Here is a 111,823-nt window from a genome sequence, read left to right as displayed (position 1 = left end):
GATCTATGCGGCGATGGCCGAGATCGCGCCGGCCCGCACCACCGCGGAATGGGAGGAATTGCTGCTGCGCCTCGACGTGCCGCACACGGCGTTTGCCAAGATCAGCGAGATCGGCGAGCAGGAACACCTCAAAGCCGTCGGACTGTTCGCCGCGATCGATCACCCCAGCGAAGGCAAGCTCCGCCAGGCCCGCCCGGCGACGCGCTTCTCCGAAGCACCGCCCAACCTGCACCGCCCATCTCCGCACCTCGGCGAACATTCCCGCGAGGTGCTGCTGGAGGCCGGCTACCACGCCGACGAGATCGACGCGCTGGTCCAGGCGAAGGCGGTGGGCGAGAGGTGAGGCGCGCAGCTCAGGGGGTAGACGCGCAGCCGACTGACTGCCAACACTTTTCAACTTCGCGGTGGTCTACCTTGGCAAAGGGCCTACCATCCTCTGGAACCGCACAAGTGGGCCGGGTGTCGAAAGGCGGACCACTGGCGCGCTTCAGGATACGTAGCCCGCCGTCACACTCAATTCGGTTCGCTCGACCGTTGACTGCGCCACGGCTCCCGTTTGAATTTGAGTTGGTCACCACAAAGGCGATCCCTGAGTAACCCGTCAGCCGCCTTCCAAAGGGGCTCCAGGCCATTCCAGGAGAGCCTCGGCGAGTGCGCTCCTGACCGTGAGCGTGGCCAGTCTTAGTTTCTTTGCCGCAGACGCTTCGCTGCGATTGCAGTTTAACCGCACGGACGGCGTTCAAGGTGAGCTTGCATGGTTCCCTTGCCGCTTGGATGTTTCTGAGAACTCTAGGCAGCTTCGCGTAGTAGCTCGTCTGACTCTGCTTCAAAGATCCAATTGTCGTTGTAATGGACCGGTTCAGACGAAATTCCAAACTTCGCCGCGATCGCGTCCCTCAACGCAACCAATCTCGACGGACACCTCGAACTAAGTTCGTGGTACACTGCCTTTGCATGATCTATGCTCCCGGCGCCGGCAAGCGCGTGCAATCGAAGCACGTTTGAGATGCCGCCGCCTGTCGTTTCTAGAATTTTGAAGGCCTTCTCAAACTCGCCTTTTCGCATTTGAGCGATGCTGAGTGCGCGTGCAAAATAGCGGCGTTCCCTGATGAAGGTGGATTGGTTAGAGCCATGCTCCAAATGCTTGATCGCCTGGTCGTAAAAACCTTTGCGAAGCAGAATCATCCCCCGAATGTGCCAAGCTATCCAATCGTCCCGAGTGGCGGGTAATCCTACCGGCAAGAGGGCATCTGCAGCCGCGTAGTCGCCCAGAGCGGCTAAGATTGCTGCTTTGCCGTTTCGCGCTGATCGATAATTCGGCGAAATTTTGATTATTTGATTATAGGCATCGATCGCGTCTTCATCCATCTTTAGTCGCTTGAGCAAATCAGCCCGTCCCACTTTCGCAATTAGATCGTAAGGAAATTTTCGAACGTTCGCCTCATATAAAGCTAGCGAAACTGCAAGTTCATCGTTCACCTTCCGAATATTTGCGCGCCCATTCGCAATCCTCGACTCATTGGGAAAGAGTTCAGCAGCCTCTTCATAAGCCGCAACCGCTTCGCTTAATCGCCGCATATCTCTAAGAACTTCAGCGAAACCACTGAAAGCCACAGAGATAGTGGGGTTGCTGGCTTTCACTTGCGCGTAAACTTGGAGAGCCCCAAGGTAATCACCGCTGGCTCTCAAAATATCTGCTTTCAGACAACGCGATACGGGGTCGGTTGGAAAAAGTTCTATGCTTTGATCTGCAAAATCGATGGCTTCATCAAGACGACCCGTCTCCTTAAGAACAGTCGTCTTACCATTGCGTGCATAGAGGTTGTCTTCGCATCGGGGGTCGCCGTAAGCCTCTAGCGCATCTTTGGAGCGCCCAAGATCAAAAAGAACTGCAGCGCGGCCACAGAGAAGAGGAACATGGTTCGGGTATTCCTGGATTGCGGCGTCATACTCTGCCAATGCGTCCTCGAATTTCCACATTTCCCGAAGTGTTTCTGCGCTCCCAAACCATGCGAAATAATTACGTTCAGAGTTCCGGTAGGTGTCTCGAACAGCTCGAAATGCACTCAGCGCTTCATCCAGCCGTCCTTGGTAGCGTAAAATTCGCGCTCGAGCCGTTGCGGCGAACTCGGCATCACCCTTTGCTTCGCATAGATCAATCTCAACTATCGCTTCATCTATTCTGGAAAATTCTAGAAGGGCATCTGCTGCTTGACCGTGAGCCCAAGGGTCGTCTGGGTAGACGTCCGTTGCACGAAGAGCCCACTCAAGCTGAACAGAGTTGAGGCCGAAATATTTCGCTTCTTGGGCTAGCTTGCACAAGGACTTGGCGGCATAGGCGTGATTCCCTTGCTTCAGTTGTGAGCTGACAAGTTCGTCCGCATATCTGCGAGCCAATCGGACGCTCCCAAGACGGAGCTTTTCAATAATGGCGTTCTGTTGTTGGAGGACATTGCTGAAGGACTGGAATGGACTAAGCTGGTTCCTTGCGGCCGGTTCGTGCCGTGTTTTAGCGTCTTCGTCGTTATCTTTGATTAAATGTAGTTTGACGCTCTCTAGCTTGAAATCATGAGTCCATTTTGACACCACTGAGCGTGCGTTCGGGAGGGAAGCTAAAATCCTATAACATTCGAGTATTGCGACGTTATGGTTAGTGCCAGTCAAGTCAGTTGAAGATAGGATGCGAAACGCCCCTCGCAGAATCGCTTGCTCTTCAAAGATGTCTTTTTCGATTTTATCGAATAGCGATGCATCGAGAGCATCCCAAGCCTCACGCCGCTCCCTAATGGCGGCTTGTTGAGTCAGCGCATCCCGAAGCATTTTCGCTGTGAGGGGCCAACTTGGGCAGCTAAGAATGTGTTCTAGCTCAACATCTGCTGGAAAGGGCCGTGAGTAGAGTTGGTTCTCTATGAACTGAACGACTTGATCATTCGTAATGAGCTCTTCTAAGCAATCCAGGGCGTCGCGCTGTAGGTCCTCGGCTTCTTCCGGGTCGATTGCGATCAATGTCAAGCGTAGTGCGCGATCTTTGCGCCAGGACAGCTCGAATTGTCTTTGTGCTTCTGCTTCGGTCACGCCTCGAAGAAAGACAGCGTCATTGGATCCGCGGTAGAGATAGCACAGACCTTCGCGTGCTATGGTGAATTCATCAATGTTTGATCTGTGTACTCGAACCTCCGCGCCTTCCAGAAAAGCGAGGGTAGCGGATTGTCCGGAGTAGATCGCGTCCATTAGACTTCCTCCACGATTGCGCCGATCTTCTGGAGTGTTGCGACAACGCTTCGCCAGATGATTAGATCGCGAGGATCTTTCGGTCGCGGCCCAACTACCCTCTCTATGGAGGTTCGGTGAATCGGCCCGAACGTATGGCATTCGATGAAATCTGCATTGGCGCGCGACGTTCCCTGATTGAGCAAGATTGAAGCATATTCGTTGTTCTCCGTGGAGGCAGCTATCTTGCCCGATAACTTCGCGATGGCGAGGTCTTGGCGCGCATCCCAGGTAGCGCGGAATCCTTTCGGCGGAGACTTGCCCGCCGCAACGCGGTGCCTTTCGCAGAAGATGAAAGGGTTCTCTTCAAACACAGATGTTCTCAGTGCGATGTGCTTCTCCCGCAAGACCACTGAGTATTCACCCCACCAAAGAACACCGAAACCATCTAGAGAAAGGGCGGTGTAGTTTATCTTTCCAAAATAAACGGGATTGATTGTACTTTCCGCTGCCTCGCGCCCCTTATCCCATTCGTTCTCTTCGGGGATGCGGGCGCCGGAACGAACTTGGCTATGATAGCTGATGTAAAGCACATTGTCGCTCTTCACGAATGCTTCTAAATCACCAAGTGGGCGAGCTAGGACAGCGTTGGAGGAGGATACGGCCGTGCCGAAAGCCTGCAATGCAGCTGTGCTTCCCCTTGCGGTTGCGGCAATTTGGGCGTTTCGTACACGCTGAGCTAGCGCAGATCGCTCTTTGTCGTCGGCTGCCGCACGGACGTTCGGAAAGCCAACGTCTGCGTTGCAAACATGGCATCGTTCGGCAAAGGTGCGTACTTCACAGCCGCAGTTGTTACAGAGCATGCAGCGCTGCCTTCCCGTTCCGGCCAATATTTGCCGCATCTAGGTTGCATGGCGAACTTTGCACCACCGGTGTTGCTTTGTCTTTGATCTTTTCTGGTCAGGCCAGGCAGGCTTCACCTATCCCGGGTGGGGGGCTGTGGCGGGGACCGATTGATCGCCATCTTTGGCTGCGAGGCGTCACCCAAAGCATCATGCAGAATAAGCAATAATTGCACTCTCCAGGCCATGGCGGCCGGTTTATGTGCTTCAGCGTGCCTATTTGGATTGCGATATGAGGTCATTATTGCACCGATTGACGGTGCTGAGCCACCCTGCAGGGGAGCTTGGTATTAGTCTGACGACGTTGTGCCGTGCGTTCGACTTCGGCCGCCGGCGCGCACCGGCCGCGTCGAACTCGGGTCCGGCGGCTGGAAGCCGCGCCCGCGCCGTCGCGAGCCGTCCGTCGGCAGTCGCGCTGCGGGGCGGGGTATCTTTACGCGTGGGAGGGGCGCCATTTTGTCGTCCGCGATATCGGCCGGGTACTGGCTGTCGCAGCCGAGACACGTGTCAGCATCTACGCCGTGCTGCCTGCTTTTGTGCGACCGATTGTCTCGATTTCGGAGGTGTCGAAGAGGGCAATATCATCTGTCTCGGCCAGATGTCGTTCATGTCGCCAACTGCATGTGTTGATCCGGCGCCGGATATGGCCTCCACTGAGCGCTTTGACGCTGGTGGATCGAATTCCTGCATCACTCCCTTCACGCGGCCCCTTAGGACTGGCGGACGTGGCAATGCTGTAGCCTGCCGTCCAGGCAAGTGGAATTGGAAAGGTCCAGCGCAGAAAACGTATATAAACCACGGCAAGCAAAGTTAGCGGTGGACGCCCATCTGGTCGCCCCCGTGGACCACGTTCGTGGAGCATCCCGTCGCATAGGTCAGATAGGGCTTGAAAAGGCTATTCGGAACTGGCTGGGGAACCTGGATTCGAACCAAGACAAACAGAGTCAGAGTCTGTTGTGCTACCATTACACCATTCCCCACCGAGAATGCGCTGACGGATCAGGCATTTAGGAGTGATGCACGGGGCTCACTCGACACGGTGCCGGGCGCGGCGGGAGTGGCTCGCGACGCGCCTCGGGTGTGCGGGTCTTCTAGCTGCGTCGGCTCCGCCCTGCAAGAGGGTTGCTTGCGACAGATGGGAGATTGGAGTGGAGACTGAGGTAGCCGACAGGGCGGGGCGGTGAGCACGCGCTCGCTGCGGTTGAAACGACGTATATCCTGCCTATGATATACATTCTTGCCGGGGCATGGAGGGTGCGATGCTGGTTTCGAAATGGGGCAACAGTCTCGCGGTCAGGCTGCCCAAGGCGTTGGTCGACAAGCTCGATCTGAAAGAGGGCGACGAGTTGAACGTCGTCGACATCGTCGAACGAACGCTGGTGGTGGAGAAGGAAGACCGGCGCAGGGCGGCGGTGGAGCGCCTTTCCAAGCTGCGATGGACCCTTCCTGCTGACTACAAGTTCGATCGCGACGAGGCGAACGAGCGGTATCGCGACGAGGCGAATGATCAGTGAAGGCGTTCTTCGACACGAACATTCTCGTCTACACCACGACCTCGGACCCGCGTCAGCAAACGGCCGCTGCTTGCCTGAGCAGCGGTGGAGTTGCCAGCGTTCAGGTGCTCAACGAATTCGTCCACGTAGCGCGCCGAAAGCTGCGGCACGACTGGCCGCAGATCGAAGTCGCGCTCGAGCAGTTTCACGCCGCGCTCGATGACGTACTTCCGATCACTCTAACCACGCATGCCGCAGCCGTTGTCCTTGCACGCGGTCACCGGGTGTCGTTCTACGACGCGCTGATCGTCGCGGCCGCTCAGGAGGCCGGGTGTGATGTGCTTTACAGCGAAGACCTGCAGCACGGCCGCACCTTCGGCGCGCTGCGCGTCGAGAATCCGTTTCTGGAAGGCTCGCAATGAAGCCGCTGGAGCGAGGATAGCCTCGCTCACCTGTGCCAGCTTCACTCCGCCGCGCGTTGGACGCGGTCGTCTTCGTCCTCGTCGACCGGGATGTGGGTGCGGCCCCAGTTGGTGAGGGCGTTGGAGAGGCGGTCGAGATAGAGGTACACCACCGGGGTGGTGAACAGCGTCAGCGCCTGGCTGACCAGCAGGCCGCCGACCATCGCGTAGCCGAGCGGCTGGCGGATTTCCGAGCCGGTACCGGTGCCGAGCATCAGCGGCACGCCGCCGAGCATCGCCGCCATCGTGGTCATCATGATCGGGCGAAAGCGCAGCAGCGCGGCCTTGCGGATCGCCTGCTCGGGATCGAGATGCTCGTCGCGCTCGGCCGTGATGGCGAAGTCGACCATCATGATGCCGTTCTTCTTCACGATGCCGATCAACAGGATGATGCCGATCAGCGCGATCAGGCTGAAGTCGAAACCGAACAGCATCAGCATCGCCAGCGCGCCGACGCCGGCGGAGGGCAGGGTCGACAGAATCGTCAGCGGGTGGATGTAGCTCTCGTACAGGATGCCGAGGATCAGATAGACCACCACCAGCGCCGCGACGATCAACAGCGGCACGGTCGATAGCGACTGCTGGAACGCCTGCGCGGTGCCCTGGAAGCTGCCGCTCAGCGTCGGCGGCGTGCCCATCTCGGCCATTGCGGCCTGCACCGCTTCGGTGGCCTGACCGAGCGCGACGCCCTGCGCCAGGTTAAAGCTGATCGTGGTGGCTGGGAACTGGCCCTGGTGGCTGATCGACAGCGGCCGCACCGGCACCGTGGTCCACTTCGCGAACGCCGACAGCGGCACCTGATCGCCGGTGGTCGGCGACTTGACGTAGATCTGGTTCAGCGTGTCGAGCCGGCCCTGCAGCTCCGGCAGCACCTCCAGGATGATCCGGTAGGTGTTCACCTGGGTGAAGTACTGCGTCACCTGGCGCTGGCCGAACGCGTCGTACAGCGTGTCGTCGATCAGTTGCGGCTTGATGCCGAACCGCGAGGCGGTGTCGCGGTCGATCGTCAGCGTCAGCGTCGTGCCTTCGGTCTGCTGGTCGGTGGCGACGTCGCGCAGTTGCGGCAGCGACTGCATCTTCGCCAGCACCTTCGGCGCCCACTCGTTGAGCTCGGTGAGGTTGGCGTCCTGCAGGGTGTATTCGAACTGGGTGCGGGTCGGCCGGCCGCCGAGCCGGACGTCCTGCGCCGCCTGCATAAACAGCCGTGCGCCTTCGACCTTCTCCAGCTTCGGCCGCAGCCGCGCGATGATCTCCTGGGCGCTGGCCGAGCGCTCGTCCCGCGGCTTCAGCGTGATGAACATCCGCCCGGTGTTGAGCGCGGTGCCGCTGCCGCCGATGAACATCGCGACGCTGTCGACGTCGGGATCGGCCATCACGATTTCGCCGAGCTGTTCCTGGCGCTGCTTCATCCCGGTGAACGAGATGTCCTGCGCGGCCTCGGACGCCGCGGTGATCATGCCGACGTCCTGCTGCGGGAAGAAGCCCTTCGGGATCGCAACGAACAGGTACACCGACAGTCCCACCGTCGCGAAGAACACCATCAGCGTGGTGAAGCGCCAGCGCAGCACCAGATCTAGGCCGCGCTCATAGGCGCGCAGCATCGCCTCGAACGCGCCTTCGATCCATTGATAGATCCGGCCGTGGCGCACTTCGGTGGCCGGCCGCATGAAGCGCGACGCCATCATTGGCGTCAGCGTCAGCGACACCAGCATCGACACCGCGATGGTCATCGCCAGCGTCACGGCGAATTCGCGGAACAGCCGGCCGATGATGCCGCCCATGAACAATAGCGGGATCAGCACCGCGACCAGCGAGATCGAGATCGACACGATGGTGAAGCCGATTTCGCGCGCGCCCTTCAGCGCCGCGGTGAACGGCTTCTCGCCTTCTTCGATATGGCGGGCGATGTTCTCCAGCATCACGATGGCGTCGTCGACCACGAAGCCGACCGAGATTGTCAGCGCCATCAGCGACAGGTTGTCGAGCGTGTAGCCGGCCGCCCACATCAGCGCGCAGGCGCCGAGCAGCGCCAGTGGCACCGTGACGCTGGGAATGATGGTGGCCCAGAAGCTGCGCAGGAACAGGAAGATCACCATCACCACCAGCGCGATGGTCAGCAGCAGGGTGAACTGCACGTCCTCGACCGCGGCGCGGATGGTGGTGGTGCGGTCGCTGATCACCTCGACTTTGATGGCCGGCGGAATGCCGGCGACCAACCGCGGCAGCTCCGCCTTGATGTGATCGACGGTATCGATGACGTTGGCGCCGGGCTGCTTGAACACCACCAGGAATACGCCGCGCTTGCCGTTGGCCCAGGCCGCGGTCTTGGCGTCCTCCGGCCCGGTCACCGCGTGGCCGACGTCGCGAATCCGCAGCGGGCCGCCGTTGCGATAGGCGAGGATGACGTCGTTCCAGTCCTTGGACTCGGTGAGCTGGTCGTTGGCGTAGATGGTGTAGCTGCGGTTCGGCGCGTCGAGCGTGCCCTTCGGGCTGTCGACGGTGGTGATCGCGATCTGGGCGCGCACGTCCTCGAGCGACAGGCCCTTGGTCATCAGCTTGGCCGGATCGACCTGGATCCGGATCGCCGGCTTCTGCTGGCCGCCGATGAACACCTGGGCGACGCCGGTGATCTGGCTGATCTGCTGGGCGATCTTGGCGTCGGCGTTGTCGCTGACGGTGGTGAGCGGCAGGGTATCAGAAGTTGCCGACAGGATCAGGATCGGCGCGTCGGCCGGGTTGACCTTGCGGTAGGTCGGCGGGTTGGGCAGGTTCTTCGGCAGTTGGCCGCCGGCGGCGTTGATCGCGGCCTGGACGTCGTTGGCGGCGGCGTCGATGTTGCGGTTGAGGTCGAACTGGATGGTGACCGCGGTCGAGCCCAGCGAGCTCGTCGAGGTCATCTGCGACACGCCGGGGATCTGCGCGAGCTGGCGCTCCAGCGGCGTCGCCACCGACGAGGCCATGGTTTCCGGGCTGGCGCCGGGCAGGCTGGCGGAAATCTGGATGGTGGGGAAGTCGACCTGCGGCAGCGGCGCCACCGGCAGCGCAGGATAGGCGATCAGGCCGAGGAACAGGATCCCCGCCATCAATAGCGAGGTCGCGATCGGGTAGCGGATGAACGGCGCCGAGATGCTCCGGTCCATGGCTATTTCCCGGCCGGCTTGGGCTGCACCGGCGCCGCCGGTTCGTTGTCGGCGACCTTGAACGCCAGCGGCGTGCCCGGCTTGACCTTGTACTGGCCGCCGACCACCACCCGGTCGCCGGGCTCGAGACCGCGCTCGATCACGGTGTTCTGGTCGTTGGCGGGGCCGACCACCAGCTTGCGCAGCTCGGCCTTGTTGTCGGCGTCGACCGCGTAGGCATACAGCCCGTCGGTGCCGTGCTGGACCGCATCGTTCGGAACCACCACGACGTCCTTCAAGGTCTTCACCAGCAGCCGGGTCTGCACCGACAGGCCGGGCCACAGCGCGTGGTTCTTGTTGGCGAACACCGCCTTGAGCCGCACCGTGCCGCTGTTGCTGTCGACCTGGTTGTTGACCACCGCGAGCGTGCCGTCCTCTGCGAACGTGGTCTTGGCGTCGGTGGAGAGCGCGATCACCTGGAGCGGGCGTGCGGCGAGGGCGCGGTTGATGTCGAACACGCGCTCTTCCGGCGCGGTGAAGATCACCGCGATCGGCTCGATCTGCGCGATGGTGACGATGCCGGTCTGGCTCGAGGCGTTGACGATATTGCCTTTGTCGACCTGGCGCAGGCCGGTGACGCCGGAAATCGGCGCCTTGATGGTCGCGTAATCGAGCTGGGTCTGGGCGTTGGCGATCGCGGCCTCGTCGGCCTCGATCTGCGCGGTGAGCTGCTGGACGTTGGAGCGCTGGGTGTCGGTCTGCTGCTTGGTGGCAAACTCGCCGAGCCGCACCGAGCGGCTGAGGTCGAGCTTGGCGTTGGCGAGATTGGCCTCGTCCTGCGCCTTCTTGGCCTTGGCCTGGTCCAGCGTGGCCTGGAACGGCCGCGGGTCGATCTGCGCCAGCAGGTCGCCGGCCTGGACGATCTGGCCCTCGGTGAAGGCGATGTTGTCGAGTTGCCCGTCGACCCGGCTGCGGACCAGGACGGTATTGAAGCCCTGCACGGTGCCGAGCCCGCTCAGATACACCGGAAAGTCGGCCTTCTGCGCGGTCGCCACCGTCACGGGAACCGCTGCGGTGCGGCCGGCGCCGGCCTTTGGCGTGGAGGTACCCGATTGTGCCTGCGGGTTGCCGCCCGGCGCCGCGGAGCGGCCGCTCTGGACGTGTTGCCAGCCCCAATAAGAACCGCCCGCTGCAAGCAGCAGGCACACGACAACGAAGGCCCTGCGATAGGCGCCGGGTTTGTTCATGCCCGATCCGATGTTCGGCCGGCGGTGACGGCTTCTGGCGACCGGTTCAGCCCGCACGGCGGTGATTGCCTGGATTGAGGGGTAACTATAGCGGCAATTGCCGCCAGCACATCACAAACCGCATGACATTGCTAAACTTTCATGGAGCGGCAGGGTTCATCAAGCGGGCGCGGAAGTGGGTTGCGGCAGCGCCATCGATCGCTCGCCGGTCGTGGTGACGGGCAGGGCATGAGCTCCAGTTAAGAACTCTTCCAATTGTCAGTTGCGTGCAGCTCGGCCATACCACGGCGCTCGATGCGGCAGGGGGAATGTGCTGCCGCGCGACCGGAGTACAGAATGGAAGAGCTCAACGGCCGGATGATCGCCTGCCAGATCCTGATCACCGGGCTGATTGCGCGCGTCGCCAATGAGCAGCGCGACCCGCTGCAATTCCTCAGCGAGTTTCGCGACGAGATCCGCGCGGTGGTCCGCGGCATCCGCATCGACGGGATGGTGGATACCGAGCGGGTGCGACTCACGGCGCAGCAGACAGTCGACGAGATGTTCTCGTTGATGAAGCCGCCGAGCCCCGCGGAGTAAGTCAGCCCTCAGGTCTGTATGCGCCTCTCTGCGCGTCCGCACGCGCAGCGTGATGTCCACAGCGCTGTTCCCTTGCATCGGGATCTGCTCATGAAGTGAGCAACAATCGATCACTTCGAGGTGCTGAAGTACCGAGATGTGTCGCGTTTCCGGATGTTTACGGAGGCTGTTTCTTAGAATGATTTTGATCTTGAACTATTCCATCTTGTCGATCGTGACGCTTCGTTGACCCTCGATACCCCGCTCGATACCACCTTTGTTGCACTTGATTGGCGGCAGCACATCTGGGGGCGTGGGATGAACGGGGCAAAGGCACCGAGGTCGTTGCGAGCGGAAGCAGCGCTTCGGACGGTCAGCGAATTCGACGGCCATCATGGCCGCAAGGTGTCGGCGGTGGCCGGCATGATCGCGGTGGCGTCGATCGGCGGCGCCGAAGCGCAGCAGTCGAGTCTTCCGGCAGTGACCGTCGATGCCCCGGTGGCACGGCCGAAACCGGCTGCGGCGCGCGCAACGCCCGATCAGGTACGTGCCCGCACCGCGCTGCGCCGGGCGGCGCGCCGCACGCAGCCGACCCAGGTGCAGCCGGTACCGTTTCCCAATGCCGGCACGCTGTCGGCGGATCGCAACCCCTATGCGGATGCGGCCGCGCCCTACAAGGTCGACCGGCTGTCCGGCACCAAGTTCACCGAGCCGGTGCTCAACACCCCCCGCACCGTGACGGTGCTGACCAAGGAACTGCTCGAAGACAAGAACGCGACCTCGCTGCGCGAAGTGGCGCGTTCCACCGCCGGCGTCACGCTCGGCACCGGGGAGGGCGGCAACGCGTTCGGTGACCGCTTCTTCATCCGCGGCTTCGATGCCCGCAACGACGTGTTCATCGACGGTATCCGCGATCCGGCGATCTCGATCCGCGAGAATTTCTTCACCGAGCAGGTCGAGATCCTGCGTGGCCCGGCCTCGACCATGGCGGGCCGCGGCACCGCGGGTGGTGCCATCAACATCGTCACCAAGCAGGCGACCACCGAAGGCAATTTCACCAAGGCCGAAACCACGTTCGGCTCCGACGCCACCAAGCGCGTCACGGTGGACGTCAACCAGGTGCTGAGCCCGACATTGGCGGTTCGTGTCGACGGTCTGTACCAGGATGCCAAGGTTGCCGGTCGCAACTACGTCACCGACGACCGCTGGGGCACGCTGGCCGCGGTGAAGTGGACGCCGACCGACGCCATCAAGGTCACCGCCAACTACGTCCACACCGATCTCGACGGCCTGCCGGATTTCGGCGTGCCGTACAACACCGCGCTGCGCCGGCCGTCGACCGACGTCAACGTGCCGCGCGAAACCTATTACGGCTTCGTCAATCGCGACTTCCAGAAGGCCAAGCAGGATTTCGGCACGGTCACCGGCGAGTTCGCGATCACGCCGGACCTGACCCTGACCAACCGCTCGCGCGCCGCGCATTCGGTGCTCGACTATATCGGCACGCTGCCCAGCAATCCGACCGCCACCACGGTCTCGCTGGCGTCGCAGAGCCGCTATCAGACCACCGACGTGCTCGCCAATCAGACCGACCTGACCTACAAGTTCGACGTCGGCGGGGTGAAGCACACTATGGTCGGCGGTGCCGAAATCTCGCGTGAAAGCGTGATGCGCGACACTTACGCGGGCCTCACCTCGGAGCTCGCCGGCTTCCAGAGCGGCGGCCGCATCACCGTGCCGCTGCTGGCGCCGCCGAACCTGTTCGAGTTCGCCACCCAGCCGCAGCGCGCCTACAACCCGACCTTCATCAACGTCGATACCAAGTCGGCCTATGTGATCGAGACCGCCAACTGGAACGACGTCGTCATCCTCAACGGCGGCCTGCGCTACGACGATTACAACATCACCGGACACACCGCGGCGACCTCCACCGCGGTGCAGTCGGGAATGTGGAACTACAATCTCGGTGCGGTGGTGAAGCCGCTGCCTTACGCCAGCCTGTACGCGGCCTACGCGACATCGACCAACCCGGTCGGTGCCGAACTCGACGCCTCGGGCACCGCTTACGGCGGCCTCGTCGTCAACAACGCCACCTTCCAGGCGCTGCCGCCAGAAATGAACAAGGCGGCGGAAGTCGGCACCAAATGGGAGCTGTTCGATCGCCGGCTGCTATTGACCGCGTCGCTGTTCGAAACCCAGAAGTCGAACGCCCGCGAAACCGTCGGCAACAACATCCTGTCGACCGGCGTCTATCGGGTCCGCGGTATCGACCTCGAAGCCTCCGGCAAGATCACCGACCGCTGGAGCGTGTTCGGCGGCCTGGTGCTGATGGAAACCAAGGTGCTGCAGTCGATCGATCCGAATTCGGTCGGCGCGCAGCTCGCCAACATCGCGCACCAGTCGTTCAACCTGCTCACCAAGTACAAGTTCGACGACCATTGGGAAGTCGGCGGGCAGGCGGTGTACGCCTCCAAGATCTACGGCGGCACCTTTGCGGCGATCAACGGCAACGTGCTGCCCGAGCACTGGCGGTTCGACAGTTTTGTCGAATTCAAAGTCGACAAACACATGACCGCCAAGTTGTCGGTCAACAACATCTTCAACACCACCTATTACGACGCGTTCTATCGTTCGAACTCGCCGTTCGTATTCATCGCGCCGGGTCGTTCGGTCTGGCTGACGCTACGCGGCGCGCTGTAAGCGCGTCGCGAGACTGGAGCGGCCATGCTGGTCTGTATTCCCGAGGTTCTGCCGAAGTCCGAGGTCGCGGAATTCCGCCGCCTGATGGACGCCGCGGAGTGGGAGGACGGCCGCTCCACCGCCGGCGCGCAGTCGGCGATGGTCAAGCGCAATGAGCAATTGCCGCCGGACAGCGATCTGGCGCGTGCGCTCGGGCGCAGGATCGTATCGGCGCTGACTGCGAATCCGAAATTCGTAGCGGCCGCGGTGCCGCTGCAGATCTTCCCGCCGCTGTTCAATCGCTACGCGGCGTCGGGCGGCCACCATTTCGGCATCCATGTCGACAATGCGGTGCGCGGTGATCATCTTACCGGTCTGCGCATTCGCACCGATCTGTCGGTCACGTTGTTCTTGGCCGAACCGGACGAGTACGACGGCGGCGAACTCGTGATCGAAGACACTTACGGCTCGCACGAGGTCAAATTGGCCGCGGGCGATGCCGTGCTGTACCCGTCCACCAGCCTGCACATGGTGACTCCGGTCACGCGCGGCGCACGGGTGGCGTCTTTTTTCTGGCTGCAGAGCATGATACGTGATGCGCAGGCGCGCAGCATGATCTACGATCTCGACAACGCCATTCAGGCCCTGGTCGAGCGGCTGGGACGCGATGACCCTGAAACGGTCAAATTGACCGGTATTTATCACAACCTCATCCGCTACTGGGCCGAAGTATGAACAAGTTGAGCTTCCGATCGATCGGCGTTGCCCTGATCGCACTGTCCCTGTCCGCGCCGCTCGCGCCGTCCGTCGCACAACAGCCGGCGCCGCCTCCCGCCGCCACCGCACCGTCGCAACCCGCGGCTCCCGCGCCGGCCGCCACCGCTCCCGCGCCGGCCGCATCGCAGGCGCTGCCGGAGGCAGGGCATCAGCCCGGTAGCGTCACGCCCGGCCTGTCCGAGCTGTCGCCGTGGACGATGTTCCTCAACGCCGACATCATCGTCAAAATAGTCATGATCGGTCTGGCGATCTCCTCGGTGATCACCTGGACGATCTTCATCGCCAAGAAGGTCGAGCTCGGCCGCGCCCGTTTCCGGCTGCGCCGCTCGCTGAAGCAGATCGGTGAATCGCGCTCGCTGGCCGAGGCGCAAATGGCGCTCGGTGACAAGCACAGCGTGCTATCGATGTTGCTCGCCGCCGCCCTGCGCGAGGCGAAGCTGTCGGCCGGTCTGTCGAGCGATGAAGGCATCAAGGAGCGCGCGGCGTCGTCGTTCAGCGAGTATGTGCGCGCCGAAGGCCGTCACATGCGCCGCGGCATGGGCTTCCTCGCCACCATCGGCGCCACTGCACCGTTCATCGGCCTGTTCGGCACGGTGTGGGGCATCATGAACAGCTTCATCGGCATTTCGAAGTCGCAGACCACCAACCTTGCGGTGGTCGCACCCGGTATCGCCGAAGCGCTGCTCGCCACTGCGATCGGCCTCGTCGCCGCAATCCCGGCGGTGATCATCTACAATCACTTCTCGCGCGAGATCAAAGTCTACCTCGAACTGGTCGCCCGCGCGTCCGGCGCCGCCGGCCGTCTGCTGTCGCGCGATCTCGATCGCAGCCACGGCAGCGCGCATCGCGCCCGCGCGGCGGAGTGAGCGATGGCTGTCTCGCTCGGCAATTCCGACGATCTCGACGACGATTTCGACGAGACCCACGAGATCAACGTCACGCCGTTCATCGACGTGATGCTGGTGCTGCTGATTATCTTCATGGTGGCGGCGCCGCTGTCGACGGTGGACCTTCCGGTCAGCCTGCCGACCTCGAGCGCCACGCCGCAGAAACGGCCGGACAAGCCGACCTATGTCAGCATCAAGTCCGACCTGGCGGTGGCGATCGGCGAGAACCAGGTCAAGCGTGTCGACTTGGTGAAGACGCTCGACACCATGCCGGACATGACCAAGGAACGCTTCATCTTCCTGCGCGCCGACCGCGCGGTGCCGTATGGCGAGCTGATGGACGTGCTGGAGATGCTGCGGGCCGGCGGCTACGCCAAGATCAAGCTGGTGGCGCTGGAAGCGGTGCCCGGCGCCAAGCCGGACGGCAATTAGCCGTCTCGCGCGAGGGGACGAGGCAAAGCCTTTGCAGGCTTCGCCGGCCGGGTGGCTCGGGTCCGCTCGCAAACACAGTTGCACTTTGTTAGAAACGCAATCGCATGACCGACCCTGACCTCAACCGCAATGGCACCTACCGGCTCTGGCTGATGGCCGCCGTCGGCGCCGTGGCGTTGCACGTCGGCGGCGCCGCGCTGGCGCTGGTCAGCATGCCGGAAGATGCCGACGACGACGCGCTCGGCGCGCCGGCGATCGAGGTCGGCGTCGAGATGATGTCGCCGAAGATCGAGGCCTCCGATCTGCCGCCGGGCCCGGACACCGAGGCGTCGATGGCGTCGCCGGCGCTCAACGAGCAGAAGGCCGAGGTCAAGGACTCCGACCTGCCGAAGGACACGCCGCAGGAGACCGAGGAGCCGGACCGCGTCGTCACCACCGAGACGCCGAAGAAGGTCGACGAGGAGCAGAAGGAAAAGGCGCAGCAACAGCAGCAGGCCTCGACCGAGTCGGTCGCCGCTGAAGCGACCGCGATGCCGAGCAACGAGTCCGCCAAGGAAGGTCCGCGCTCGGTCGCGCCCGCACAGGGCGTCGGCAAGGCCGCCGCCCGCATCCGCGCCACCTGGCAGAAGGAGCTGGTAGCGTATCTCGACAAGCACAAGCGCTACCCGAAGGAGGCCGCGCAAAAGAACGTGCGGATCGTCGTCGGCTTCGAACTCGACCGCGTCGGTCACGTGCTGTCGATGCGGATCGTCGAAGGCTCCGGCGACGCCGCGTTCGATCAGGCCGCGCTCGACATGATCAAGCGCTCCGACCCCGTCCCCGCACCCCCGCCGCTGGTCGCCGACGAGGGCCTGACCTTCAGCCTGCCGGTGATCTTCCGGACCAAGGGGAAGGGTTAAGGGAGGCTGCCGGCTTGCTGAGCCCTGTCTGCCTCCGCGGCAGCTTGTCAGCGTGACGCTTCGAGCCTGTTGTCTCTTCCACATCATCCCTGCGCCGTCATTCCGGGGCGCGAGCGAAAGCTCGCGAACCCGGCGACTGTCTCATGTGTCAAGGGTCTTACCTTGATATGGCGTGTCGGCTTTGACGAGTGCGTTGGCTGTGACGAGCAGTTTTCGGGCGATTGCGATGAGCGCGACCTTTCCGGGTTTTCCTTGCAGGCGAAGGGCGTTGTAGTCGTCGCGGAGCTTGGGGTGGTGGCGGGCGGCGACCAGGGCGGCCATGTAGAGGGCGGCGCGAACGCAAGGACGTCCGCCGGCGATGGCGGCGCGAGGCGGCGCTGCGCCGGATTGGCTGACGTGGGGCGCGAGCCCTGCGAGGCTGGCGATGGCCTTGCGATCGCGCTGGCCGAGTTCGGGTAGGTCGGTGATGAGGAGCGTAGCCACCCGTTCGCCGATGCCGGGGATCGATTTGAGGATGTGAAGGACGCGGCGGAGTTCGGCGTCGTCGCCGATGCGCCTGGCGAGTTCGGCCTCGATGGCTTGGCACTGCGCCGACAACGCGGCGATCGCGGCCCGATGACTATCGAGCAGGAGCGTGCCGCGGACCTGCTTCATCCGGGTCTTCTCCATCGCGATCATCTCGGTGAGCTGGCGGCGTCGGAGCGACAACGCCTTCAGCTCGAGTTGGGTGTCGGTCGGCAGGGGCAGGGGGCGCAGGGTCTCGGGCATAGTGAGAGCGAAGCGCGCAATCAGTCGCGCGTCCAGCCTGTCGGTCTTGGCGCGACCGCCTTCGGCCTCGCGGAACGCCTTGATCCGGCGCGGATTGACGATGCCGACTTCGAAGCCGGCGACCGAAAGCGCTTTGACCAGCGGTTCGGCATAGGGACCGATCGCCTCCAGAACCACCCGCCTGACGCCGGAGCGTTCGAGGCGGGCGATGATCTCGGCGATGCCATCGGCCAGATTAGGCATCCGGAAGGTCTGGCCCGACGGAGCCAGCGCGACATCGAGGAAACGTTGGCCGGCATCGACGCCGGCCGCAACCGCAAGCGGCACTGCAATCGTCATGGGCATCGGTCCTGTATGCGGGCGATCACCGCAACGGCAATGCCCGTGCGACTGTTCGATCAAGCAACACCGACAGAGGCGCCCGCACCGGGTTACGGCGAGATGATCGGCCGGGAATCTACCGAGCGGCCTCCGTCGTGCTGACTATGCACCAGCACCTCGCAGATACAGGAATCTGCTGTGGGCAATGACCAACGACCGTCATCGCCCGCGCAGGCGGGCGAACCCGTATTGCAGAGCTCTCGTGGTTATCCTCGACGCCCTGGGATACTGGATCCCCGCCTGCGCGGGGATGACATCGGGAGACTCGTTCGGGCACGAAGCAAGGCGTTCTCGCGCCGTCGCCCGTGGAGCTGCCCGTAACGACGAACACCACTGACAGAAGCCGTCATCGCCCGCGCAGGCGGGCGAACCAGTATTGCAGAGCCTTCGTGGTTATCATCGACGCCCTGGGATACTGGATCCCCGCCTGCGCGGGGATGACATGGGGAGATTCCTGCACGCACAAAGCAAGGCTCTCTCGCGGCATGCAGAACATCTCGGGATTCCGGGTTCGCGCTGCGCGCGCCCCGGAATGACGTTGTGGGGTAAGTGCGTAGTTTAATACGTCGCGCGTCCGCCGGAGATGTCGAACACCGCGCCGGTCGAGAACGCGCAGTCTTCCGACGCCAGCCATGCCACCAGGGCGGCGACTTCTTCCACCAACACGAAGCGGCCCTTCGGGATCTTCGACAGCATGAAGTCGATATGCTGCTGCGTCATCTGGTCGAAGATCGCGGTGCGCGCCGCGGCCGGCGTCACCGCGTTGACCGAGATGTCGTAGGCCGCCAGCTCCTTGCCGAGCGATTTGGTCAGCGCGATCACGCCGGCCTTCGAGGCCGAGTAGTGCGCGGCGTTCGGGTTGCCTTCCTTGCCGGCGATCGAGGCGATGTTGACGATGCGGCCGTATTTGTGCGCGATCATCGACGGCACCACCGACTTGCAGCACAGGAACGGGCCGTCGAGGTTCAGCTTCAACACCCGCCGCCACTCGGTGTAGTCGGTCTCCCACACCGTCTTGTTGACGCCGGCGATCCCGGCATTGTTGACCAGGATGTCGATCTTGCCGAACGCCTGCAGCGTTGCGTCACGTGCGCGGTCGACCGCAGCCGGATCGGTGACATCGACCTCGACGGCGATCGTCGCGTCGTCGCCGATCTCCTTGGCGGTCCGCTCGGCCAGCGCGAGGTCATGGTCCCACAGCGCCACCTTGGCACCTGACGCAACGAACCGCTCCGCGATCGCCCGCCCAATCCCCTGCGCCCCGCCGGTGACCACGGCGCAGCGATGGTTGAGGTCGATGGTGTTCATGGCTGCTCCCCCCGTTATGAGCTGTTGCGGTATCGCCGCGCCGGAAGCGCGCTCCCTCGCCCCGCTGTTGCGGGGAGAGGGCTGGGGTGAGGGGCCTTTGCGGTCCTGCGCAGGCGGCGATCGCTGCGATGCAGTGCCTTGCCCCTCACCCGGCGCTACGCGCCGACCTCTCCCCGCTCTTGCGGGGAGAGGTTAGTTACAACGTCCAGCCGCCGTCGATGATGTGGGCGACGCCGGTGGTGAAAGCGCTTTCGTCGGAGGCGAGGTACACCGCCAGTGCGGCGATTTCCTCGGCGTTGCCGAGACGGCCCATCGGTTGGCGCGACACGAACATCTCGCGGCCCTGCGGCCCGAGCGCGGCGGCGCGGCCGAGCATCGACGGCGTTTCGATCGTCCCTGGGCAGATCGCGTTGCAGCGGATACCGCGGGTGATGAAATCGACCGCGACCGCGCGGGTCAGTGCCGCCACCGCGGCTTTCGTTGCGCCATAGACGTAGCGGTTCGGCGCCGCTTTGAACACGCCGGCGGCCGACGAGATGTTGACGATCGAGCCGCGTCCCGCTTCCAGCATCGCGGGGAGAAACGCGCGGATAGTGCGGTGCATCGACTTGACGTTGAGGTCGAACGAGAAGTCCCAATCCGTATCCGAACAGTCGAGCACCGTGCCGTGATGCACGAAGCCGGCGGCGTTGAGCAGGATGTCGATGGTGCCGGCCTCTCGGGCGATCGCTTCGACTGCCGCGGTGTCGCGGACATCGAGCTTCGCGGTCCGCGCAATGCCGTGCTCGGTGAGCGGCGCCAGCCCGGCGTCATCGATATCGGTCGCGAACACCTCGGCGCCCTCGCGCGCAAACGCAATCGCCGATGCCCGCCCAATCCCCGCCGCCGCGGCGGTGACGAACGCGCGCTTGCCTTTCAGGCGGTCGGTCATGCTGTTTCCTCCCGACGACGTCATGGCCGGGCTTGACCCGGCCATCCATCGTTCTTCGTGTGATGATGGATGCGCGGGTCGAGCCCGCGCATGATGATCGTAATGGGGCACGTGCCGTGCCCCAGCCGCCCCATCAATGATTATGCCGCGCCACGCCGACGGCGCCGGCGATGTTCTGGTAGCGGGTGGCGAACTCCATGCAGGCGCCGGTGGCGTGCTGGCCGACCGTCGAGCGATACAGCTCCTGCCATGGCGTCTGGTGTTTCGGATAGGCGAAGCCGCCATGCTCGGCGAGATCGGCGCGGCGCTGCTTGAGCTCCTCGTCCGAGATCAGGATGTCGGCGCTGCCCTTGTTGAGGTCGATGCGGACGCGGTCTCCGGTCTTCAGCAGCGCCAGCCCGCCATTGGCGGCGGCTTCCGGCGTGGCGTTGAGGATCGACGGTGAGCCCGAGGTGCCGGACTGACGGCCGTCGCCGATGCACGGCAGCGAATGGATGCCGCGTTTGATCAGCGCCGCCGGGGGCTGCATGTTGACCACTTCGGCGCCGCCCGGATAGCCGATCGGCCCGGTGCCGCGCACGAACAGGATGCAATGCTCGTCGATATCGAGCGCGGGATCGTCGATGCGGTGGTGATAATCCTCCGGTCCTTCGAACACGATGGCGCGGCCCTCGAACGCGTTCGGGTCCTTCGGGTTGGACAGATAGCGCTCGCGGAATTCGAGGCTGATCACGCTGGTCTTCATGATCGCGGAATCGAACAGATTGCCGCGCAGCACCAGGAAGCCGGCGTCATGCACCAGCGGCGTGTCGTAGCGATGGATCACGTCGCCATCCGGGGCGGGCGCGCCGGCGCAGTTCTCGCCCATGGTCTTGCCGTTCACCGTCAGCGCGTCCTGGTGGATCTTGCCGTGGCGCATTAATTCGCCGACCACCGTCGGCACGCCGCCGGCGCGGTGATACTCCTCGCCGAGGTAGAGACCGGCGGGCTGCAGATTGACCAGCAGCGGAATGGCGTGGCCGACGCTCTGCCAGTCGTCGATCGACAGCTCGACGCCGACATGGCGGGCGAGCGCATTGAGATGGATCGGCGCGTTGGTCGAGCCGCCGATCGCCGAATTGACCACGATGGCGTTCTCGAACGCCTTGCGTGTCAGGATATCGGACGGCTTCAGATCCTCCCACACCATTTCGACCGCGCGCACGCCGGTTTCGTAGGCGATCTGGCCGCGCTCGCGATACGGCGCCGGGATCGCGGCGCAGCCGGGCAGCGACATGCCGAGCGCCTCGGCCAGCGAGTTCATCGTCGAGGCGGTGCCCATGGTGTTGCAGTGCCCAACCGACGGCGCCGACGAGGCCACGATCTCCATGAACTGTTCGTAGTCGATCTCGCCGGCGGCGAGCCGCTCGCGCGACTTCCACACCACCGTGCCGGAGCCGGTGCGCTCGCCATTGTGCCAGCCATTGAGCATCGGGCCGCCCGACAGCACGATCGCCGGGATGTTGACGGTCGCGGCCGCCATCAGGCAGGCCGGCGTAGTTTTGTCGCAGCCGGTGGTCAGCACCACGCCGTCGAGCGGGTAGCCGAACAGCACTTCGACCAGGCCCAGATACGCGAGATTGCGATCGAGTGCCGCGGTCGGGCGCTTGCCGGTTTCCTGGATCGGATGCACCGGAAACTCCATGGCGATGCCGCCGGCCGCCCGGATGCCTTCGCGAACGCGCTGCGCCAGATCGAGGTGATGCCGGTTGCACGGCGACAGGTCGTTGCCGGTCTGGGCGATGCCGATGATCGGCTTGCCGGACTGCAGTTCCGCGCGGGTCAGTCCGTAGTTCAAATAGCGCTCGAGATAGAGCGCGGTCATTCCCGGATTATGCGGATCGTTGAACCATTCGCTGGACCGGAGTTTACGCCGGGGGCTGCCGGCATCGTGCTTCGTCATCGTATCTCCCGCACCGCACACATCCTTGAAGCGGATGTTTTGAGCGCCTTTGCTGAGCATGGAACGGCGCGCATGCTGGCATGTCGCACCGCGCTACGCAATCGGCGTAGTGTGATCACGCCGGACTAATTTGGAAGCGCGACAGCGGCGAAATATTCTGCTAAGAGTTGCGTCAACATAAGTCTCACGCTGGCGGCAATGACCGCAACAAATGGCGGGACATCGGGAGGTGCTGGATGGCGTCGGTGCAGATTCACGACGTGCGTAAGTCTTTCGGCGGCTTCGAAGTATTGCACGGCGTGACTGTTCCCATCGAAGATGGTGAGTTCGTCGTTCTGGTCGGCCCGTCCGGCTGCGGCAAATCCACTTTGCTGCGGATGCTCGCAGGGCTGGAAAAAATCACCGCAGGAACGATCTCGATCGGCGAGCGCGTCGTCAACGACGTGCAGCCGAAGGAGCGGGACATCGCCATGGTGTTCCAGAACTACGCGCTGTACCCGCACATGACGGTGGCCCAGAACATGGGCTTCTCCCTGAAGCTGCGCGGCGCCGATCAGAAGACCATCGACAGTAAAGTGCGGCGCGCTGCCGACATCCTCGATCTCGGCAAATTGCTCGACCGCTATCCGCGCCAGCTCTCCGGCGGCCAGCGCCAGCGCGTCGCGATGGGCCGTGCGATCGTGCGCGATCCGCAGGTGTTCCTGTTCGACGAGCCGCTGTCGAACCTCGACGCCAAGCTGCGGGTGGCGATGCGCACCGAGATCAAGGAACTGCATCAGCGGCTGAAGACCACCACGGTTTACGTCACCCACGACCAGATCGAGGCGATGACGATGGCCGACAAGATCGTGGTGATGCAGGACGGCGTGGTCGAGCAGATCGGCGCGCCGCTGGATCTGTACGACCGGCCTGACAACAAATTCGTCGCCGGCTTCATCGGCTCGCCGGCGATGAACTTCCTCGACGGCACGCTGAAGGTGAACGGCGGCCAGCCTTACGTCGAGACCGCCAACGGCGCCAAGCTGCCGGTGATGGCGGCGCCGGCGAACGGCAACGGCCGCACTGTCTCTTACGGCATTCGGCCTGAACATCTCGACTTCGCCGACAGCGGCATTGCGGCCGAGGTCGCGGTGGTCGAGCCGACCGGCTCCGAAACCCAGATCGTGGCGCGTGTCGGCGATCAGGAAGTGATCGCGGTGTTCCGCGAACGGCATCCGGTCGCGCCCGGCGATCTGATCCATCTGCAGCCGCGCGCCGACGTCGCGCATCTGTTCGACAAGGAGAGCGGCCGGCGGATCTAGAGCGCGACAGACAAATACAAGAATTGGTCGATCAACGAACCAATGCACAAAGCGGAACATAGGGAGTGAACGACAGATGACGGACTTTACCCTCGATCGCCGCACGTTGTTGAAGGGTGGCGCGATCACGTTGGCCACGGCAGCGACGATGTCCGCCGACCAGTTGCTCGGCTACGCCAAGGCCTGGGCGCAGGCCTCGCCGTGGAAGCCGGAGCCCGGTGCCAAGATCAATCTGCTGCGCTGGAAGCGGTTCGTCGAAGCCGAAGACGTCGCCTTCATGAAGATCGTCGACGCGTTCCAGAAGGCCAACAACGTCACCATCAACGTCTCCAACGAGTCCTATGACGACATCCAGCCCAAGGCGTCGGTCGCCGCCAACACCGGGCAGGGGCTCGACATGGTGTGGGGCCTGTACTCGCTGCCGTTCCTGTTCCCGAACAAGTGCACCGACGTGTCGGACGTCGCCGATTATCTCGCCAAGAAGTGCGGCGGCTGGAGCGACTCCGGCAAGGCCTACGGCATGTACAACGGCAAGTGGATCGGCATCCCGGTGGCGGCGACCGGCGGCCTCGTCAACTACCGGATCAGCGCGGCCGAGAAGGCCGGCCACAAGGAGTTTCCGAAGGACCTCGCCGGCTTCTCTGATCTGGTGAAGGGCCTCAACAAGAACGGTACGCCGGCCGGCATGGCGCTCGGCCACGCGTCGGGCGATGCCAATGGCTGGCTGCACTGGGCGCTGTGGGCGCACGGCGGCGCGCTGATCGACAAGGACAGCAAGGTCGTCGTCAATTCACCAGAGACCGCCAAGGCGCTCGAATACGTCAAGGGGCTGTACGACAACTTCATCCCCGGCACCGCGTCGTGGAACGATGCCTCCAACAACAAGGCGTTCCTGGCCGGGCAGCTTTATCTCACCACCAACGGCATCTCGATCTACGTCACGGCGAAGAAAGACAACAAGGAGATGGCGGAGGATATCAACCACGCGCATCTGCCCGCCGGCCTCAACGGCAAGACCCGCGAGCTGCACCTTGGCTTCCCGATCCTGATCTACAACTTCACCAAGTTCCCGCAGACCTGCAAGGCGTTCACCGCCTTCATGATGGAGCCGGAGCAGTTCAACCCGTGGGTCGAGGCGGCGCAGGGCTATCTGTCGCCGTTCCTGCTCGACTACGAGAAGAACCCGATGTGGACCGCGGACCCGAAGAACACGCCGTATCGCGACGTCGCCCGCACCGCCTCGACGCCGGCCGGCGACGCCCAGATGGGCGAGAACGCCGCGGCGGCAATCGCCGACTTCGTCGTGGTCGACATGTTCGCCAACTACTGCACCGGCCGCGAAGACGTGAAGACCGCCATGAGCAGCGCCGAACGCGCTGCAAAGCGGATCTTCAGGGCGTAACGGGGAAGAGAAGGGGCGGCGACATGCGCCGACCCTTTCCAATGGGAACCTCACGTTCGTCATTCCGGGGCGCGCCACTTGGCGCGAACCCGGAATCCATACTCTCGGCGGTGGTTATGGATTCCGGGCTCGCGCTTCGCGCGCCCCGGAATGACGAACGTGAGGGGAGTGAGACCTTCACTCGGCCCGCAGGCGGCCGGACGGAGTTAGCATGACTACACTTCAGATGCGCGAGCACTCCGGCCCCACTGCCTGGCAACGCCTGCGCACCAGCCGCAATTTCATCGCGCTGTGGTTCATGCTGCCGGCGGCGGCGTTCCTGCTGCTGTTCCTGGCCTATCCGCTGTTTCTCGGGGTGTGGATGAGCTTCACCGATGCGCGGATCGGGCGCGGCGGGGTGTTTATCGGGATCGAGAACTACGAGTGGCTGTGGGACGACAGCATCTTCTGGCTGTCGGTGTTCAACACCATTCTGTACACGGTGGTCGCCAGCGCGATCAAATTTGCGGTCGGCCTGTATCTGGCGCTGCTGCTCAACCGGCACATGCCGTTCAAGGCGATCATCCGCGCCGCGGTGCTGGTGCCGTTCATCGTGCCGACGGTGCTGTCGGCGATCGCGTTCTGGTGGATCTACGACTCGCAGTTCTCGATCATTTCCTGGTCGCTGATCAAGCTCGGGGTGATCGACCAGAACATCAACTTCCTCGGCGACTCTAATTGGGCGCGTGCATCGGTGATCTTCGCCAATATCTGGCGCGGCGTGCCATTCGTGGCGATCACGCTGCTGGCCGGGCTGCAGACGGTGTCGCCGTCGCTGTATGAAGCGGCGACGCTGGACGGCGCCACCGCGTGGCAGCGTTTCCGCTACATCACCTATCCGCTGCTGACGCCGATCATCGCGGTGGTGATGACGTTCTCGGTGCTGTTCACCTTCACCGATTTCCAATTGATCTGGGCGCTGACCCGCGGCGGGCCGGTCAATGCCACGCATCTGATGGCGACGCTGAGCTATCAACGCGGCATTCTGTCGGGCCGGCTCGGGGAGGGCGCGGCGATCGCCACCGCGATGATCCCGTTCCTGCTCGCGGCGATCGCGATCTCGTGGTTCGGCATGCAGCGGCGCAAATGGCAGCAGGGGACCGACAATGACTGAGACCACCGCCTCCGATCCGCGGCTCGCCGTCAAAGCCGCCGCCACCGTCGCGCAGAGCGACGACAGCGAGGGCATGAGCTATCTGGAGTCGCTGCCGCGCCGGCTGGTGACGCTGTATCTGCCGCTGTTCGTCATTCTCGTCGTGCTGCTGTTCCCGTTCTACTGGATGGGGCTGACGGCGATCAAACCCGACGAGCAGCTGATCGACATGGAGACCTACAACCCGTTCTGGGTGGTGCATCCGACGCTCAAGCACATCCAGAAGCTGCTGTTCGAAACCCAATATCCGCGCTGGCTGTGGAACACGATGTATGTCGCGGCCGCCTCGACGGTGCTGTCGATCGCCGCCAGCGTGCTCGCCGCCTATGCGATCGTGCGGCTGCGCTTCCGCGGTGCCGATACCGTTGGCGGCGCGATCTTTCTGGCGTATCTGGTGCCGCCGTCGATCCTGTTCATTCCGCTGGCCTCGGTGATCCAGGCTTACGGGCTGTTCGACTCACCGCTGTCGCTGATCCTGGTGTATCCGACGCTGCTGATCCCGTTCTCGACCTGGCTGCTGATGGGCTATTTCAAGACCATCCCGTTCGAGCTTGAGGAATGCGCGCTGATCGACGGCGCCTCGCGCTGGCAGATCCTGATCAAGATCATCATTCCGCTGGCGGTGCCGGGGCTGATCTCGGCCTTCATCTTCTGCTTCACGCTGTGCTGGAACGAATTCATCTACGCGCTGACCTTCCTGCAGTCGACGCCGAACAAGACGGTGCCCGTGGCGATCGTCAACGAATTCGTCGACGGCGACATCTACAAATGGGGCTCGCTGATGGCCGGCGCCCTGGTCGGCTCGCTGCCGCTCGTCATCCTGTACGCGTTCTTCGTCGAGCATTACGTGTCGGCGATGACCGGGGCGGTCAAGGAATAGCAATGCTTCGTCATTGCGAGGAGCGAAGCGACGAAGCAATCCAGCGCCGTGCACTGAACTGGATTGCTTCGCTTCGCTCGCAATGACGATGCGGTCGGACAAGTCAGGCCATTCCGCAGGCACATGGTTATCCTGAGCGCGCTCTTGCGCGCGTCTCGAAGGATGGGCCACACTCGCCTCATGGACTTTAAGATTCATCATCAGGGCCGTCATTCCGGGGCGCGAGCGGAGCTCGCGAACCCGGAATCTGCAGCGGGTACCGAGATTCCGGGTCCGCGCCTGCGGCGCGTCCCGGAATGACAATTGAGAGGGGACGTTCCTTGCACATTCTGATACTCGGCGCCGCCGGCATGGTCGGGCGCAAGCTCACCGACCGGCTGCTGGCGGACGGGCGGCTCGGCAGCCGCGAGATCACCCGGATGACGCTGCAGGACGTGGTGGCGCCGGTGCGGCCGCCGCATGCCTCGATCGCGATCCAGGTGGTGACCAGCGACCTTGCCGAGCCGGGACAGGCGGCGGCGCTGGTGGCGCATCGGCCGGAGGTGATCTTCCATCTGGCGGCCATCGTCTCGGGCGAAGCCGAGGCGGATTTCGACAAGGGCTACCGGATCAATCTCGACGGCACCAAGCATCTGATCGATGCGATCCGGGCCGAAGGCGACGACTATCATCCGCGGCTGGTGTTCACCTCGTCGATCGCGGTGTTCGGCGCACCGTTCCCGGATAAGATCGGCGACGAATTCCTGTCGGCGCCGCTGACCAGCTACGGCACCCAGAAGGCGATCTGCGAACTCCTGATCGCCGACTATACCCGCAAGGGATTCTTCGACGGCGTCGGCATCCGCCTGCCGACGATCTGCGTCCGCCCCGGCAAGCCGAACAAGGCGGCGTCCGGCTTCTTCTCCAACATCATCCGCGAGCCGCTGAATGGCGAGGAGGCCGTGCTGCCGGTGTCGGACGAGGTGATGCACTGGCACGCCTCGCCGCGCTCGGCGGTCGGCTTCCTGATCCACGCCGCCACTATGGACACCGCCGCGATGGGGCCGCGCCGCAGCCTGTCGATGCCTGGGCTGCCCGCCACGGTCGGTGAGCAGATCGCCGCATTGGAACGTGTTGCCGGCAAGGCCGTGGTGGAAAGGATCAAGCGCGAGCCCGATCCGACCATCATCGGCATCGTCGGCGGCTGGCCGCGCAACTTCTCGACCGACCGCGCGCTGAAGCTCGGCTTCACCACCGCCGAGAAGACCTTCGACGACATCATCCGCATCCACATCGAGGACGAGTTGGGCGGCAAGTTCGTGAAGTAACCGCCTTGCCCGCACCGTCATTGCGAGGAGCAGCCGGATCGGGGCTTCGCTCCGTCCGGGCACAGGCGCCGCGAAAAGCGATCCAGCTCCGTGCACACTCTCTGGATTGCTTCGCTGCGCTCGCAATGACGCGGATGGGCCGGCGTCCGCCCTTCGTGCCACGCCCGGCCACCATTCCGTGAGCGGGGATGTCTTTATCTGATGGTCATCCTATAATAAATCCAGGTTCGAGTTTCATCGACCTTCGAGGAGAAAACGCCATGACTGCCAGCATCGTTGGATGGGCCCATATGCCGTTCGGCAAGTTCGACGCCGAAACCGTGGAAAGCATGATCGTCCGCGTCGCCACTGAGGCGATCGCAGACGCCGGGATTGCGCCGGGCGACGTCGACGAGATCGTGCTCGGACATTTCAATGCCGGCTTCTCGCCGCAGGACTTCACCGCCGCGCTGGTGCTGCAGGCCGATCCGGCGCTGCGCTTCAAGCCGGCCACTCGGGTGGAGAACGCCTGCGCCACCGGTTCCGCCGCCGTGCATCAGGGCATCCGCGCGATCGAGTCCGGCGCCGCCAAGGTCGTGCTCGTCGTCGGCGTCGAGCAGATGACCCGCACCCCGGGGCCTGAGATCGGCAAGAACCTGCTGCGCGCGTCGTACTTGCCGGAAGACGGCGACACCCCGGCCGGGTTTGCCGGCGTGTTCGGCATCATCGCCCAGAAGTACTTCCAGAAATACGGCGACCAGTCCGACGCGCTGGCGATGATCGCCGCCAAGAACCACCACAACGGCGTCGCCAATCCCTATGCGCAGATGCGCAAGGATTTCGGCTTCGAGTTCTGCCGCGCCGAAGGCGAAAAGAATCCGTTCGTCGCCGGTCCTTTGAAGCGCACCGACTGCTCGTTGGTGTCCGACGGCGCCGCGGCCCTGGTTTTGACCTCGGCGGAGAATGCCAAGGCGATGGGCAAGGCGGTCAACATCCGCGCCCGCGCCCATGCGCAGGATTTCCTGCCGATGTCCAAGCGCGACATCCTGCAGTTTGAAGGCTGCACCGTGGCTTGGCAGCGCGCGCTGGAGCAGGCGGGCGTCACGCTGAACGATCTGTCGTTCGTCGAGACCCACGATTGCTTCACCATCGCCGAGCTGATCGAATACGAAGCGATGGGCCTGACGCCGAAGGGGCAGGGCGCCCGCGCGATCAAGGAGGGCTGGACCCAAAAGGACGGCAAGCTGCCGATCAATCCGTCCGGCGGTCTCAAGGCCAAGGGCCATCCGATCGGCGCGACCGGCGTGTCGATGCACGTGCTGAGTGCGATGCAACTGCTCGGCCAGGCGCCGGAAGGCATGCAGATCAAGGACGCCAAGCTCGCCGGCATTTTCAATATGGGCGGCGCGGCGGTCGCCAATTACGTGTCGGTGCTCGAACCGGCCAAGTAACCGACAGCCGGGGGGCGGGGGATGAATCTGGCGGAATGGCTTGCTGCGAGCGCCCGGCTACGGCCGGGCGCTCCGGCGCTGCTGACGGGCACCACGGTCGATGCCGACTACGCGACGTTCGCGTCGCGTGCGGCATCGTTCGGAGCGGCGCTGGCGCGCGATTACGGCATCGCGCCCGGCGATCGCGTCGCGTTGTTCGCGCATAACTGCACGCGCTATCTCGAGGCGCTGTACGGCATCTGGTGGGCGGGCGCGGTGGCGATCCCGATCAACGCCAAGCTGCACGGCAAGGAGGTCGCCTGGATCTGCAGCAACGCGGAAGCAAGACTCGCGCTGATCTGCGACGACACCGCCGACACCTTCAACGAAGCCTCCTGCGATCTGCCGCCCGGCATGGCGGTGCTGGCGATCGACAGCGACGGTTACGACCGTGCCCGCAGCCGCGAGGGGGCCAAGGCACCGGTCGCGCGCGACGATCACGATCTCGCCTGGCTGTTTTACACTTCCGGCACCACCGGCCGGCCCAAGGGCGTGATGCTCAGCCACGGCAATCTCGTGGCGATGTCGCTGAGCTATCTGGCCGACGTCGACGCGGTGACGCCGGAGGATGCGGCGCTGTATGCCGCGCCGATCTCGCACGGCGCCGGGCTCTACAACATGATCCACGTCCGGTTTGGCGCGCGGCATGTCGTGCCGGAGTCCGGCGGGTTCGATCCGGACGAGGTGCTCAGCCTCGGCAAGCAGCTCGGCAACGTCGCGATGTTCGCCGCGCCGACCATGATCAAGCGCCTGGTCGATGCCGCCAAGCGCCGCGGCGAGACCGGCGAGGGGCTGCGCACCATCGTCTATGGCGGCGGCCCGATGTATCTCGCCGACATCCGCGAGGCGCTGAGCGTGATGGGCCAACGCTTCGTACAGATCTACGGCCAGGGTGAATCGCCGATGACGATCACCTCGCTGAAGCGCGCGCTGCACGCGGACGTCGATCATCCGCGCTATCTGCAGCGGCTCGCCTCGGTCGGCACCGCGCAGAGCGTGGTGTCGGTGCGGATCACCGGCGCGAACGGCGAAGTGCTGCCGCCGGGCGAGACCGGCGAGATCGAGGTCAAGGGCTCAACCGTGATGCTCGGCTATTGGAACAATCCGCAGGCCAATGCCGAGACGCTGAAGGACGGCTGGCTGCGCACCGGCGATGTCGGGCGTTTGGATGACGACGGCTTCCTGACGCTGTCGGACCGCTCCAAGGACGTGATCATCTCCGGCGGCACCAATATCTATCCGCGCGAGGTCGAGGAGGCGCTGCTGACGCATCCGGCTGTGCGCGAGGTCTCGGCGATCGGGGTGGCCGATCCGGAATGGGGCGAGAACGTCGTCGCCTGCGTCGTGCTCGCCGACGACGCCGCGGCCGACGACGCCACGCTCGACGCCCACTGCCTCGCCACCATCGCCCGCTTCAAGCGCCCCAAGCGCTACGTCTATCTCGACGCGCTGCCGAAGAACAATTACGGCAAAGTGCTGAAGACGGAGCTGCGGAAGATCGTGAAGTAATTCGGCAACAACTTCCGATTCTCCTCGTCATGGCCGGGCTCGTCCCGGCCATCCACGCCTTCGGGGTATCGCGAAGTCAAAGGCGTGGATGCCCGGCACAAGGCCGGGCATGACGAACTGATAGGTCCGAGAATGCCAAGGTCGCAAGATGCTGGAGGCAACCCTCCGTTATCGCGAGCCCCCGGGTTGGCGCGAAGCGCCGCCCGATGACAGGCTCCGCGAGGCAATCCGGCTCTCTGCACTGAGCTGGATTGCTTCGTCGCTGCGCTCCTCGCAATGACGGGATGATAAAGGGGCGCGATGTCGACGACGGTCGCCGGTTATCGCATCACCCCCACCATCGCCGGACGATCGTCGCCGTTGATCCAGAGACCGAAGGTGGTGCCGTCTTCGCTCGCGGCCTCGCGCAGCGATGCAATGCGGCCGAAATACACCGGGCCTTTCAGCCAGAGGTCGAGCTGCGTCGGCGGCTCTGGTGTCGGGGCGAGGTGACCGAGGCATTGCGCGGCGATGCGCTGCGGGTGGGCCGAGGCGGCGGCGAAGCCGGTGGCACGCGCGTAGAGATCGACGAGGTGCAGCGGATTGTAATCGCCGGTCAGCGCCGCCCAACGCAGCCGCTCGTCGCCAGCGACAGTCCATTGCGTCAGCGGCGGCAGCGATGGCTCGATCGGGGGCGACGCCATCGGCGCGCCATCATCCGCGCCGTGGCTCGCCGGTCCGTCGAAGCGGCCGCGGTAATAGAACGTGGTGATGCTTTGCCACGGGCAATCCTCGCCCTGCATCAGTTGCGCCAGGACGTCGAGCTCGATGCCCTTGTCGTGCACCCGCCAGCCGGTCGCCCGCACGATCAGGTCGGACGGCGTGTCGAGCTTGATCGCGCCGCTGCGGATCACCCGGTTGCGGAGCTGCAGCGCGCGCCAGATCGGCAGCGGCCAGTCCCGGCACATCAGCAGCGCCATCGTCAGCCGGAAGCCGGTGACATGCGGCGCCAGCAGCATCAGGCGGTCGGCGGTCGCCGCATCGTCGCGGCCCGCAGCGCGTTGCAAGGTCGCCAGCGCAGCGGGACTGATCTGATAGCCGCGCCAGATGAAGCTGAAATCCGGGAAGCCGTCTTTCGGATTCCAGCCGCGCGAGGGCGCGAAGGCGTTCAGCATCAGCGCCGGGCCGAATGGCGGCGCGGTGTAGGTTGTATGATGGGTGGTCATCGCCGCTCGTCTCCGCCCCAAACTGCGGGAAGTCAACGGTTCGGCGGCTGCTTGGTCAATGAGGGCGGTCAAAACCTTCCGCGTCGTGGAGTTTGTCCCGCATGGCGCCACGCCGGGCGCCGGCTTGATCTCGGCGAGCCGGTCCCGTTACATCGCGATCACGGTGCCGATCAGAGCGCCGCGAACCAGGGATGCGAAGCGCCGCAATGGGGCCACTGGCGGGCACGACAATCGTCGACATGACGTCGGTGCTGATGGGGCCTTACGCCACCCAGATGCTCGGCGATTACGGCGCCGACGTCATCAAGATCGAATCCCCCGACGGCGACGTTACCCGGCAGATCGGTCCGGCGCGGCATCCCGGCATGGGGCCGGTGTTTCTCAACGCCAATCGCAACAAGCGCAGCATCTGCCTCGACCTCAAGCACGACGCCGGCCGCGCCGCGGTGCTGCGGCTGATCGCGCGCGCCGACGTGCTGGTGTATAACGTTCGCCCGCAGGCGATGGCGCGGCTGCGGCTCGGCTATGACGACGTCGCGCCGCTCAATCCGCGGCTGATCTATGCCGGCGTGTTCGGCTTCGGCCAGGATGGGCCGTATGCGGCCAAGCCGGCCTATGACGATCTGATCCAGGGCGCCACTGCGCTGCCGGCGCTGAATGCGCGGGTCGGTGACGGCACGCCGCGCTACGTGCCGAATGCGCTGGTCGACCGCATCGTCGGGCTCACCGCGGTCGGCGCGATCTGCGCCTCGCTGGTGCATCGGGATCGCACCGGCAAAGGCCAGCGGCTCGACATGCCGATGTTTGAGACGATGGCGAGCTTCGTGATGGGCGATCACATGGGCGGCCTCACCTATGAGCCGCCGCTCGATCGCGGCGGCTACGCACGGCACCTGTCACCGGACCGCCGGCCGTATCAGACTGCCGACGGCTACATCTGCGCGATGGTCTATAACGACAAGCAGTGGATCAGCTTCCTCACCGCGGTCGGCCGCGACGATCTGCTGGCCGACGACCGCTACACCAGCTTCGCGCGGCGCGCGGTGAACATCGACGTGGTCTATGCCGAGCTGGCGCGGATCTTTCTGACCAGGACTACGGACGAGTGGGTGACGTTGCTCGACGCCGCCGACGTACCGGCGATGCGGATGCACGACCTCGAAAGCATCCTGCACGACCCGCATCTGGTGGCGACCGATTTCTTCCCCGTCGTCGAGCATCCCAGCGAAGGCGCGATCCGCGACATGAAGGTTTCGGCGACGTGGTCGAATACCAAGGTCGAGCGCCAGCGCTTCGCGCCGCGGCTCGGCGAACACGGCGCCGAGGTGCTTCGCGAGGCGGGCTATGGCGACGGTGAGATCGCGGCGCTGGCGGAATGTGGGGCCGTCAGGTTGCCGGAAGCGGAGAGTTGAGCGGATGGAGCAAGCGAGAGCAGGGCTCGATCGCATTGCTGGGTTGCCGGCACAGTGCCTCTTCTCCCTCTCCCGCTTGCGGGAGAGGGCTGGGGTGAGGGCACTTGCCACAGGCTCAGTGCCCGCGGCCCCCCACCCCCGACCCCTCCCCGCAAGGGGGAGGGGAGCGCGCGGTGCTCGGCGCGATGCTGATCGCCTTAATCACAATCGGTCTCTCCTCCGTCATTCCGGGATGCGCTGCGCCAGCGGCGCAGACCCGGAATCCCGAGATTGTGTCGCAGGGAGATTCCGGGTTCGTGAGCTGCGCTCACGCCCCGGAATGACGTTGAGAGGCTCTGCCCAGCAACGAGAACAGGCGCTGATGTCATGAGCTACATCACCGGCGTCGGCCTCACCCGGTTCGGCAAGATCGACGGCTCGACCACGCTGTCGCTGATGCGCGACGCGGCGGAGGCGGCGATCGCCGACGCCGGCCTGAAGCGCGGCGACATCGACGGGCTGCTGTGCGGTTATTCGACCACGATGCCGCATATCATGCTGGCGACGGTGTTCGCCGAGCATTTCGGCATTCGGCCGAGCTATTGCCACGCGGTGCAGGTTGGCGGCGCCACCGGCATGGCGATGGCGATGCTGGCGCATCAGTTGGTCGAGAGCGGGGCCGCGAAGAATATCCTGGTCGTGGGCGGCGAGAACCGGCTGACCGGCCAGAGCCGCGATGCCTCGGTGCAGGCGCTGGCGCAGGTCGGTCACCCGATCTACGAGGTGCCGCTGGGGCCGACCATCCCGGCCTATTATGGCCTGGTGGCATCGCGCTACATGCACGACCATGGCGTCACCGAGGAGGATCTCGCCGAGTTCGCGGTGCTGATGCGCAGCCACGCCATCACCCATCCCGGCGCCCAATTTCAAGAGCCGATCAGCGTCGCCGAGGTGATGGCATCGAAACCGATCGCCTCGCCGCTGAAGCTGCTCGATTGCTGCCCGGTGTCGGACGGCGGCGCCGCGCTGGTGATCAGCCGCGAGCCGACCACCGAACATCGCATCAAAGTGCGCGGCTGCGGTCAGGCCCATACCCATCAGCACGTCACGGCGATGCCCGCTGACGGACCGTCCGGTGCCGAGCAGTCGATCGAGCGGGCCTGGGCGGCGAGCGGCGCTGCGGTGTCGGACGTGAAGTATGCAGCGGTGTACGACAGCTTCACCATCACGCTGTTGATGTTGCTCGAAGACCTCGGGCTCGCAGGCCGAGGCGAAGCGGCGGCGCGGGCGCGGGATGGCCACTTCTCGCGAAACGGCGCGATGCCGCTGAACACTCATGGCGGATTATTGAGCTATGGCCATTGCGGTGTCGGCGGCGCGATGGCGCATCTGGTCGAGACGCATCTGCAGATGACCGGGCGGGCCGGTGATCGTCAGGTGCACGATGCCTCGGTGGCGCTGCTGCACGGCGATGGCGGCGTGCTGTCGTCGCATGTCAGCATGATCCTGGAGCGGGTGCGATGAGCGAGATGACGATGCCCGATTGGACCGGCGGCGAGCCGACGATCACGTATCAGCGCTGCGGCGGCTGCGGCGCGGTGCAGTATTTCCGCCGGGATTTTTGCGCGGCCTGTGGCGGCGAGGAACTGACGACGATGGTCGCGAGCGGCGAGGGCGTGGTGTGCGCCGCGACCCTGGTGCATCGCGCCGCCACTGCGGAGGCGCGAGCACATGTGCCGTTCAAAATCGTGCTGGTCGATTGCGCCGAGGGATTCCGGATGATGGCGCATGGCGCGAACGATCTGGTGATCGGCGACCGCGTCCGCGCCGGGTTCACCAGCTTCACCGGCCAGTTGGTGCCGATGTTCGAGAAGCTGCCGCGCTGATCGCTGGAAGTGCGGCGGCGGGCGCGCGGAGCCCGCCGCGTTTGGACATCTCAGAAATTCAGCCGCACCACACCCGGACGACGCGCTGGGTATTGGGGTCGAGCTCGACATTGCCGCGGTCGGTCCGGTAGTCGCGGGTCAGAATGTCGCCGGTGTGATAGACGCGGAGCAGTTTGCCGGTCAGATCGCATTCCGATGATGTCGCGGTGAAGATCAGCCACGGGATCGGATCGTCGTCGCCGCGAAACAGCGAGATCGCTTGTGCAAGTTCTTCGGCGTCGCCGAAGGTCGCTTCCCGAGTGCTGCTGCGGGCGTGGATGCGGACACCGCGCAGCGCTTTGCCCGGGCCCCAGTAGTCGGCGGGATCGCGCGGGATGGTGGCTTCGCCGACGATCGGCGTGATCACCGGCAGCACGATTCCGGTCGGGGCATCGGCGACGAAATCGAAGTCCTGAATGCCGTCGTCCGGTGGCCGGATGTAGAACCACGGCGACAGCCGCGGTTGCTTCCAGCCGGAGGTGGGCACCGTACCGTGGGTGACGATGTGAATCTGTGGAGGCTTGGTCTTGACCAGGCTGAGCTCAACCGAAGTGACTTCCAATACACGCTGCATTGCAAAGCTCCTTGGTTTGAAACGCCAGGATGCTCAACCAATGCGGGTGGTGTGTCCAGGGAAATCAACCTGCAGCCCGCCGCGGCGTCGGTGCTGTGACCGGCGCCGCGGCGGTAACTGCTACACGATGGGGCGGGCGAGGCGCTGCCCTCCGCCGTCGCCGCGGCGGACCAGCAGCAGCGCGATTGCCAGCGTCGGCACCAGCAGGCACAGCCCGAGCGAGGTGACCTGCACCTGCGACAGCGGATTGATGCCGCCGCCCGGAGTCGCCAGCACGAAGCCGCCGATGACTAGTGCGACGCGCAGCGGCCATTCCAGCGCGCCGGCGCGGCGCAGATTGCCGATGCCGACCTGATAGCCCTGGATGCCGCCGCAGATGCACAGCGTGCCCGCGGCCGCCAGCGTCAGCAGGCCGAGCGCGGCGAGATACGGGCTCGGCCCCTGCAGCACCAGCGCCGGGTTCATCACGAAGAAGAACGGGATGAAGTAGATGATGCTGCCCACCCACATCGACTCCCACCCGGTCTTCATCGCCGGAGATCCGGCGATGCCGGCGGCCGCAAAGGACGCGATGGCGACCGGTGGTGTGATCGACGACAGCATGCCCCAATAGAAGATGAACATGTGCACCGCCATCCGGTTCAGCCCGAGCTTCTCCAGCGCCGGCGCCACCAGGATCGCCAGGAAGATGTAGCAGGCGGTGGTGGTGAGGCCGAGGCCGAGGATCAGGCTGGTGATGGCGCACATCGCCAGCAGCAGGAAGGCGTTGTCGCCGGCCAGCCGCAACAGATCGGCCGCGAGGCTGGAGATCACGCCGGTCATCGAGAACGCGCCGATCAGCAGGCCGCAGCCGGCCAGGATGCCGATCAGCTCGACGAAGGTGCGGCCGTTGACTTCCAGGAAGCGAACGATGCTGCCGAGGGTCCAGCGGGTCTCCTTGGAGAAGATCTGGTTGAGCACCAGCAGCAGCGCGGTGGCGTAGAACGGCGCGTGGCTCTCGCGCTTGAAGTACAGCAGCATCACCACCAGCAGGGCGATCACGAAGGCGTAGTACCAGCCTTCCTTCAGCGTCTGCCACAGGCTCGGCAGTTCCGAGCGCGGGATGCCCTCGAGCCCGTGCCGTGCCGCATAGGCGTCGACCTGCATGAACAGGCCGATGTAATACAGCGCCGCCGGTACGATCGCGGCGAGCGCGACCTCGGCATAGGAGACGTTGAGGAACTGCGCGATGACGAACGCGGTGGCGCCCATCACCGGCGGCGCCAGCACCGCACCGGTCGAGGCGCAGGCTTCGATTGCCGCCGCATAGGAGGCGCGGAAGCCGCTCTTCTTCATCACCGGGATGGTCATGGTGCCGGCGGTCAGCACGTTGGAGATGATGGAGCCGGACATCATGCCGAGCAAGGCCGAGGCGAAGATGCAGACCTTGGCGGCGCCGCCGCGGAACGTGCCGCAGATCGAGAACGACAGGTTGATGAAGAATTTGCCAGCGCCGGTCAGCATCAGCGCGGTGCCGAACACCAGAAAGCCGATCACGGTGTCGGCGAACGCCTGAATCGGAATACCAAGCAGGCTCTCGCCGGACAGCACGTGATAGGCGGTGGCCTGTTCCAGCGTCGACTGCGAGCCGCCGAGCGGGCCGAGCCAGCGCGCGCCGGCGAACAGCGGATACACCGTGAACGGAAACACGCAGAGCAGCAGGCTCCAGCCGCCGGTGCGCCGCAGCGCCTCCATCAGCAGCGCCCACATGACCAGGCCGGCGATGAACACATGCGTCGGCGCGCCGCCGAACTCCCAGCCGGCTTCGGCCGCCTTGCGGATGGAGCCCATCAACACCAGCGCCGCCACCACGGTCGCGGCGAACAGGGCGATGTCGTACAGCGGCACGCGGTCGAGCCGCGCGGTCGATGTTCCCGGGAAGATCAGGAAGGTGAACGGTAGCATCAGCGCAATCAGGAGATAGAAGTACTCCGTATTGAGCTGGGTGTAGCCGATGAAGAACCGAAGCGAGAACTGCTGGTTGATACACAGCAGGATGGTGGCCGCGGCGGCGGCCACCAGAGCCCAGCGCCAGAAGCCGGTCAGGCTTCGGACGCGGGTGACTTCGGCTTCCTGCATGTTGTCGACCGAGTGCGGATCGTCGAGCACGATCCGTTTGGTCGGGCGGGCGGCGGATTCAGCAGCGCGCATGGCGATGTCCCCGGCGTTGCGATGCGTTACTCGAACCCGTTCGGCAGGCCGGCCCGCTTCAATGCCGCTGCCCGTGCTGTCATCCAGCCGTCGCGGAATTCCTGCTCACCGGACGGCGCCGCGGCTGCGTACTGCTTCCAAGCCGCGGCCAGCACCTCCTGGCGCTTGATCAGCCCGTCATTGTGAGTCTGATCCTCGGCGGTCCACTGGCCGGCTTCCTTCAGCGCCTTCACCGCGCCGGGATGGAACGGCACCACCCATTTCATCGTCTGGGTCTTCACCGCGAGGCCGGTCGCGCCGGGAGCGCTGTCCTTATAGGCGTCGTAGTCGACGATCATCGCCTTGGTGATCGAGTACACCTGATCGGCCGACTGCGTCGCGTACACGGTGGCGATCGGATACGGGTAGTTCGACAGCTCGATCGGCTTGCCGGGCTGGTGCGCGGCGCCGCAGCTCGACATCGCCGGATTGAAGAACGGCGCGACCTTCTTGACGCGTTCCCACGCCGCCTTGTCGGCATGCGGCATCGGTGGCCAGATCAGGCCGCGCGGCGAGTTCTCGGCTTCCTTGGCCGGGCCGGTGATCGTCGTTCCGAACGCGGCGTCGACGTCGTTGTTGACGAGGCCCTTCCACATCGCGCCGTAGCTGGCGAATTCGACGATCTTGACGTCGTCCTTGGTGAGGCCGCCATAGGCCATGATGCCGAGCGCATTCTGGTTGAGCGCCGGCGAGCCGACCACGAAGCCGACGCGCTTGCCGCGCAGATCCTTGATCTCCTTGACGCCGATGTCGGCGGCGACGCCGAGCGAGGAGCCGTTGCAGTCGACCACGCTGAGCGTGATCTGCAGCGGCTGCGGGCCCCATTCCTTGGCGCCGAACTCGAACACGCCTTCCTGCGCGAAGTAAGTGCCCGATCCCATCCAGGCGAGCTGGGCGCGGCCGTTGCGCAGCGGGGCGAGGCGGGCGACGTCGTTGCCGGCGGGCAACACGCGGACGTCGGTTCCGTGCTTGTCCTTCATCATCTTGCCGACCGCGACCGCGATGTTGAAACCGGCGGTGCCGGTGTCGTAGGCGGTGAATGCCATCGTGGTTGGTAGTTTGATGTCGTCAGCACGCGCGGAGGTTGTAGTAATCAGCGCGCAGCCTACGGCGAATGCCGCGAGCGGACCGAAACGTCCCGTCATGTTTCTCTCCCGAGCGCATCCGCTTTGCGGATTGCTTTGTTATCAGGAGAGCATGTCACCGCAGTCGAGTGATGGCAACGCGATGGCCGCGTCGTCTGCACACGACATCGCCGCCGGGTGATGCGACATTACGTCCCGGCTGCCGACGATCTTGGTACGCGGCGTGACGGTTGTGCGCGGCAGCTCAGCTTTCGATCACCGCGACGAGCTGGCCTTCGGCAACGACATCGTCGAGCGCGACGTGCAGCGACTTCAAGGTTCCGTCGGCCGGAGAGGCGACCGGGATTTCCATTTTCATCGCTTCGACAAAGACGATGTCGTCGCCTTCACCGACGCCGTCGCCGATCGACAGCGGCAGCGCACAGACGCGGCCCGCGACTTCGGTGACGATCTTGATCTCGGCCATCAGTGTTCCTCCGGTAGGTTTGTTGTTGTCGGCGCCGGGTTCCGCTGCTGCGGCCGCAGCCAAAAATCTTGCGCCGAGTGGTTACGCGTGGGGCCTTGCGCAGCGTCAAGCGATGTTGTCGGCGCAATTTGCCTGATGTAGCTTTGTCTTCAAGCGGAATTATATTCCGCCTAGCGAAACTAGAAGACGTAACAAGAAACCAAGAACGTAAGATGTGCCGGGTCGGGACGTTGGGCAGTCCCGGTGCATCGGGCATCATAACCACGCAGGATAAAAAGACATGGGACGACGCTCAGAACGACTCTGCAGGCAGGGGGACGTGGCCGGTGACGGCGATGTGATTCAGGTGGTGTCGCGCGCGTTCGACGTGCTGCGCTGCTTCGAAGGTCACGACGTCCGGCTCGGCAATCTCGAAATCTCCAACCGCTGCGGCTTGCCGCGCTCGACGGTGTCGCGCCTCACCCACACGCTGACCCGGATGGGCCAGCTGGTGTATCTGCCGCGCGATCAGAAGTATCGCATCGGCCCCTCGGCGGTCGCGATGAGCACGTCGATGACGCGCGGTCTGCAACTGCGCAATCTGATCCGCTCGCGCCTGCAGGAGGTCGCCGACCAGATTCCCGGCACCATCGGCTTCCTGATCCCGGATCGCTTCCATCTGGTCTATCTCGAATTCGCCCGCGCCGCGCACGCGCTCGGCCTGCATTCGACCACCGGCAGCCGCATCTCGATCAGCCGCACCGCGGCCGGTCACGCCTATGCGGCGTCGCTCGACGACAATGTCGCCGCCGCGCTGGTGACGGAGATCCAGCGTGAAGCCCCCGCCGATGCGGCCTTGCTGAGTGAGCGGATCGAAACCGACCGCGCGATGCTGCGCGAGCGCGGCTATGTGGTGTCGTGCGGTCTGTTCAGCCCGCACATCAACGGCATCGCCGTGCCGATCTGGTCGCCGCAGTACCAGACCTACGTGATGGTGACGATCGGCGTGCTGGCCGCGATGTACGACGAACAGCGGCTGCACGATGAAGTGGCGCCGGCGCTGCTCAAGCTTGCCGCGGCGATCGAGCCGCTGGTGCAGAATGCGGATGGCGGCCTGGTGGCGGTGCGCCCGTCTGGAAACAATAACAAGAAGACGATCAGGCCGGAGGGAATGAATGAGTTGGAAGCCGGAGCTCGACGAGCTGGCCCGGCGCGAGAACTTCGCGCGGCAGATGGGCGGCACCGACAAGGTCAAGCGCCAGCATGACCAGGGCCGGCTCACGGTCCGTGAGCGCATCGATCGGCTGAGCGACGCCGGCAGCTTCCACGAGATCGGCGCCGTTGCCGGTCTCGGCGACTACGACGCTAATGGCGAACTGATCAATCTGACCCCGGCGAACTGCGTGTTCGGCCGGGCGAAGATCGACGGCCGCACCGTCGTGGTGGTCGGCGACGATTTCACCGTGCGCGGCGGTTCGGCCGATGCGTCGATCCATGCCAAGCCGCAGATGGCGGAGGAGATGGCGCACGACTATCGCCTGCCGATCATCCGCGTGATCGAAGGATCGGGCGGCGGCGGCTCGGTGAAGACGATCGAGAGCAAGGGCGCCGCCAATCTGCCCGGCGGCGTCGATGGCACCCGCTGGTACTGGTACACGACGGCGAACCTCGCGCAGGTGCCGGTGGTCGCGCTCGGGCTCGGCTCGGTTGCGGGCCTCGGTGCGGCGCGGCTCGCCGCCAGCCACTATTCGATCATGACCCGCAGTTCGGCGATGTTCGTCGCCGGCCCGCCGGTGGTGGCGCGGCTCGGCCAGGATCTTACCAAGCAGGAGCTCGGCGGCGCCGATATCCAGACCCGCGCCGGCGCGATCGATCATGCGGTCGACACCGAGGAAGAAGCCTTCGCCTGCGCGCGGCGCTTCCTGTCGTACTTGCCGTCGTCGGTGCATGAATTGCCGCAGACGCTTGCTTGCGACGACGATCCGGAGCGTTCCGACGAGAAGCTGCTGAAGGCGGTGCCGCGTAATCGCCGGCAGGTCTACAAGATGCGGCCGATCATCGAATCGGTGGTCGATCAGGGCTCGTTCTTCGAGATCGGCTCGGCGTTCGGCCGCTCGATCATCACCGGCCTTGCACGACTCGAGGGGCGGGCGGTGGCGGTGCTGGCCGGCGATCCGTATCACTACGGCGGGTCGTGGACCTCGGACACCTGCCAGAAGGTCATTCGCTTCGTCGATCTCGCCGAGACCTTCCATCTGCCGGTGGTGTATCTGATGGATTGCCCCGGCTTCATGATCGGACTCGAGGCCGAGAAATCGGCGACGATCCGCCACGGCGTCCGTGCGATGACCGCGGTCAATCAGTCCACCGTGCCGTGGTGCACGATCATCGTCCGCAACGCCTTCGGCGTCGCCGGCGTGGTGCACCAGCCGGCCAACCGCTTCTCGATGCGCTACGCGTGGCCGTCGGCGTATTGGGGTTCGCTGCCGCTCGAAGGCGGCATCGAAGCGGCGTATCGCGCCGACCTCGATGCGGCGGAGGACCGCGACGCCAAGATGCGCGAGATCGAGGAGCGGCTGAACAAATTGCGGTCGCCGTTCCGCTCGGCCGAGAAGTTCTGGGTTGAGGAGATCATCGATCCGCGCAAGACGCGTTCGCTGCTCTGCGAATTTGCGCGCCTCGCCGAACCGCTGCGCAAGCCCGGCGTCGCGACCGGCATGCGGATGCGGCCTTAGGCCTTCCAACCTCTCCCCGCAGCGCGGGGAGAGGTCGACCGGCGCAGCCGGTCGGGTGAGGGGCCAGGCACTGAGGTTGCCGAACGCGCAGCCTCTCGGGCCTGATGACTTGTCTTCCTGATAATTTGGACGGGCTGAAGGGCCGTGCCTTGCCCCTCACCCCAACCCTCTCCCCGCGAAGGGCGGGGAGAGGGAGCGGGGAGCGCTTCTGTTCACGCCACCGCCGGCTTGGCAGCCTTGCTGATTGTCAGCGCGGCTGCGGCGGCGATCACGCACAGGGCGCCGGCGATGAAGAAGGCCGGCAGGTAGCTCGCCAGCAGGTCGCGCGACAGGCCGGCGCCGAATGCGGCGGTGGCGGCGCCGAGCTGATGGCCGGCGAAGATCCAGCCGAACACCAGATTGGCGCGCTCCGGGCCGAACTTCTGGGCCGTCAGCCGCACCGTCGGCGGCACAGTCGCGACCCAGTCCAGGCCGTAGAACACCGCAAACAGCGACAGCCCGTAGAACGAGAAGTCGGTGAACGGCAGCGCCAGCAGGCTGAGGCCGCGCAGGCCGTAGTACCAGAACAGCAGCCAGCGATTGTCGTAGCGGTCCGCCAGCCAGCCCGACAAGATGGTGCCGATGAAATCGAACACACCCATCGCTGCGAGCAGGCCCGCGGCCTGCACCTGCGGGATGTTGAAGTCGGCGCACAGCGGGATCAGGTGAACCTGCACCAGGCCGTTAGTCGACGCGCCGCAGATGAAGAAGGTGCCGAACAGCACCCAGAACACCCGCGTCTTGGCCGCGTCGCGCAGCGCGCCGAGCGCGGCAGCGGCGATCGAGCCCGGCGCAGCCTGCGCCGACAGCGGCACCGGCTCGGTGCTGGTGTCGCCATAGGGCCGCAGCCCGACGTCGCTCGGCCGGTTGCGCATTGCGATCAGCACCGCGACTGCGGCGATGCCGATCAGCGCGCAGACATAAGCCATTGCGATCCGCCAGCCGTAGCGTTCGGTCAGCGAGGCGAGGATCGGGAGGAACACGAGCTGTCCGGTGGCGACGCTCGCGGTCATCATGCCGATCACCAGGCCGCGGCGGGCGACGAACCAGCGCGTCGCCACCGTGGCGCCGAGCACCAGCGCTGTGAGGCCGGTGCCGACGCCGACCACCACGCCCCACAGCAGCATCAATTGCCACAGCGACGTCATCGCCAGCGACGCGACCAGTCCGATCGCGACCACCAGAAGCGCGGTCAGCGTTACCTGACGCAGGCCGAACCGGTTCATCAGCGCTGCGGCGAACGGTGCCATCAACCCGAACAGCACGAAGCGGATCGACAGCGCGGACGAGATATCCGCAGTGCTCCAGCCGAATTCCTGCTGCAACGGAACGATGAACACGCCGGGCGCCCCGACCGCGCCGGCATTGACCAGCGCGGTGAGGAAGGTGACGCCGACCATCACCCAGCCGTAGTGGATGTTGCGGCGGGCCAGCGCGGCGGCGAGGGCGTCGGAGATCATGCGGCGGTCCTGTCGGCGAGCGCGCCGGCGGCAACGGCGGCCGGCTGATTGGAAATGATGGCCATCATATAAATTACCGGCGGCAACGCAACTCGGGGATTCCCAAGATCGCGTGAACAGCTCAGCGTTTGCGGTTGATGAAATCCGCCATCAGCGCCTGCGGCTCGCCGGTCAGGTACGACTGACCAAACACCTTGACCGAATGCGCAACCGCTTGCGGCAGCGGCATGTCTTCCCATGCCGCCATCAGCGCCTTCTGCGCCCGCATTGCCTGCCGCGCGCCGGCGAGCAGTGCGCCGACCAGATGTTCGACCGCAGCGTCGAGCTCGCCGGGCGACGCGATCTTGTCGATCAGTCCCCAGGCAAGAGCGGTGTCGGCGTCGATGTTTTCTGCGGCCATCACCAGATAGCGAGCGCGCGACCAGCCGATCAGCCGCGGCAGCAGGGCGGCGTGGATCACCGACGGAATTCCGACGCGCACCTCGGGCATGCCGAATTTGGCATCGTGCGTCGCGACGCGGAAATCGCAGGCGGCGGCGAATTCCAGGCCGCCGCCCAGGCACCAGCCAGGAATCCGCGCGATCACAGGATAGGGCACGGCGCGCACCGCCTCGCACAGCTCCGCAAGGCCGGTGATGAAGCGCTCGGCGGAACTCTGATCGAGCGTCGCCATCTCGTTGATATCGGCGCCGCCGATCATGCTGCGTTCGCTCTGGCCGGCGACGATCAGCACGCGCAGGCTGTCATCCGCTGCGAGTTGCCGCAATCCGTCCCGGACATCGGTGATCACCGCGGTGTTCAGGATGTTGAGCTTGCCGGCGTTGCAGATGGTGAGGCGCGCGACGCCGCGGGAATCGCGGTCGACGCCGCAATGGGTGTTGAGCATCTGCATATTGGATCTCGTCAGCGAGGGGCGGGATAGGCGCGGCATCATGCCCGGCAATGCTGGGGGGCTGTCAAGCATCCCGCCGGCGCGCTTGTCGTGACCCGGGATTTATAATATGAGTATCATCATATAAAAACAGGAGCCCGCCGATGACGATGCTCGATGCCGCTGCGCCGCCCGATCTCTCAGGCTTGTTTGCGGCCGCGCAGCGTCGCAGCCGCACGGTCGAGTGGCAGGAGCCGGGGCCGGTCGCACGCGCCGCGATGACGATGTCCGGCCTGGAGGTGATGCAGGCGATCCGCGACGGCCGGTTGCCGCCGCCGCCGCTTGCGCGGCTGATCGGCTTCAAGATGGCCGAAGTGCATCCCGGCCGGATCGTGATGCAGCTCGATCCGGACCAGAGCCTGGAGAACACCGCGGGCCTGCTCCACGGCGCGATTGCGGCCGCGCTGCTCGACACCGCGATGGGCTGTGCGATCTCGACGCGCCAACCGGCCGGGCAGGGCTCGGTGACGATGGATCTGAAGCTCAGCTATCTGCGGCCGTTGTCGGTGCGGTCCGGCACGATCATGGCCGAGGGGCGGGTGGTGAAATTCGGCCGGCAGTCGAGCTACACCGAGGGCTTCGTCTATGACGGCGCCGGCAAGCTGGCGGTGCACGCCACTGCAACTTTTGCGATGCTTGGGGGTGCGCCTGCTGCGGCGCCACATCCGCACGATTCCTGAGGTGAACCGAAACTTGAGGCAGACGCCCGCGTTCGGTGTCATAATATGATCCTGAACATGGCATGGACAGCCGATGCGCTATTCGAAGGAACATAAGCAGGAGACCCACGACCGCATCGTCCGGCGGGCGTCGGTGAAGCTGCGTGAGAAGGGCGCCCACGGCATCGGCGTTGCCGATCTGATGAAGGACGCGGGCCTCACCCACGGCGGGTTCTACGCGCATTTCGCATCGCGCGAGGCGCTGGTGATCGAGGCCTTCAGCTACGCGATGGACCGCTCCACCGAGCGCTGGCGCAAGCTGGCGGAGGAGCTGCCGCCGGAGCAGCGGCTGGCCGCGCTGGTGGACGGTTATCTCAGCGCCAACCACCGCGACGATCCCGGCCGTGGCTGTGCAGTGCCGGCGCTCGGCGCCGAGATTGCGCGGGAAAGCCCGAAGACCCGCAAGGCGTTCGCCGCCAAGCTCGACGACATGATCGCGATGATTGCGGCGCAATATGTCGATGCTCCGCCGAAGACGGCACGCAAGCAGGCGATGGCGGCGCTGGCGACCATGATGGGAACGTTGGTGTTGGCGCGGATCGCCGGCAGCGGCGAATTGTCCGACGAAATTCTCGCCGCCGGCCGCGAAGCCGCATTGGCCGAGGCCGGCGCCGCTGCGCCGAAGAAGCCAGCGCGGGTGATCACGGCCAAGCCGAAGAAGGCCGCCGCCAAGGTTGCGACACGGTCGGCCGCGCAAGACTGAAACCTGCTTGCAAAGCCTGCGGCGCGGCCAGCGGTGGCCGCATGCCGCAGCGTGGGCCGCTTCCGCATTTCGGCACAGGTGTCGCGCGTCCTGGGCCTTCCCAAACCTGAAAAAATTCTGTTCAAGGGGACGAGAACACAGCCTTTCAGGAGGAAGTCCATGCGCACGGTCGGGCATTTCATCGGCGGCAAAGAGGTCGAGGGCAAGTCGGGGCGTTTCGCCGACGTGTTCGAGCCGATGACCGGCGAGGTGAAGGCCAAAGTCGCCCTCGCCACCAAAGCCGAGCTCCGCGCAGCGGTTGAAAACGCCAAGGCCGCGCAGCCGGAATGGGGCGCCACCAACCCGCAGCGCCGCGCCCGCGTGCTGATGAAGTTCCTCGAATTGGTGCAGCGCGATTACGACAAGCTCGCCGAGCTGCTCGCGCGCGAACATGGCAAGACCATTCCCGACGCCAAGGGCGACATCCAGCGCGGCCTCGAAGTCGCCGAGTTCGCCTGCGGCATTCCGCATCTGATGAAGGGCGAATACACCGAGGGCGCCGGCCCCGGCATCGACATCTATTCGATGCGGCAGCCGCTCGGCGTCGTCGCTGGCATCACTCCGTTCAACTTCCCGGCGATGATCCCGATGTGGAAGTTCGCGCCCGCGATCGCGTGCGGCAACGCGTTCATCCTGAAGCCGTCGGAGCGCGACCCCGGCGTGCCGATGGCGCTGGCGGCGCTGATGCTCGAGGCCGGCCTGCCGCCGGGCATCCTCAACGTCGTCAACGGCGACAAGGAAGCGGTCGACGCCATCCTCGACGATCCGGACATCAAGGCGGTAGGCTTCGTCGGCTCCTCGCCGATCGCGCAGTACATCTATGAGCGCGCCGCGCAGACCGGCAAGCGCGCGCAGTGCTTCGGCGGCGCCAAGAACCACGCCATCATCATGCCGGATGCCGACATCGACCAGACCGTCGACGCGCTGATCGGCGCCGGCTACGGCTCGGCGGGCGAGCGCTGCATGGCGATCTCGGTCGCGGTGCCGGTCGGCAAGGCCACCGCGGACGCGCTGATGAGCAAGCTGATCCCGCGCGTCGAGGCGCTGAAGATCGGTCCGTCGACCGATCCGACCGCTGACTACGGCCCGCTGGTGACCAAGGAAGCGCTGGAGCGCGTCAAGAACTACGTCGACATCGGCGTCAAGGAAGGCGCGACGCTCGCGGTCGACGGCCGCGGCTTCAAGATGCAGGGCTACGAGAACGGCTTCTACATGGGCGGTTGTCTGTTCGACAACGTCACCAAGGACATGCGGATCTACAAGGAAGAGATCTTCGGCCCCGTCCTGAGCGTCGTCCGCGCCCATGATTATGCCGAAGCGCTGTCGCTGCCGTCCGACCACGACTACGGCAACGGCGTCGCGATCTTCACCCGCGACGGCGACGCCGCGCGCGACTTTGCGGCGAAAGTGAACGTCGGCATGGTCGGCATCAACGTGCCGATCCCGGTGCCGATCGCCTACTACACCTTCGGCGGCTGGAAGAAGTCCGGCTTCGGCGATCTCAATCAGCATGGCCCGGATTCGATCCGGTTCTACACCAAGACCAAGACCGTCACCTCGCGCTGGCCGTCGGGCGTCAAGGAAGGCGCGGAGTTCTCGATCCCGCTGATGAAGTAAGCGCCGGCTGCCATGCAGTTCGACCTCAACGAAGATCAGCGCGCCATTCGTGACATGGCGCGCGACTTCGCGGCCGAGAAGATCGCGCCGCATGCGCTGAAATGGGATGAAGACAAGCACCTGCCGCTGGACGTGATCCGCGAAGCGGCGGCGCTCGGCATCGGCGGCATCTACATCCGCGACGATGTCGGCGGCAGCGCGATGACCCGGTTCGACGCGGCGCTGATCTTCGAGGCGCTGGCGACCGGCTGTCCGTCGGTGTCGGCGTTCATCTCCATCCACAACATGGCGTCGTGGATGATCGACAGCTACGGCTCCGACGCGCAGCGTCAGCGCTGGCTGCCGACGCTGTGCAGCATGGAGCAGGTCGCCAGCTACTGCCTGACCGAGCCGGGCTCCGGTTCGGATGCCGCGGCGCTGCGCACCCGCGCGGTGCGTGACGGCGAGCACTACATCCTCGACGGCCAGAAGCAGTTCATCTCCGGCGCCGGCGCCAATGACCTCTATGTCGTGATGGTGCGCACCGGCGGCGATGGCCCTGGCGGCATCTCGACGCTGGTGGTCGAGAAGGACACGCCCGGCCTGTCGTTCGGCGCCAACGAGCGCAAGATGGGCTGGAATGCGCAGCCGACCCGCACCGTGATTTTCGAAAACGCGCGGGTGCCGGTCACCAACCGGCTCGGCGACGAAGGCATCGGCTTCAAGATCGCGATGGCCGGGCTCGACGGCGGCCGGCTCAACATCGGCGCCTGTTCGCTCGGCGGCGCCCAGGCCGCGCTCGACAAGACGCTCGCTTACATGAAAGAGCGCAAGGCGTTCGGGAAGCGGCTCGATGAATTCCAGGCGCTGCAATTCCGGCTTGCCGACATGGCGACCGAATTGGAGGCCGCGCGCACGCTGCTGTGGCGCGCCGCCGCGGCGCTCGACCGCAAGGATGCCGATGCCACCAAGCTGTGCGCGATGGCCAAGCGCTTCGCCACCGATGCCGGCTTTGGCGTCGCCAACGAGGCGCTGCAGCTGCACGGCGGCTACGGCTATCTGGCCGAATACGGCATCGAGAAACTGGTGCGTGACCTGCGCGTCCACCAGATCCTCGAAGGCACCAATGAAATCATGCGGCTGATCGTGTCGCGCAAGCTGCTCGAGGCCAATCGATGAATGGTGCCGTGACCGAACCCGATCTGATCGTCCGGCGCGAAGGCGCCGCCGGTGTGATCCGTCTCAACCGGCCGAAGGCCATCAATGCACTGACGCTGGAGATGGCGCGTGACCTCGACAACGCGCTCGACGCCTTCGCCGCCGATCCGCAGGTCGCGCTGATCCTGGTCGAAGGCGCCGGTGAGCGCGGGCTGTGCGCCGGCGGCGACATCGTCGGGCTCTACAACAGCGCGCGCGAGGGCGGCGATCTCGGCAAGGTGTTCTGGCGCGAGGAATACATCACCAACGCCAAGATCGCTAAGTATCCGAAGCCCTATGTGGCGTTCATGGACGGCTTGGTGATGGGCGGCGGTGTCGGCATCGCCGGCCACGGCAGCCACCGCATCGTCACCGACAAGACCAAGATCGCGATGCCGGAAGTCGGCATCGGCTTCTTCCCCGATGTCGGCGGCACCTGGCTGCTGACGCGCTCGCCCGGCGAGATCGGGACGTATTTCGGGCTGACCGGCGATATCATGAACGGCGCCGACGCGATCCACGCGCAATTCGCCGACGCCTATGTGCCGACCGCGAATTGGGCAGCGCTGCGTCAGGCGCTCACCGAGGCGCCGAGCGGCGCATCGGCCGAGCAGGTCAGCGGCATCATCGCGCGCTTTTCCGAACGGCCGGCCAAGGGCCCCGCCGAGCTGCATCAGGCCGAGATCGACCGCTGGTTCGGGCACCAGACGATCGAGCAGATCGTTGCCGCGTTGGAGAGCGATGCGTCGGAGTTCGCGCAAGCCGCGCTGAAGACGCTGCGCATCAAATCGCCGACCAGCCTGAAGGTGACGCTGAAGCTGCTGCGCGCCGCGCGGCACAGGGTGTCGCTCGAAGAGTGTCTGGTGCACGAATATCGCGCTGCGCTGCAGGTGTTCGTCAGCGACGATTTCGTCGAGGGCGTCCGCGCCGCGGTGATCGACAAGGACCGTCAGCCAAAATGGCGGCCTGCGACGATCGCAGAGGTGACGCCGGAGATCGTGGCGCGCTACTTTGAAGATCGCGGCGACGACGAGCTGAAATTTCCGGGCTGAAGCACCGGGGACAGGCAAGGGGAGGAAGGGGACATGACGGATATCGCATTCATCGGTCTCGGCAATATGGGCGGGCCGATGGCCGGCAATCTCGCCAAGGCCGGCCACAAGGTCGCCGGCTTTGATCTGGTGGCGGCCTCGTGCGAAGCGGCGAAGGCCGAGGGCGTCAGCATCGCGCCGACCGCGATCGATGCGGTGAAGGGCGCGGGCGTCATCGTCACCATGCTGCCGGCCGGCAAGCACGTTCTGGCGGTGTGGAACGAGATCCTGCCGCACGCCGCCAAGGGCGCGCTGATCATCGATTGCTCGACCATCGACGTCGAAAGCGCCGTGCAGGCGCATGCGCTCGCCGCCAAGCACGACATCGCCTCTGTTGATGCGCCGGTTTCCGGTGGCACCGGCGGCGCCAAGGGCGCGACGCTGACCTTCATGGCCGGCGGCAGCGAGGCGGCGTTTGCGGCCGCCAAGCCGGTGCTCGAAAAGATGGGTAAGAAGATCGTGCATTGCGGCGGTGCCGGCGCCGGCCAGGCGGCGAAGATCTGCAACAACATGATCCTCGGCATCTCGATGATCGGCGTGTCGGAAGCGTTCACGCTCGCCGAGAAGCTAGGGCTGTCGCATCAGGCGCTGTTCGATGTCGCCTCGACCTCGTCGGGGCAGTGCTGGTCGCTCACCAGCTATTGCCCGGTGCCCGGCCCGGTGCCGGCATCGCCCGCCAACAACAGCTATAAGCCGGGCTTCGCCGCAGCGCTGATGCTGAAGGATCTCAAGCTGTCGCAGGAAGCCGCCAAGGCGGCCGGCGCTTCGACGCCGCTCGGCCAGCACGCCGCCGAGATCTACGCCGCGTTCGAACAGGCCGGCCACGGCGGCACGGATTTTTCCGGAATCATCAATTACCTGCGCGAGCAGGGGCGGAAGTAATCAGTCCGATGTCTGGCACGACCGCTCCCCGATCCAGTCGTCATGCGCGGGCTCGACCCGCGCATCCATCGTTTTCGCAAGGATGATGGATGGCCGGATCAAGTCCGGCCATGACGGATGAGGAAGTGGTTGCGGTCGCGCCTCGTAAGCGAGGTGCTTCATGACCACGTTCCAGCAAGCCCGTTCGTTCCTGCTCCAACACCGCACCGACTACGCAGCCGCGGTCGCGGGTTTCCGCTGGCCCGATCCGGTGCCGTTCAACTGGGCGCTCGACTGGTTCGACGCCGAGCTGGCAAGCAATCCGGACAGCCGCAACCGACCCGCGCTGTGGATCGTCGACGGCACCACCGGCCGGGAGGAAAAGCCGAGCTTCGCGCATCTGTCGAAGCGCTCCAACCAGGTCGCCAACTATCTGCGCGCCAAGGGCCTGAAGCGCGGCGATCATTTGCTGTTGCTGCTGGGGAACGTCGTGCCGTTGTGGGAGGTGATGCTGGCCGCGATCAAGCTCGGCCTCGTCACCATTCCGGCCACCACGCTGCTCACCCCGGAGGAGCTGCGCGACCGGCTCGACCGCGGCCGCGCCAAGGCGGTGGTGGCGGCGCCGGATCAGGTCGCCAAGTTCGCCGGCCTCGGCGGCGATGATCTGCTCCGCATCGTCGTCGGCGACGCCCAGGACGGCTGGCTCAATTACGACGGGACCGCGCTGCAGCCTGACGTCTTCACCCCGGACGGGCCGACCCAGGCCGACGATCCGATGCTGCTGTACTTCACCTCCGGTACCACCGCGAAGCCGAAGCTGGTGCGGCACAGCCAGCGCTCCTATCCGGTCGGGGCGCTGTCGACGATGTTCTGGCTCGGACTGCAGCCGGGCGACGTGCATCTCAACATCTCCTCGCCGGGCTGGGCCAAGCACGCCTGGAGCTGCTTGTTCGCGCCGTGGAATGCGGGTGCCACCGTGTTCGTCGTCAACCAGCCGCGGTTCGATGCCAAGAGCCTGCTCGCCACCATCGGCCGCTGCGGCGTCACCACGCTGTGCGCGCCGCCGACGGTGTGGCGGATGTTCATCCAGGAGAAGCTGGCGGACTATCAGGTCTCCTTGCGCGAAGTCTGCGGCGCCGGCGAGCCGCTCAATCCGGAAGTGATCGATCAGGTCAAAGCCGCCTGGGGTCTCACCATCCGCGATGGTTACGGCCAGACCGAAACCACCGCCATGGTCGGCAATTCGCCGGGGCAGCCGGTGAAGATCGGCTCGATGGGCCGGCCGCTGCCGGGCTACATGGTCAAGATCACCGATGCCGACGGTCATCCGGCCAAGGAGGGCGAGATCACGCTGGCGCTCGGCGATGCGCGCCCCGCCGGGCTGATGCAGGGCTATCAGGGCGAGGGCGGCAAGCTTTCGGGCGCCGACGGCGAGGTGTATCGCTCCGGCGACGTCGCGTTCGCGGATGAGGACGGCTATCTGACCTTCGTCGGCCGCACCGACGATGTGTTCAAGTCGTCGGACTACCGGATCTCGCCGTTCGAACTGGAGAGCGTGCTGCTGGAGCACGACCTCGTGGCGGAAGCTGCGGTGGTGCCGAGCCCGGATCCGATCAAGCTGGCGATCCCGAAAGCCTATGTGCTGCTGACCGCGAACGCGGAACGAACCCGCGACACCGCGCTGTCGATCTTCAGGCACATGCAGGGCCGGCTGGCGCCGTTCAAGCGCATCCGCAAGCTGGAGATCGTCAGCGAACTGCCGAAGACCATCTCCGGCAAGATCCGCCGCGTCCAACTCCGCCGCATCGAGCACGACAACGATCAGGCCGATAGTCTGCGCGGACTCGCCTTCTCCGAAGAGGACTTCCCCGAGCTGAAAGCCGCGCCGGCGAAGGAGGGGTAGTCCGTAGGATGGGTTGAGCGCAGCGAAACCCATCGTCGGCGGCTGCGTGCGGCGATGGGTTTCGCCTCCGGCTCAACCCATCCTACGAGCCGTGCCGGGACGGTGTGCACCGTCCTCTCGTTGGTCATTCCGGGGCGCGCGCAGCGCGAACCCGGAATCTCTCTTTGCAACAATCTCGGGATTCCGGGTTCGCGAACGTTCGTTCGCGCCCCGGAATGACGTACTTCTAAACCGCGCTTACTTGTAGTCGCGCTCGTCCCACCACGGGAAGTAGGGCGGCATGTCGGTGGTGATCTTGTTCTTGAACTGCGCCGGGCGCTTTTCCAGGAACGAGGTGACGCCTTCCTTGACGTCGTCGGAGCGGCCGCGCTCGTAGATGCCGCGGCTGTCGATCTTGTGGGCTTCCATCGGATCGTCGGCGCCCATCATCCGCCACATCATCTGCCGGATCAGCGCCACCGACACCGGTGCGGTCTTGGCGGCGATTTCCTTGGCGAGTGTGCGCGCGGTCTCGAGCAGCTGATCGGCGGGGACCACGCGGCTGACCAGCTTGCCGGCGAGCGCTTCCTGCGCCGGGAACACGCGGCCGGTGTAGCACCACTCCAGCGCCTGGGCGATGCCGACGATGCGCGGCAGGAACCAGCTCGACGCCGCTTCGGGCACGATACCCCGCTGCGAGAACACGAAGCCGAACCGCGCGGCTTCGGACGCGATGCGGATATCCATCGCCAGCTGCATGGTGACGCCGATGCCGACCGCCGGGCCGTTCACGGCCGCGATCACCGGCTTCAGGCACTTGAAGATCCGCAGCGTCACCTGGCCGCCGCCGTCGCGCACCTGCGGGTCGGAGTAGTCGGTCGAGCCGTCGGCATTGCGGCGCACCGGGCCGCGGCGGGCATCGCGATCGAAGGTGTCGGCGCCGGAGGACAGATCTGCACCGGCGCAGAACGCGCGGCCTTCGCCGGTGACGATGATGGCGCGGATGTTATCGTCGGCGTCGGCCTTGTCGAACGCCTCGATCAGCTCGTGCTGCATCGTCGGATTGAAGGCGTTGAGCTTGTCCGGCCGGTTCAGCGTGATGGTGAGGATTTGATCGGCGACCTCGTATTTGATGGTCTCGAACGGCATCTGGTTTCCTCCAGCGTGTTTTTGTTTGTACGAGTCATGCGCGGGCTCGGCCCGCGCATCCATCTTTATGAAGGAGATGGATGCGCGGGTCGAGCCCGCGCAATGACATTGTGCTTGGGACGCCGCGTACTTTAGTGCGGCACGACCGGCCACGGCTTCTGTTCGCCGCGCAGGCCTTCGAATGCCTTGGCCATGCGCAGCACGCCGAGATCGTCGAAGCGTTTGCCGACGATCTGCACACCGATCGGAAAGCCCTTGGCGCTGTAGCCGCCGTTGATCGAAGCGGCGGGATTTTCCGCCATATTCCAGGGCACGGTATAGAGGATGTGATCGAACGGCCGGTCCGGATCATTCCACGGCGAGGCGACATCGGCGGCGAAGCTCACCACCGGCGCCACCGGCGAGATCAGATAGTCGATGCCGGCAAACAGCTTGGCGCCGAGTGCGCGCACCGCCATGGTCTGGTTGAAGCCGCGGACCACGTCGACGCCGCTCAGCCGCGCGCCGGGTTCGGCCCAGCGCACGATGTAGGGCAGCACGCGTGCGCGTTGCTCGTCGGAGAACAGCGCCAGATCGCTCCACATCCGCGCCCGCCAGAAATTGTCGAGCCCGTCCATCATCTCGCGGGTGAAGCCGAGTTCGACCGGCTTGATAGTCGCACCCTGCGCCTCGAACGTACGTGCCGCCTGCGTGACGATGGCGCGTACCTCGTCTTCGAGCTCCATGCCGAAGCCGAGATCGGTGAGCAGGCCGATGGTCTTGCCGCGCAGCGTGGTGTCGAGATCGCTCCAGTCGAAATCGTGCGGCGGCAGGCTCATGCCGTCGCGGCCGTCGGGCTGCGACAGCACGCTCATCATCAGCGCGGCGTCGTCGACGGTGCGCGTCATCGGCCCGGCGCAGCGGCCGACATAGGGCGGATCGATCGGCACGCGGCCGAGGCTCGGCTTCAACGCGAAGATGCCGCACCACGCCGCCGGCAGCCGCACCGAGCCGCCGATATCCGTGCCGAGATGCAGCGGCCCGTAGCCGGCCGCGCCCGCAGCGCCGGCGCCGGCGGAAGAGCCGCCGGTGTTCTGCGACACGTCCCACGGATTGCGGGTGACGCCGTGGAAGCTCGACAGGCCCGACGACAGCATGCCGAAATCCGGCATCGTCGTCTTGCTCCACAGAATGCCGCCGGCTTCACGCAGCCGCGCGGCGGGCGGCGCATCGGCTGCGGCCGGCGTCAGCGGCGTGATCGGCACGCCGAGCGGCACCGGCACGCCCTCGGTGGCGACGTTCTCCTTGATTGTCACCGGCACGCCGTCGAGCAGGCCGAGCGGCTCGCCCTTGGCCCAGCGCGCGGTGGAGGCTTGCGCCGCCTTGCGCGCGGTGTCGGGATCGAAACCGTACAGCGCATTGATATGCGGCTCCCAGCGCGTCGCCTGGGCGATCACCGCCTCCATCACCTCGCTCGGCGAGAACTGCTTGCCGTAATAGCCGGCGAGCAGCTCGGTGGCCGAGAGGTCGTGCAGCGCGGTGGCGGTGGTGGCGAGGCCGTCAGACATGCGTAGCTCCGTCGTGGCCGCCGACCGGCAGCCGGGTTTCGATCAGCCGGGCGAACATGCTGGCGCCGACCGGCAGGATCTTGTCGTCTAGCACGAAGCCCGGGTTATGCAGCGGCACGTTGCCGTCGTGGCCGATCCAGAAATATGCGCCGGGCACCGCCTGCAGCATATCGGCGAAATCCTCGCTGCCCATCTTCGGCGTTTCGCGGGTCTTCACGTTGGCGTCGCCGACGATGCTGCGCGCCACCTCGGCGACGCGCTCGCTGTGCTCGGGCGCGTTCACCAGCACGCTGAAGATGTCGCGGATGTCGACCTTGATGTCGACCTCGAACGCCGCCGCAATGCCGGCCGCGACCGCGCGCATCCGGGTCCGGATCAGGTTGCGGATCTCGTCGGAGAACGCGCGCACCGTGCCCGCGAGCCGGGCTTCGCCGGGGATCACATTATAGGCCGAGCCGGAATGGATCTGGGTGATCGACAGCACCGCCGACTGCAGCGGATCGACGTTGCGACTGACGATGGTCTGCAGCGCCTGGCCGAGCGTCATCGCGATCACCACCGGGTCCTTGGAGCGCTCCGGCATCGCGCCGTGGGCGCCGTAGCCCGAGATGGTGATGTCGAAGAAATCGGCGCCGGCCATCGCCGGTCCGGGCCGGATCGCGATCTCGCCATGGCCGAGGTCCGGCGCGTTGTGCAGGCCGTACACTTCGTCGCACGGAAATTTCTCGAACAGCCCGTCCTTCAGCATCGCGCGCGCGCCGCCGAGGCCTTCCTCGGCGGGCTGGAAGATGAAGTGCACGGTGCCGTCGAAATTGCGGGTCTCGGCGAGGTAGCGCGCGGTGCCGAGCAGCATGGTGGTGTGGGCGTCGTGGCCGCAGCCGTGGAAGCGGCCGGGGATGGTCGAGCGCCACGGCAGGTTGGTGGCTTCGTCCATCGGCAGTGCGTCCATGTCGGCGCGCAGGCCGATGCGGCGGCTGCCTTCGCCTTTGCCCTTCAGCACGCCGACGACGCCGGTGCCGCCGATGCCGCGATGCACCTCGATGCCCCATTGGCCGAGCTTCTCGGCGACGATGCTCGAGGTCCGCACCTCTTCGAAGCCGATCTCGGGATGGGCGTGGAGGTCGCGGCGGATCGCGGTCATTTCGTCGGCGAAGGCGTCGATACGGTCGATGGTCGGCATGCGCGGGTCACCTCGGCTGTGGTGGGCTCTATGGGACGTCTCGGGCGGCCTGCATGCAAGGAACGGGCAAGAGCGGGGCAGGGCAGAGGGAGAGCGGAATCGGCATCGGCGTGAGACAGACCGCCGTGCCCGACGCCGCAGGCGCCGTGCGTATTCCAGCCGACAATGCGGGGCGATGTCAAAGCGCGCGGACGGCGAAGTCACCGCTTCGCTGCAACCCCGCTTTGCGTTGCGTCGCAGGGTCGATTATGAATGCGGCGCACTGGCGCGGAACTTGGCAAGGTCACGGCCGCCGAGCCGGACAGCCACCGCCGCAGCCGCCAGTTTTCGGCGGCGTCGCGGTCCGGGATGCGGGCGTGGCGAAATTGGTAGACGCAAGGGACTTAAAATCCCTCGGCTCGAAAGAGCTGTGCCGGTTCGACCCCGGCCGCCCGCACCAGCAATCGCTGACGAAGTAGAGCGGATCGGAGTACAACATGGCTAAGGAGTATCAGATAGGTATCCTAGGTATCCCCGGCGCAAAACTGGCTATTGTCGAGGCAGCCTTCCGAAAGCAGTGCAGCGACTTGGGGCTTCCTCCCGACGCCGTGGCACTGATCAATGAAAAAGATATTGGGAGTCGCAACCGCAAGAGGCCATTTACAGGAGTCTTCTTCGGATACCCGAATGCGACAGATGTCGCACATCCCATCCTCAACGACTTATTGCAGGACAGTGTGATCATTCTTCCTGTCGTTGAGAACCTCGAGAGCGCAGCAGAACTTATTCCGCCCAAACTAGCCCACATCAATTGCTTGGAATCTTCGATTGCCAACCCCAAGATCGAACGCATAGTGAATCTGGCTTTTGAGAGCTTCCGACTGTTGAGGTCGGAACGACGCTTATTTATCAGCTACCGTCGCTTAGAATCGCAAGGTATTGCCATCCAGCTTTACGAGGCACTCGATGCGCTAGGCTTTGACGTCTTTCTTGATACACACAGCGTTCCTCCTGCTGCCGATTTTCAATCGGTTCTGTGGCACCGCCTCGCCGATAGTGACGTAATCGTCTTGCTCGATACGCCGGACTTTCGTCAGAGTAGGTGGACAGTGCAAGAGCTTGCGCGAGCCAATGCCACAAGCCTCCAAATTCTGCATTTGCTTTGGCCGGGTGTGCCACCTGATCCGCATTCGGCCTTTAGCGAATTCGTCTTGCTTCAAGCCAAACACTTTTTCGATAGTGCCCGCACGGGGCCTGCCGCACGACTTGAGCATTCATTCATCGAAGAAATTGGACGGAATGTCGAGGCATTGCGCGCGCGCGCAATGGCTGCTCGTTATCGCTATCTTGTCGACAACTTCTGCGATATGGCGAGGAATGCTGGTCAGCAAGCCCTTGTTCAGTCGGATCGCTTTGTAGCTCTAACGTTAGCAAACACAAGAAGTATCGCCGTGGTGCCCGCCATAGGTGTCCCGAGCGCTTCGCGTTATCAAGAGATCGAAGAAGCAATCTTGAATGCTCCTGTCAAATACGGCAAAGTATGGTTGCTGTACGATGATCGCGGTCTTCTGCAGGGTTGGCTCGACCACGTGGAGTGGTTGAATCGGCATTTGCCAGTGACCGCTGTTTGCGTTTCAGCTTGCAGGTCTCGCATTGAGAGGGAGGCCGCATAATGAATTTATTTCTTTCGGCGAGCGTGCCTCTTCCCACACGCCATAGAGAGTTTTTCGATACCGCTGACGTCATTGCTATTCGTGAGGCGGTCAAGGCACTTGTGGAAACGGCGTTGGATGATGCCGTACTCGTATTTGGTGGACATCCTGCCATCACTCCACTCATCGCTTTGCTCCTGCGGGGCATGGCTCCTAAATACAAGCGGCGAGTCGTGCTCTTCCAAAGCGCTTTCTTCGAAGGCGAATTCGTCGAAGAGAATACAGAGTTTATCGATTTTCAGATCGTGCCGGCTGATGGCGATCGCGAGCGAAGCTTGGTAACAATGCGCGACTACATGTTGCGGTCGAGACGTTTCGATGCTGCATTCTTCATAGGCGGCATGGAGGGAATTTGGAATGAATATCGCGCTTTCCGCGCGCTGCACCCTGGGGCTCTTTGTTTTCCTATTGCGTCCACAGGAGCTGCATCACTTCAGCTTTTTCGCGAGATTGCTCCAGCTCGACGAGACTTGCTGCACGAGCTGACGTATCCCACGCTCTTTCGCAATCTGCTGGCTGAAATTAGGCGTCGCCAATAGCGCTAATGCTGGGGAGCATTTTAGTGTTCTTCGAACAGGAAGTCTTCGTCAGGGGCGGAGCGCGAATCCTTTGGAGGGGTAATGGCAAGGAGAGTATTTTTTAGTTTTCACTATGACCGAGATGTTCGTCGTGTCGTGCAAGTGCGGAACTCTTGGGTCGTCCGCAAGGAGCAAGAGGCGACGCCGTTTTACGATAAAGCGGAATTTGAAGAGGCTAAGAACAGGGCGGGCGGGATCGAAAAGTGGATTGAAGCGCAGATGAAGAACACGTCAGTCACTGTCGTATTATTCGGCGCGGAAACCTATAGCCGCGAGTGGGTGCGTCATGAAATCAAGCGCAGCTACGAACTGAAGAAGGGTCTTTTGGCGATAGACATTCACGGCATTAAAGATCCGCAGAAAGGGGCCGATATCCAAGGTCGGAATCCGCTTGAGTATTGGGGGATTGGAGAAGGTGCTCAGCGAAAGACCTTCGACAGAATGTACGCCACTTACGATTGGGTGCGTGATGATGGCTATTTGAACATGCATAGCTGGATTGAGTCGGCTGCCAAGGCAGTCGGTCGCTGAAGTGGTCACTCCAATTGCTTGGTGTCTGAATTAATTGCTTTTAGTACGGCTCTCGCTAATTCGCCGAACGGCCGGCCGCGCCAATTTTCTGTTGGTAGATGTAGTTGCAGGAGTTCGTCAAATTCCGCCGGCGCCTCGAACTGTCTGCCGTCGTTTACAATTACGGGAATCACGGACGGCGAGAAATCGCGGATCCGTGCTTCAATGTGCGGTCTTTCTCGCCCGACACCTCCCTTGCGCTTCTGCCAGCGTTCAGCATATTCCTTTGTACATAAAATGACGACAGCGGATGAGGTTGATATTTCGTTTGTCAAGGCTGATGACAGTTGCCCGGTTGGTAGGTCCCAATGATCCAGCCAGCTTCTAAATCCGTGTTTTCGGAGTTCGGTAGCCAATTCTTTAGTCCACTGTTCATGTTTCGGGCCATTCCAGGCGTACGAAATAAAGAGGCGATGCTCTTGCGGGGGATGGCTATTTTCTCTTTTTGGATTTCGGGACACTATCAGTTTTGTGTGCGTTATGCAGTCGTGTATCCGAGGGCCGAACAGTAGATTGTAGGTCGGGATAAATCTCATAGCCGGTTGCCACGCTTCAACTCGCGTATAGAGAATTTGTTCTCTCTGAAGCATTTTCTCGGAGAGAGGTGGGGCTTGAAAGGCGTAGGCAAACTGACGAGCAGATCCTGGTTGAATCTCTGTTTGGCGTAAGACGTCGCTGTATGGCTCCAATTGTCTCGAATGGCTGTCCAGGACAATTCGGTCCGACGAGATTTTTGTCGCAGTTTCGAGTACTGTCCGTGTAAAGCTGGTGTAAGGGTCATAGATAGTAATTCGTATGTAAACGCTGCCTTGTCGGGTGCCCAGATTGGCGATGCTTCCATAGGCATAGGCGTATTCGCCGGACCGCAATTCTGTTTGGCTATAGTCGAAGGACGCCAGCCTGAAGCGGTAGCGATTGTAGAGACTGAAGGTTGCGTGCTGCCCAGGAAGAAGCCGTGGAAATATATTGCTTAGTTGGCGCCTAAGCAGCGGCCCATGTCGCAAGACGGCCGGTGCGCACAGGGTGGACATCTCGGGTGATTGGTCGGTGTTCATCGAATTTATGCAGTAATCAAATAACGAAGTTGGCTTTGGCTCAAAACGCCGATCGTGTCGGCTATACTATTCGGCGTTGTATGATTATGGTACTAGCATTTGGTGATGGTTGGCTGGCTCTCTTTGGGGAGGTATGTTGGAATGTGACTATGCCGCCGACGCGATTAGGCCTTTAAAGGCGTATCGAAGCCACCGAACAGGTTCGCGTCTGAAAGGTCTCAGGCGAGTTGTACTGTCCGCTTTCCGGATCAGTCCTAACGATCACATCAGCGTCGAGTTTTTGCGTGGGGGCGTCGGCTGCGGACCGCGTCGCTTTCTGTTTCACCCCATCCGCTTCACCATATGCACCACCCGTGCCCCATTCGCGCGGGTTTCCAGATGTTCGTGGACGTAACCGAGCGAGGCGTAGAGACGGATGTTCTCTTCGAAGCGTTCGTTGGTGTAGAGCCGCAGTGTCGAGCGGTCGGCCTCAGTGGCGATTTGTTCGGCGAGCGCCATCAGGCGGCGGCCGTGGCCGCGTTTCTGGGCGTCCGGCGACACCGCGACGTTGACGATCAACAGGTCGTTGTCGCGCAGTTTGGTCTCGATCAGCGCCGCCAACACGCCGTCGGCTTCGAGCAGATCGAACCGATGCTCCCGGATCGCCACCGCGTAGTTGGCGAGCATCGGCAGCGGTTTGTAGTCGATCAGCGCCAGCCATTTGCTGTAGGCCAGCATCGTCAGGTCGGTGATCGCTGCGACGTCGGCGGGGGTGCCACGCCGGATCAATTCGGCCATGCGACGCCTTTCGTTTCGCAGAGCGTCAGCCCGCCGTGGCCGCATCCTCCGCCTGACCGAACACCCGATCCAGCACCGGCAGGATCGAGGCGTCGTCTTCGGCGTTCATGTCTTTCTCGGCGGCGAAATGCCAGTCGCTGTCGCGCGGCACCGGCGTCGAGGCATCGCCGCGCTGGATCTTGGTCTGCAGGTCCGACAGCGATCGCGACCAGTAGTGATTGAGCCTGAGCAGATCAAGCACCGGGCGATCGCCCTGGAAGGGCCGGCCCATGGTGTCGATGGTTTCGCCCCGCCAGTATTTGTAGAGATGCACGTTGCGGATGGCGCGGATCCAGCGCGGGTTGGCGATGGTCTTGGCCGAGATCTTCGATAGCGGCGAGCGCTTGGTGAAAGCGCGGCTGATCGGCACCGGCGGCCGCTGCTCGTGGCCGGCCGAGCCGAAATAGGGTGAGAACACGCCGACCGCGGGTGCGCCGTCGAACCGGCCGAGCACGTCGGTGACCTTGTCGGCGACCGGCGAGAACAGGAACTCGTCGATGTCGATGAACGCCATCCACTTCGCATCCAGCATGTGATGCTTGATGCAGTGGCGATACGCCGGCAGCTGCCCGACCTCGACCGGCCAATCGGTCAGCGTGACCAGGCCGCGCGCGATCCACGGCGCCAGCACGTCGCGGAAATGGTCGGTGCTGAAATTGTTGTAGAGGTAGAAATGGCCGACGCCGACCGCCTCGTGGAAGCGCAGCCACTCGTCGAGGAACGGCGCCTCTTCGCGGAAGATCGCCACCACGGCCAGCGTCGGCACGTCACGCTGCGCGACGATGCGGTCGCGTGCCCGCGCCCGCCACACCCAGGGTGCACGCAGCATTTGCTTCAATCCCGACACCGCTCGCTCCTTGGAAAATCCGGTCGATATTGCGGCGCGACACTGTTCCAAACCTGCCGGTTTGGCAAGGCAAGCCAGGCGCGGCGGACCGCGCGGTTACTTCACCAGTGTCACAGGGAGTTTGGTCAGGTGGACGACCTTATTGGCCACCGAGCCGAGCACCAGATTGCCGATCGCGCTGCGGCCGCGGGTGCCCATCACGATGCCGTTGCAGTTCAGCTCTTCGGCTCGCTTGACGATGCGCTGCGCGGTGTCGCCGGTGAGCACCTCGGAGGTGAACGGGATATTCGCCGCGTTCAGCTTGGCGATCGCCGGCTGCAGGATGTCGTCGCTGTGCTCGCGCTGCAGCTCCTCCATCTTCTCCTTGGAGACGTACACCGCGATCTCGCCATACAACGCCGGCTCGGGATGGGCGTACACCAGCACCAGCTCGATCGGGACGTTGTCGTGGGCGAGGGCGATTACCCAGTCCAGGGCGCGGCCCGCATTGGCGGAGCCGTCATAGGGGAGGAGGATCTTCTGCATCGGTCGCGTCCTGTTGGCGTTTCCGGGGCGAAGCGGAGACCGGTCGCGTGACGAAAACGCGGCGAAAACAAACGAGGGTTGCGGGGCGCCACCGCGGCCACACTGCGGTCATCACAGCCTGATTTGACCGAAACCTCAACCTGGTTCACACAGCCGGTCACCATGACATCGCAACGCTCGTCCGCCTTCACTGCAGCCCGCGCCGCTGCCGCCGTCACGTTCGCCGCCCTCGGCCTGTCCGGCTGCGCCGGGATGGGCGACAGCGCGCTGTCACAGGCGTTCGTCGATCCGGCCAAATACGAGCTGTACGACTGCAAGCAGCTCGAGGCGGAGCGCAAGTCGCTCGATGCGCAGCTCGCCAAGCTCGACGGTCTGATGCGCAAGGCGCAGACCGGAGCGGCGGGGCCGGTGGTCTCCGAGATCGCCTACCGCAACGACTACATCAACGTGAAGGCGCAATCCCGGCTCGCCGAGCAGACCTGGCGGGAGAACCGCTGCACCCCGACGCCGGAGCCGCCGCCGGCTGCGCCGGCTCCCCAGAAGCGGGCGGGACGCGGCGCGCGCTGAGGGGCGCGCAGGCGGGCTTGGCCCTTTCGTGGGAGCGCCCTCAGGGGCGCCAGTCGTAGATCCAGCTCTGCCGCGCCAGCAGCCGGTCCGGGCCGAGCGCCCGCATCGCGAGATCGCGGGCGAGCGCCGCAGCGCCGGGCAGGTGGTAGATCACGCCGTTCTGCCGGGCGAGCTGCTGCACCCGTTTGACCCGGGGCCGGCGCAGCGCCGCGTAGCGCTGCAGCGTGGTCGCAACCTCCGAGGCGGTGCCGCTGCGGCCCTCGCCATGGTTGGCAGCCAGGCCGGCGGCCAGTACGGCGGCGTCCTCGATCGCCATGCCGGCGCCCTGGGCGGCGAATGGCAGCATGCCGTGGGAGGCATCGCCCAACAGGGCGATCGGGCCCTGGTTCCACGCCCCGCCGTCCGGCATCGCGAACAGCGCCCAGCGCGTCCAGTTTTCGACGGTTCCGATCAGCGCCCGGGCTGCCCCCGCCCAATGGGCGAAACGCGCGACAATCTCAGTCGGTTCGCCGCGCGCGCTCCAGCCGCGCTGGTTCCATGAGCCATTGACCACCGCCACCAGGTTAATGCGGCGCCCACCTGAGATCGGATACACCACCAGATGCGCCTCCGGCCCCAGCCACAACTGCACTCCGCGCAGCCTCTCCCCATCTGGCATCGCCTCGGCCGGAATCGTGCCTCGCCAGGCGATCAGGCCGGAAAACAGCGGTTGAATCTTCGGAAACGCCACCCCGCGGACGGCCGACCAGATGCCGTCGGCCCCAACCAGCGCCAGCGCCGGTTCCTGACCGCCGCCGGCCGACACGGTGACACCGTTGGCATGGGGCGCGACATCCTCGACGGCGCAGCCGAGCCGGAGGTCGATCGAGGGGTGGGCGGCGACCTTGGCGGCCAGCGCGGCCTGCAGGTCGGCGCGATGCACCACCCAGTAGGGCGCGCCATTGCGGACGGCGACGTCGCCGATCGGCATCCGGACGATGGCCCGGCCGGAGCGGGCGTTGATCGCGGTGACAGCGTCGGGCACCACCGCGCAAGCATCGAGCCGCGGCTGCAGGCCGAGCTCGACCAGAATTCGGGAGGCGTTGGGAGAGAGCTGCAGACCGGCACCGACTTCGTCGAGCCGCTCGGTGCGCTCCAGTACGATGACTCGGAACCCCTTGGCGGCCAGGGCCAATGCGGCGGTCAGGCCGCCAATTCCGGCTCCCGCGACGATAATGGTTCGGGAGACCGCCACGTTGCGGTCAGGGTCCGATCAGGCGACCTTGTCCTTCAGAACGCATTCCGGCGGACGGGCTTCGCCCGGCTTCAGATCGGCCGCGTAGCGATACAGCGTCGAGCAATATGGGCAGATGATCTCGTTGTCGTTACCGAGGTCGAGAAACACGTGCGGATGATCGAACGGAGGGGCGGCGCCGACGCACATAAATTCCCGCGAACCGATTTCGATCGTCGCAACGCCGGCATCGTTCTGGAAGTGGGGAACCACGTGGTCGGACATTCAGCTCACCTTTGCTGACAGCGGAGGGCAACTAACAGTGCAGCGCACCATACCGGCGCCGCTGCCTGATTCCTAGAGCGGCCGGATAGAGATTGCCCGGTGAAATTCGACACAATCCCGTGGTGTGGGAGAAGCCCTCCTTTCGTCTGATCGGTTGTGTCGAAGTGATGACGCACCATCTCCTAGGGAGAAACACGAGGACCGGATGCGGCTACAACTCGGCGTAGCGAAGTTCTGCCTTGCAATCAGCGCTGTGGCGCTGGTCGCCGCATGGCCGCACGCCCAGTACAGCGCCAAACTGATCGCCGCGCAGGATGATCCGGCGACCTTGTCGGATCTGCAGATCGCGGAGGCTTTGCGGCGGGATCAGGGCATGATCCCGCGACAGATCGAGGCTGCACTCGCCGCAGGCGATGCTGATCTCGCGCGCAGCCTGGTCGAACTGGCCGGCGCGCATCGGGTCGCGTTGCCTGACGAACTGACACGGCGCGTCGATGATGCGGTCGCTGCGGATCGGGCCCCTGCGCAGGTGGCGACACGGTTCGCGACCGGTCTCGTCACCGGCCAGGCCGACGATCTCGCAGGTCTGTCCGGCACGATCACGGGCGATTTGTTCGTGTTCGGCGATATCCGCGACGTGATCCGCGAGGGCAAACATCTGGCGACCGGGGAGGCTGCTGATCATCTGGTGCTCGGGCTCGCGGCCGCGGGCATTGCAGTGACCGCTGCGACTTATGTCAGCGTTGGCGCAGGGGCGCCGGCGCGGGCCGGGCTGACCCTCGTGAAGGATGCGCGCAAGGTCGGACGTATCAGCGAGGGCCTTGCGAAATGGGCCGGTCGTTCGGCTCGCGAAGTGGTCGATGCGCCGGCGCTGCAACGTGCCGTCGCTGATGCGTCGCTGCTTCGTCCGGCGCAGACGCTCGATGCGGTGAAGGCTGCAGTCCGCACCGAGAAAGCCGGCGGTTTGATGCGGTTCGCCAAGGATGTCGGCAAGATCGGCGAGAAGGCCGGTACGCGCGGGGCGTTCGATGCGCTCAAGGTTGCCGAAAATCCGAAGGATGTGGCGCGGGCCGCGAAACTTGCCGAAGCGAAAGGTGGTCAGACCCGTGCGATCATCAAGCTGCTCGGGCGCGGCGCTTTGCTGCTCACGACCGGCCTGTGGAATTTCGCCTCGTGGATCTTCAGTGCGCTGATGATGCTGATCGGCTTCGTCACCTCGCTGAAGGCCGGCGCCGAGCGGCTGACGCAACGCTGGCTCGATCGCCGTAAACGTAAGGCGGCCAAACGCGCGCTTGCCGCAACCAGACAGCCGCAGCCTTCGGTCGGCGCGGCATCTGCCGTGGCCGAGGCATAGTGCGAGCGGCGCAAGAATGATAAAGTCCGATGCTGTTCGTTACGCTTGCGCGGATCGCGGCCATGCTGGTTCGCCGACGCGGCGGATCGTGTGGCTCGGCTGGGCCCGCTCGCCGGGCCTGACGAATTAACCCTCCACGCTTATTCCCACTATCAACGACGGATATCTGATGCCGAGCTTTGATCACGCCGGAGCCAACATCGCTTACCTCGACGAAGGCGAGGGCGAGCCCATTTTGCTAATTCACGGCTTCGCATCGAACAAGAACGTCAACTGGGTGTATCCGTCCTGGCTGTCGGAATTGAAGCGAGCCGGGCGCCGGGTCATCGCGATCGACAATCGCGGTCACGGCGAGTCCAGCAAGCTGTACGATCCGAACGACTACACGCTCGAGGCGATGGCCTCCGACGCAGTGGCCCTGATGGATCATCTCGGCATCGCGCGCGCCGACGTCATGGGCTATTCGATGGGCGCGCGGATCGGCGCCAATCTCGCGCGGTGGCAGGAGCAGCGGGTCCGCTCGCTCATGCTCGGCGGTCTCGGCATGGGGCTCCTCAGCAACGAAGGGCGTCCCGGTGAAAACGTCGCGCACGCGCTCGAGGCCGACGCGCTCGACGATGTCACCGATCCGGTTGGTCGCACCTTTCGCGCATTCGCGGATCAGACCCGTTCCGATCGCAAAGCGCTCGCCGCCTGTATGCGCGGATCGCGCGGACTGATGAGCCGCGAGGACGCCGCGCAGATCGCCGTCCCGGTGCTGATCGCGGTCGGCACCGACGATGACGTCGCCGGCTCGGCGCACGAGCTAGGCAAGATCATTCCGGGCTCGCAGGTGCTGGATATCCCGCGGCGGGACCACATGCGCGCGGTCGGCGATAGGGTCTACAAGGAAGGCGTGGTGGATTTCCTGGCGCGGCGCCCGTGACGGCGCCCCGCCGCTCCGGCCTTGATTCCGTCGCCGCTGCCGCCCACTTTGAAAACGTGAGGGGTTCGCTATGATGGCGCTGGCTCTCGGAATATCGGCTGGCTTCAAGGGTTTAACGATTCTTGGCTCGTGCCGAGCCGGCTTCGACAGTCGCCGCGACAGCGCCGCGGCTGGCGTGGTATAGTGTTCTGAACGACCGATCGAGAGAGCCGGCATGGTGATGCATCAGATCAATCCGCAGAGTGCGAACGTGACGGCGCTCGATCCGATCTGGGAACGGGTGCGGAGCGAAGCCGAAGACATCGTTCGGCGCGAGCCCGAACTGGCATCGTTCATTTTTGCGAGCGTGCTGCATCATGATCGTCTGGAAGACGCGGTGGTGCATCGCGTTGCCGAGCGGCTCGATCATGCGGCGCTGTCCGGCGATCTGATCCGTCAGACTTACGAAGACGCGCTGCGCGATCAGCCGGATATCGGCAACGCGTTTCGTGCCGATATGGTGGCGGTGTTCGATCGCGATCCGGCGACGTCGCGCTTCATCGATCCGCTGCTGTACTACAAGGGCTTCCACGCCATTCAGACGCATCGTCTGGCGCATTGGCTGTTCGGCAAGGGACGCAAGGATTTCGCGCTGTATTTGCAGAGCCGGGCGTCGGCGGTGTTTCAGACCGACATCAATCCGGCGGCGAAGATCGGCCGCGGCATCTTCCTCGATCATGCCACCGGCCTTGTGGTCGGCGAGACCGCAGTGATCGATGACGACGTTTCGATCCTGCACGGCGTCACGCTCGGTGGCACCGGCAAGGAGCACGAGGATCGCCATCCGAAGATCCGCCGCGGCGTGATGATCGGCGCCGGCGCCAAGATTCTCGGCAACATCGAAGTCGGACACTGCGCGCGCATCGCCGCGGGGTCGGTGGTGCTGAAGTCGGTGCCGCACAACATGACCGTCGCCGGTGTGCCGGCCAAGGTGGTGGGGGAGGCCGGTTGCGCCGAGCCGTCACGCACGATGGATCAGATGATCAACGCGATTGGTCTCTGATCGGCCGAATTGCCATCGGCCTCGATTGCGGTTCGCAACTCGCGGCGAGGGGTTGCGGCAGCGGCCGTGAGAAAGTACTGACGGCGACCCCGGCCATGGCCGGTCGCGCGACGAAACGAATACCGTCGGCGCTGCGCCAGCCATCGCACAGACGAATTGGAGATTACCGTGGACGTTCAGGAAGTCAGAAAACTCGATGCCTATCTCAAGCGGGTGTTCGGCAATCCGAAAATCCGCGTGGTGCCGCGTCCGAAGAAGGAAGATTCGGCCGAGGTCTATATCGGCGAGGAGTTCATCGGCGTGCTGTTCGTCGACGACGAGGACGACGATCGCTCGTTCCAGTTCCAGATGGCGATCCTGGAAGACGACCTGGCCGACGTCGAGTAACCGGATCTGTCGCCTCAGCCGCGCACATGCATCTGCGCGGCGAGCTGCGAGATCGCGTGGGCGACGGTCCGCCACTGCGTCAGCCATTGTCGCGGAAACCTGAAGGTTAGGTCGGCGCCTTCGATCCGCATCTCGCTGAGGCACATTCCCGGCGTTTGCCGATCTCGCGTGCAGCGCGCTGCCAGTTCAGGCTGCTCCGTAGCTACGAACAGATCCTCGTTCGCGTAAGGTGAGCCTTCCAGGAACGGGCGCAATGTCAGCCCATCCGCGGTCTGTGGAGCGACCGGCGCGAGATAGCGGGGATAGATCGTGCGCAGCCGTGTCTCAGGCGCCAGCGTGTCCTGGTGCGCGGCGATCGAGACGAAAATCCGATCAATCGGCTGAAATTCGGCGATTTCCTCTGCCGTCTTATGCGTCGCGCGCTCTGGCGGCATCAGTGACGGATACAGGAACGCGAGGTCGACGCGCTCCTGCGGCCCGGAGCGGCGTTGATACTTCACCCGAAATGCCTTGGTCGGCACATTGAACAGCGTGTCGCCAATCGTCACCGGGGTGCGATCCGGATCACCGGCCGTCTGCACGTGCCAAGTCGGCCACAGCAGATAGGCAACAGCCGCAATCGAGGCCGCGCCGATCGCACCGCCGATCATCAACGGGACGCGGGAATGATTGCGCCGGGCGCGGGAATTGCGCGGACGGCCCGGAAGCGACGATACCAAAGTCATGACAACGCAGACATCCGACACCACGAATCAGTCGGACTATGCCACGTACCGAATCGGTGCCGAACCGGATTGTGCCAAGCACGGCTGCAATTCTTCCGCCGCGTGTTAACCTTTTCTTAAGCTTGGCGTGGCGCCCAGCGCCGGTTTTTGCGACACCTTAGGCAGCCCCATCGAGCTGGAAGCTGCCGATGTCCCCTGATGCCTTCAACAATCTGTTCTCGCTTCTGATCGGATTTGCCGTGGCGGGCGCGCTGACCAGCGCCTATCAGGCGATGGCGCAGCGCCCGGCCGGCTTTAGTCTGCTGCAACAGGGCGTGGTCCCGCAGAGCTTTGCGGCACTGCCGTTTCTGATGTTCGCAGCACCGTTCATCATCATGCGCAACACGCTGACCGGGCCGCGCACCTCCGATCTCTGGCGCGCGCAATTCGTGATGCTGGCGACTCTGCTGGCTGGGTTCTGGAGCCTGATGTCAGGAACCGTGGTTCTGATGGTGTTGCAGGCGCTCGGTGTGTTTGCCTGAAAACCATTGCGTCGTCGCTGCTGCATTGTCATGACGGAGCGGACGATAGGAGACAGCGATGGCGATCTACGAACTCGACGGACAGCGGCCGGATCTTCCGGCAGATGGAAATTACTTCATCGCTGACAGCGCGTCGGTAGTCGGCAGGGTTCGCCTCGGTAATTCGGTCTCGGTCTGGTTTGGCGCCGTTTTGCGCGGCGACAACGAATGGATCGAGATCGGAGAGGGCTCCAACATTCAGGACGGCACGACCTGCCACACCGATCCGGGCTTTCCGCTCAAGGTCGGCAAGGGCTGCACCATCGGCCACAACGTCATCCTGCACGGCTGCACCATCGAGGACAGCGTTCTAATCGGGATGGGTGCGATCGTAATGAATGGCGCCAAGCTGGCGCGTGGCTGCGTTGTTGGGGCAGGCGCTGTGGTCACTGAAGGCAAGTCGTTTCCAGAGAACTCTCTAATTCTCGGGGCGCCGGCCAAGGTCGCGCGAGCGCTCACCCCCGAACAGGTCCAGGCGATGCTGGTGGGCGCCGGCTTTTACGTCGCCAATGGCCAGCGCTACGCCAAGGGGCTTAAAAAGATCGGGTGAGTGGAGCCGCGGCCCTCGCGGCCGGCTTCCGTCAGGTTCCTTTGGACTCGTTCGCTTCGATTGCGGTCGCAACGCCCTCATGCCCGGCGGCCCACAGGGCGTGTTCTTCGCTGCCCTCGTGATAGGGATTGGCTTCGGCGGGAATGTTCTCGCGCGCTGCGCGTTCGCCCAGTGTGAACGGATCCGGGTCGGCGGACATCGGCTGCTCCTTAATGTTTGCGATTCATAGCCGGCGCTGCGCTCTTACGCAGCGCATCCTTCAAGTCGATCGGCACACCGTGCTTCTTCAGTAGGTCGGCGAACGCCTCGTCGGCGAGCTCTTGGAGTGTCGCCATCAGATCGCGGCCGAGCTGTGTAAGCTTATCGAGCGTGTCGGCGTCAAAGCCAATCAGCTTGCGCATCGCGTAGTCTCCGCGACGTCAAGTTCCAAGGTAAGAAAACGTTCCGGAAGATAAAGGGGACCGATCGGGATTCCGCCGGACAAACTGCATGACCTGATGAGGCTGTCCCAACACGGAGCTAACTCGACGCGCTGAAATTGAAGCCTCCAAAAAGGAAAACCTCCGGCGGGGCATCGCCGGAGGTTCCTTGGAGGTTTACAAGTTCCTTTCGTGTTAGCTTAGAAGGTGCGCTGGACGCGAACCGCGCCCACCACAGTGTCCTGATCCTTGAACTGGTAGACGGTGATCGGCTTGGTACCACCCGGCGACACCGAACCGGTAAAGCCCGAGTAGTTCTGGTCGAGGCGGGTCCACATCACTTCGCCCGAGAACGTCAGGTTCTTGACCGGGGTCCACGAGGTGCGGGTGCCGATCTGAGCGATGTTGAAGTTCGGGTTTCCGGCAATGGTGTTGCCAGCGCCAGCTTGAGCACGAAGACCGGCCGTGTAGAGAGCACCACCGGTGCTGCCGAAGTCGACCGAGGAATACGAACCGAAGATCGAGGTCGCCCAGTTCGGGTTCCAGTTGTGGTTGAAGGCGCCACGGATACCCCAGGCCTTGGTGGTTTCGATGCCGCCGGTGTTAACGAACACGCCGTCGACGGCGGTGCCCAGACCGAGGGTCTGATAGGCGCCAGCATCGGCATTATTGCCGAAGATCGAGAAGTAGTTCGGGCTGGTGCCGCCGATCACGTAGCGGATCGCACCATCCGCATAGGTGGCATCGAGGTTGATCGAATCGCCCGGGCCGGTGGGCAGGTTCTTGAGCGACAGGGCGGCGAGAACCGCATAGCCCCACTTGTCACCCGGATGATCGGACCATTCGTTGGCGGGGTTGTAGTAGCTAGCACGGATCTGGTGCGCCGCCGCGGACACTTGGAATAGGCCCCAGGCCTGATCGACGCGAACCTTGCCGACGATGTCAGGGATGCTGGTGCCGGCCGAGTAGCTATTGCCAGTGTAGCTGCCGAGGCCGCTCAGCCAAGACGATTGACTGCCGTTACCCGCGGTCACGTTCAGCAGCGAGATATTGGCGCCCGAATTGCCCTGCGCCCAGCGGTAGCCGGACTGGTCTTCGAGGCTGATCGAGGCCGACACACCATTGCCGAATTCAGCAGTGTAGCTGACCTGATTGACGCCGGTCGAGGTATCGTCGCCGCCGAGCAGGTTCGAGCCGATGTTGCCCGGGCTGCCGTTCCACGGGGTCGAGAACTGCGAGACCGCCTTACCGAAGGTGAAGCCGGCGAACTGCACGAACGCGAAGTACACGCCGAGGCTGCCGTTGGCGACGGTGTCGCTGCCGGTGGTCCAGGTGAACACCGAGTCGAAGTAGGTGCGAACCACGCCGTATTCGGTCGCGGTGCGGGTGTCGATGTTCAGGTCGGCACGCGAACGATAGATGGTGCTGTTGGCAAGCCGGTTGCCCTGACCGGCGCTGCCGTTCCACGACGGCGTTTCAGTCATGCCGCCCGCATTGAACGCGTACTCGGCGCGGATATAGCCGCCGAGCTTGATGCAGGTGTCGGTGCCCGGGATGTAGTAGAAGCCGGCGCCGTACAGCGAGCAGACCTTCACGTATTCGACCGCCTTGGCCTTGAGCGGAAGATCGGCCGCCTGCGCACCAGCGGTGGCGACGAGGAGCGCCGCACCACCGAGCATAAGGCTCTTCGCAAAATTCATCGTAAACCTCCAAGTTTGCCTTCGAAGGGCATGCCGACCGGTGCTGTGTTCCGGTACGAGCCCGCCCGTGAACCCGACTGCTCGATGCCAGAGCGTGAGCAGTTTGAGCCGGGACGACTTCGAGGTTGCCCCCCTCCGTCAGGGAACTAGATACATAACAAACATAGCTAACGGAAGGATCGAACAAAGGAGTGCGACGACATCGGACAAAACTGTGGTATTGAGGCAACAGGGTGTCACGATTCTGTCACGTCCAAATTCCGCGATCCGGACTTGGTTGCTGCCGGCACCGTGCTCGACTGTCAGTCGCGAGAGGCTTGAAAAGGCTTTGTTTTCAGGCCATCGCAGCTGCCGCAAGAGGTGGGGACGGCGAACAAACGTACGACTGGGACGGAAATGGCACCTTTGGTCTCAGCTCAAGTTTGGGTACATAACGCAATCACGGCTGCGCCGCGATTTCGGGTTCGTCCGAGTCGACAAACAAAAAAAGGCGTTTCGGGGATGATTCGGAGGGGCGGGGAATGCCGCATCGGACTACGGAGCAGCATCACGACGAAGCCGTTACGCGGCCGTCGTTGGTGAGGCAGCCGCTCCAGGCGGTTGGGGCCGAGGAGCCGCCCGGTGTTTCACAAGCGTGCGCGCACCGAGATTTCGGCGTGTCTCACCAGGTGATTTGGGATTTCGTCTCGATCAGCAACAATCTGGAGGACATGCGCCGCGCGTGGGCCAAGCTGTTCGGAATCAGCGGCTCGCAGTGGCTGATCCTGATGGCGATCGCCGATCTCGACCAGGGAAATGGCGTGTCCGTCGGCGACGTGTCTCACAAGATCCACGCCGTCTCGACCTTCGTCACAACTCAAACCAAGATCCTGGAGCGGATGGGGCTGCTCAATCGGGCACCCTCGACGGAAGATGCTCGCGTGGTGCTGATGTCGCTGTCCGATGAAGCGCGCACCAAGATCGACCGTCTATCGCCGCGTTGGGAGGCCCTGCATGCGTATATCTTCAGCGACTTTGACGCGGAGGCGCTCAACGACGTCAAGGCCAAGCTTGAGATGCTGAAGAATCGAACCAAGGAAGCGATGTTGCGGGTGCTCGACGAGCCCTAGAGCATTTCTGATTTCGACGGAATCAGGACCGCACTTCCTGGCGGTCGCAGCTTGCAGAACCTCATGGTGAGGAGGCGCGAAGCGCCGTCTCGAACCATGTGCCGCAAGCCCTGCGGCTCCTCATCCTTCGAGACGCCCGGCTTTGCCGGGCTCCACAGGATGAGGACTTTAGTGCGCTTGGAAAGGCCAAGTTCGCTTCAATCAATCGATGAAGCGCTCTAGCAGGCTTGGATGAAGTTTGTTTCGGTCGGATCGAGAGTTCCAGGTGGGTTTCTCCGCCGAGCGTCGGCTTTGCCGGATGGCGCTTGGCGCTTAAGCCGAGGTTCCTCATCCGGTTGCCCCCGACAGTCATGGCAGGCGGATCAGATGGCGGGCCGTAGTGCCAGCTTGAGGGCGGCATTGACGCGGGTGCGGCCTCGGACTGCATGTTTGGTAAGGCCGGCCGGGCCGTGATCCGCTAAATTTCTCCTCGATGGGCTTGCAACGGTGTACTGACCGCGTAGCTGCGTGTCTCAGAACAGTCGGTCGGTCGTGGATTGGTGCGGCTTGCTGGCCTTGCTCGAATGCTCGTCGATGGCGATGTGCCCCGCCACGGAACGGTTTCTCAGCTCCTCGACACAATCCGTAACCTCGTAAGCCCTGTCTGCAGGCGGCGCGAATCCCACCTTCTACATCGATAAGGGCGAACGGGAGTCCCGTCCGTTCGTCGCTCCTCGGCATCATTTGCGCCTCATTCGATCCGGATTAAAGGAAGCATGACGGGAGACGCGCCGCCAGGCACTTATTCAACAGTCAAAGAGCTTTGCTGCCGGAAGAGGGCTGTCGGCGCGTTAAGCACTACGTCGAACACGACCGATTTTTCGGTCGATCACGCCGTCTTTGTAGCTATCAAGGTGTGCACGACCGGAAGTACTTCGTCAGATCGATAACGTTGGAGGACTGCTTGGCCAAGTGGGTGATTTAGCAGCGTCGGATCGCCGCCTTCCAAGTCGTTTCTGGCAATGGACAAGCAGCGTTGTCGTGCCGCGGCGTCTATGTATTCTGCGCTTGATCGCTTGTTAAAGAACTTAAGGTCGAGCATGTAATCGACGATGTCGACGATGTCGTGTCCTCGCTCGCCCTGTATTCCGTTCTGGTTGGCATAGGATAAGATGCCCGGTCTATCGAAGACAAGATGGACCCAGGGGTGTCCATGGAAGCAAGTCATGTGGTGTCCATAGGCGGAATTCCACAGCGGGGCCGCGATTGAATACAAAACTCCTCCGGGTTTGAGGAGTCGCGCCATCTCAGTAAAGCCGGCGTGGATATCTGTGACGTGTTCCATTGTGGCAAAGGAGAAGATTAGGTCGTACTGATTGCTCTGAAGATTGGTCCTCTCGATGCTTTGCTTGTAATAAGTTGTGCGTTCGTGGGTGAAGGCCGCTCCCACCTCGTCGATCACGTCAAGTCCGTCGACTCTGGCTGCTCCAAGATCGATGAATTCTCTGCAATCTCCCCCGGTGTTGGCCCCTACTACCAGTACAGAGGAATGTTCGATGTCTACAAGGCGAGCGGCGTTGGAGGTATGTAGTTTGTTGTAATCAATTTGATCCGTCTGGCCCGATGGCGCGCTGTCTTTTTCGGGTTGGATTTCTCCCTTTGCCCCGGGCAGCGTTGAAGGAGTGTCTGGCGCAGGCAGAAGCGACTGGTAAATAGATTTGGTAAGTTGGATTGCTTTGCTAAGCATGGCCGAATTCCCAATTTTGTGTATTTCGATCTCCGGGAGAATTCTGCGGAGTGTCTGAAAATGTTCAATTGTGGAGTGTAATGCTGATCGCTTCAATGGGGGATTTTGTCGAAATTTAGTACACGCCGGTCAGTCACGGTAATCGTGGCCTGTTGGCGTTGCCGGCAATGGGCTGGATTGTGCGGCTTGGTCGCGATGGTCGTCCATGTAAACGGAGCTACATCAAGGTGCGTGGAGGTAGAGATCTGTAGCCTCCAGAGATGTCGTACCGCGCTCGCGGAATAACGGTGGTTGAGACGTAAAAGGCTTACTGTCAGCGAAGTGATGCGTGTCTCGCGTGTCGCAGCCGATCATGCTTGTCGTGTATTGTTCGTCTCTGGCGTGCTCTGGCTGTTGCTATGGCAGACTACACCTCATCTGTGCCAAAGGGGCTTGACTGTGCCCCAAACGGGGTGCGGCCAGCCTTTGGGGGAAGGCTGGCCGCGCACGATCCGGTCTGGGACGGGGAGGGGTGGGGATTCGACCGGGTCGCGTTTCTCCTATGGGCGTCTGAGGCTCAGCGCTGCTTGGCGCTCGCGGTTGCGATTGCCGGGCGACCGTCGCCGAGTGCGACCCAGGCATTGGGATCGCTCTGCGACTGCCGCTTGACGAAGCGGTAGCCAGTCTCGGTCCAGGCGACGACTTCCTCGTTCTGGTTGTCGAGGATGAACTCGCCTTTGTCGGTCTTTACGGTCAGCACCGCGTGACCTTCGTTCTTCTTGTCGCGGACCACGGTAATCAGCAGCGCTTCGCGCGGCCAGCCGGCGTCGATCAGCATCTTGCGCTTCAGCAGCACGTAGTCTTCGCAATCGCCGTAACCGTCGGTCGGCAGCGACCACTTTTCGATCACGCCCCAGTGGTCCATGTCGGTCAGCGGCTTGATGGTGTCGTTGACCCAGCGGTTGACCTTCATTAGATCCTGCCAAGCAGTCTGCGTCAGCACGATGTCCCGTGCCTGGCTTCGGCTGCCGCGGCACTCCACCGGATTGTCCGAGCAGAACTCGATCCAACCGATCGGTGCGCGCGTCTCGTCGCCGACGCTGGCGTAGCGAACTCTGTCTTCGGCTTGCGCCGTCGCGGTCAGCGCGACGACGGCGGCAATCACCGCAAGCCCCCGAAATCCCCTGTTGCCCGACATTGTGGCCCCCGTTTCTTGTTGGGACCATCATTTGCACAAACGCTTTGCAGGGCCGCTAAGTCGTCGAAGTAAAGTCGAGACGAATGCAAGTAAAACTGTCGGTGCATTCGATCTATACTTGAATCGAATTTGCGTAAAATTCGAGATATCGGCAATTGATTCAAATTTGAGCTATTAACACGTGCATCGCTGCGGCACGCGCAGTTTCGCGTCGTTGCGCGGCGCGCATTAACCGGCCGGAGCGTCCGGCTCCAAGCGATGTTGAGGCGACAAAGGGTGGCAAGCGCCGGGAAAGTGAGGTGCTACGCGGTGTGGATCGCTGCGTTCTGTTCACCGCGCGGTAACGCTGTCTTCGAGCGTTTCTTCGAGCTGCTCGTGCACGAACTCTAGCGCGAAGCCATCGTCGAGGTGACGAACGACGCGGGAAGCGACGCGGCCGAGCAGCACCTGCGAGTTTAGCGGGGGACGCTGCTCTGCGGCAATCGCGGCGCCGGAGCGCGACATGTCGATGATGCGGCAACTCATCCGGCTGCCGTCGTCGAGCGTCAGCACGGCGATCGGGTTGCGCGGCACGATACGGTCGTGGCGACGGTCTTCCGGCAGATTGAGAATGTCGCGATTGGCGAGCCAGGTGAGCTGGGCCGCGAGCTTGTCGCGCTTACGCGGCGTTGCGGCCAGAGACATCGCAAAGCCATTGTCGATGATACGGGTGATCTTGCCTTCGACGCGACCGACATGGTCGAGATAGGCGATCACGCGGTCGCCGACATTGCCGATCCCCGGCGCCAGCAGGGCCAGTCCGCCGGGCGACATGTTGATCACCTGGCATGGAAACTCACGGCGGTCGGGCAGCATGTAGCGTCCGAGCAGGTGAACTTTCACCCGCTGGAAACGACGACGCTCGAGCGTCGCCGGCTGGCTTTTGGGGTTCTGCAACAACAAAACTGGATTTCCGCTGGCCGGTGCGCTGCCGTAGCTTCCAGCCTACGGCCGGCACGGTTAACGGCTCGTTAGCAGACCGCCGTCCTTGGTTGTGCCGACTGTTCGCGTCGCAGATTGGGTTGTGGGCGCAACGGTTGAGATGACATGCGATCGATAGATCACTTTGCAGGGTCTTCAAGTAACAACTCGCCCCCATCTGAAAGGCCATGTGGCGAGGCCGATGGGTGCTTCAGGCCGCGTCCGATCGCGCTGAAATCCGCTTTGTTCGATCCTGTTTCGTCGTTGGCCCGGTGTTTGCCGCGTAGTCGTACGAAGTGGACTTTGCGCGGAGGGCGAAGGATTAAAGTTCCCGGGGAGCCGCAATTGCAGCGGCTTATTAAAAGGGCCGGGGCGTAGCCAGGTGCGCTACGCCGCGCCAATTTGCGGGGCGGAGCCATGGCCTGCAGTCAATCAGCAAACGACCTGCTTGGGGCTTTGCCGGCGGCGGATTTTGAACTGCTGCGTCCTCATCTTCGCACGATCGACCTGAAATTCGGTCAGGTTCTGGTCGAGGCGGGGGCGCCGCTCGAACAGGCGATCTTCCCTCACGGCGGCATCATTTCTAGCGTGATCGGCCTCGGCAAGGACGAGGCGATCGAACTCGCTGCGATCGGCCGGGACGGCGCTGTCGGGGCGGAGGCGGCGCACGAGACGGTGGCGGCTGCCGGTGCCGTGGTTCGCTATCCGGCGACCGCATCCGCGATCGAGGTGATGCACTTCCGCTACGCCGTCGACCACAGTTCGTCGCTGCGCAGTCTGTTGCTCCGCTATCAATGGATCCGCGCCGTAAGGGCCGAACGTGTGGCGGCATGTAACGCTGCTCACTCTGCAGAAGGGCGCCTGTGCCGCCGCCTGCTGCAATCGCGCGATATGGCTGGCAGCGACTGTATGCAGCTCGGTCAGGATCTGATGGCGCAAATGCTCGGCGTCAAGCGCAACACGATTTCGCTGATCGCTCACGCGCTGCAGCAGCAGGGATTGATCCGCTACAGCCGTGGGCGGCTTGCGATCACCGATGTCGACGGCCTGATGCTGCGTGCCTGCGCCTGCTACAAGACCGACCGCGGTGGCTTCGCCGCAACGGCGGTCGAGCGCCAGCCGAACCTGACGATCCCACGGCTCGCGCCGGATTATGCCGAGTCGCCGCGGCTGCCCTCGTAGACCGTCAGTCCCCGGATCACCTGGAACTTCCGCAGCTTGCGGGGCGGGAAGCGGCGCGGCTGCTGGCCGACCGTTCGCCATGAGGTCAGCCGCAGGCTCGTCAGCGGCCCGATCACTCGGGTGGCGAGGGGGGTTAGGAGACCGGTGGCGCTTAGGGGCGTGTGGGGGCGTTGGGCGAATGGGAGGAGCAGCAGCTCCAGCGTGACCGGCGTCGCATTCGGCGCGGTGGCGAGGATACCGGCGACCACCGCGACGGTATCTCCTGATACGATGTCCAGCACCTGTTCGATTGAGCGCCGCTGTTCCAGCATGAACTGGTTGGTCAGCTTCTCGCCCTTGAGGTCGCGGCCGAGCAGGGCGTTCAGCCGGGTACCGGCGAACCGGAACGGGTATCCAGGCGCATCGCACGACACCACGAACATGTCCCCGAGCAGGCTGCGCAACGCATCCGGCTCGATCGCGCTGCGATCGGGGGCCGCGGCGCCGTCGCGTTGCTTGTCCCAATAGGCGAAGAACGCCTGGCTCGACGGATGCTTCATGGACGACCTTGGTTCGCGGTCGTCGCGCGCAGGCGGCATTGGGACAGGACTGTCCCGAAATCGCCCGGCGCGACGCTCCCAGAGTGTTGTGCAGGACCCCTGGTGCAGCGTCCATGCCGCGCAGCTCGAATGGCCGCGCCATACCCGGCTTTGCGTCGTTAAGGTTAAATTAACTATGGCGTTGCGCGCGCGGGAACCACCGCTACGCTGTCGGCATTCCAACGTTGGCGACTCCAGACCGTCCGCGTTGGTCGAGTTACAGGGTGGCTGAAAAACAGGCCGGCCGACGGATTGGACAGGCGGGCTCGTCCGATTCGAACGCTGCTGGCACGGACCGGGGGAGAGGCTTTCTCAGGGCCTCTCCCTTTTCCGTTTGGGCGTGCGGTCCTTTGGCACCCCGGCGCCGGCCGAACGGGTGCCGCCGCTGCTCTCCGAATTCCACTTTGCCGGAAAATGCTCTAAGGGTGCGGATCGCTCGCCCGAGCCGCTCGCAGCAGGTCGCAAGCCGTTGGATTCTCCGCTCGTATCGTCGTCGTTGCCGCCGGAGCCGCCGCAGCCGCAGCGCGAGCCGATTCTGACGCTGCCCGGGGCGGTGACCGCCTACGTGGCGCTATTGGCGGTGATCCATCTGCGCACGCTGCTGTCGCCGGAATTCGAGTACTGGACCATCGAGATGTTCGGCTTCATCCCGATGCGCTACGAGCAGACGCTGCTCGACTCGCCGTTCCCCGGCGGCACCGGGGCGAAGATCTGGACCTTCGTTACTTACTCGCTGCTGCACGCTAATCTCAGCCACATCGTGTTCAACGTGCTGTGGTTGCTGCCGTTCGGTAGCGCGCTGGCGCGGCGGTTCGGCAGCCTGCGGTTCTTCGTGTTCATGGCGGTGACGGCGGCGGCCGGCGCGTTCGCGCATCTGCTCACCCATTCCCACGACGTTGCCCCGATGATCGGCGCGTCGGCCTCGGTGTCCGGCGCGATGGCGGCGGCGATCCGTTTCGCGTTCGTCCGCGGCAGCTTCCTGTCGCTGCGCCGCGGCGATGCCGATGCGGCGGCGAAGGTACCGGCGCAGCCGCTGCTGAGGGCGCTGCGCGATCCGCGGGTGCTGGCGTTCCTCGGGATCTGGTTCGGCATCAACATCATCTTCGGGATCGGCTCGATTGCGGTCGGCAACGAGGGCGCCAGTGTCGCCTGGCAGGCGCATATCGGCGGCTTCTTTGCCGGGCTGCTACTGTTCTCGTTGTTCGATCCCGTGCCGCGCGTCCCTGAGGCGCGGGCCTGACGCGCTGCAGCAGTTCTTCGCAGTTGCGAATAGTTTGCATCTACCGTTGAATCGCCGCATTGTTGCGGTGTCATCGCACCTGGCGCTGATTTGCGCCGGGCTGGGAATGGGAATCGGCGCCGCACTTTGCCCGCCGATTCTGTCGAGCGTCCATTCCACGCAACGCCGTGACTGATCCGCTGCAAGTGTCACAACAACAGCCGCCGGGCTCGGCAGGCGGCGTTATGGGAGGCGACCATGACCGTGCGTGCGATTCTGGAATCCAAGGGCCGTTACATCCACACCGTCGAAGCCGCGGCGCGGCTCGCGTCCGCGGTGAAGACACTAGCCGAGCGCCGGATCGGCGCGGTGCTGGTGATGCACGGCACGCGGCTCGAAGGCATCCTGTCGGAGCGCGACGTCGTTCGCGTGCTCGCCGACCGCGGACCGGCTGCGCTGGATGAGCCGATCGGCGCGGTGATGACGCGCGACGTGTTCACCTGCCGTCAGGACGACACCGTCGGTGAGATCATGGAGCGGATGACCGCGGGCAAATTTCGGCATCTGCCGGTGATGGAGCATGACCGCGTGGTCGGCCTGATCTCGATCGGCGACATCGTCAAATCGCGGCTGTCCGAATACGAGCACGAGCAGCGGGCGCTGCACGACTACATCAAGTCGGCCTGAGCTGGCCGAACCGACGATCAGGTGCCGGCGCCGTCCAGAAACAGCGCCCAGGCCTTGTCGAAATAAGCGTTCTGGGCGCGGGTCGACGCGTATGTCGTCCCGCCCAGCATCGCCTCGATCATCGGCCCCATTGCGATGCTGTTGAGAAGCTGACCCGCGAGAAAGCGCGCGTCACCGCGGGCGAGGGCGCCGGCCTTCTGCGCCTCGCTGATCAGCGACAGCAGCCGGTCCATGATCGGATCGTCGGCACGATTGGCAACGGCCTGACCGACCACGATCGCCTCGCTGAAGGCGATGCGCTTGAACGCGATCAGCGTGGGATCGACGTTGGTGGCGAGCAGCCAGCGCGCCGCCGCGCGAAGTTGCGTCAACGCATCCCCGGTCTGGCTCGCCATCGTGGTCTGGAAGTGCGCGAGCGTTTGCGCCCGCGCGTGTTCGACGACGCCTTCGAACAACGCCAGCTTCGATGGGAAGCGTCGATACACCGTGTCCTTGCCGACGCCGCATGCCGCTACGACCTGCTCGACCGAGGTCGCAGCGAAGCCCTGCTGCGCGAACAGGCGCGACGCCGTCTCGATGATGTGAAGCGACTTCGCCTCGACATCGCTTTTGCGCGGACGGCCGCCTTTGGAAGCGGTGCTCAGAGTCGGCATGCAAGTCCTTGGTCGTCGCCTCGGACGACGCAACTGTTTCGAGCAATTCCAATCCCAGATTTGCAATCGCTTGGCAATCTGTCTGGACAGGACGGTCCCGTCCCGTTTATTTCCCGCCGGCCTCGGAACGAGGTAGCTGGGGGATATCGGATGGGAAGCGAGAACAAGATTGTCGTCGGCGTCGCGATTGCTTTGTCGCTGAGTGGCGGCTCCGAAGCGCTGGCGCAGAGCGCGAGCGAAGCATCAGTGGCGCTGCCGCCGGTCACCGTGCAGCCCGCCGAGCGGCGCGCGGTGCGCCGCGCCCAGCCGGCCCCCGCAGCTCAGCGCGCCGCGCCGGCACGGACCCCGGCGCGCGAACCGGCGACGCCAGCTTCGCGTCCAGTCAACGCCAGCAACACCTCGGATCGCTACGTCGTCCGTACGTCCGCAACGGCGACCAAGACCGACACCCCGGTGCTGGAAACGCCGCAGTCGATCTCGACTGTCACGCGGCGCCAGATGGACGATCAGAACGTTCAGACCGTTGCCAATGCGCTGCGCTATAGTGCCGGCGTGCTGTCGGATGCCGACACCAATTCGCGCTTCGACAGCGTCTTCATCCGCGGTTTCGGCGCGTTCGGCACCGCGACTAACTACGTCAGTTTCCTCGACGGCTTGAAGCTGCCGCGCGGCCAGGCCTTCGCCAACACCGCGATCGATCCGTTCCTGCTCGACCGCGTCGAGGTGCTGAAGGGACCTTCGGCGGTGCTGTATGGTCAGACCAGCCCGGGCGGCTTGGTCAATCAGATCAGCCGGATGCCGAGCGCAGTGCCCTACAATGAAGTTCGCGTCGAAGGCGGCAGCTATGGCCGCTTCCAGTCCGGCGTCACCAGTCAGGGCGCGCTCGATAAGGACGGCCATTGGCTCTACAGCCTGAGCGCGATCGGCCGCACCTCCGGCACGCGCTACGACAATGTCGACGAGCAGCGCTTCGCCGTCGCCCCGGCTTTGACCTGGGCGCCGGATGCGGACACGCGCTTCACCGTTCAGAGCTACTACCAGAAAGACCCGAAGGGCGGCTATTTCAACTCGCTGTATCCGACCTCGCTGGCGCCGCTGCAGTACCGGCCATACCTGAACTCCAAGCTCAATGTCGGAGATCCTGGCTTCGACTCGTTCGAGCGAGAGCAGTACGGCATCGGCTATCAGTTCGACAAACGGCTCAACGAGGTCGTCAGTGTCAAATCGAGCTTGCGCTATTCGCACGTCGACGTCGACTTCAAATCGCTGCAGATGAACGCGCCGCTCACCGCCACCGGCACGATCCCGCGCTGGGCATTGCGTTCGATCGAAGACGTCGGCGGGCTGTCGACCGACAATCGCGTGCAGTTTGATTTCGCCACCGGCGCGCTGCAGCACAAGATCATCACCGGCGTCGATTATCAGAACACGCTCAGCAACTGGACCTACCAGCTCGGCGCGGCGACCGCCCTCAACGTGGTTAGTCCGGTGTATAATCAACCGGTCGGCTCGCTCGCCTCGCTGATCGACAACGGCCAGAAGCTGTCGCAGACCGGACTGTATGCGCAGGATCAGATCAGCCTGGGCGGATGGCGTGCGACGCTCGGCGTCCGCCACGATTGGGCCGAGCAGAGCACCGACAGCCGGCTCGCCGGATCGCGTTCCAATCAGTCCGACGACAAGACCACTTATCGGGCCGGCCTGCTGTATCTGTTCGACAGCGGCGTCGCGCCCTATGTCAGCTATTCGACGTCGTTCGAGCCGGTCACCGGCGTCGGTGTCGACGGGCAGCCGTTCATCCCGACCACGGCCGAGCAGTACGAGGGCGGCATCAAGTATCAGCCGACCTTCCTGCCGATGCTGTTCACCGCGTCGGTGTTCGATATCCGTCAGCAGAATGTGCTGAGCCCGTCATCGGTGCCGGGCTTCAACGTGCAGCAGGGCGAGGTCAGGTCCAAGGGCGTCGAATTGGAAGCCCGCGGCAACGTGACCGACGGCCTCGAGCTGATCGGCGCGTTGACGTTCCTCGACACAAGGGTGGCGCGATCATCGAATGCCCTAATTGTTGGCAACCGGCCGCAGGCCGTTCCGGACTTCTTTGGCTCGATGTGGGCGAATTACACGTTCCAATCCGGTCCGGTCGCCGGTCTGACATTCGGTGGCGGTATCCGCCATGTCGGCGCCAGCTACGGTGACGATGCCAACACGCTGCGCACACCGGCCTACACGGTGGTGGATGCGGCGTTGAAATACGACCTCGCGAACGTCGCGCCGAGCTTGAAGGGCACGACCCTGACGCTCAATGTCAACAACCTGTTCGACAAGGAATACTATTCGAGCTGTTCGTCGGGGTTCTACTGTCAGTTCGGAAACCGTCGCACCGTCCTGGCCGGGATCAGGTACCGGTGGTGACGTACGATCTGAAAAGGGCACGCCGCCGATGACGCGGCGTGCCGTTCGGCTGTGGGTGTGGGTGCATCGCTGGAGCAGCCTTGTCTGCGCGGTGTTCGCATTGCTGCTTTGCCTCACCGGGCTACCGTTGATTTTCAAGGACGAGCTTGGTCCTGACCTGCAGCTCGCGGTGACGACCGCGTCGCCGGGCAGTGCATCGGTGGACTCGATGATCGCGCGCGCGCTCGCGGCCCGGCCGGGCGAGGTGGTGCCGTATCTGTTCTACGATCGGGAGCATCCGATCCTGAAGGTGCCGACCGCAGCCTCGATGACGGCCGATCCGGCTTCATTTCACTATCAGGTGTTCGACACCCGCACCGGGCAGCAGATCGAGATCCCGCAGCCCAATGAGGGCTTTTTGTATGTGATGACGCGGCTGCATCTCGACCTGTTCGGCGGCGTGCCGGGCACGCTGTTTCTTGGATTCATGGGGCTGTTGCTGGTCGTTGCGATCGTGTCCGGCGTGGTGCTGTACGGTCCGTTCACGCGCCGGCTTGCGTTCGGCGTGGTGCGGACCGACGGCAGCCGCTGGCGCACCTGGCTCGACCTGCACAATCTGCTCGGCATCGTGACGCTGGCCTGGTTCGGTGTGGTCAGCTTCACCGGCGTCATCAATACGCTGGCAGCGCCGATCGAACTCGCCTGGCAGGCCAATCAGCTCGTCGAGATGGCGGCGCAGGCGAAGCCTGCCGAGATCGAGGGTCAACGTGCGTCGACCGATGCCGTGCTGCGCAATGTTCGTGCCGCGGTGCCGGGGATGAACGTGATGACGGTGGCGTTTCCGGGGACGCCGTTCGCCACCCCGTCGCACGTCGCGATCTTTCTCACCGGCAATACGCCGATCACCAGCCGCATCCTCAAGCCGGCACTCGCCGATGCGTCGACCGGGCAGGTGGTCTCGGTGCGCGACATGCCGTGGTACGCGACCGCGCTGTTCATGTCGCAGCCGCTGCATTTCGGTGACTATGGCGGGCTGCCGCTGAAAATTATCTGGGCGCTGCTCGACATCGCGACCATCGTTGTTCTGATCAGCGGCCTCTATCTGTGGTGGACGAAGCGCCCGCGCCGCGGGGGTGCTGTGGAAGCCGAAGGCTTCGCATCATGAGCGCGCTGCGACGGCAATGGCTGTGGCCGATCGTGTTGGCGCTCTCGACCCTGTTCGGATTGCTGGCGGCGCTGATCGGTGAGGGCGGGATTTGGCGCGGCCTATGTTGGATCGCGCTGGCCCTGCCGCTGGGCACGATCGTGCTGCATCTGGCGCGCGTTCGTCGCGGGCCGCCCGCGGCGGAGACGTCCCGCCATCTCGACTGATGGTCGAACCCGAGCTTGCTCAGGTTTCGACCGGCACCGTCGCCTTGGGCTGCGGTGCGACCTCTTCGATCGCCTCGCGGATCGAATCGATGGCCCGCTCGGCGGCGCGGGCGCCGTGAGCGATGATCTCGTCGGCGCGGTGGAAGTCGAACCAGCCGATCCGACCCACCCGCGGCGAAATCAGCAGGTCGGGGGGATCGCCGGCGAGCCGCGCCCGGGTGATGCGGTCCTGCATGATGTTGAAGGCGTCGGTCATCACCTTGGAGATGCCGGGGCGCTCCGGACTGCCGAACAGCTCTTGTTTGACGAAGCGCTCAGGCGAGAAGAATCGCGTGAAGCCGCGTCTCTGTGCCGGAGGTTCCTCGGTTTCGGGTTCCACAACCGCGGCGGCGGCGCTGCCGTGCGAGAAGATCGTTGTGCCGTGGCCGAACACGTCGCTGGAGACGTTGGCGGCGATCACGATCTCGGCGCCGAGCGCCCGCGCTGCCGACACCGGCACCGGATTGACCAGCGCGCCGTCGACCAGCCAGCGATCGCCGATCAGCACCGGTGAAAAGATGCCGGGCAGGGCGTAGGAGGCGCGGACGGCGTCGACGATGCGTCCATGGGTCAGCCAGATCTCGTGACCGGTCGCCACCTCGGTGGCGACGCTGGCGAACTTCTGGGTGAGATCCTGGATCAGGATCGGCCCGAGCGTGGCGTCGAGCTGCGCGGCGAGCTTGCTGCCGCCGATCAGGCCGGAGCCATTGAGCCGAATATCCAGATAGCCGAAGATGTTGCGGGGCTGCAGTCGTCGCGCCCACTCTTCGAGGGTGTCGAGATGACCGGACACATAGGCGCCGCCCACCACAGCACCGATCGAGGTGCCGACCACGACGTCGGGCGTGATGCCGTGCGACAGCAGCGTGCGCAGGATGCCGATATGGGCAAAGCCGCGCGCCGCGCCGCCGCCGAGCGCCAGCCCGATGATCGGCCGGCGAATGGTGTCGAGGCCGACCTTGTCCGCTGCCGGCGGGTTTGCGTGCCCGCGTCCGATCAGATTCTCCAGCACGGTGGTCTCCTCAACTCGTCAGCCACAGCAGATGTGCCGGCCCGGTCTCGACTCGCGTTTTCGGATCGTGCCACATCGCTTCAAATGCATGATTAATGCCTTGGGCGGCCGGGACTAGGGGAAAATCGTGACGCAATCACGAACAGCACGCCCATACCGTTGGGTTTTCGGGCGTTTTCGCCCGGTGTGGCACCGGCTTGAATTTGCCGCGTTTTCAGTGAAAACCATCGCGATGATTTTCAGGGGTAGCATCGTCGGGAGCCGGCCGCGGGGGCGGCTCGGTGGGCGCTGGTTGCGGTATGTGCGCTTGCGCTCACCCAGCCCGCTGCTGCGCAATTGTTCAGCGATCGGCCGCCACCGGTGCCGCCTGCGTCGGTGTCGGAGCCGCCGGCCGGCGGAGCGATCAGTCTGGCGCCGCAGTCCGGTCCTGCAGCTGCCCCGAATCTGCCCGGTGCACTGACCCAGCCGCCCGTCGCCGCGGTGACCCCGCCGCCGATGTCGCCATTGCCGCCGGCCGCTGCGCCGGCTCCGCCGCAGGGCATGCTGGCGCTGGCCGCGCGCTACGGCAAAGACCAGCCGGTGATCAACAGCGGCCTGGTGTGGCGGGTGTACTCCGACAAGCCGGATGAAGGCGGCGCGATCAAACTGATCCGCGAGGACCACGGCGCGACGCCGAACATTCCGCTGCCGCCCGGCAACTACGTGGTGCACGTGGCGCTGGGTCTGGTCAGCGCGGTGCGGCCGGTGACCGTGAAGTCCGACGCCGAGCGCGAGAACTTCGTGTTACCCGCCGGCGGTCTGCGCATTGAAGGCAAGGTAGGCAGTTCGCGAATTCCCTCCAACCAGATTTCGTTTACGATCTACAAGGGCAGCCAGTTCGACAACGCGCAGCGCGCGCCGCTGCTGCCGAGCGTCGCGGCCGGTGACGTCGCGCTGGTGCCGGAAGGCACCTATTACATCGTCTCCAATTACGGTGACGCCAACTCGGTGGTGCGCTCCGACATCCGCGTCCAGGCCGGCAAGCTCACCGATGTCACCATCACGCATCGCGCTGCGGTGATCACCTTGAAGCTGGTCAGCGAGAAGGGCGGCGAAGCGCTCGCCAATACCTCCTGGTCGGTCCTGACGCCGGGCGGCGACGTCATCAAGGAGTCGATCGGCGCCTTCCCTCGCGTCGTGCTGTCCGAGGGCGAGTACCGCGCCATCGCCAAGAACGAAGGCAAAGTGTTCGAGCGCGGCTTTAACGTCGTCAACGGCGTCGACGGCGAAGTCGAAGTGCTGGCGCGCTGATACCTCGAGCCGGATGCACGCGTAAGGCGATGGATTCTGTAGCTCGCGGTGGCCGTGCGCGCGCTGTCACAATGGTGAACGCGAAATAACCATCGGGCGACTTAAAACCTTCATATTCAGTGGTTTGTGCGCTGCTGGCCGCTGCGTTTACATCGTCTTAATCGGGAGTAGCTCGACTGCACCGCAGTTCTCATCCGCGGGGCGCTTCTCGTGTCGGCTGCCGTCACACAAGTTTCCGAAAATTCGACCAGTCAGCTTGCTGCCGACTTAACCGTGCTGCAGCGCAAGTGGTACGCGGCGATTCAGCCGGGACAGTCGCTGCCGAGCTACGAAGAGGTAATGCTGGGGAGCCTGGGGCGGCTTGCCGATCATCTGGTGCTGCTGGAGATCGACGGCGAAACGCCGGAGGTGTCGCGCACCGGCCGGTATGCGCAGCAGTGGCTCGGCGACGAGCGCTGGGACATTCCGCTCGACGCGCTGTCGCCGGACTGCGGCACCGCGCTGGCGCAGGCCGCCTCGGGCGCGCTGCAGAACAAGCGTCCGCATCTCGGCACCGCGCATTGCGTCCGCGATGGCATCGTGCAGCGCTACACGCTGCTGGCGCTGCCGACCGCCTCGCGCTGGGGCGGTACGCTGGTCGGCGTCTACGTCAATGAAGAGGCGCAGCGCTACAATCTGCTCGACGCGATCTTCTCCTCGACCGACGACGGCATCGTTGCACTGACCGCGATCCGCGGCCCCGACCGCCGGCCGTTCGATTTCCAGATTGTCCACGTCAACCACGGCGCCTCGCAGCTGCTGCGGCACTCAGTGTCCGAGCTGCGCTGGAGTCGGCTGTCGGCCGGGCATCATCTGCTGTGCCGCGCCGAGGTCGCCAATCGCCTGATCGAGCTGGTCGACTCCGACGCCAGCATTACCTTCGCGGTCGACAGCGGCGACCGCAATCTCAGCCTCAGCGCCACCGCGTTCGGCGACGTCGTGTCCGTCACCATCTCCGATGTCACCTCGCTGAAAAAACGCGAGGAGTCGTTCCGACTGCTGTTCGACGGCAATCCGATGCCGATGTGGGTGTTCGACGCCCAGACCTTCGAATTCCTCAGCGTCAACGACGCCGCGGTGGCGCATTACGGCTATCCGCGCGAGCGGTTCGTGCGGATGTCGCTGCGCGAGATCTGGCCGCGCGAGGAGTGGATCGCGCACGGTCAGACGTTGCTGGAGATGCGCGACAGCTATCAGTCCGAAGGCAATTGGCGACACGTCAAAGCCGACGGCTCCGAGATTCACGTGCTGACCTTCGGCCGCCGCGTGGTGTTCGACGGCCGCGACGGCTTCCTGGTCGCGGTGGTCGACATCACCGAGCGCCGCAAGGCCGAGGCCAAGATCGCCCACATGGCGCACCACGACGGGCTCACCAATCTGCCGAACCGCGCGCTGTATCAGCAGCGGCTGGAGCAGGCGCTGGCCCAGGCCCGCGGCAGCGGCACCATGGTGGCGGTGATGTGCGTCGACCTCGACCTGTTCAAGAACGTCAACGACTCGTTCGGCCACCCGATGGGCGACCGGCTGCTGCAATGCGTCGCCGAGCGGCTGCGGCAGCAGATCGGCGACGGCGATCTGGTGGCGCGGCTCGGCGGCGACGAATTCGCAATCGTGCTGACCTCGCTGGCGACCCCGAACGAGGCCAGCAGCTTTGCGGCACGGCTGATCGAAATCCTAAGCGCGCCTTACGACATGGACGGGCTCGAAGTGGTGATCGGCGCCTCGATCGGCATCGCACTGGCGCCGTCCGACGGCGACGAGTGTGAAGCGCTGTCGCGCAACGCCGACATGGCGCTGTACCGCGCCAAGGCTGCGGGCGGCGGCTGCCACCATTTCTTCGAAAAGGAGATGGACCGCCAGGCGCAGATCCGCCGTGACATGGAGCTCGACCTGCGGCAGGCGTTCGCGCGCGGCGAATTCGAGCTGCACTATCAGCCGCTGATCGATCTCGCCGAGGACCGCATCGGCGGCTTCGAAACGCTGCTGCGCTGGCGCCACCCCGAGCGCGGCATGATTTCGCCGTCCGACTTCATCCCGGTGGCCGAGGACATCGGCCTGATCGTCGGGCTCGGCGAATGGGTGCTGCGGCAGGCGTGTCTGGAAGCCGCATCGTGGCCGTCAGAGGTCAAGGTCGCAGTCAATTTGTCGCCGGTGCAATTCCGCAGCCGCAACCTGGTGCAGGTGGTGATCTCGGCGCTGGCGCAATCGAGCCTGGTGCCGCACCGCCTCGAACTCGAAATCACCGAGTCGCTGTTCCTCGCCGACAGCGAAGCCAATCTCGCCACGCTGCATCAGCTCCGCAGCCTCGGCGTGCGGATCTCGATGGACGATTTCGGCACCGGCTACTCCTCGCTGAGCTACTTACGCAGCTTCCCGTTTGACAAGATCAAGATCGACCGCTCGTTCGTGAAGGATCTGACGCAGCGACCGGACTGCCTTGCGATCGTGCGGGCGATCGCCGGGCTCGGCCGCAGCCTCGACATCACCACACTGGCCGAAGGCGTCGAGAGCGTCGAACAGCTCGATGTGCTCCGCGTCGAAGGCTGCCATGAGGTGCAGGGATTCCTGTTTAGCGCGGCGCGGCCGGCCTCGGAGATTTGCGGGTTGTTGATGCGGTTCGGGCGCCAGGCCTCACAGGCGGCGTGACCAGGCGCGACCAAGGTCCGGGGCGCTGAGTTCGCGACTCACGTGCTAAGCTGTTTGCAGGACAACTAACAATGTCGGTCCTGGAGCACGCGCGATGTGCATTGCCTGCAATCCTGCATTCCAGTTTGCGTTTCGCTCGCTGTCGCTGCCGTCGCGACGCAAGGTGCTGAAAGGCGCGGTCGCGCTCAGCGCGGGCGTTCCGTTTGTAGCCGAAGCGGTGGTATCCAAGTCGGCAAAGGCCGACGGTGGTATCAACGCGCGGCTTGCGAGCGGGCTCGGTGGTGATCAGGCCGTCGGGGTGCCGCCGCCGGTGACGATCTTTACCGCCAAAAAGTTCATCACGATGGAGCGCGGCGCGCCGGAGGCGACCGCGGTTGCTGTGGCCGGCAAGCGGATCGTCGCGGCCGGCTCACTCGACGAGGTCAAGGCGGCGCTCGGCAGTCGGCCGTTCACGTTGGACGAGACCTTTGCGAGCAAGATCGTGATGCCGGGGCTGATCGATCAGCATCTGCATCCGGTGCTCGGCGCGCTGACGCTGGCGGTCGAGGTGATCGCGCCGGAGGATTGGGTGCTGCCGGGCGGTACCCACAAGGCCGCCGGCAGCGCCGACGCTTACCAGGCGCGGCTGAAGGCGGCCGATGCCAAGCTCGACAAGCCCGATGCCTGGCTGCTGACCTGGGGCTATCACGCGCTGTGGCACGGCAAGCTCGACCGTGCCGCGCTCGACGCCATCAACCCGACCCGGCCGATTGCGGTGTGGCATCGCTCCTGCCACGAATTCTATCTGAACACCCCGGCGCTGACGGCGCTCGGCATCACCGAGGCGATGACGCAGAACCAGGGGCAGGCGAGCGAGCAGTCGAACTGGCGCGAGGGGCATTTCTGGGAGGGCGGCCTCAACCTGATGATGACGCCGATGCTCAAGGTGCTGGCGACGCCGGACCGACTGGCGTTCGGGCTGAAGCAGATGGTGAGCTATCTGCACGCCAACGGCGTCACCGCCTATATGGAGCCGGGCGCGCTGTACACGCCGGATATGTGGAAGCTGTACGAGCAGATCCTCGGCGCGCCCGAGACGCCGATGTATGCGACCTTTATCGCCGACGGCCGCGGCATCGTCGACCGGGTCGGGCTCGACGGCGCGCTCGATGCGGTGGAAGCGCAGATCGCGGTGGCGCCGGAGGCGCCCGGCCGCAAGCTGATGTTCTTCCATGGCCAGATCAAGCTGTTCGCCGACGGCGCCATCATCTCGCAGCTAATGCAGATGAAGGACGGCTATCTCGACGGCCACCAGGGCGAATGGATCATTCCGCCGGACGAGCTGGAGCGCCGCGCCCGGCTGTTCTGGAATGCCGGCTACCAGATCCACACCCACGTCAACGGCGATCTGGGCCTGGAGAAGCTGCTCGACATTCTGGAGAAGCTGAACGCCGAACATCCGCGCGCCGATCATCGCAGCGTGATCGTGCATTTCGCCAACTCGACCGAGGATCAGGTCGCGCGGATCAAGCGGCTCGGTGGGCTGGTCAGCGCCAATCCGTACTACACGACCGGCTTTGCGGATAAATACAGTGCGGTGGGGTTGGGGCCGGAGCGGGCGGACGCGATGGTGCGCGCCAAGTCGGTGCTCGATCAGGGCGTGCCGCTGTCCTACCACTCCGACCTGCCGATGGCGCCGAGCGCGCCGCTGTATCTCGCCTGGTGCGGTGTCAACCGGCTGACGCCGTCCGGGCGCGTCGCCGGTCCCGAGCAGCGCGTGTCGGTCGACGCAGCGCTGCGCGCGGTCACGATCGAGGCGGCGTATTCCTGGCGCCACGAGGATCTCCTCGGCAGCATCGCGCCGGGCAAGATCGCCAACTTCGCCGTGCTCGAGCAGGACCCGTACGCCGTGCCGCCGGAACAGCTCAAGGACGTGCCGATCTGGGGCACGGTGTTCGAAGGCCGGGTGTTTCCAGTCAGCCGCGCCTAGCGCGCGGGTGGCTGCGGTGCGCTGCCAGCGGCCGCAGCCGGGGTGCGCTTAGAACCGCGTCACGATCGCGTTCAGCTCCGGCCGCGGCCGGTCTTCGATCTCCTTCGGCCGCGTGCCGATGTGGATGAAGCCGGCGAGCTTTTCGTCGCCGCGCAGGCCGAGGCCGCTCAGCACTTCGGGATCGAACGCGATCCAGCCGGTCAGCCAGTTGGCACCGTAGCCGAGCGCGGTCGCGGCCGAGACGATGTTCATACAGCTCGCGCCGGCCGATAACTCCTGCTCCCACACCGGCACCTTGGGATGCGGCTTGGGTGACGACACCACCGCAATCACCAGCGGCGCTTCGGACAGCCGGCCCTTCTCGGCGGCGATCTGCTCGGCGGTCGCTTCGGGATGCTTGCGGGCGAACACCGCGCCGATCACCTCTCCGGCGCGGGCGCGCGCGTCGCCTTCGAACACGATGAATCGCCACGGCGCGATCTTGCCGTGGTCCGGCACCCGCGCGCCGATCGTCAGGATGGTCTCCAGCTCGTCCGGCGTCGGACCGGGCCCGGTCATCTCGCGCGGCTTCACCGAGCGGCGGGTCTTGAAGAATTCGATAGGGTCGGAAATGGCCATTCTCCATCAGGTCCAGCGCCGCCCGCAGGCGTGATCCGCAAGGCGCGCGCGTCGGCCGGCAATCTACCGCATGTCGGCGCAAGGTTCGATCAGAACCCTACCAAACGCCCCGGCCTCGGAATCGACCTTCGGCATAGGAAAAGCTTGCCGGCATCGGCAATTGTCGCCGTCTTCACGGCCCGCGCGGTTCGCGATCGCATTGATCGGCAAGGCTTCTTTGTGGCGCGAAGTTTGCAATCCCACCACTCGGACGAATTTGGAGTGGGGCGCATTATGAATATCACCGACCGCCAAGGCCTTGGGCTGACGCCGTACATGCACGTCACCAAGGCGGATTCGGAGAAGTCCACCGACAAGAACGGGCTCGCTTTCGAAGGCGACGTGTACAGCTTCGCGGACTTGATGAAGGCGCATCCCGAAGCGGTGCGCAAAGTGACGTCCCCCGAAGTCGACGAGATCGCGCGGGTCTGGCTGCAGCAGCAGGATGTCGCACCGACCGGCGCCTCTGACAACGAACCCAATGACGTCTATGCCACCGTCAAGGTCGGCAACGAGGTGGTGGCGACGCTCTACAACAGCGGCCTTGTCAAGATGAGTAATTCCACCGCGGCATCCGTGGACGGCATCGACGAGCCGTCGCTGACCGGGCCGGCGCTGGCGCAGTGGCGGGCCGAGACCTACGCCAAGCTGCTTGGCGGCAAGGTCGAGATCGCCGACACCGCCAAGTCGCAAAGCGAATGGACGCCGCGCGCCGGCAGCGAACGCCAGTACAGCCGCGCCGAACTCGACGCCGCGATCGCCGCCATGCAGAAGGGCACCACGCAATCCCCCGGTGTCGACCGCAGCGTGTAAGCGCGCATGCGCAAATCTTGGTAAGGCGGGCGGCCGCTTAGTCAATCGCGGCTCGCCTACCTATTCGTCAGCGCCGGGTTAGTACCTGCCATCTACGTCGTTGCTGCACGCCCCGCCAAAACAAAAATGCCCGGGACCAGCCCGGGCATCACGTTGAAGAAATCGTGTCGAGATCTTTGCTGAACTCTGCAACAGAGTAGAGCTTAGCTCCTTCCATCAGCGCACCGACGAGTATCTGGCTTTTCAGGCACGATACTCGCCGTTGGCTGACGGTGGTTATGCCGCTCCCCTCATCCGCTTGACGTCCGGCGGGGTCGCCTCGTCCACCAGCGCGGCGATGGCTTCGTCGGTGGGCATCACCTTCTGGCCTTCGCTGCCGAGGCGGCGGACGGAGACCGAGTGGCTCTCGGCTTCCTTCTTGCCGACCACGAGCAGGGCAGGGACCTTGGCAAGCGAATGCTCGCGCACCTTGAAGTTGATCTTCTCGTTGCGCAGATCGATGTCGGCGCGCAGGCCGGCCTTGCGTAGCGCCGCCAGCACCTTCTTGGCGTAGTCGTCGCCTTCCGACGTAATCGTGGTGACGACGACCTGAACCGGCGCCAGCCACAGCGGGAAGTTGCCGGCGTAGTGCTCGATCAGGATGCCGGTGAAGCGCTCCATCGAGCCGCAGATCGCGCGATGCACCATCACCGGCGCCTTCTTGGCGCCGTCGGCGTCGATGTAGAACGCGCCGAACCGCTCCGGCAGGTTGAAGTCGACCTGCGTGGTGCCGCACTGCCAGTCGCGGCCGATCGCGTCGCGCAGCACATATTCGAACTTCGGCCCGTAGAACGCGCCTTCGCCGGGGTTGATCTCGGTCTTGATGCGGTTGCCGCCCTTGGCCTTGATCTCGGACAGCACCGTGGCCATCACGCGCTCGGCGTGATCCCACATCTCGTCGGTGCCGACGCGCTTCTCCGGCCGGGTCGACAGCTTCACCGTCAGTTCGCCTTCGAAGCCGAAGTCGGAGTAGGTCGACAGGATCAGGTCGTTGATCTTGATGCATTCCTCGGCGAGCTGTGCCTCGGTGCAGAACACGTGCGCGTCGTCCTGGGTGAAGCCGCGCACCCGCATCAGGCCGTGCATGGCGCCCGACGGCTCGTAGCGATGCACCACGCCGAACTCGGCGAGCCGCAGCGGCAGGTCGCGGTAGCTCTTCAAGCCATGCTTGAAGATCTGCACGTGGCCGGGGCAGTTCATCGGCTTCAGCGCAAACCAGCGCTTGTCCTCGGCGTCGTCGCCGGCCGACTGCGCGGCGAACATGTTCTCGCGGTACCACTCCCAGTGGCCCGAGGTCTCCCACAGCACCTTGTCGAGGATCTGCGGTGCGTTGACCTCGTCGTAGTCGCCTGCGAGGCGGCGGCGCATATACCCGACCAGCGACTGGAACAGGCTCCAGCCCTTGGCGTGCCAGAACACCACGCCCGGACCTTCTTCCTGGAAGTGGAACAGGTCGAGTTCACGGCCGAGCTTGCGGTGGTCGCGCTTCTCGGCTTCCTCGATCTGATGCAGGTAGGCGTCGAGGTCTTCCTGCTTGGCCCAGGCGGTGCCGTAGATCCGGGTCAGCATCGGATTGTTGCTGTCGCCGCGCCAATAGGCGCCGGCCACCTTCATCAGCTTGAAGGCGGTGCCGATCTTGCCGGTCGAGGTCATGTGCGGGCCGCGGCACAGATCGAACCACTCGCCCTGCTTGTAGATCTTGATCGTCTGGTCTTCCGGAATGGCGTCGACCAGCTCGACCTTGAACGCCTCGCCGTTGTCGGCGAACACCTTCTTGGCTTCGTCGCGGGTCCAGACTTCCTTGGTGAACGGTTTGTCGCGCGCGATGATCTCGCGCATTTTCTTCTCGATTGCCGCGAAGTCTTCCGGGGTGAACGGCTCGTTGCGGAAGAAGTCGTAGTAGAAGCCGTTCTCGATGGTCGGGCCGATTGTCACCTGGGTGCCCGGCCACAGGCTCTGCACCGCTTCGGCGAGCACGTGGGCGCAGTCGTGCCGGATCAATTCCAGCGCGCGAGCATCGTCACGGGCGACGAAGTCGATCTTGGTATTGTCTTCGATCGGATCGGCGAGATCGGTCAGCGTGCCGTTCAGCGCCATTACGACGGTGCGCTTGGCGAGCGAGGGCGAAATGCCCTTGGCGATGTCGAGTCCGGTGGTGCCGCGGGGATATTCGCGGGTCTTGCCGTCGGGGAAGGTGATGGTGATCTGGTCCATGGGGGCTACCGGCTTGAGGTTGGAGAGCGTGTATTGGAAGCCGGAGGTGGACGCGGAAGGCTTGTCGCCCGAAGTCTTTTCGGTCATCGGAAGGCTCCTCTGGCTCACTCCTGCGTACGAGCGCAGGTAAGCGGAAAGGGGCTGTATAGCAGGGGAATCGGACGATTCAAGGAACCCGGACCCCGCGGCGGCGCGCATTTCGTCCTGCTGGTGTCGCGGCGCATGCCCGGTCCGGCAGAATTTTAATGCACTTGCATGGAAGACCTGCTAGCCTTCCGGAGTGTCCCGCTCGTTCGCCCCCACCGCGCTGATGCTCGGCAATTTCGTCACCGGAACCTCGGTTCTGGCGCCTGCCGGCATGTTGCCGGATCTGGCGGCCGGGCTCGGGGTGACGATCCGCGACGCCGGGCTGCTGATCACCTTCGGCGCGATCGTGCTGTGCATCGGCTCGCCGCTCACCGCCTGGCTGACCAGCCGGATCGATCGCCGGCTGCTGCTGACGACGACGCTGGCGGTGCTGGCGCTCGGCAATCTCGCCTCCGCCTTTGCGCCGAACTATGCGGTGCTGCTGGTGCTGCGGCTGGCGATGCTGTCGGTCGGCGCGCTGTACACGCCGCAGGCCGCCGGCGCGGTCGCTCTGATCGTGCCGCCGGAAAGCCGCGGCGGCACCATGGCGTATGTGTTTCTCGGCTGGTCGCTGGCGGTGGCGCTCGGCGTGCCGCTGGTTACCTTCGCGGCCGATCATGCCGGCTGGCGCGGCGCCTATCTCACCGTCGGCGGCATCGGCCTGATCAGCTTCGTCCTGTTGTGGCTGCGGCTGCCGGGCGGCCTGACTGCGGCGCCGGTGAGCCTGCGCACCTGGGCCGCGGTGGGGCGCAACCGCCGCATCCTGACGCTGCTCGGAGTGTCGTCGCTGCAGACCTCCGGTCAGTTCGTGGTGTTCACGTTCTTCGGGCCGCTGCTCACCGGCCTGACCGGCGCCGGGCCGCGTGAGATCGCGCTGGTGTTTGCGATCTACGGCGTCTGCGGCTTCGTCGGCAACGTCATCGCCAGCCGCATCGTTGACGGCTGGGGCGCATACCGCACCTCGGCGCTGTTCACCTCGCTGATGCTGGCCGGCATCCTCGGCTGGACTTTCGGCGCCGGGCATTTCGCCATGATGGCCGTTGCGGTGGCGGTGTGGGGGCTGGGGTTTGCGGCCTCGAACTCGATGCAGCAGGTGCGCTTGGTCACGGCCGATCCGACGCTCGCCGGCGCAACAGTGTCGCTGAACACGTCGGTGCTGTATGTCGGCCAGGCGATCGGCTCGGCGATCGGCGGCACGCTGTTCGCCGCCGGGCTGCTGCACGTCAACGGCTACGTCTCCTCCGCTGTGCTGGGTCTGGCGCTGTGCATGGTGGTGGCCGCGACCCGCGACCGCAGCGCTTGAGCGCGCCGCAGCCGCATCGCGCCGCGCTCCGACGTCTCACATAGTTGATCACGCCCAGCAGCAGGCGCGTTCCGATCAGCACCGGCGCGTGGGACGGTGAGGCGTGCGGCGGGATCAGCACCGCGATCGCGGTGAAGACGAGGCAGGTGTGCAGCGCCAGCCGGCGGCGCAGCGACAGGGCGGGGGCAGGCGAGGCATCGATCGAACGGACGGCCATGGGAACCTCCAGGCTGATCCGCGATCGGCGGCGTCATCAGCGCACGCCGACCGCGATGGATCGGGACGTGCGTTGATTGACGTTGAACGCTTACGGCCGGCGCTGCCGGCGGCAGACCGCGGGGCGTGCGCCCCGTCGGAAGTATCAGCCGAGCCGCATCGACAGCTCGACATCGGCGGCGAACGGCACCGACAGATAACCGTTAGCCGGATCGCGCACCCGAGCCAGATAGTCCGGGCAGTGATCGGCGTTGTCGGCGACGATCAGCGCGCCGGGCGCAAGCCGGCTTTCGAGCAGGTCGAGAATATCCGCATACAGCGCCTTGGCGCCGTCGAGCAGCACCAGGTCGATGCGGTCGGGCAGATCCTTGCTGAGCGTCTGCAGCGCATCGCCTTCGCGGAATTCGACGAGATCGGCGAGATCGCCGGCTTCGAGATTGGCCTCGGCGCGGACCAGCTTGGCGTGCTCGAACTCGGTGGTGATCAGCCGGCCGCCGCAATTGTCGCGCAGCGCTGCGGCCAGATGCAGCGTCGAAATGCCGAACGAGGTGCCGAACTCGACGATGCTCCGGGCGCGGCAGCCTCGCGCCAGCATGTAGAGCAGCACGCCGGTCTCAGGCGACACCGCGAGGGCGTAGTCTTTCAGCCGGCCATACAGCGTCGCGTAGTCGGTCTTGCTACGCATCAGCCGCATCGTGTCGGGTGCGAGCTGATCGAGCTGCGGCTGTGTGGCCTCGGCTTCGTCGAACAGCCGCATCAGCAGCGGGGCCAGCGGTGAGGTGGTGAGGGTGGTCATGGCGAACTCCAAAGGGAGTGATCAGCGCGATGTTGCGCGCCCTGAGAAATACGAATAAATATTCGCATTCGCTAATCGCATTCCCGAGGCGCCGATGGCCGAACGCCGAAGTGGCTCAATTTCCACGCGAAAACAGCCGCAGCAGGCGCGCTCGACCGAGCTGGTCGCGGCCATTCTGGAGGCGGCTGTTCAGGTTTTGGCGAAGGAAGGCGCGCAGCGCTTCACCACCGCGCGGGTCGCCGACAAAGCCGGCGTCAGTGTCGGCTCGCTGTATCAGTACTTCCCCAACAAGGCCGCGATCCTGTTCCGGCTGCAGAGCGACGAGTGGCGGCAGACCTCGGAGATGCTGCGCGGCATCCTCGAGGAGCGCCGCGACCCGCCGCCGCAGCGGCTGCGGCGGTTGGTGCATGCCTTCATCCAATCCGAATGCGATGAAGCCGAGGTGCGTGGCGCGCTCGATGATGCTGCACCTTTGTATCGCGACGCGCCGGAAGCTCGTGCGACCCGCAAGGCGATGGACGGCACCATGGCGGCATTCCTGTACGAGGCGGCGCCGAACAGCTCCGAGGCCGCGCGCCTGCGGGCGGCGGAGCTGATCAGCCGCACGATCGCCGCGCTCGGCAAGGACTTCTCCAGCCGCCCGCGCACGGCGGCCGAGATCAGCGCCTATGCGGACGCGGTTGCCGATATGCTATGCGCTTATCTGAAGACGCTGCGACGAGGTTGAGAGAAGATGCCGAATCCGGTCCTGACGCGGCTGCTGATCGCCTGCCTAGCTGCGGCGTCGCTCGGCGGTTGTGCGACGTTGCCGGCGCCGGCGTGTCTGCCGCCATCGCAGCCGATGCTGAGTGCCGAGCTGGCATTCGGCCGCAATATCGGCGACCGGCTCGGCGTCAGCGATGCCGAGTTTAAGCGCTTCACCGCGGAAGAAATCACGCCTCGGTTTCCGGATGGGCTGACGGTGGTGGATAGCGTCGGGCAGTGGCGCGACAGCGAGCGCGGCCACATCGTCCGGGAAAAGGACAAGCTGGTGACGCTGGTGTTCGCCGACGATCCGGCCAAGCGCGCGGCGCTGAGCGCCATCGCCGACGCCTATAAGCAGCGCTTCAAGCAGCAGGCGGTGATGATCTCGGTGCGGCCGAGCTGCGTCAGCTTCTGAGTGCAGCGGCGGTGCCGCGCTCGGTGATCTGATAGTGCGTCGATCGGGGATCGACCGAGGAGCGCTTCAGCCAGCCAAGCTCGACGAGGTTTTCGAACGGCTTCTGCTCACGCGCGCCGAACACCTGGCGGCGGCCGCCATTGGTCTGAATATCGCGGATCAGCTTGAAATCGTCGGCGGTCGCCATCGTCGTCTCCAGCCGGGACCGCGCAAGCAGCACTCCGCACGCGTCAGCTTACGGACGTCTTGCGCGCCCGCTTCTTCGGCGTGGCCGCCGATGGATCTGCCGAAGCCGCCGCAGCGGCCTGTTCGGCCTCGCGGGCGAGCCGCAGCGCGCGCAGCCGCTCCATGTTCTTGCGAAGCGCGACGCCTTCACGCGCGACCTCCGCCATCCGCTGCGCACCTTCCTGCTGTTCGAGCGCCTTGCGGCGAGCCCGTTCGATGCTGGTCGGGGAGGGAGTGGTGGTCTTCTTGTCAGTCATATCCGTCTCCTTCGGCACGCGCGGCAAAACCCGCTCGATCGCAGGGATCGAACGGGCCCATCTGCCGTTTCAGTACATCCGTGAAACGGAGACGCCGGATCAAGCCAGCGCGAGATTTTCCGCGCTGCTCTTGCCGCGCATTCTGTCAACCTTCACCTCGAACGAGACCTGCTGGCCTTCGGCGAGGCCGGACAGCCCGGCGCGTTCAACCGCGCTGATGTGCACGAACACGTCGTTGCCGCCGTCGTTCGGCGCGATGAAGCCAAAACCCTTTTGGCCGTTGAACCACTTTACGGTACCAGTCGTCATTTCCATTCTCCAAAGCACATCGTCCGCGCCAACGTGGCACGTGACGTTTCAACTAATCGATGACTTTGGGAAGGAGCCCGCGGGCGCATTCAGAAAGGCACAGCGGCTAATCGAATAAACAAACCGTATAGCATCTGCCCCTGTCATACAAGGACTATATTGTCGCGCGCTGCCTGCAGGGACTGCAACCGTACCGATAGAGACAATCGCAGCATCATCGCTTATCGATTAGTTCCGCTTCCTTCAGCTTGATGTTCCACTTCGCAATGCCAAGTTTCATGCTCTCCCACGATCCTGTTCTGACCTGGAGTATCGTCGCCCTCGCCACCGCAGGGGTGATCATTCGGCCGCTGCGCTGGCCCGAAGCGGTATGGGCAGTCGCGGGCGCAGTGGCGCTGGTGGTGCTCGGTTTACTGTCGTGGCAGGACGCGCTCGCCGGCGTGCGCAACGGCATCGACGTGTATCTGTTTCTGATCGGCATGATGCTGATCGCCGAACTGGCTCAGCGCGAGGGGCTGTTCGATTATCTCGCGGCGTTCGCGGTCCAGCACGCGCACGGTTCGCCGCAGCGGCTGTTCCTGTTGGTATATGTCGTCGGCGTGTTCGTGACGGCGCTGCTCTCGAACGACGCCACCGCGATCGTGCTGACGCCGGCGGTGTATGCGGCGACGCGTGCGGCAGGCGCTGCGCCGCTGCCGTATCTGTTCGTCTGCGCCTTCATCGCCAATGCGGCGAGCTTCGTGCTGCCGATCTCCAACCCGGCCAATCTCGTGGTGTTCGGCGAGCACATGCCGCATCTCGGCGGCTGGCTGCAGCAATTCACCTTGCCGTCGCTGGCGGCGATCGTCGCCACCTATCTGGTGTTGCGCCTGGCGCTGTGCCGTTCGCTCGCTGCGCAGAGAATCGAGACGCGCGTTGAGACGCCGCATCTGTCGCGCGGCGGCAAGCTCGCCGCCGTCGGCATCGGCGCGATCGCGATCGTCCTGCTGACGGCTTCGGCGCTCGATGTCGCGCTCGGGCTGCCGACCTTCGTGTGCGGCCTCGTCACCACGGCGGTGGTGTTGGCGGTCGCTCGGCAGTCGCCGGTTCCGGTGCTGAAGGGCGTATCGTGGAGCGTGGTGCCGCTGGTCGCAGGGCTGTTCGTGATGGTCGAGGCGCTGAGCCGCACTGGGGTGATCGGCGCGCTCGGCGGCCTGCTGCGCGAGGCGGTGGCGGACGCGCCGCGGCTCGGCTCGTGGGCGGCCGGCATCGTCACCGCGATCGCCTGCAACATCGGCAATAATCTGCCGGTCGGCCTCGTCGCCGGCTCGGTCGCGGCCGACAATCACCTGCCGCGCGAGACCATCGCGGCGCTGCTGATCGGCGTCGATCTGGGGCCGAATTTCTCGGTCACCGGTTCGCTCGCCACCATCCTGTGGCTGGTAGTGCTGCGCCGGAACCAGATCGAAGTCACCGCCTGGCGGTTCCTCAAGCTCGGCCTCGTGGTGACGCCGCCGGCGCTGATCGCGGCGCTTGCAGCCGCGGTGTGGTGAGAATTCAGCGCTGCTAACAACGCGCCGTTCCTGCACGTCCGCGTGATCGGTTCTGGCGAGCGCAGGGGTGCCGTCTATATTGTTCGGTATCCTCCTTCGCATTGACCATCCCCACGTGAGACGTTTTGTGCTGATCCTGTTGTTGTTGCTGATCGTGCCGATCGCCGTGTCGGCCGGAAAATATTGGCTGGGCGATCGCAGCGTCGACTGGCAGAGCGCCGACCGTTCCAGCGCCGGACTGCTGCCGCCCGCGGCGCAGAATCTCGATGCGGTGGTGCGGGTGTTTGCGGCGCGTACGGTGCGCTGGCGCGGCATCTTCGCCGTGCACACCTGGATCGTGGTGAAGCCGGCGAACGCCTCGCGCTACACCCGCTACGACTACACCGCGTGGGGCGCGCCGATCCGCGTCAACGGCTTCGTCGCCGACGGCCGCTGGTTCGGCGACGAGCCGCAACTGATCGCGGCCGCCGATGGCGAGGCCGCAGCGGCGATGATCCCGAAGATTGAGGCCGCGGTGAAGGGCTACAAGCTCGCCGCTTACGGTGACTATCGCGCCTGGCCGGGGCCGAACTCCAATACCTTCGTGGCTGCGGTGATCGCGGCGGTGCCGGAACTGCGCACCACGCTGCCGCCGACCGCCATCGGCAAGGACTATCCGTGGGACGGCGGCTGGGTTGCCGTGACGCCGTCCGGCACCGGCGTGCGCGCCACGCTCGGCGGTTATCTTGGCCTGACGCTCGGCTGGATCGAGGGCCTCGAACTCAACGTGCTCGGCGCCGTCATCGGCCTCGACCTGCGCCGGCCGGCGGTCAAACTGCCGGGTCTCGGCCGCATCGGTGTCAGTGCGGGGTAAGCTGCGAATGTGAGCCGCAGCCGCATGGCGCGGCAACATCCGGCGGCGGTGCGTTGACGCCGCGCCAGCGGGCATAGCGCCACGGCAGATACCAATGTGCTCCGGGCGGCGAGACTTGCGGAACCAGATCGATCCCGGACGTGCCCCATGGCTGGCAGCGCAACAGCCGCGCCAGCGTCATCCAGCCGCCCGCCCACAGTCCGAATCTGCTGATCGCTTCGTCCCCGTACATCGAGCAGGTCGGATAGTGCCGGCAGTTGTAGCCAACCAGCGGCGACAGCGTGTGACGATACAGCCAGATCAGTCCACGCCCGATGTTCCGCGGCAGTCGCAGCACCGCTGCGATCCAATCAGTTCCGCGACTTGGTAGTTGCATGAGCAGATGCCGTTTCGGTGAGCGGCCGTTTGCGCGGTTCCGTTGCGGGAACCCCGAGGCGCCGACATTTGCGCAACACTTCACCCGAAACTCGCGCGCTGTTGAGCGCATCGCAGCAAAACGCGGTGGTGTTTGCGGTTGATCAAAGTTAGCTTTTTCACAACGGTTAAGTAACAGACACGTGACAGATTCGCGTTGGAACTTGTGACGCTGTTGCTGCCGGAGCGAAGGAAGCCAGGTTGGGACGCGCAGTTCTTTCTTGTCTGAACGGTGGGGCGCTGGGGCTGGTCGCAGCGCTCGGCATCGTTCTACTCGGGTTCGCAGCCGACAGCAGCATTCCTGTCACGGCCGGCGCCGCCAGTCTCGAAGCGCGGCGGCAGCCGATGAAGTTCGGCTGGGTCGCCTGTGATCCGGATTGCGGCGGCTGGATCAGCGCCATCGGCATCGTCACCACCGACACCCCGAAGGATTTCGAGGACTTCGCCCGCGATCGCAAGCTCGGCGGCGCCACCGTGGTGCTGGATTCGAGCGGCGGCTCGGTCAACGACGCCATCACGCTCGGCCGGCGCTGGCGCAAGCTCGGGCTGGCCACCACGGTCGGCACCAGCGTGCCGTCGGCGTCGCCGCTTGGCAGCCGCGCCCGCATTGAGCCCGGTGCCTACTGCGAATCGATGTGCGTGTTCCTGCTGCTCGCCGGCAATTCCCGCTATGTGCCGGAAGGCGCCCATGTCCGGGTGCACCAGATCTGGATGGGCGACCGCGCCGAGGATGCCCGCGCCGCCAGCTACACCGCACAGGACATGTCGATCGTCGAGCGCGACATCGGCCGGTTGGCGAAGTTTACGTTCGAGATGGGCGGCACCGGCGATCTGCTGTCGCTCGCCCTCAGCGTGCCGCCGTGGGAAGACCTGCACGAGCTGTCGCGGCAGGAGCTGCGTGACACCAACCTGATTACCACCCAGGCGATTGCCGATCTGTTGCCCGGCCTCGCCGGTGCATCGGCCAAGACCGTGGCATCGGCCGAGCCGAAGCCGGTGCAGGACCGCTTCACCCCGCAGCCGGCGGCCGCCACCAAGACCGCCGAAGCTCTCCCGACCGGCGGCACCGCCGCTGCGCAGCCGGGGCACTGAACCAGCACTTGGTAAGTCATTCCGGGGCCCGCGAAGCGCGAACCCGGAATCCCCGAGATTGTTGTGCGTTGTTTTTCACAACGTCGAGATTCCGGGTTCACGCGCTGCGCGCGTGCCCCGGAATGACTCGGAGGGAGCTGAGCTCGCGCCCCGGAATGACTTGTGGAGAGGGCGGGCTTAGGCCGTCGCCTTGGCGCCGTCGTTTTGCGCTTCGATCTGTCCGATCGCGTCGACCACCGCGTCGAAGGTCAGCAGCGTCGAGGCGTGGCGGGCCTTGTAGTCGCGAACCGGCTCGAGCATCGCGATGTCGGCCCATTTGCCGTCGGGCGGAGCGCCGTTCTCTTTCAGCATCTTGCGCACGGTCTCGCGCAACGCCTTGAGTTCGCTGGCGGTCGAGCCGACCACGTGGCTCGCCATGATCGACGACGAGGCCTGGCCGAGCGCGCAGGCTTTGACGATGTGGGCGAAGTCGGTGACGGTGTCGCCGTCCATCTTGAGGTCGATGGTCACGGTCGAGCCGCACAGTTTGGAATGCGCGGTGGCGCTGGCGTCGGGATGCTCCAGCCGCCCGATCCGCGGAATATTGCCGGCCAGTTCGATGATGCGCTTGTTGTAGACGTCGTTGAGCATGCCGCGAATTCCGTGCCGGCGCTGGGCACGCCGGTCGCCCGGAGGCGGCGACCTTGGCGGTTCCGGCTTGCCGTCTTATATAGGAAGCGTGGCTTTCGAAATGAAGCCTCGCCGTGTGGCTGACTGCGCCGCGCGGAGGCCGCGAGCCGAAATCGGTCAAACACTTGGCCGGCCGGGCTCGCCGAAGGGATCAAGACGACCGGCTGTTGTCCGCCCGTCTGCCCGGTGACACATCCGGCCCAACAAGGCCGGTCGAACGGAGAGAAGATGGACGCCAAAATCAAGCCGATCCGCGGCACCAAGCCGGCCGAAGGCCGCCCCGAATTCCAGCCCGCCGAGCTCGATCCGTCCGAGTTCCTCGAAGTCGCGGTGCAGCCCGATCAGCCGCGCCCGTCGCGCGCCGAGGCGGAAGCCGCGGTGAAGACGCTGCTGTCCTATATCGGCGAGAACACCGAGCGCGAGGGCCTGCTCGACACCCCGCGCCGGGTGGTTGAAGCCTATGACGAGCTGTTCCAGGGCTATCACCAGTGTCCGAAGGAAGTGCTGGAGCGCACCTTCGGCGAGACCGCCGGCTATGACGACTTCGTCCTGGTCCGCAACATCAGCTTCACCTCGCATTGCGAACACCACGTGATGCCGTTCTACGGCAAGGCGCACATTGCCTATACGCCGGTGGAGCGCGTGGTCGGGTTGTCGAAGCTGGCGCGGCTGGTCGACATCTTCGCCCGCCGCCTGCAGACCCAGGAGCATCTCACCGCGCAGATCGCCGCCGCGATCGACGAGGTGCTGAAGCCGCGCGGCGTCGCGGTGCTGCTCGAAGCCGAGCACACCTGCATGTCGGTCCGGGGTATCGCCAAGAAGGGCGCCACCACCTTCACCAGCCGCTACACCGGCGTGTTCCGCGACAATCCGGCGGAGCAAGCGCGGTTCATGTCGATGGTCAGGGACCGCGGCTAACGCGCGAGTCCTGCAAGGCAATTCAATCGTGTCCAGCGAATCGCGTTCAAGCTCTTCACCCGTTGCGCCCGATGACATCGAGGAGGGCGTTGTGCTGCGCCCGAAATTCGATTCGCACGGGCTCGTCACCGTCGTCACCACCGATGCGCGGACCGGCGACGTGCTGATGGTCGCGTTCATGAACGACGAAGCGCTCGAGCGCACCATCCAGACCGGCGAGGCCTGGTACTACAGCCGCTCGCGCAAGCGGCTGTGGAAGAAGGGCGAGACCTCCGGCCACATCCAGAAGGTGCTGGAGATGCGGGTCGACTGCGACCAGGACGCGGTGTGGATCAAGGTCGATCAGACCGGTGGCGCCGCCTGTCACACCGGCCGCCACTCCTGCTTCTACCGCCGCATCGACCGCGGCGGCGACGGCGCGCCGGTGCTGATCGAAACCGACTCCGAGCGCAAATTCGATCCGGACAAGGTCTACGGCAAATAGCCCTGAGGATCAGGCCAGCCGGCTGGCGATCTCGCGCTGCTGCTGCACCAGGTCCGGACCGGCCTTCGCGCCGGTCGGATCGGCGATGCTGTCGATGTAGTCCAGCGCGGCCGATCGCAATTGGCCGTCCTTCAGGCTGATCACGCCCGACAGCGTCTGAGTATTCATCGAGCGGGCGTTGTAGTTGCTCCAGGCGGTTTGCTGCTGCTTGCTGCCCGGGGAGCTGGAGCCCTTTTCCTTGTTGTAGAGCTCGAGCGCGGCATTTGCCGCCTTCAGTGCGTTCAGCCCGGCGATCTCCTTCAGTTCCTTGGCGACATCAGGATTGTCGGCGAAGTACTTCTCGATCTTCGCTTTCCACGGCCCTTCGGCGGTGACGTTGCCGAATTTGTCGACCTGCAGCCTGACGGCGTCGTCGAGATTGACGTTCATTTTCTTGAACGCGTCGGTGAGCTTGGCGGTCAAGGCATCGGTACGCTTCTGCAGGCTCTCGTCGAACGACAGCGCGAGCTGGTCGCTGGCGGCCTTGTCAGCCTTGGCCTTGTCGAGAATCGCTTTGGCGCGATCGGAGAGCGTGACGGTGTCGACCGCACCCGTGGCCGCGGTGGTGGCGGACTGCGATGTCGTCGATGCGGTGGCGGATGGGATCGCGCCGGCCTGCGCCTGGCTCGCCAAAAAGGCCGAGGTCCCAGCGGTGGTGGAGTTGGTGATCGCGGTCATGGCTTTCTCCCGATGACTCTGCGCCCCGGTCAGACTCCGAGCGGATGGGCATGAGTCTAGCCATCTTAGGTTAAGCGGGTGTCAAAACGCCCGCCTAGGCTGTATCGGGTTTCGGTCGTTAACACTGCGTTAACCATAATCCCGCAGGGTCGCCGTGGCGGAAGGGCGCTCGCAGCGGAGAGCGGGCAGGGGCTATGGCGGTCGAGATTTCAAATCCGGCGGTGATGATCGTCGATCCGGCGCGGACCAAGGTCGCCGGCGCGATCAAGCAGGCTGCCGGCGCCACCGGCACCAGCTTCCAGTATCTGCTCGCCACCGCCAAGATGGAGTCGGACTTCAACCCGACCGCCCAGGCCAGCACTTCATCGGCCCAGGGCTTGTTCCAGTTCATCGAGCAGACCTGGCTCGGCACCGTGAAGGAAGCCGGCGCCCAGCTCGGCTACGGCCAATATGCCGATTCCATCACCCGCTCGGCGTCGGGCAGCTATTCAGTCAGCGATCCGTCGGCGCGCGCCGCGATCATGAATTTGCGCAACGATCCGGTGGTATCCTCGGCGATGGCCGGCGTGCTGACGCAGTCGAACAGCTTCAAGCTCACCGGCGAGATCGGCCGCCGCCCGTCGGATGCCGAACTCTACATGGCGCACTTCATGGGCGTTGCCGGCGCCGCCAAGCTGATCAACGCCGCGAGCGACACGCCCAACGTTGCCGGCGCCGCGCTGTTTCCCTCGGCGGCTGCGGCCAACCAGTCGATCTTCTACGATCGCTCGGGCAACGCTCGCAGCGTCTCCGAGGTGTATTCCAATCTCGCGACCCGCTACGAGGCGGCCGCCAATGCACCCGCAACGCAGAGTGCGATCGCCTCGGTCGCCGGCCTGCCGGTGACGCTGGCTTCGGCCGCACCGCAAGTGCCGGTCGACAACGCCGCGTATCTGGCGAGCTTCCCGGACGTGCGCAACGTCACGCCCGCGCAAGCCGGCGACGCCACGCGCACCGCGACGTCGCCGCGCGGCAATGAGCCGATGTTCCGTTCGCTGTTCCTCGGCGGCGACCGCGCCGAACCGGTATCGCCCGCCGTGCAATCGCTGTGGACCTCGCCATCGCAAACGGCCATGCCGTCACAGACGCCGACTCCGTCCCAGACCGCGCTGCCGGACCTGCCGCGCACTCCCGAAGTCCGCACGCCAACTCCGCTCGATCTGTTCAGCGACCGCAACGGTACGTTCGCGAGCTGAGCTTAGTTCAGCCATTCCGCTTGCGGCGACCGCGCTGATTTTGCACCGAGTTCAGGAACGCCTTGTCGGCTTCGATCCGCTTTTCCAGAAACGTCGTGACCGCCTTGATCCGCGCGACGTGAAGCAGATCTTCGTGGACCGACAGCCAGATGTCGCGCGTGGTGAACAGTTCGGGCATCACCGGAAATAGCTCGGCATTGCCGGACGCCACGTAGGACGGCAGCATCGCGATCCCTTGGCCGGCCGACACGGCGATCGACTGCGCCACCAGGCTGGTGCTGCGGAAGATCGTGTGCGGCGGCCGCAGCACGTCGGACAGCCAGCGGTTTTCCTTGCTGTAGATGTAGTCCTCGATGAAATCGATGAAGGCGTGGGTTTCCAGCTCCTTCACCGTTGTCGGCGGGCTCCGGCCTCCGAAATACGCATCCGTCGCGTACAGCGAGATCCGGAATTCACCGACCTTCTTGATCGACAGTCGCTTTCCGTGCGGCCGGAAGAAGCTGACGAAAATATCCGCCTCGCGCCGGCTGAGGTCGAGCAGCCGCGTGTCGGTGATCAGTTCGATCTGGATCGACGAGTAGATCCGGTTGAAGTCGGCGATGCAGCGCGTGAGATAGAAGCTGCCGATCCCTTCCATCGCGGCGATCCGCACCGCACCGCCGGCATCGGCGGTATCGGTCCCGATCGCCTCGACGATCGAGTTGGCCTGGCTTTCCATGCCCTCGGCATATTGCAGCAGCCGCATGCCGATCTCGGTCAGCGTGAAGCCCGACTTGCTGCGCTTGAACAGTGTCGAATTGAGGCTGCGCTCCAGCTCGCGGACGCGCCGGCTGACGGTGGTATGGTCGACCTTCAGCTTGGCGGCGGCGCGGACCAGACTGCGCTGCCGCGCCACTTCGAGGAAATAGACGACGTCGTTCCAGTCGTACCTGATGGTGCGCTGAGTCTTCGCCACGCCCGCAGCCGTCTCCCCGGCACGGCCGGCGCCGATGCGCCGACCTTCCGTTTGTGTCCGGACAGCCACCGAACGGGACTACGCCGCGACGATGGGAGCGTACGTCTCCACCAGCCGGTTTGCAAACATGTCCACCTTCGGGATCATCATCTTCTGTCGACAGACCGCCAGATCGATGTGCTTGGGCATCACCGCGCCGAGCTTCATCACCCGCGGCGCCGCGATGTTGATGTCCCATTGCGGAAAGCCGGTCGGCGGGATCACCACGCTGCCGCCGGGATAGGGGCTGTCGACCCGGTTGGCGAGCACGACCGCCACCCGGTTGTCCTCGGCGCGCGGCACGGCGAGCAGTTCGCGCTCGAACGGCTCGCGCAGCGCCGCCGGCCACAGGATGATGTCGGCCGCGCCGATCGCGAGGCAGCGCGAGGTCTCGGGAAACACCGCGTCATAGCCCGACATCACGCCGATACGGCCGAACGGCGTGTCGAACACCGGATAGTCGAAGCCGGCGACGGCCCATTTGCGCTCCTCGGCGGTGAGATGCGTCTTGCGATAGCGGCCGATCTCCTTGCCGTCCGGGCCGATCAGCACGGTGGTCACATAGAGCCCCGCAGCGGCACGCTCGACGATCGGCGCGGCGATCAGGCAGCCGTAGCGCGCGCTGATCTTTGCCACCGCGGCAAGGTTCGCCGCGGCCTGATCGGCGGCCGCAGCCGCTTCCGCGGGCGTCAGGATGTACTGCGCACTGAACGCGTATTCGGGCAGGGTGATCACCTTGGCACCGAGCTTGGCGGTGTGGTCGACCATGTCGAGCACCTCCACGACGCTGCATTCCGGCGTGACGTGCATCTGCACCGCCGCCACCTTGGTCACTGATTTCGACGGGATCAGCGGACGATCGGCAACGCCATAGACCGGGGTCTTCTCATACGGCAGCGCCATGATGCCGTAGGTCTCGGGGCGACGGTCGGCGACCTTGTCGTTGGCGGTGTAGATCGACTTGTCGGCAGCGGCGTCGAGATCGATCGTGGCGATCGATAGGCCGTGGGTGTCGTACGGCACCTTGGAGAGCACGCGTCCCTTCGGATCGACGATCATGCTGCCGCCCGGATAGTAGATCGAGCGCTCGTAACCGGCCTTGGTGGCGGCCACCAGCCACACGCCGTTTTCATAAGAGCGCGCCGGGCCCCACATGTCGGCCTGGTCCATCGCAAAGAAGTTCGCCATGTCGACGATCACCTCGGCGCCTTGCATCGTCATGGCGCGAAAGATCTCGGGGATGCGGCCGTCGAAACAGATCAAGAGGCCGATCTTGCCGAGATCGGTATCGACCACGGGGCAGCCGCGCTCACCGAACGCGAACCAGTTCTGATCGTGGGTGGCGAGGAACTGCTTGTGATAGTGGCAGGCAACTTCGCCCTTGCGGTCGAACATGATGCCGCTGTTGAAGATCTTCTGCTTGGCCGGATCCCATTCGGTGATGCCGCTGGCGATATAGACGCCGTGCTTGCGGCTCAGCGCCGCCAGCGCCTTGACGAACGGACCTTCGGTCAGCGTCTCGGCCAGTTCGCGGCAGTGCTCGGGCGAGTCGAACAGATAGCCGGTGTCCATGCATTCCGGGAACACGATCAGTTCGGCACCCTGCCGGACGGCGTCCTCGACGTAAGCCGTCGCGAGCGCGATGTTGAAATCGAAATCGCCCAACTTGGCGAGTGTCTGCACCGCAGCGGCGCGAAACCGGCGCTTCGTCATGTCAGTCTCCAGATTGTAGGGGTGGTTCGGATCTTTCAGGCCCGGCTCAGCCGGCGCCCGTCATTTCTTCACTTCCTGCCAGAAGCGATCGAGGCAGTGACGCTTGAGCGTCATGAACGCATCGCCGGTGGTGACGGCACGGTCGCGCGGCCACGGCAGACCGATCTCAACGATTTCGGCGACCTTGGTGGGGC

103 protein-coding genes, 2 tRNA genes and 1 pseudogene (2 of these 106 cut by a window edge) are annotated in these 111,823 nt (G+C 64.5%); 59 read left to right on the top strand and 47 right to left on the bottom strand.

The genetic code is table 11. From position 1 onward, the window contains the following. Positions 1-343, top strand: partial view of a CaiB/BaiF CoA transferase family protein gene (locus LRC39_RS17870; protein WP_346295145.1) — the 3' end only. Its footprint begins 851 nt before the window's first position; the window shows 343 of its 1,194 coding nt (coding positions 852-1,194); its start codon lies beyond the left edge, outside the window; it ends in the stop codon at positions 341-343. Positions 344-789: 446 nt separating this feature from the next. On the opposite strand, the gene LRC39_RS17865 is transcribed toward LRC39_RS17870, so the two are convergent. From LRC39_RS17865 to LRC39_RS17855, 3 genes are all read right to left on the bottom strand, one after another. Continuing rightward, on the bottom strand, positions 790-3,231 hold the full coding sequence (locus LRC39_RS17865; RefSeq protein ID WP_346295144.1) for a tetratricopeptide repeat protein: 2,442 nt from the start codon (positions 3,229-3,231) through the stop codon (positions 790-792). After that, positions 3,231-4,073, bottom strand: coding sequence for a hypothetical protein (locus tag LRC39_RS17860; protein ID WP_346295143.1), 843 nt, complete (start codon positions 4,071-4,073; stop codon positions 3,231-3,233). Before LRC39_RS17860 ends, LRC39_RS17865 begins: the two co-directional genes overlap by 1 nt. A 945-nt stretch (positions 4,074-5,018) precedes the next feature. Further along, a tRNA-Gln gene (locus tag LRC39_RS17855) sits at positions 5,019-5,092 on the bottom strand. 279 nt (positions 5,093-5,371) lie between these two features. Here LRC39_RS17855 and LRC39_RS17850 point away from each other — a divergent pair. Continuing rightward, the gene (locus LRC39_RS17850; RefSeq protein ID WP_012496900.1) at positions 5,372-5,626 is read left to right on the top strand and encodes an AbrB/MazE/SpoVT family DNA-binding domain-containing protein; all 255 of its coding nucleotides are present in this window, start codon (positions 5,372-5,374) and stop codon (positions 5,624-5,626) included. Then, positions 5,623-6,027 carry a PIN domain-containing protein gene (locus LRC39_RS17845; RefSeq protein ID WP_346295142.1) on the top strand — a complete coding sequence of 135 codons (405 nt, stop codon included), beginning with the start codon at positions 5,623-5,625 and terminating at the stop codon, positions 6,025-6,027. The genes LRC39_RS17850 and LRC39_RS17845 overlap by 4 nt, the downstream gene beginning before the upstream one ends. Positions 6,028-6,068: 41 nt before the next feature. Here LRC39_RS17845 and LRC39_RS17840 read toward each other — a convergent pair whose 3' ends face one another. Further along, positions 6,069-9,206: a multidrug efflux RND transporter permease subunit gene (locus LRC39_RS17840; RefSeq protein WP_264074013.1), complete on the bottom strand. Its 3,138-nt coding sequence runs from the start codon at positions 9,204-9,206 to the stop codon at positions 6,069-6,071. 2 nt (positions 9,207-9,208) lie between these two features. Then, positions 9,209-10,432: an efflux RND transporter periplasmic adaptor subunit gene (locus LRC39_RS17835; protein ID WP_346295141.1), complete on the bottom strand. Its 1,224-nt coding sequence runs from the start codon at positions 10,430-10,432 to the stop codon at positions 9,209-9,211. Positions 10,433-10,768: 336 nt separating this feature from the next. On the opposite strand from LRC39_RS17835, the gene LRC39_RS17830 reads away from it, so the two are divergent. From LRC39_RS17830 to LRC39_RS17805, 6 genes are all read left to right on the top strand, one after another. Beyond that, positions 10,769-11,011, top strand: coding sequence for a hypothetical protein (locus tag LRC39_RS17830; protein ID WP_011159021.1), 243 nt, complete (start codon positions 10,769-10,771; stop codon positions 11,009-11,011). Positions 11,012-11,308: 297 nt separating this feature from the next. Beyond that, the gene (locus LRC39_RS17825) at positions 11,309-13,690 is read left to right on the top strand and encodes a TonB-dependent receptor (protein ID WP_346295140.1); all 2,382 of its coding nucleotides are present in this window, start codon (positions 11,309-11,311) and stop codon (positions 13,688-13,690) included. Positions 13,691-13,714: 24 nt separating this feature from the next. Continuing rightward, positions 13,715-14,404 (top strand): Fe2+-dependent dioxygenase, encoded by a 690-nt coding sequence (locus LRC39_RS17820; protein WP_346295139.1) that lies wholly within the window; start codon positions 13,715-13,717, stop codon positions 14,402-14,404. After that, entirely contained in the window at positions 14,401-15,312 is a 912-nt protein-coding gene (gene exbB / locus LRC39_RS17815) for a tonB-system energizer ExbB (RefSeq protein WP_346295138.1), read from the top strand. The genes LRC39_RS17820 and exbB overlap by 4 nt, the downstream gene beginning before the upstream one ends. A gap of 3 nt (positions 15,313-15,315) precedes the next feature. Beyond that, on the top strand, positions 15,316-15,765 hold the full coding sequence (gene exbD, locus LRC39_RS17810) for a TonB system transport protein ExbD (protein WP_107356298.1): 450 nt from the start codon (positions 15,316-15,318) through the stop codon (positions 15,763-15,765). A 104-nt stretch (positions 15,766-15,869) separates the two neighbouring features. Then, on the top strand, positions 15,870-16,664 hold the full coding sequence (locus LRC39_RS17805) for an energy transducer TonB (protein WP_107356297.1): 795 nt from the start codon (positions 15,870-15,872) through the stop codon (positions 16,662-16,664). Between the two features lie 141 nt (positions 16,665-16,805). Here the strand turns inward: LRC39_RS17805 and LRC39_RS17800 are convergent, their stop codons facing one another. The 4 genes from LRC39_RS17800 to LRC39_RS17785 all read right to left on the bottom strand — a co-directional run bounded on the left by LRC39_RS17800 (position 16,806) and on the right by LRC39_RS17785 (position 21,994). Continuing rightward, on the bottom strand, positions 16,806-17,771 hold the full coding sequence (locus LRC39_RS17800; protein WP_346295137.1) for an IS110 family transposase: 966 nt from the start codon (positions 17,769-17,771) through the stop codon (positions 16,806-16,808). Positions 17,772-18,371: 600 nt separating this feature from the next. After that, positions 18,372-19,121 carry an SDR family NAD(P)-dependent oxidoreductase gene (locus LRC39_RS17795; protein ID WP_346295136.1) on the bottom strand — a complete coding sequence of 250 codons (750 nt, stop codon included), beginning with the start codon at positions 19,119-19,121 and terminating at the stop codon, positions 18,372-18,374. Between the two features lie 196 nt (positions 19,122-19,317). Then, positions 19,318-20,052, bottom strand: coding sequence for an SDR family oxidoreductase (locus LRC39_RS17790; RefSeq protein WP_346295135.1), 735 nt, complete (start codon positions 20,050-20,052; stop codon positions 19,318-19,320). A gap of 133 nt (positions 20,053-20,185) precedes the next feature. Next, the gene (locus tag LRC39_RS17785) at positions 20,186-21,994 is read right to left on the bottom strand and encodes an IlvD/Edd family dehydratase (protein ID WP_164635640.1); all 1,809 of its coding nucleotides are present in this window, start codon (positions 21,992-21,994) and stop codon (positions 20,186-20,188) included. Positions 21,995-22,230: 236 nt separating this feature from the next. Between LRC39_RS17785 and LRC39_RS17780 the strand changes: the two genes are divergently transcribed. From LRC39_RS17780 to LRC39_RS17750, 7 genes are all read left to right on the top strand, one after another. After that, positions 22,231-23,295, top strand: coding sequence for an ABC transporter ATP-binding protein (locus LRC39_RS17780; RefSeq protein ID WP_346295134.1), 1,065 nt, complete (start codon positions 22,231-22,233; stop codon positions 23,293-23,295). A gap of 76 nt (positions 23,296-23,371) precedes the next feature. After that, complete coding sequence (locus LRC39_RS17775) at positions 23,372-24,697, top strand: ABC transporter substrate-binding protein (protein WP_346295133.1); 1,326 nt, start codon at positions 23,372-23,374, stop codon at positions 24,695-24,697. Positions 24,698-24,908: 211 nt separating this feature from the next. Next, on the top strand, positions 24,909-25,850 hold the full coding sequence (locus tag LRC39_RS17770) for a carbohydrate ABC transporter permease (protein ID WP_346295132.1): 942 nt from the start codon (positions 24,909-24,911) through the stop codon (positions 25,848-25,850). Further along, entirely contained in the window at positions 25,843-26,769 is a 927-nt protein-coding gene (locus LRC39_RS17765) for a carbohydrate ABC transporter permease (protein WP_107345251.1), read from the top strand. The genes LRC39_RS17770 and LRC39_RS17765 overlap by 8 nt, the downstream gene beginning before the upstream one ends. A 320-nt stretch (positions 26,770-27,089) precedes the next feature. Further along, positions 27,090-28,076, top strand: a complete 987-nt coding sequence (denD, locus tag LRC39_RS17760; protein WP_346295131.1) for a D-erythronate dehydrogenase — start codon at positions 27,090-27,092, stop codon at positions 28,074-28,076. Positions 28,077-28,336: 260 nt separating this feature from the next. Next, entirely contained in the window at positions 28,337-29,506 is a 1,170-nt protein-coding gene (locus LRC39_RS17755; RefSeq protein ID WP_107345249.1) for an acetyl-CoA acetyltransferase, read from the top strand. Positions 29,507-29,527: 21 nt separating this feature from the next. After that, positions 29,528-31,054, top strand: coding sequence for an AMP-binding protein (locus tag LRC39_RS17750; RefSeq protein WP_346295130.1), 1,527 nt, complete (start codon positions 29,528-29,530; stop codon positions 31,052-31,054). A gap of 320 nt (positions 31,055-31,374) precedes the next feature. Here LRC39_RS17750 and LRC39_RS17745 read toward each other — a convergent pair whose 3' ends face one another. Next, on the bottom strand, positions 31,375-32,259 hold the full coding sequence (locus LRC39_RS17745; protein WP_346295129.1) for an acyl dehydratase: 885 nt from the start codon (positions 32,257-32,259) through the stop codon (positions 31,375-31,377). Between the two features lie 206 nt (positions 32,260-32,465). On the opposite strand from LRC39_RS17745, the gene LRC39_RS17740 reads away from it, so the two are divergent. The 3 genes from LRC39_RS17740 to LRC39_RS17730 all read left to right on the top strand — a co-directional run bounded on the left by LRC39_RS17740 (position 32,466) and on the right by LRC39_RS17730 (position 35,536). Then, positions 32,466-33,671, top strand: coding sequence for a CaiB/BaiF CoA transferase family protein (locus LRC39_RS17740; RefSeq protein WP_346297525.1), 1,206 nt, complete (start codon positions 32,466-32,468; stop codon positions 33,669-33,671). Positions 33,672-34,037: 366 nt separating this feature from the next. Beyond that, on the top strand, positions 34,038-35,174 hold the full coding sequence (locus tag LRC39_RS17735) for a thiolase family protein (RefSeq protein ID WP_346295128.1): 1,137 nt from the start codon (positions 34,038-34,040) through the stop codon (positions 35,172-35,174). Then, positions 35,171-35,536 (top strand): Zn-ribbon domain-containing OB-fold protein, encoded by a 366-nt coding sequence (locus tag LRC39_RS17730; protein WP_346295127.1) that lies wholly within the window; start codon positions 35,171-35,173, stop codon positions 35,534-35,536. The genes LRC39_RS17735 and LRC39_RS17730 overlap by 4 nt, the downstream gene beginning before the upstream one ends. A 58-nt stretch (positions 35,537-35,594) precedes the next feature. Here LRC39_RS17730 and LRC39_RS17725 read toward each other — a convergent pair whose 3' ends face one another. The 4 genes from LRC39_RS17725 to LRC39_RS17710 all read right to left on the bottom strand — a co-directional run bounded on the left by LRC39_RS17725 (position 35,595) and on the right by LRC39_RS17710 (position 39,929). Next, positions 35,595-36,149: a hypothetical protein gene (locus LRC39_RS17725; RefSeq protein ID WP_346295126.1), complete on the bottom strand. Its 555-nt coding sequence runs from the start codon at positions 36,147-36,149 to the stop codon at positions 35,595-35,597. Between the two features lie 120 nt (positions 36,150-36,269). Further along, positions 36,270-38,339, bottom strand: coding sequence for a TRAP transporter permease (locus LRC39_RS17720; RefSeq protein WP_346295125.1), 2,070 nt, complete (start codon positions 38,337-38,339; stop codon positions 36,270-36,272). Between the two features lie 26 nt (positions 38,340-38,365). Next, positions 38,366-39,523 carry a TAXI family TRAP transporter solute-binding subunit gene (locus LRC39_RS17715; protein ID WP_346295124.1) on the bottom strand — a complete coding sequence of 386 codons (1,158 nt, stop codon included), beginning with the start codon at positions 39,521-39,523 and terminating at the stop codon, positions 38,366-38,368. Between the two features lie 184 nt (positions 39,524-39,707). Continuing rightward, on the bottom strand, positions 39,708-39,929 hold the full coding sequence (locus LRC39_RS17710) for an acetyl-CoA carboxylase biotin carboxyl carrier protein subunit (RefSeq protein ID WP_011158998.1): 222 nt from the start codon (positions 39,927-39,929) through the stop codon (positions 39,708-39,710). Between the two features lie 280 nt (positions 39,930-40,209). Between LRC39_RS17710 and LRC39_RS17705 the strand changes: the two genes are divergently transcribed. After that, positions 40,210-41,175, top strand: coding sequence for an IclR family transcriptional regulator (locus LRC39_RS17705; RefSeq protein WP_107345240.1), 966 nt, complete (start codon positions 40,210-40,212; stop codon positions 41,173-41,175). Further along, positions 41,084-42,643 carry an acyl-CoA carboxylase subunit beta gene (locus LRC39_RS17700; RefSeq protein WP_346295123.1) on the top strand — a complete coding sequence of 520 codons (1,560 nt, stop codon included), beginning with the start codon at positions 41,084-41,086 and terminating at the stop codon, positions 42,641-42,643. The genes LRC39_RS17705 and LRC39_RS17700 overlap by 92 nt, the downstream gene beginning before the upstream one ends. A 212-nt stretch (positions 42,644-42,855) precedes the next feature. Here the strand turns inward: LRC39_RS17700 and LRC39_RS17695 are convergent, their stop codons facing one another. Beyond that, positions 42,856-44,142: an MFS transporter gene (locus LRC39_RS17695; protein ID WP_264073986.1), complete on the bottom strand. Its 1,287-nt coding sequence runs from the start codon at positions 44,140-44,142 to the stop codon at positions 42,856-42,858. A gap of 121 nt (positions 44,143-44,263) precedes the next feature. Beyond that, the gene (locus tag LRC39_RS17690) at positions 44,264-45,034 is read right to left on the bottom strand and encodes an enoyl-CoA hydratase (RefSeq protein WP_346295122.1); all 771 of its coding nucleotides are present in this window, start codon (positions 45,032-45,034) and stop codon (positions 44,264-44,266) included. A 143-nt stretch (positions 45,035-45,177) separates the two neighbouring features. On the opposite strand from LRC39_RS17690, the gene LRC39_RS17685 reads away from it, so the two are divergent. The 7 genes from LRC39_RS17685 to LRC39_RS17655 all read left to right on the top strand — a co-directional run bounded on the left by LRC39_RS17685 (position 45,178) and on the right by LRC39_RS17655 (position 53,182). Next, positions 45,178-45,753, top strand: a complete 576-nt coding sequence (locus LRC39_RS17685) for a PaaI family thioesterase (protein ID WP_346295121.1) — start codon at positions 45,178-45,180, stop codon at positions 45,751-45,753. Positions 45,754-45,826: 73 nt separating this feature from the next. After that, positions 45,827-46,495, top strand: coding sequence for a TetR/AcrR family transcriptional regulator (locus tag LRC39_RS17680; protein WP_346295120.1), 669 nt, complete (start codon positions 45,827-45,829; stop codon positions 46,493-46,495). 159 nt (positions 46,496-46,654) lie between these two features. Beyond that, the gene (locus LRC39_RS17675; RefSeq protein WP_011158992.1) at positions 46,655-48,151 is read left to right on the top strand and encodes a CoA-acylating methylmalonate-semialdehyde dehydrogenase; all 1,497 of its coding nucleotides are present in this window, start codon (positions 46,655-46,657) and stop codon (positions 48,149-48,151) included. Positions 48,152-48,163: 12 nt separating this feature from the next. Then, on the top strand, positions 48,164-49,309 hold the full coding sequence (locus LRC39_RS17670; RefSeq protein WP_346295119.1) for an isobutyryl-CoA dehydrogenase: 1,146 nt from the start codon (positions 48,164-48,166) through the stop codon (positions 49,307-49,309). Next, a complete protein-coding gene (locus LRC39_RS17665) occupies positions 49,306-50,379 on the top strand; it encodes an enoyl-CoA hydratase/isomerase family protein (protein WP_346295118.1) in 1,074 nt (357 codons plus the stop codon). Before LRC39_RS17670 ends, LRC39_RS17665 begins: the two co-directional genes overlap by 4 nt. Before the next feature lie 33 nt (positions 50,380-50,412). Next, positions 50,413-51,300: a 3-hydroxyisobutyrate dehydrogenase gene (gene mmsB / locus LRC39_RS17660; protein WP_164635682.1), complete on the top strand. Its 888-nt coding sequence runs from the start codon at positions 50,413-50,415 to the stop codon at positions 51,298-51,300. Positions 51,301-51,460: 160 nt separating this feature from the next. Beyond that, positions 51,461-53,182, top strand: a complete 1,722-nt coding sequence (locus LRC39_RS17655) for an AMP-binding protein (RefSeq protein WP_346295117.1) — start codon at positions 51,461-51,463, stop codon at positions 53,180-53,182. 237 nt (positions 53,183-53,419) lie between these two features. Here LRC39_RS17655 and LRC39_RS17650 read toward each other — a convergent pair whose 3' ends face one another. The 3 genes from LRC39_RS17650 to LRC39_RS17640 form a co-directional block, all read right to left on the bottom strand. Next, the gene (locus LRC39_RS17650; protein ID WP_346295116.1) at positions 53,420-54,310 is read right to left on the bottom strand and encodes a crotonase/enoyl-CoA hydratase family protein; all 891 of its coding nucleotides are present in this window, start codon (positions 54,308-54,310) and stop codon (positions 53,420-53,422) included. Positions 54,311-54,441: 131 nt separating this feature from the next. Further along, on the bottom strand, positions 54,442-55,857 hold the full coding sequence (locus LRC39_RS17645) for an amidase (protein ID WP_346295115.1): 1,416 nt from the start codon (positions 55,855-55,857) through the stop codon (positions 54,442-54,444). After that, positions 55,850-57,037, bottom strand: coding sequence for a M20 aminoacylase family protein (locus tag LRC39_RS17640; protein WP_107345228.1), 1,188 nt, complete (start codon positions 57,035-57,037; stop codon positions 55,850-55,852). Before LRC39_RS17640 ends, LRC39_RS17645 begins: the two co-directional genes overlap by 8 nt. A 350-nt stretch (positions 57,038-57,387) precedes the next feature. Here LRC39_RS17640 and LRC39_RS17635 point away from each other — a divergent pair. The 4 genes from LRC39_RS17635 to LRC39_RS17620 all read left to right on the top strand — a co-directional run bounded on the left by LRC39_RS17635 (position 57,388) and on the right by LRC39_RS17620 (position 59,837). Next, a tRNA-Leu gene (locus LRC39_RS17635) sits at positions 57,388-57,476 on the top strand. A gap of 37 nt (positions 57,477-57,513) precedes the next feature. Then, positions 57,514-58,689, top strand: a complete 1,176-nt coding sequence (locus LRC39_RS17630; RefSeq protein WP_346295114.1) for a toll/interleukin-1 receptor domain-containing protein — start codon at positions 57,514-57,516, stop codon at positions 58,687-58,689. Next, positions 58,689-59,267 (top strand): hypothetical protein, encoded by a 579-nt coding sequence (locus tag LRC39_RS17625; RefSeq protein ID WP_346295113.1) that lies wholly within the window; start codon positions 58,689-58,691, stop codon positions 59,265-59,267. The genes LRC39_RS17630 and LRC39_RS17625 overlap by 1 nt, the downstream gene beginning before the upstream one ends. Before the next feature lie 81 nt (positions 59,268-59,348). Beyond that, on the top strand, positions 59,349-59,837 hold the full coding sequence (locus tag LRC39_RS17620) for a TIR domain-containing protein (RefSeq protein ID WP_346295112.1): 489 nt from the start codon (positions 59,349-59,351) through the stop codon (positions 59,835-59,837). 5 nt (positions 59,838-59,842) lie between these two features. Here LRC39_RS17620 and LRC39_RS17615 read toward each other — a convergent pair whose 3' ends face one another. The 4 genes from LRC39_RS17615 to LRC39_RS17600 all read right to left on the bottom strand — a co-directional run bounded on the left by LRC39_RS17615 (position 59,843) and on the right by LRC39_RS17600 (position 63,119). Continuing rightward, positions 59,843-60,931 carry a toll/interleukin-1 receptor domain-containing protein gene (locus LRC39_RS17615; protein WP_346295111.1) on the bottom strand — a complete coding sequence of 363 codons (1,089 nt, stop codon included), beginning with the start codon at positions 60,929-60,931 and terminating at the stop codon, positions 59,843-59,845. A gap of 321 nt (positions 60,932-61,252) precedes the next feature. After that, positions 61,253-61,708: a GNAT family N-acetyltransferase gene (locus tag LRC39_RS17610; protein WP_346295110.1), complete on the bottom strand. Its 456-nt coding sequence runs from the start codon at positions 61,706-61,708 to the stop codon at positions 61,253-61,255. 25 nt (positions 61,709-61,733) lie between these two features. Then, entirely contained in the window at positions 61,734-62,576 is an 843-nt protein-coding gene (locus LRC39_RS17605; RefSeq protein ID WP_346295109.1) for a glycosyltransferase family 92 protein, read from the bottom strand. Between the two features lie 114 nt (positions 62,577-62,690). Continuing rightward, on the bottom strand, positions 62,691-63,119 hold the full coding sequence (locus LRC39_RS17600; protein ID WP_346295108.1) for a universal stress protein: 429 nt from the start codon (positions 63,117-63,119) through the stop codon (positions 62,691-62,693). A gap of 162 nt (positions 63,120-63,281) precedes the next feature. Between LRC39_RS17600 and LRC39_RS17595 the strand changes: the two genes are divergently transcribed. Further along, on the top strand, positions 63,282-63,686 hold the full coding sequence (locus tag LRC39_RS17595; RefSeq protein WP_346295107.1) for a twin-arginine translocation pathway signal: 405 nt from the start codon (positions 63,282-63,284) through the stop codon (positions 63,684-63,686). A 40-nt stretch (positions 63,687-63,726) separates the two neighbouring features. On the opposite strand, the gene LRC39_RS17590 is transcribed toward LRC39_RS17595, so the two are convergent. Both LRC39_RS17590 and LRC39_RS17585 read right to left on the bottom strand, forming a co-directional pair. Continuing rightward, positions 63,727-64,920 carry an FAD-dependent monooxygenase gene (locus LRC39_RS17590; RefSeq protein ID WP_346295106.1) on the bottom strand — a complete coding sequence of 398 codons (1,194 nt, stop codon included), beginning with the start codon at positions 64,918-64,920 and terminating at the stop codon, positions 63,727-63,729. Positions 64,921-64,938: 18 nt separating this feature from the next. Beyond that, the gene (locus tag LRC39_RS17585; RefSeq protein ID WP_011158974.1) at positions 64,939-65,184 is read right to left on the bottom strand and encodes a zinc-finger domain-containing protein; all 246 of its coding nucleotides are present in this window, start codon (positions 65,182-65,184) and stop codon (positions 64,939-64,941) included. Between the two features lie 205 nt (positions 65,185-65,389). Here LRC39_RS17585 and LRC39_RS17580 point away from each other — a divergent pair, with 205 nt between their 5' ends. From LRC39_RS17580 to LRC39_RS17565, 4 genes are all read left to right on the top strand, one after another. Beyond that, positions 65,390-66,538: a hypothetical protein gene (locus LRC39_RS17580; RefSeq protein ID WP_346295105.1), complete on the top strand. Its 1,149-nt coding sequence runs from the start codon at positions 65,390-65,392 to the stop codon at positions 66,536-66,538. A gap of 169 nt (positions 66,539-66,707) precedes the next feature. Next, positions 66,708-67,463: an alpha/beta fold hydrolase gene (locus LRC39_RS17575; protein WP_346295104.1), complete on the top strand. Its 756-nt coding sequence runs from the start codon at positions 66,708-66,710 to the stop codon at positions 67,461-67,463. A gap of 214 nt (positions 67,464-67,677) precedes the next feature. Then, positions 67,678-68,505 carry a serine O-acetyltransferase gene (cysE, locus tag LRC39_RS17570; RefSeq protein WP_107345219.1) on the top strand — a complete coding sequence of 276 codons (828 nt, stop codon included), beginning with the start codon at positions 67,678-67,680 and terminating at the stop codon, positions 68,503-68,505. Between the two features lie 168 nt (positions 68,506-68,673). Beyond that, a complete protein-coding gene (locus LRC39_RS17565) occupies positions 68,674-68,892 on the top strand; it encodes a DUF3126 family protein (RefSeq protein ID WP_012496853.1) in 219 nt (72 codons plus the stop codon). A 14-nt stretch (positions 68,893-68,906) separates the two neighbouring features. Here LRC39_RS17565 and LRC39_RS17560 read toward each other — a convergent pair whose 3' ends face one another. Further along, positions 68,907-69,617, bottom strand: coding sequence for a hypothetical protein (locus tag LRC39_RS17560; RefSeq protein ID WP_346295103.1), 711 nt, complete (start codon positions 69,615-69,617; stop codon positions 68,907-68,909). Between the two features lie 188 nt (positions 69,618-69,805). Here LRC39_RS17560 and LRC39_RS17555 point away from each other — a divergent pair, with 188 nt between their 5' ends. Both LRC39_RS17555 and LRC39_RS17550 read left to right on the top strand, forming a co-directional pair. Next, positions 69,806-70,138, top strand: coding sequence for a DUF6949 family protein (locus LRC39_RS17555; protein WP_346295102.1), 333 nt, complete (start codon positions 69,806-69,808; stop codon positions 70,136-70,138). Positions 70,139-70,196: 58 nt separating this feature from the next. Continuing rightward, positions 70,197-70,727: a gamma carbonic anhydrase family protein gene (locus LRC39_RS17550; protein ID WP_346295101.1), complete on the top strand. Its 531-nt coding sequence runs from the start codon at positions 70,197-70,199 to the stop codon at positions 70,725-70,727. Between the two features lie 31 nt (positions 70,728-70,758). On the opposite strand, the gene LRC39_RS17545 is transcribed toward LRC39_RS17550, so the two are convergent. The 3 genes from LRC39_RS17545 to LRC39_RS17535 form a co-directional block, all read right to left on the bottom strand. Then, complete coding sequence (locus tag LRC39_RS17545; protein WP_346295100.1) at positions 70,759-70,926, bottom strand: hypothetical protein; 168 nt, start codon at positions 70,924-70,926, stop codon at positions 70,759-70,761. Between the two features lie 10 nt (positions 70,927-70,936). After that, positions 70,937-71,128: a hypothetical protein gene (locus LRC39_RS17540; protein WP_346295099.1), complete on the bottom strand. Its 192-nt coding sequence runs from the start codon at positions 71,126-71,128 to the stop codon at positions 70,937-70,939. A 218-nt stretch (positions 71,129-71,346) separates the two neighbouring features. Then, positions 71,347-72,846, bottom strand: coding sequence for a porin (locus LRC39_RS17535; protein ID WP_346295098.1), 1,500 nt, complete (start codon positions 72,844-72,846; stop codon positions 71,347-71,349). A 521-nt stretch (positions 72,847-73,367) separates the two neighbouring features. Here LRC39_RS17535 and LRC39_RS17530 point away from each other — a divergent pair. Then, on the top strand, positions 73,368-73,955 hold the full coding sequence (locus LRC39_RS17530) for a MarR family winged helix-turn-helix transcriptional regulator (RefSeq protein ID WP_346295097.1): 588 nt from the start codon (positions 73,368-73,370) through the stop codon (positions 73,953-73,955). Positions 73,956-74,823: 868 nt separating this feature from the next. On the opposite strand, the gene LRC39_RS17525 is transcribed toward LRC39_RS17530, so the two are convergent. The 3 genes from LRC39_RS17525 to LRC39_RS17515 form a co-directional block, all read right to left on the bottom strand. Further along, positions 74,824-75,681, bottom strand: a complete 858-nt coding sequence (locus LRC39_RS17525) for a class I SAM-dependent methyltransferase (RefSeq protein WP_346295096.1) — start codon at positions 75,679-75,681, stop codon at positions 74,824-74,826. Positions 75,682-76,237: 556 nt separating this feature from the next. After that, positions 76,238-76,858 carry a transglutaminase-like cysteine peptidase gene (locus LRC39_RS17520; protein WP_346295095.1) on the bottom strand — a complete coding sequence of 207 codons (621 nt, stop codon included), beginning with the start codon at positions 76,856-76,858 and terminating at the stop codon, positions 76,238-76,240. Positions 76,859-77,188: 330 nt separating this feature from the next. Then, positions 77,189-77,800: a PilZ domain-containing protein gene (locus LRC39_RS17515; RefSeq protein ID WP_430624903.1), complete on the bottom strand. Its 612-nt coding sequence runs from the start codon at positions 77,798-77,800 to the stop codon at positions 77,189-77,191. Positions 77,801-78,235: 435 nt separating this feature from the next. Between LRC39_RS17515 and LRC39_RS17510 the strand changes: the two genes are divergently transcribed. Continuing rightward, positions 78,236-79,000 (top strand): Crp/Fnr family transcriptional regulator, encoded by a 765-nt coding sequence (locus LRC39_RS17510; RefSeq protein WP_346295093.1) that lies wholly within the window; start codon positions 78,236-78,238, stop codon positions 78,998-79,000. On the opposite strand, the gene LRC39_RS17505 is transcribed toward LRC39_RS17510, so the two are convergent. Continuing rightward, positions 78,970-79,539 carry a PAS domain-containing protein gene (locus tag LRC39_RS17505; protein ID WP_263989025.1) on the bottom strand — a complete coding sequence of 190 codons (570 nt, stop codon included), beginning with the start codon at positions 79,537-79,539 and terminating at the stop codon, positions 78,970-78,972. The genes LRC39_RS17510 and LRC39_RS17505 overlap by 31 nt on opposite strands. Before the next feature lie 508 nt (positions 79,540-80,047). Between LRC39_RS17505 and LRC39_RS17500 the strand changes: the two genes are divergently transcribed. Together LRC39_RS17500 and LRC39_RS17495 are read left to right on the top strand one after the other, a co-directional pair. After that, on the top strand, positions 80,048-80,818 hold the full coding sequence (locus tag LRC39_RS17500) for a rhomboid family intramembrane serine protease (protein ID WP_346295092.1): 771 nt from the start codon (positions 80,048-80,050) through the stop codon (positions 80,816-80,818). A gap of 237 nt (positions 80,819-81,055) precedes the next feature. Further along, positions 81,056-81,484, top strand: a complete 429-nt coding sequence (locus tag LRC39_RS17495) for a CBS domain-containing protein (RefSeq protein WP_107345208.1) — start codon at positions 81,056-81,058, stop codon at positions 81,482-81,484. Positions 81,485-81,501: 17 nt separating this feature from the next. Here LRC39_RS17495 and LRC39_RS17490 read toward each other — a convergent pair whose 3' ends face one another. Continuing rightward, positions 81,502-82,137 carry a TetR/AcrR family transcriptional regulator gene (locus tag LRC39_RS17490; RefSeq protein WP_346295091.1) on the bottom strand — a complete coding sequence of 212 codons (636 nt, stop codon included), beginning with the start codon at positions 82,135-82,137 and terminating at the stop codon, positions 81,502-81,504. A 150-nt stretch (positions 82,138-82,287) separates the two neighbouring features. Here LRC39_RS17490 and LRC39_RS17485 point away from each other — a divergent pair, with 150 nt between their 5' ends. Genes LRC39_RS17485 through LRC39_RS17475 form a run of 3 tightly spaced genes read left to right on the top strand, consistent with a single transcriptional unit; the run spans position 82,288 to position 85,899 of the window. Further along, positions 82,288-84,549 carry a TonB-dependent siderophore receptor gene (locus tag LRC39_RS17485; protein WP_346295090.1) on the top strand — a complete coding sequence of 754 codons (2,262 nt, stop codon included), beginning with the start codon at positions 82,288-82,290 and terminating at the stop codon, positions 84,547-84,549. 28 nt (positions 84,550-84,577) lie between these two features. Next, positions 84,578-85,693 carry a PepSY-associated TM helix domain-containing protein gene (locus LRC39_RS17480; protein ID WP_346295089.1) on the top strand — a complete coding sequence of 372 codons (1,116 nt, stop codon included), beginning with the start codon at positions 84,578-84,580 and terminating at the stop codon, positions 85,691-85,693. Continuing rightward, positions 85,690-85,899 (top strand): hypothetical protein, encoded by a 210-nt coding sequence (locus tag LRC39_RS17475; RefSeq protein ID WP_346295088.1) that lies wholly within the window; start codon positions 85,690-85,692, stop codon positions 85,897-85,899. The genes LRC39_RS17480 and LRC39_RS17475 overlap by 4 nt, the downstream gene beginning before the upstream one ends. A 19-nt stretch (positions 85,900-85,918) precedes the next feature. Here the strand turns inward: LRC39_RS17475 and LRC39_RS17470 are convergent, their stop codons facing one another. Then, the gene (locus tag LRC39_RS17470) at positions 85,919-86,950 is read right to left on the bottom strand and encodes a patatin-like phospholipase family protein (protein WP_107345203.1); all 1,032 of its coding nucleotides are present in this window, start codon (positions 86,948-86,950) and stop codon (positions 85,919-85,921) included. Between the two features lie 232 nt (positions 86,951-87,182). Between LRC39_RS17470 and LRC39_RS17465 the strand changes: the two are divergent. The 3 genes and pseudogenes from LRC39_RS17465 to LRC39_RS17455 all read left to right on the top strand — a co-directional run bounded on the left by LRC39_RS17465 (position 87,183) and on the right by LRC39_RS17455 (position 92,894). After that, a pseudogene (locus LRC39_RS17465) lies at positions 87,183-88,240 on the top strand (hypothetical protein). A gap of 210 nt (positions 88,241-88,450) precedes the next feature. Beyond that, entirely contained in the window at positions 88,451-90,925 is a 2,475-nt protein-coding gene (locus LRC39_RS17460) for a putative bifunctional diguanylate cyclase/phosphodiesterase (RefSeq protein ID WP_346295087.1), read from the top strand. Between the two features lie 94 nt (positions 90,926-91,019). Then, the gene (locus tag LRC39_RS17455) at positions 91,020-92,894 is read left to right on the top strand and encodes an amidohydrolase (RefSeq protein ID WP_346295086.1); all 1,875 of its coding nucleotides are present in this window, start codon (positions 91,020-91,022) and stop codon (positions 92,892-92,894) included. Between the two features lie 48 nt (positions 92,895-92,942). On the opposite strand, the gene LRC39_RS17450 is transcribed toward LRC39_RS17455, so the two are convergent. Then, entirely contained in the window at positions 92,943-93,506 is a 564-nt protein-coding gene (locus LRC39_RS17450) for a nitroreductase family protein (RefSeq protein WP_199851839.1), read from the bottom strand. 279 nt (positions 93,507-93,785) lie between these two features. Here LRC39_RS17450 and LRC39_RS17445 point away from each other — a divergent pair, with 279 nt between their 5' ends. Next, complete coding sequence (locus tag LRC39_RS17445) at positions 93,786-94,364, top strand: hypothetical protein (RefSeq protein WP_264073941.1); 579 nt, start codon at positions 93,786-93,788, stop codon at positions 94,362-94,364. Positions 94,365-94,640: 276 nt separating this feature from the next. Here the strand turns inward: LRC39_RS17445 and thrS are convergent, their stop codons facing one another. Further along, positions 94,641-96,704, bottom strand: a complete 2,064-nt coding sequence (gene thrS, locus LRC39_RS17440) for a threonine--tRNA ligase (protein WP_346295085.1) — start codon at positions 96,702-96,704, stop codon at positions 94,641-94,643. Between the two features lie 223 nt (positions 96,705-96,927). On the opposite strand from thrS, the gene LRC39_RS17435 reads away from it, so the two are divergent. Continuing rightward, positions 96,928-98,046, top strand: coding sequence for an MFS transporter (locus tag LRC39_RS17435; protein ID WP_346297524.1), 1,119 nt, complete (start codon positions 96,928-96,930; stop codon positions 98,044-98,046). A gap of 361 nt (positions 98,047-98,407) precedes the next feature. On the opposite strand, the gene LRC39_RS17430 is transcribed toward LRC39_RS17435, so the two are convergent. After that, the gene (locus LRC39_RS17430) at positions 98,408-99,058 is read right to left on the bottom strand and encodes an O-methyltransferase (protein WP_346295084.1); all 651 of its coding nucleotides are present in this window, start codon (positions 99,056-99,058) and stop codon (positions 98,408-98,410) included. 94 nt (positions 99,059-99,152) lie between these two features. On the opposite strand from LRC39_RS17430, the gene LRC39_RS17425 reads away from it, so the two are divergent. Beyond that, positions 99,153-99,785: a TetR family transcriptional regulator gene (locus LRC39_RS17425; protein WP_346295083.1), complete on the top strand. Its 633-nt coding sequence runs from the start codon at positions 99,153-99,155 to the stop codon at positions 99,783-99,785. Positions 99,786-99,791: 6 nt separating this feature from the next. Then, entirely contained in the window at positions 99,792-100,217 is a 426-nt protein-coding gene (locus LRC39_RS17420) for a DUF3574 domain-containing protein (protein ID WP_346295082.1), read from the top strand. Here LRC39_RS17420 and LRC39_RS17415 read toward each other — a convergent pair. From LRC39_RS17415 to LRC39_RS17405, 3 genes are all read right to left on the bottom strand, one after another. Then, positions 100,207-100,404, bottom strand: a complete 198-nt coding sequence (locus tag LRC39_RS17415; RefSeq protein WP_107345193.1) for a TenA/THI-4 family protein — start codon at positions 100,402-100,404, stop codon at positions 100,207-100,209. The genes LRC39_RS17420 and LRC39_RS17415 overlap by 11 nt on opposite strands. Positions 100,405-100,447: 43 nt before the next feature. Continuing rightward, a complete protein-coding gene (locus tag LRC39_RS17410) occupies positions 100,448-100,699 on the bottom strand; it encodes a transcriptional regulator (protein WP_107346663.1) in 252 nt (83 codons plus the stop codon). Between the two features lie 99 nt (positions 100,700-100,798). Next, positions 100,799-101,008 (bottom strand): cold-shock protein, encoded by a 210-nt coding sequence (locus LRC39_RS17405; RefSeq protein WP_107346662.1) that lies wholly within the window; start codon positions 101,006-101,008, stop codon positions 100,799-100,801. Positions 101,009-101,286: 278 nt separating this feature from the next. Here LRC39_RS17405 and LRC39_RS17400 point away from each other — a divergent pair, with 278 nt between their 5' ends. Continuing rightward, entirely contained in the window at positions 101,287-102,540 is a 1,254-nt protein-coding gene (locus LRC39_RS17400; RefSeq protein ID WP_346295081.1) for an arsenic transporter, read from the top strand. 79 nt (positions 102,541-102,619) lie between these two features. Next, the gene (locus tag LRC39_RS17395; protein WP_430624948.1) at positions 102,620-103,393 is read left to right on the top strand and encodes a DUF3750 domain-containing protein; all 774 of its coding nucleotides are present in this window, start codon (positions 102,620-102,622) and stop codon (positions 103,391-103,393) included. Here LRC39_RS17395 and yidD read toward each other — a convergent pair. Continuing rightward, entirely contained in the window at positions 103,380-103,769 is a 390-nt protein-coding gene (gene yidD / locus LRC39_RS17390) for a membrane protein insertion efficiency factor YidD (protein ID WP_346295079.1), read from the bottom strand. The two genes, LRC39_RS17395 and yidD, sit on opposite strands and share 14 nt — an antisense overlap. A 239-nt stretch (positions 103,770-104,008) precedes the next feature. On the opposite strand from yidD, the gene LRC39_RS17385 reads away from it, so the two are divergent. Beyond that, positions 104,009-104,899, top strand: coding sequence for a hypothetical protein (locus tag LRC39_RS17385; protein WP_264052766.1), 891 nt, complete (start codon positions 104,009-104,011; stop codon positions 104,897-104,899). Positions 104,900-105,076: 177 nt separating this feature from the next. On the opposite strand, the gene LRC39_RS17380 is transcribed toward LRC39_RS17385, so the two are convergent. Then, the gene (locus LRC39_RS17380; RefSeq protein ID WP_012496819.1) at positions 105,077-105,529 is read right to left on the bottom strand and encodes an iron-sulfur cluster assembly scaffold protein; all 453 of its coding nucleotides are present in this window, start codon (positions 105,527-105,529) and stop codon (positions 105,077-105,079) included. Positions 105,530-105,796: 267 nt separating this feature from the next. Here LRC39_RS17380 and folE point away from each other — a divergent pair, with 267 nt between their 5' ends. Then, complete coding sequence (folE, locus tag LRC39_RS17375) at positions 105,797-106,486, top strand: GTP cyclohydrolase I FolE (protein WP_107345188.1); 690 nt, start codon at positions 105,797-105,799, stop codon at positions 106,484-106,486. 28 nt (positions 106,487-106,514) lie between these two features. Further along, complete coding sequence (hisI, locus tag LRC39_RS17370; protein ID WP_346295078.1) at positions 106,515-106,970, top strand: phosphoribosyl-AMP cyclohydrolase; 456 nt, start codon at positions 106,515-106,517, stop codon at positions 106,968-106,970. Between the two features lie 9 nt (positions 106,971-106,979). On the opposite strand, the gene LRC39_RS17365 is transcribed toward hisI, so the two are convergent. Further along, a complete protein-coding gene (locus LRC39_RS17365) occupies positions 106,980-107,687 on the bottom strand; it encodes a hypothetical protein (protein ID WP_346295077.1) in 708 nt (235 codons plus the stop codon). A gap of 194 nt (positions 107,688-107,881) precedes the next feature. On the opposite strand from LRC39_RS17365, the gene LRC39_RS17360 reads away from it, so the two are divergent. Further along, positions 107,882-108,922, top strand: a complete 1,041-nt coding sequence (locus LRC39_RS17360) for a transglycosylase SLT domain-containing protein (RefSeq protein WP_346295076.1) — start codon at positions 107,882-107,884, stop codon at positions 108,920-108,922. A 7-nt stretch (positions 108,923-108,929) separates the two neighbouring features. Here the strand turns inward: LRC39_RS17360 and LRC39_RS17355 are convergent, their stop codons facing one another. The 3 genes from LRC39_RS17355 to LRC39_RS17345 form a co-directional block, all read right to left on the bottom strand. After that, positions 108,930-109,877, bottom strand: coding sequence for a LysR family transcriptional regulator (locus LRC39_RS17355; RefSeq protein WP_346295075.1), 948 nt, complete (start codon positions 109,875-109,877; stop codon positions 108,930-108,932). Between the two features lie 78 nt (positions 109,878-109,955). Continuing rightward, complete coding sequence (locus tag LRC39_RS17350) at positions 109,956-111,629, bottom strand: carbon-nitrogen hydrolase family protein (protein ID WP_346295074.1); 1,674 nt, start codon at positions 111,627-111,629, stop codon at positions 109,956-109,958. 60 nt (positions 111,630-111,689) lie between these two features. Continuing rightward, positions 111,690-111,823, bottom strand: the 3' portion of a protein-coding gene (locus LRC39_RS17345; protein WP_346295073.1) for an ABC transporter ATP-binding protein. The gene runs 703 nt beyond the window's last position; only the last 134 of its 837 coding nucleotides appear in the window; its start codon lies off the right edge, out of view — the gene reads right to left on this strand; the stop codon is at positions 111,690-111,692.

The organism is Rhodopseudomonas sp. P1, from assembly GCF_039642825.1.
GTDB lineage: Bacteria > Pseudomonadota > Alphaproteobacteria > Rhizobiales > Xanthobacteraceae > Rhodopseudomonas > Rhodopseudomonas palustris_H.
The sequence above is the reverse complement of the archived record's forward strand: the minus strand, read 5'-3'. Positions and strand labels throughout refer to the sequence as shown.

What these genes read in the sequence shown, in the direction of transcription:
- LRC39_RS17865 (WP_346295144.1), bottom strand. Translation starts at nt 3,231, where the DNA reads ATGGACGCGATCTACTCCGGACAATCCGCTACCCTCGCTTTTCTGGAA.
- LRC39_RS17860 (WP_346295143.1), bottom strand. Translation starts at nt 4,073, where the DNA reads ATGCTCTGTAACAACTGCGGCTGTGAAGTACGCACCTTTGCCGAACGA.
- LRC39_RS17850 (WP_012496900.1), top strand. Translation starts at nt 5,372, where the DNA reads ATGCTGGTTTCGAAATGGGGCAACAGTCTCGCGGTCAGGCTGCCCAAG.
- LRC39_RS17840 (WP_264074013.1), bottom strand. Translation starts at nt 9,206, where the DNA reads ATGGACCGGAGCATCTCGGCGCCGTTCATCCGCTACCCGATCGCGACC.
- LRC39_RS17835 (WP_346295141.1), bottom strand. Translation starts at nt 10,432, where the DNA reads ATGAACAAACCCGGCGCCTATCGCAGGGCCTTCGTTGTCGTGTGCCTG.
- LRC39_RS17830 (WP_011159021.1), top strand. Translation starts at nt 10,769, where the DNA reads ATGGAAGAGCTCAACGGCCGGATGATCGCCTGCCAGATCCTGATCACC.
- LRC39_RS17825 (WP_346295140.1), top strand. Translation starts at nt 11,309, where the DNA reads ATGAACGGGGCAAAGGCACCGAGGTCGTTGCGAGCGGAAGCAGCGCTT.
- LRC39_RS17820 (WP_346295139.1), top strand. Translation starts at nt 13,715, where the DNA reads ATGCTGGTCTGTATTCCCGAGGTTCTGCCGAAGTCCGAGGTCGCGGAA.
- exbB (WP_346295138.1), top strand. Translation starts at nt 14,401, where the DNA reads ATGAACAAGTTGAGCTTCCGATCGATCGGCGTTGCCCTGATCGCACTG.
- exbD (WP_107356298.1), top strand. Translation starts at nt 15,316, where the DNA reads ATGGCTGTCTCGCTCGGCAATTCCGACGATCTCGACGACGATTTCGAC.
- LRC39_RS17805 (WP_107356297.1), top strand. Translation starts at nt 15,870, where the DNA reads ATGACCGACCCTGACCTCAACCGCAATGGCACCTACCGGCTCTGGCTG.
- LRC39_RS17800 (WP_346295137.1), bottom strand. Translation starts at nt 17,771, where the DNA reads ATGACGATTGCAGTGCCGCTTGCGGTTGCGGCCGGCGTCGATGCCGGC.
- LRC39_RS17795 (WP_346295136.1), bottom strand. Translation starts at nt 19,121, where the DNA reads ATGAACACCATCGACCTCAACCATCGCTGCGCCGTGGTCACCGGCGGG.
- LRC39_RS17790 (WP_346295135.1), bottom strand. Translation starts at nt 20,052, where the DNA reads ATGACCGACCGCCTGAAAGGCAAGCGCGCGTTCGTCACCGCCGCGGCG.
- LRC39_RS17785 (WP_164635640.1), bottom strand. Translation starts at nt 21,994, where the DNA reads ATGACGAAGCACGATGCCGGCAGCCCCCGGCGTAAACTCCGGTCCAGC.
- LRC39_RS17780 (WP_346295134.1), top strand. Translation starts at nt 22,231, where the DNA reads ATGGCGTCGGTGCAGATTCACGACGTGCGTAAGTCTTTCGGCGGCTTC.
- LRC39_RS17775 (WP_346295133.1), top strand. Translation starts at nt 23,372, where the DNA reads ATGACGGACTTTACCCTCGATCGCCGCACGTTGTTGAAGGGTGGCGCG.
- LRC39_RS17770 (WP_346295132.1), top strand. Translation starts at nt 24,909, where the DNA reads ATGACTACACTTCAGATGCGCGAGCACTCCGGCCCCACTGCCTGGCAA.
- LRC39_RS17765 (WP_107345251.1), top strand. Translation starts at nt 25,843, where the DNA reads ATGACTGAGACCACCGCCTCCGATCCGCGGCTCGCCGTCAAAGCCGCC.
- LRC39_RS17755 (WP_107345249.1), top strand. Translation starts at nt 28,337, where the DNA reads ATGACTGCCAGCATCGTTGGATGGGCCCATATGCCGTTCGGCAAGTTC.
- LRC39_RS17750 (WP_346295130.1), top strand. Translation starts at nt 29,528, where the DNA reads ATGAATCTGGCGGAATGGCTTGCTGCGAGCGCCCGGCTACGGCCGGGC.
- LRC39_RS17745 (WP_346295129.1), bottom strand. Translation starts at nt 32,259, where the DNA reads ATGACCACCCATCATACAACCTACACCGCGCCGCCATTCGGCCCGGCG.
- LRC39_RS17740 (WP_346297525.1), top strand. Translation starts at nt 32,466, where the DNA reads ATGGGGCCACTGGCGGGCACGACAATCGTCGACATGACGTCGGTGCTG.
- LRC39_RS17735 (WP_346295128.1), top strand. Translation starts at nt 34,038, where the DNA reads ATGAGCTACATCACCGGCGTCGGCCTCACCCGGTTCGGCAAGATCGAC.
- LRC39_RS17730 (WP_346295127.1), top strand. Translation starts at nt 35,171, where the DNA reads ATGAGCGAGATGACGATGCCCGATTGGACCGGCGGCGAGCCGACGATC.
- LRC39_RS17725 (WP_346295126.1), bottom strand. Translation starts at nt 36,149, where the DNA reads ATGCAGCGTGTATTGGAAGTCACTTCGGTTGAGCTCAGCCTGGTCAAG.
- LRC39_RS17720 (WP_346295125.1), bottom strand. Translation starts at nt 38,339, where the DNA reads ATGCGCGCTGCTGAATCCGCCGCCCGCCCGACCAAACGGATCGTGCTC.
- LRC39_RS17715 (WP_346295124.1), bottom strand. Translation starts at nt 39,523, where the DNA reads ATGACGGGACGTTTCGGTCCGCTCGCGGCATTCGCCGTAGGCTGCGCG.
- LRC39_RS17710 (WP_011158998.1), bottom strand. Translation starts at nt 39,929, where the DNA reads ATGGCCGAGATCAAGATCGTCACCGAAGTCGCGGGCCGCGTCTGTGCG.
- LRC39_RS17705 (WP_107345240.1), top strand. Translation starts at nt 40,210, where the DNA reads ATGGGACGACGCTCAGAACGACTCTGCAGGCAGGGGGACGTGGCCGGT.
- LRC39_RS17700 (WP_346295123.1), top strand. Translation starts at nt 41,084, where the DNA reads ATGAGTTGGAAGCCGGAGCTCGACGAGCTGGCCCGGCGCGAGAACTTC.
- LRC39_RS17695 (WP_264073986.1), bottom strand. Translation starts at nt 44,142, where the DNA reads ATGATCTCCGACGCCCTCGCCGCCGCGCTGGCCCGCCGCAACATCCAC.
- LRC39_RS17690 (WP_346295122.1), bottom strand. Translation starts at nt 45,034, where the DNA reads ATGCAGATGCTCAACACCCATTGCGGCGTCGACCGCGATTCCCGCGGC.
- LRC39_RS17685 (WP_346295121.1), top strand. Translation starts at nt 45,178, where the DNA reads ATGACGATGCTCGATGCCGCTGCGCCGCCCGATCTCTCAGGCTTGTTT.
- LRC39_RS17680 (WP_346295120.1), top strand. Translation starts at nt 45,827, where the DNA reads ATGCGCTATTCGAAGGAACATAAGCAGGAGACCCACGACCGCATCGTC.
- LRC39_RS17675 (WP_011158992.1), top strand. Translation starts at nt 46,655, where the DNA reads ATGCGCACGGTCGGGCATTTCATCGGCGGCAAAGAGGTCGAGGGCAAG.
- LRC39_RS17670 (WP_346295119.1), top strand. Translation starts at nt 48,164, where the DNA reads ATGCAGTTCGACCTCAACGAAGATCAGCGCGCCATTCGTGACATGGCG.
- LRC39_RS17665 (WP_346295118.1), top strand. Translation starts at nt 49,306, where the DNA reads ATGAATGGTGCCGTGACCGAACCCGATCTGATCGTCCGGCGCGAAGGC.
- mmsB (WP_164635682.1), top strand. Translation starts at nt 50,413, where the DNA reads ATGACGGATATCGCATTCATCGGTCTCGGCAATATGGGCGGGCCGATG.
- LRC39_RS17655 (WP_346295117.1), top strand. Translation starts at nt 51,461, where the DNA reads ATGACCACGTTCCAGCAAGCCCGTTCGTTCCTGCTCCAACACCGCACC.
- LRC39_RS17650 (WP_346295116.1), bottom strand. Translation starts at nt 54,310, where the DNA reads ATGCCGTTCGAGACCATCAAATACGAGGTCGCCGATCAAATCCTCACC.
- LRC39_RS17645 (WP_346295115.1), bottom strand. Translation starts at nt 55,857, where the DNA reads ATGTCTGACGGCCTCGCCACCACCGCCACCGCGCTGCACGACCTCTCG.
- LRC39_RS17640 (WP_107345228.1), bottom strand. Translation starts at nt 57,037, where the DNA reads ATGCCGACCATCGACCGTATCGACGCCTTCGCCGACGAAATGACCGCG.
- LRC39_RS17630 (WP_346295114.1), top strand. Translation starts at nt 57,514, where the DNA reads ATGGCTAAGGAGTATCAGATAGGTATCCTAGGTATCCCCGGCGCAAAA.
- LRC39_RS17625 (WP_346295113.1), top strand. Translation starts at nt 58,689, where the DNA reads ATGAATTTATTTCTTTCGGCGAGCGTGCCTCTTCCCACACGCCATAGA.
- LRC39_RS17620 (WP_346295112.1), top strand. Translation starts at nt 59,349, where the DNA reads ATGGCAAGGAGAGTATTTTTTAGTTTTCACTATGACCGAGATGTTCGT.
- LRC39_RS17615 (WP_346295111.1), bottom strand. Translation starts at nt 60,931, where the DNA reads ATGAACACCGACCAATCACCCGAGATGTCCACCCTGTGCGCACCGGCC.
- LRC39_RS17610 (WP_346295110.1), bottom strand. Translation starts at nt 61,708, where the DNA reads ATGGCCGAATTGATCCGGCGTGGCACCCCCGCCGACGTCGCAGCGATC.
- LRC39_RS17605 (WP_346295109.1), bottom strand. Translation starts at nt 62,576, where the DNA reads ATGCTGCGTGCACCCTGGGTGTGGCGGGCGCGGGCACGCGACCGCATC.
- LRC39_RS17600 (WP_346295108.1), bottom strand. Translation starts at nt 63,119, where the DNA reads ATGCAGAAGATCCTCCTCCCCTATGACGGCTCCGCCAATGCGGGCCGC.
- LRC39_RS17595 (WP_346295107.1), top strand. Translation starts at nt 63,282, where the DNA reads ATGACATCGCAACGCTCGTCCGCCTTCACTGCAGCCCGCGCCGCTGCC.
- LRC39_RS17585 (WP_011158974.1), bottom strand. Translation starts at nt 65,184, where the DNA reads ATGTCCGACCACGTGGTTCCCCACTTCCAGAACGATGCCGGCGTTGCG.
- LRC39_RS17580 (WP_346295105.1), top strand. Translation starts at nt 65,390, where the DNA reads ATGCGGCTACAACTCGGCGTAGCGAAGTTCTGCCTTGCAATCAGCGCT.
- LRC39_RS17575 (WP_346295104.1), top strand. Translation starts at nt 66,708, where the DNA reads ATGCCGAGCTTTGATCACGCCGGAGCCAACATCGCTTACCTCGACGAA.
- cysE (WP_107345219.1), top strand. Translation starts at nt 67,678, where the DNA reads ATGGTGATGCATCAGATCAATCCGCAGAGTGCGAACGTGACGGCGCTC.
- LRC39_RS17560 (WP_346295103.1), bottom strand. Translation starts at nt 69,617, where the DNA reads ATGACTTTGGTATCGTCGCTTCCGGGCCGTCCGCGCAATTCCCGCGCC.
- LRC39_RS17555 (WP_346295102.1), top strand. Translation starts at nt 69,806, where the DNA reads ATGTCCCCTGATGCCTTCAACAATCTGTTCTCGCTTCTGATCGGATTT.
- LRC39_RS17550 (WP_346295101.1), top strand. Translation starts at nt 70,197, where the DNA reads ATGGCGATCTACGAACTCGACGGACAGCGGCCGGATCTTCCGGCAGAT.
- LRC39_RS17545 (WP_346295100.1), bottom strand. Translation starts at nt 70,926, where the DNA reads ATGTCCGCCGACCCGGATCCGTTCACACTGGGCGAACGCGCAGCGCGC.
- LRC39_RS17540 (WP_346295099.1), bottom strand. Translation starts at nt 71,128, where the DNA reads ATGCGCAAGCTGATTGGCTTTGACGCCGACACGCTCGATAAGCTTACA.
- LRC39_RS17535 (WP_346295098.1), bottom strand. Translation starts at nt 72,846, where the DNA reads ATGAATTTTGCGAAGAGCCTTATGCTCGGTGGTGCGGCGCTCCTCGTC.
- LRC39_RS17530 (WP_346295097.1), top strand. Translation starts at nt 73,368, where the DNA reads ATGCCGCATCGGACTACGGAGCAGCATCACGACGAAGCCGTTACGCGG.
- LRC39_RS17525 (WP_346295096.1), bottom strand. Translation starts at nt 75,681, where the DNA reads ATGCTTAGCAAAGCAATCCAACTTACCAAATCTATTTACCAGTCGCTT.
- LRC39_RS17520 (WP_346295095.1), bottom strand. Translation starts at nt 76,858, where the DNA reads ATGTCGGGCAACAGGGGATTTCGGGGGCTTGCGGTGATTGCCGCCGTC.
- LRC39_RS17510 (WP_346295093.1), top strand. Translation starts at nt 78,236, where the DNA reads ATGGCCTGCAGTCAATCAGCAAACGACCTGCTTGGGGCTTTGCCGGCG.
- LRC39_RS17505 (WP_263989025.1), bottom strand. Translation starts at nt 79,539, where the DNA reads ATGAAGCATCCGTCGAGCCAGGCGTTCTTCGCCTATTGGGACAAGCAA.
- LRC39_RS17495 (WP_107345208.1), top strand. Translation starts at nt 81,056, where the DNA reads ATGACCGTGCGTGCGATTCTGGAATCCAAGGGCCGTTACATCCACACC.
- LRC39_RS17490 (WP_346295091.1), bottom strand. Translation starts at nt 82,137, where the DNA reads ATGCCGACTCTGAGCACCGCTTCCAAAGGCGGCCGTCCGCGCAAAAGC.
- LRC39_RS17485 (WP_346295090.1), top strand. Translation starts at nt 82,288, where the DNA reads ATGGGAAGCGAGAACAAGATTGTCGTCGGCGTCGCGATTGCTTTGTCG.
- LRC39_RS17480 (WP_346295089.1), top strand. Translation starts at nt 84,578, where the DNA reads ATGACGCGGCGTGCCGTTCGGCTGTGGGTGTGGGTGCATCGCTGGAGC.
- LRC39_RS17475 (WP_346295088.1), top strand. Translation starts at nt 85,690, where the DNA reads ATGAGCGCGCTGCGACGGCAATGGCTGTGGCCGATCGTGTTGGCGCTC.
- LRC39_RS17455 (WP_346295086.1), top strand. Translation starts at nt 91,020, where the DNA reads ATGTGCATTGCCTGCAATCCTGCATTCCAGTTTGCGTTTCGCTCGCTG.
- LRC39_RS17445 (WP_264073941.1), top strand. Translation starts at nt 93,786, where the DNA reads ATGAATATCACCGACCGCCAAGGCCTTGGGCTGACGCCGTACATGCAC.
- thrS (WP_346295085.1), bottom strand. Translation starts at nt 96,704, where the DNA reads ATGACCGAAAAGACTTCGGGCGACAAGCCTTCCGCGTCCACCTCCGGC.
- LRC39_RS17435 (WP_346297524.1), top strand. Translation starts at nt 96,928, where the DNA reads ATGCTCGGCAATTTCGTCACCGGAACCTCGGTTCTGGCGCCTGCCGGC.
- LRC39_RS17430 (WP_346295084.1), bottom strand. Translation starts at nt 99,058, where the DNA reads ATGACCACCCTCACCACCTCACCGCTGGCCCCGCTGCTGATGCGGCTG.
- LRC39_RS17425 (WP_346295083.1), top strand. Translation starts at nt 99,153, where the DNA reads ATGGCCGAACGCCGAAGTGGCTCAATTTCCACGCGAAAACAGCCGCAG.
- LRC39_RS17420 (WP_346295082.1), top strand. Translation starts at nt 99,792, where the DNA reads ATGCCGAATCCGGTCCTGACGCGGCTGCTGATCGCCTGCCTAGCTGCG.
- LRC39_RS17415 (WP_107345193.1), bottom strand. Translation starts at nt 100,404, where the DNA reads ATGGCGACCGCCGACGATTTCAAGCTGATCCGCGATATTCAGACCAAT.
- LRC39_RS17410 (WP_107346663.1), bottom strand. Translation starts at nt 100,699, where the DNA reads ATGACTGACAAGAAGACCACCACTCCCTCCCCGACCAGCATCGAACGG.
- LRC39_RS17405 (WP_107346662.1), bottom strand. Translation starts at nt 101,008, where the DNA reads ATGACGACTGGTACCGTAAAGTGGTTCAACGGCCAAAAGGGTTTTGGC.
- LRC39_RS17400 (WP_346295081.1), top strand. Translation starts at nt 101,287, where the DNA reads ATGCTCTCCCACGATCCTGTTCTGACCTGGAGTATCGTCGCCCTCGCC.
- yidD (WP_346295079.1), bottom strand. Translation starts at nt 103,769, where the DNA reads ATGCAACTACCAAGTCGCGGAACTGATTGGATCGCAGCGGTGCTGCGA.
- LRC39_RS17380 (WP_012496819.1), bottom strand. Translation starts at nt 105,529, where the DNA reads ATGCTCAACGACGTCTACAACAAGCGCATCATCGAACTGGCCGGCAAT.
- folE (WP_107345188.1), top strand. Translation starts at nt 105,797, where the DNA reads ATGGACGCCAAAATCAAGCCGATCCGCGGCACCAAGCCGGCCGAAGGC.
- LRC39_RS17365 (WP_346295077.1), bottom strand. Translation starts at nt 107,687, where the DNA reads ATGACCGCGATCACCAACTCCACCACCGCTGGGACCTCGGCCTTTTTG.
- LRC39_RS17360 (WP_346295076.1), top strand. Translation starts at nt 107,882, where the DNA reads ATGGCGGTCGAGATTTCAAATCCGGCGGTGATGATCGTCGATCCGGCG.
- LRC39_RS17350 (WP_346295074.1), bottom strand. Translation starts at nt 111,629, where the DNA reads ATGACGAAGCGCCGGTTTCGCGCCGCTGCGGTGCAGACACTCGCCAAG.